The following is a 115,343-nucleotide window of genomic DNA, read 5'->3' as shown; positions in this document are numbered from 1 at the left end:
CCTACCAGCCGCTCGGCATGCTCGCCGGGATTGTCGATAGTGGCAGAAGCACAGATGAATTGAGGGTTCGAGCCATAGAAGCGGCAGATCCTCTTCAGCCTGCGGATCACGTTAGCGACGTGACTGCCGAATACGCCTCTGTAGGCGTGCAGCTCATCGATTACAATGTAACGGATATTCTCAAACAGCTTGACCCATTTGGTATGATGCGGAAGGATCGCGGAATGCAGCATGTCTGGATTGGTCACGACAATATGGCCGGCATTGCGGATGGCCTGCCGCACATTAGGCGGCGTGTCCCCGTCATAGGTGTGAGTCTTGATATCGGCCTCCATCAGATCAGCCAGCTGCTGCAGCTCAGCCACCTGGTCCTGTGCGAGCGCTTTGGTCGGGAACATGTACAGCGCCCTGGACGAATCCTCCTCTAGCACGGTCTGCAGCACGGGCAGGTTGTAGCACATCGTCTTGCCCGATGCAGTCGGGGTTACCGCTACAATATGATCGCCGTTCCTCACGGCCCGATAGGCATCCCGCTGATGCGTGAACAGGGCATGGATTCCCTTGGCGCGCAATGCCTCAGCAAGCTTCGGATGCAAATCGGCCGGCAGCTCTGCTGTTTGTGATTCCCTGGGCGGGATGGTATGCCAGTGCGTCACATTCTCCATAATTTCCGGCTGCTTGCGGAGAATGCCCAGCCATTCTTCCAGATTCTCGGCTTTGCCTGTAAGTCGGTTCATTCGCTGCCTCCTTGTATCTCTTATTTATAGGAACAATTTCGATTATTTTTCTATATATGTGTTGAGCCGCGAATTCATAAAAGGCAGGCAGTATGATACCTAAACACTACATCATATTTTACAGAATACATGTTCGGGTGACAATGATATTTTAATTTAACTCGTTAATGTTTAATATAATTAAATGACTGCATAGAAAACAGGCACTTCACCAGCTGTTCGCTTTAATGAAGTACCTTATTTCTTCAAAGTCCACCACTCATTGCTGTACGCCATATTGATAAGTCCTCTTGCTCGTCACTTTAACCCCATGCCGCCAATCAACGTTTCCAGCGAAAGACTTTGTACAAAATCTAACGCTTCATCTTGCTGGGCTGTAGTCCAATCAATTGTCACGTAACTTGTGTTGTCCTGATTTGTTACGACTTTACCTTTGTAAATCTGAAGATAATAAGTGTAACCTCCCGCTTGCAGTTCTTGGCCCACCATCAACAAGTCATCGGTCTTATATAAATAGTACTCCTTGCCGTCCTCGTGAAACTCTTCAGTATCTACCTCGCTTGCTCCCTCGACTTCATCAGAGTGTTCATAAACGATTGGTTCTCTCTGAATCATGAGATTAAACCCTGCATCAGATTTGTCTTTATAAATGAAGGTCAAACTGCTGGTGTCTGCTGCATCAATCGAGTCAATACGGTGAATTTTGTTGTATGGTATCATTGAATAATCTGCTTCATTTGGACTCCAATTGCTGCTTAGAGATACACGATGAAATGTATACCCTTGAATCGTTTCAGGGATGTCTAGACCTTTTATCATCTTCTCTGCATCTTCTATCTTGTCAAACTCCCCTTCCGATTTAAAGAGAAGAGCGCTGTTTTTATCATCTCCATATTTCTGATAATCGCCAAGAGTCATTTTATTTGACTCAGCCTCTATTTCTTCCTGAAATCCTTCATCTACTGGAACTACTGTCTCCATACTTGAGACAGGCAGCTCTATATGATTGCTGTTAACTACAAAATTAAAGACTGATGTTACAATATCATGAAGATACTCGTGATCAACCACTTCTGGTACATCCCTTGTCGTATGGATCATATCCACCTTGCTCTGCCCTATTGTAACAGCAGGTATTCCGCTTTCCGTGAAAGCCTGATGATCGCTGGAATACCCCCTCGGCATCACTTCAGCCTGGACACCATGCTCCGTAAGATATTCTTGCAATTGGTTCATCAGACCCTCCCCCGCACCATCGCCTATAACCAATAATTCTCCACCTTCTTGCAGTCCAATACAATCCATATTAATAGCATAGACATGGTCATAGTGCTGGTCCATCTGCTTAACAAACGCCCTGCTGCCCTGAAGCCCTGACTCTTCTCCGTTAAAAGCGGCAAACACGACATCCGGCTGCATCGCGTGTCCATTATAATGGTTTTTCAGATTGGCAGCCAATTGGATCAATGCACTTACACCAGTTGCGTTATCTACAGCCCCGCTGTATATTTCCTTGCCGGACCAGCCGAGCGAATCAAAATGTGCGGATAATATAATGAGATCCTTATGATCTTGATTTGGTGTGCCTTTCAGCATACCTACTATATTATGTGCCTGAACCTGCTCCTCTTTCATTTGGGTTTTGATTGTGATCTCAGTGACAGCGTTCTTGTTTTTATTCAGCCACTCATAAACTTCCCCGGACAGTTGAAATACAGGAATATCATGATAGCCAGTTGGCAGGTGCTTCATAAAATCATTCTTCCTAATGAATATAGCCATTGGATTGTGGGCCAATAGTTCATTCCAGTTATCACCGTTATCCCATATTGCAACATGTCCTCTTACACTCGAAAAATTATTTTCTACAAAAACTGGCGTTCCTGTTCGGTCAAAGCTTTCAGTCACACGCTGCTCCAGGTAATCCTCCCCATAAATTAATTCACGTTCTTCTGTATCAGTCTTAATAATGATAAGATACTTTTGCTTATCAGGGTCAAACAATCGATGTTTATAAGCGATGGCAAAAGAGTCACCTTGGTAGGGCTCAAGCCCAATACGTTCAAAATGTTGTTCGAGATACTTCTGCGCCTTTTCATTACCTCTTGTACCCGTCAGCCTGCCCTTATAACTGGTATCGGATAATTCCTGAATGATGCCTTCATATGTATGATCAAGAGTTTTATTAACTTCCTCTTCTGTTTCATTACAACCAGCTAAAATAACCACAAATGAAACAACAATAAGGGTGTGACAAAAAAATTCCCTTAGCATTTAACTCCCTCGCTTTTTTAATATAAGAATCAAAATATCTCTACATAGTGACCGAGCATAGATTAACCCTATGGTGCTCCCCCTAGTTGGATTAGGCCTTCATCTGCTGTCATGACAACCAATATATCATCTATTATTTTACATGTAAATAGTTTACTTTTTTATAACTTATTGTATCTCATTGATTAAAAGGAGGTGAATAAATGAAACGCTTAATGCTAGCATTACTAACGCTACTAGCTACCTTTACAATAGCTGGTACAGCATTAGCTTCTGAAGCAGAGGTTGCATCTGACAAAGGAAATATTAAAAGCAACTTAGAGCTGAACTCGGGAGTTTCTGCCATGTATATACCTTGTGACTACTACTCCAGTGGACAACACAAATATGTACTGGCTGGTTCACAACAAGTTAAAGATTCAGGTGGTTCCCACTTAGTAGTAACTAAAAATCCAGACGGAAGCTCCTCTTCAAAAACCTGTGATATTACTAATTACTATAATGTTCCTAGGTATGTCTGTGCCTGCGGTCAGGGCTATGATGGTAGCCGAACTTTTTCCAGCACCACTCATAGTATTCGCCATTAGTCAATATCGCTTTACATAAGGCATTCATAAGAAAATATGTAAAGAACCCGTTTTCCAAGACCGGAAAACGGGTTCTTTATTCAATCAAACATGCGGCGGCTCCCAGGATTTCTTGTACCACCGAAGCGCTCTCAGATTTTGATCCAGTCTGACGGCTGCCCGGAACGGCATCTTATGATTATCCCAGAAGCGGATATCGCACAAGGTAACCTAAAAGCCCACCCATGCCGCACGGCCTAAGGCTTCAAATAAGGCCCGTCTTCACCAATCTTGCCCGGTGCGGGATTGCCCGGCAGATCAAGGACATAGACCCGCAGGTTTCCCTGCCCGTTCACCGCCACCGACAAGGTACCATTCGTGACGTTCTTGACATCTCCCGTCACCGCGTCCTTGTACGTGCCGTTCGGTATATTCCGGAACGATGCCGATTCACTTACGGCAATCAGCGCGAAGCTGTCTATGCCAGCAGCAGCATCCGTATACCGGCGTTTGTATGCCATCGAACCGCTGATGTCATCAGTGGAATACTGACCTTTTTGAAGCGCTGGTATCGACCGGCGAATCTGGTTGAGGCGCTGAATATGCTTCACAAGCGGCTTCTGCAGCGTTTCTGCAACTGTACCGGAAGCGGAAGCCACCTTGCCAAAGTCGCTTGCAACCACCGTGCCTTCAATCTTGTCGCCGTAATATGCACGGCCTGTCGTCGCTAGCGCGCAAGATGGACCGCAGTCGATCTTCTTCCCGGCCTGAAACTCAATTTCAGAACCGTAATAGAGAGTCGGTATGCCGCGGAAGGTCCACATCAAGCTCATGTTTTCCGCCCAGGCTGCCGTTCCGCCAGCATAACGTGTTGGCGATTTATTAGGGCCATAATCGTGACTGTCCACATAAACGACATTATAAGTAGCATCATTATAGCTGTCATCTGAGTCCTTGCCATTCCAGAAGGCATTGCCCGCATCAGCAAAGTTCATATGCATGCGCATATCAATCACATTCATGCCGGAGAACTGGCTGTGGTCTGGTTCATGGTACAGATTTCCCTTCAGGAAGGCGTTTTCGGAGGTCGGCTGGTTGGTTGTTCCAAGATTGTTCTCATAGTTATACTGCTCCATGACCGCAGCAGCATCGTCTAAGCTGTACGTCTTGCGTTCCTTCCATGTGAAAAATTGCGCCGAGTGGTTAACCGAACCGCGGTTCCATTTGTCATTGACGAAGGAGCCAACCTCACCGAACATGAAGAAATGTTTCCCCTTATCACCAAACTGGGCAACAGCTCTTTCCTGAGCGGCCGGAAGAAAATGACGGTTCCAGATCACACGCGGGATGTGCACGGCGGTATCGATCCGGAAACCGTCTACCCCCATATCGATGAACCGGTTATAGGCTTCGATCAGGTAATCCTGTACAGGCTTCGATTCGGTATTAAAATCGGCCAGGTCTTCATGAAGCCAGCAGCTTCGTGAATCCTCTCCCTCCCAATTACCGATCCAGCAGCTGTGGTACAGCTCCTTCGGGAACATGCCTGAGGTTGGACTTGGCCATTGGCAGTTATAGGTGTTGTTCCCAAGGGGTACACCCCAATTGCGGCATGTATTTCCTTCCGGTTCCTCCGTAGACCACAGATCTCCGTTGTATGCCTTGCCAGCCGCATTCGCCTGCAGTCCGTCATATTCCGCACCTTCCTGCGGCTCATCATAATACCAGCTCCAGTGACTGTCTCTCACCCCAAACACTTGGGGGGTAAACAAACCCTTGGCTCCCCAGCGGCTGGAGTGATTGTAGACCACATCCTGAATGATTTTGATCCCTTTGTCATGTGCAGCATTGATTAGATCCTGATAGGTCGCATCAGGCGACTCCAGCCTTGGATCAACACGGAAGAAATCATAGCCATGGTATCCGTGATAATCGTAATCGGAACGGTTCAGGACGACCGGCGTAATCCAGATTGCAGAGAAGCCCAGTGCCTTGATATAGTCCAGCTTGTCGATCAAGCCTTTAAAATCGCCGCGAAACATCGGATCATCATACTCTGCGTTGCCGCTTGTTGCGTGGTTGGCGCCTCCCCGGTTGTTCGAAGAGTCACCATCATAGAAGCGGGCAGTCATGACAAAATAAATGGATTCCTCCCGCATATCCGTTCCAAGCGGTGTACCATTCGCTGGAGACGGCGGTGCAGTTCCAGTTGTCGCCGATGCCTCATCACTTGCGCTCGAGAAGTTAACTGGAACCGCTCTATCATATGCCCTGACAGTGTAGCTGTATGCCGTTGCTGGCGCTAACGAAGTGTCTGTATAGGTCGTTCCTGATGTCTTGTAGGTTTGAATACCTTGCGTACCGCCGGTACGAGTAATCTCGTAACCGCCTACGCCTGTACCTCCGGCATTATCTGTTGACGCTTCCCAGGTTAGCGTAACCCTAAGTCCGTCAGCAGCCGCTGCAAGCCGAGCAGGCACGGATGGAGGCGTTACATCTTCCGGCTGCGGTGAGCAGGGAGCTTCATCCCCGGCTGTTACCACGCCATCCTTAACCGTGATTAAGCCAGCAGGCAGAATATAGTCCGCGCCTCCGTTATTATCCCAGCTAGAACCGTTGTTGAAAGCAGCTTTCATACCGGTTGAAGACCCTAGATCTATCGTCTTCTTCTTCCAATCAGCGCATGCTGCTTCATCCATCTTGACTCCGGGTACCGCCGTCCATTCCGCCCCTTCAGGCTGGTAATGAATATTGACGGTGCTCCAGCCGCGAGATTTGGTGTTATAGTAAACGACAGCCGTTTTACCGGCGGCAATCTCAGCTTCCTCTGCAAGAGCCTGATCCTTGGACGGGATTACAGCCAAGGTAACGATAAGCAGGAAACATACTGCCAGTATCCATACCCGCTTGTGTAGCTCTTTGCTTCTCCTTAACGACATTAATTACATTCCTCCTTAGGTCATTGAAATTTTTAACAGAATGATGTGCAGAGCACAAGCCTTCTTGTCTCCTGCTCACCTAAAATACACACACGCCTCCTCACTTCTGTAAGTCATATTAAAACAGAGCGGCCAGCCATTAAAGCGCTCTCATAACCATTATATTTTTCAGCGGATAACGGCATAAGAATAAGATATTGATACGTTGGGTGCAAAATATTGAATATAAAACAAAAAACAGGAAAACCAAAAATCGGCTTTCCTGTTTTATTTCTCTGCGAGTTTACCTGTGATCCAACAATTCAATCAGACATGCGGCGGCTCCCATGATTTCTTGTACCACCCGATCCGCTCATCCATCACGTTTAGGTTGCGGTCCAGTCTAACGGCTGCCCGGAACGGCATCTTATGATTGTACCAAAAGCGGATATCGCTCCAGGTTACTTCGTAGCCTTCCTCGCGTTCCTTCCATTCCACTTGATAGCGGTCAGCAAAGCTTAGGAAGGAACGGACCCCGTCGGTAGACATCGTTGCCTGGATGACCGGATGAAGCTGGTGGCCCGGCTCCTGCTTCGGCAGCTCGGCCTCCACAATGACCTTCGAGCCCTGAATCGTCCCCAGCTTAAAGTCTTCATGGTTCTCTGATGCAAACTGCCAGTACCTGCCGAACAAACCTGGGATCATCGTCAGCCCGTCGGTTGGAATCCCCTGCTTCTTCAGAAGACTGACGGCCTGGTGTTTGAAATGAAACTTCAATATGACATACCCGATACTCAGACCATAGATGACGGCGAACATGGGGCCGGGTTCCATAAAGCCAGCTGCCCATAATAAGGCACCGGCCGAATGAAGGGAGAACAGAAAGGGATCAAACAAGCTGATTACATCCAGATGGAGCCACTTCTTCGTCATGGGTCTTAAACACTGCACCCCATAAGCATTCAACAGGTCCAGCAGCACATGCAGGCAGACAGCAGCGAGCGTCCAGCCCACAATATGCCAAGCTGCCGCTTCAGCACCGGCCAAATAAGCTGCCGGCAGGCCGATAACAAGCGCCCACAGAGGGAGCACTGGCAGTGCATGAGTCCAGCCGCGATGGTTGCGCAGGTAAGCCGCCTTGCCCTTCACCCTCATTACCCCGTCAAAATCGGGGGCATTATTGCCGACCAGGGAAGCAGCTATCATCGCTGCCGCAGCACCGTCCGTACCGGCGATTACCGGATCGATCATGGCTAATCCGGCAAGCGTAATGCCAAACAACAGGTGACTAGAAGTGTCCATCAACCGTCCTCCTATCGTGCAATCCTTCCTCTCCCGCCCATCCTAACAGACTTTCGTTAACGCTGTGTTTAATCGTTATGACGAAATTGTAAGTAAGCGGCAGTCCTGCAGGCGAACCGGTATCGCATAATACGCCGTCCCTCTTCACATGCTAAACGTCGGGAAGCATCTCTCCCGCAGTCCATCCCATGCGGATAGCTGCACACCATTCAAGAGAGGCGTGATACGCAATGGCTAAACCGGATAATCGTGCAGATAACGTGGAACACCTGCAAAAGGCGGTACAAAACACCCTGCAAAACCTGCATGAAGGCGAAGACTACCTTGCCGAGCATGCGGATGAGATTGGTTCGACCGAATTCAACCAAATCCGGTCGAAGAATGAGCGTAGACGCGAAGCGATTCAAGGCTTCCGCTCTGAAATCAAGGATGAGGCCCACAAGAACGATTAACGTGATTAATTAACTTATCATGCTTGTATGAAGCAAATGGTTATGACACAATTATTACTAATCCCCTGCAAAAGCCGGATCCATTCCGGTTATGCAGGGGATCTCTTATAGGAACATTATTCCCTGATTCAAGTCATTCTATTCCCTGGGTTCAACAATTCTGGGAATTGGAACGGTCAACAAATCGGTCGCAGCAAGCGTCTCGGGAAACAGCACTCTTGCTTCATCTGCCAGCTGCTCCAGATCCTCCTGCCGGTATCGGGAACTGAAATGGGTAATCACCAGCTTCTTGGCTCCCGCTCTCACGGCTGCCTCAGCAGCGTGTATGGTAGTCGAGTGACCAAATTCCACCGCCTTGTCCGGCAAATCAGCCGCGAACGTCGCTTCATGAACGAGCAAATCCGCACCGACTCCGAGCAGGACTGTGTTTTCACATGGTGACGTATCCCCCAATATGGTGATCACCCTGCCGGGTATGGAAGGACCTTTCACCTCATTGGCGTAAACCATACGCCCGTCAGGAAGCTCAGCATCCAGGCCCTGCTTCAGTCTCCCGTATACCGGACCTGGCTTCACGCCCAACCCTTGAAGTTTAATGGCATTAAGCTTTCCGGAAACAGGCTTCTCGACAATCCGATAACCGAAGCAAGGCACCCGGTGTTCCAGCTCCGCTGCCGTTACGGTAAACTGTTCATCCTCGAAGATAATACCCTCTTCCTCAATCTCTTCAATATGCAGCTCATATTCAAGATTGGTCTGTGTCAGACTAAGGCTCATCTCTATCAACTGCTTAATGCCCTTCGGTCCATAAACAGTTACTGGGGTTGTACCGCCTGAGAAAGCCCTGCTGCTCAGCAGTCCAGGAAGGCCAAATGTATGATCACCATGCAGATGGGTTATAAAAATCCGTTCCAGCCGGCTCAGCTTGTGCGAGGTCTTCATCAGCTGATGCTGGGTTCCTTCTCCGCAGTCGAACAGCCAGAACGTTCCTCTGGCCGCCGGGAGACGCAGCGCCGATGAGGTTACATTGCGCCCGGATACCGGGCGGCCCGCTCCTGTTCCCAAAAATGTGATATCCATCAGTGCTTCACCTCCTCCTGTTATCATCAACCATCTACCCTATTATTAATCTGCACCCAGCTCCAACAATCGGATATCTGACAAAAATTACTCTACTGCGGCAAAAGGCAGCAAACCCATCCGCTTAAAGATGGCGCCTGCTGCCTTTACCTAACAGTTAAGCCTTGTCTACATTAAAGTAATTGGCCTCAGGATGGGCAAATACCATAGCCGACACGGAAGCCTCCGGCTCCATCATACAGCCCTCTGTCAGCTCTACACCGATATCCTCGGGCTTCATGAGATCAAAGAGCGGCTCCTGGTCCTCGAGATTAGGGCAGGCGGGATACCCGAAGGATACGCGAATGCCCTGATAACGGGCACCCAGACGCTGCTTCATCGTAAAATCAGGCGCATCCGGGAAGCCCCAGACGTCCCTCATCATATGATGGACGCGCTCAGCCAGACCTTCAGCTACTTCAAGCGCAACCGCCTGCAGGGCATGAGAACGGAGATAGTCACCGTTGTCCTTAAGCACGGTAGCCCGCTCACGTACACCCTGACCTGCTGTTACAACCAGGAAGCCAACATAATCCATGACTCCGCTCTCTACAGAGCGCAGGTAATCCGCCAAGCACAGATACGGCTCAACCTGCTGCCTCGGGAATGTAAACCGCTTGATTTCCCTGGTCGTGTCCTCCGGGTCGTAAATGATTATATCGTTACCGGATGACTGCGCCGGGAAGAAGCGGTACATGGCGTTGGCATGCAGCGTCTGCTCAGCCGCTGCTTCTTCCAAAATGCTGTCCACCGTTTCCTTCAGCTGTACAGCCTTAGGATCGCCCTTTGCCAGCAAATCCTCCACCTTGCCGCGAAGTCCAAGATGATGTCCGAGCAGCATCTGCATGTTAACATAAGGCAGGATATGGCCTAGCGGCACCTCTCTCAGTATATGGCGCTCCAGATCAGGCGGTATGAATATAGGCGCATCCGTCGAAATATTCGAGCGGACGGCTCTGGACAGCTGAGGCAGCGGTTTCTTCTCTTCCGCTTCCGCATAACCGGATGCCTTCAGCGTCTTCAGCTCCTCTTCATAACGTGCGCGATGCTCAGGATTCATCAGCTTATTGGCAATATCCAGCCCGTCCATCGCGTCCTTGGCATATAATACTAGCCCATCGTACTCCGGACTGATTCTGGTTTTCGTGAACTTGCGGCTCAGAGCTGCACCGCCAACCAGGATCGGAGCATTGATACCTGCGGCCCGCATATCCTGTGCTGTCAGCACCATCTGCTGTGCCGATTTGACAAGCAGACCAGAGAGACCAATTGCGTCGGCTTTCTCTTGCCTATAAGCCTCAATGATCTGTTCAGGCGGTACTTTGATACCCAGGTTAATAATCTTGTAGCCATTATTGGACAAGATGATCTCGACCAGGTTTTTACCGATATCATGTACATCGCCCTTAACGGTCGCGAGAATAATCTTGCCTTTGACCGACGTCTCACTCTTCTCCATGTGCGGCTCCAGGTGGGCTACGGATGCCTTCATAACTTCCGCACTTTGCAGAACCTCGGCAACAATCAGTTCGTTATTATTGAACAGGCGGCCAACCTCTTCCATGCCTTTCATAAGCGGACCATTAATGATATCCAGCGGACGGTACTTGGTCAGCGCCTCCTCCAGATCCGGGATCAGGCCTTCCTTTGTTCCTTCGACAATGTAAGAGGCAAGCCGCTCCTCGAGCGACAGGTTGGATACCTTCTCCTTCTTGTCGACCTTCTTCTCCCTGTAGAAGGCAACGAACTTCGCCAGTGTTTCGTCCGTCGTATTAAAGATCAGTTCCTCAGCCAGCTGACGCTCCTCTTCCGGAATGGAAGCGTAACGCTCCAGCTTCTCTGTGTTGACGATCGCATAATCGAGTCCGGCTTTCGTGCAGTGATACAGATATACGGCGTTCAACACCTCACGACCCGCATCAGGCAGGCCGAATGAGATGTTGCTGAGACCCAGAATCGTTTTACAGGCCGGGTAGCGTTCCTTAATCAACCGAATACCCTCAATGGTCTCCACAGCTGAACCGATATACTGCGGATCGCCGGAGCCAATCGGGAACATATTCGGATCGAATATAATGTCCTCGGGATTCATGCCGTATTTATTAACGAGCAGGTCATAGGAGCGGTCCGCGACCTCCAGCTTCGCCTGGCGGGACACTGCTTGTCCGCGCTCATCAATGAGGATCATGACCACAGCTGCCCCATACTTATGGATCAGCGGTACGATCTTCTCAAACTTCGACTCGCCATCCTCAAGGTTAATCGAGTTAATCAGAGCCTTGCCCTGTGAATATTTAAGGCCAAGCTCGATGATATGATCATAGGTCGAGTCAATCATAATAGGCGCCTTGATCTTCTTCGTCACAAAGCTGAGGAATGTCTCCATTGCATACGCTTCATCAATATCCGTGTCCTGAAGGTTGATATCGATAATGTGGGCTCCGCCCTTCACCTGCGCACGTGCAATTTCGGAGGCCTCCTCGTACTTCCCTTCCTTGATCAGACGCTTGAACTTACGGGAGCCCGAAACGTTGGTGCGCTCACCAACCATGTAAGGACGGTTCTCAGGCTCGATGTAGACCGTTTCGATACCGGCTACGGCTGCCGGATGGTCGCCATATTCCGTTCTTGGCTCATACTTCGCCATCTCTTCTGCCATCGCCTTGATATGCGCTGGAGTTGTCCCGCAGCAGCCGCCGGCAACATTAAGCCAGCCCTGCTTGGCGAACTCACCCAGCTTGCGTGCAAGTGATTCGGGGGATTCATGATAGTTGCCGTTCTCATCCGGCAGGCCAGCGTTCGGATAGCAGCTGATATTGGTCTTCGCTATCGCCGCCAGGCTGCGGATATGGTCACGCATAAACTCTGGACCGGTGGCACAGTTCAAGCCGATCGAAATCGGTTTCAGATGCTCCAGAGAAATATAGAACGACTCAATATTCTGACCGGCAAGCGTCGTGCCCATCGGTTCAATTGTGCCTGATATCATAATCGGAAGCTCGAAGCCGAGATCCTCAAACGCCTTGCGGATCCCCAGGCTTCCCGCCTTTACGTTCAACGTATCCTGAGAAGTTTCGAGCAGGAGAGCATCAACACCCGCTTCCATGAGTGCAACAGCCTGTTCATGGTAGCTGTCCACAAGCTCCTCGAAGGTTACGCCGCCGGTAACGGACAGCGTCTTCGTTGTCGGTCCCAGTGCACCTGCTACATACCGGGGCTTGTCCGGTGTTGTATACTTAGCGGCCGCCTCCACGGCAAGCCGTGCAGCAGCCAGGTTGATTTCACGGGCTTTCTCAGGTATATCGTATTCCGCCAGCACCACGCTTGTCGCACCGAAGGTGTTGGTTTCCAGTATATCGGCTCCTGCTTCCAGGTACGCCTCATGGATCTGCTGTATAACATCCGGACGTGTGAGCACGAGAATTTCGTTGCAGCCGTCCAGTTCTTCTCCGCCAAAATCCTCTTCCGTTAAATTAGCCTGCTGGATCATGGTGCCCATCGCACCATCAAGAATAAGGATCCGCTTCGCAAGCATTTCCTGTAAGCCGGGTTTCATCATGTTTCTACACCCTTCCGCCAAATCATTAAGCTTTAGTGTAACAGAACTATGTCCGTGTGAAAAGTCATATCCTGGTCGACACAGCTCGTAAAATGCATTATAATGGAATCATTCTAATTATATAAAAATAAATCTGATAGGAAAAGAGGGATTTAAAATTGGCTGAGATCAGAATTCGTAACACCGAGGAACGGATCAGCGGTGAAGAAAACGTGCGGGAATTCCTCTCCAAGCAAGAAGTATTATACGAGCATTGGGATGCTTCCAAGCTGCCCCAAGAGCTGCAGGATAAATTCGTTCTGAGTGATGAGGAAAAGTCGCAAATCCTTGACACCTTTGAAACTGAAATCAAGGACTTGGCTGCTCGCCGCGGCTACCGGACATGGGATGTCATCGCCCTGTCGGACGCTACTCCAAACCTGGACGAGCTACTCAAGAAATTCGAGAATGTTCATACCCATACCGAAGATGAAGTTCGTGCCATTACGGCAGGCCGGGGCATCTTCATCATCAAGGGCACCGACGACGTCGGTTATTTCGATGTGGAGCTGGAGGCCGGGGACGTTATTTCCGTACCGGAGCACAAGCCTCATTTCTTCACGCTGATGGAGAACCGCCAAATTGTCGCCGTCCGCCTCTTCATTGAGACAGAGGGCTGGATCGCGCATCCTTTCTCAGATCCTGCATTCCAGAAGCAGCAATAATAAGACTGCAATAAATGCGCAAGAGGACTTCCGTGTCCGGTTACTAACAACCGCTGGAAGTCCTCTTCTTTGTTTGCCGAATAATAGGCTATGTCAAAATATCAAGAAGCTCATGCAGATGCTTGATCTCATACTTAGGCACAATCTCGTCCGAGCGCTGCATCCCGTGACGATTCACCCAGACGGAATCCATACCCACCGTGTTAGCGCCCTTAATATCCGTAGTCAGCTTATCGCCAACCATAACCGCGTCCTCCGGTTCAATCTCCAGCATGCCAAGTGCATGACGGAATATGGCCGCAGCCGGCTTACCCTCACCGAATTCACCAGAGATAATAACGTGGTCGAAGTAAGGAATAAGCTCAGGCACACCGGCAAGCTTCTCACGCTGCAGATCGGGAGAGCCATTGGTGAGCAGCAGCAGCTTATACTTTCCGCGCAGCTCATCCAGAATGCTGAATGTCTCTTCGTATGTATACGGTCTGGAACGCCTCTCTGCCGGAAATCGCTCTGCCAGCTCCGCACCCAGGGCCTCATCGTCTACCCCGAGTGCTTTGAGACCGCGTGTCCATGCATCCCTCCGATAGCCGGGCGCCAGTGCCTGCAGCTGACGGAACTCAGCCTGCTCGCCTTCCAGGAAATTAGCCCACAGCCCTTCGAAAGGGTTGATGCCAATCATCTTGGTGAAAGCGAACGTCTCATAAGATTCGTACAGCTCCCTAGCTTCCCTGCGCACAGCTTCTTCAAGCTCAGCTTCCTTCACCCCAGTGCGTTCGGCTGCATACTGGCAGGTTGCTTCGAAAGCCTCCTTCACGCTCCGCTCATCCCAGAGCAGGGTATCGTCCAAATCAAACAGCACAGCTTTCTTCGCCATATCTACTCTCTCCCAATCTGCTATTTTGCTGCCTTTTCATGAAAAGTGATATTGTTTTCTTTCGCAAATGCTCTTAAACGCTCTGCCATCGCCTCAGTAGGGAAGCGGTTGATCGCCTTAGAGAATACCCAGTTCGCTCCCTTAACCTGCTCGATGACCACATAACCCGGCTGAACACTAATGCTCTTGATGGAAGAAGCGTACAGCGTCTTGTCGCCGGTCATACGGCGTGTGCCAACATAATCCTTCGCGACGCTTAAATACGGACGCCTGAAGAAGAACAGCATGGCAAGAAGAAAATAACAGCCAATAGTCAGCCAGAACATGCCGGTACTGGTGACATTCTCTCCTTCCGGTGCGGCAGCCGGGATAGTTGCCAAATATGCATAGCCCCCGGTGAACAACAGCAGGAAGACCGGAAGAATAAAGTTGCGTCCCTTGAACCGGTCTACCCGCTGCACTGCACCTGCAATACTCTGCGCTCCTGATTTCTTGCGTTGGCGGTTGATAACTGTGCTGTTCCGCCTTACCTTGCGTTCCCATGATCGGGACATCGCTGACACCCCTCAATATCTGTATTGGCAGACCCTCTATAGGCTATAAGGGCCTGCGGAATTTCTGGATGAACCGGGTCGGATATTCAGAAGGCAGCGCGCTAACCTCATCTAAGCGGTCCCATATCTCCTGCGGCATTGTCCAGCCAACAGCCCCCATATCATCCTCATACTGTTCAAGCGTGCTTGCCCCAAAGATTGGAGAAGTAATTCCCTGCTGCTGAATCAGCCAGCGCAGCGCTACCTGGGCAGGTGTTTTGTCCAGTTCACGGGCAGCCTTCTGCACCTCTTCCAGGATGGCAAAGTTCTTCTCAGTGGCACGGTAAGCCCATGAGCTCTCACCTGTCTTGGCTGTCAGCCTGCCGGAAGAAGGCTCCTCTTTTGTATAGCGCCCCGTGAGAAACCCTCCGCCCAGCGGAGCCCATGGTATAACGCCGACCTGTTCCTCCATGCAGAGGGACATGATCTCACGGTCCATCTCTCTGCTGACCAGGCTGTACTGCGGCTGAATCGATATGTATCGCACAAAACGGCTGTAATCGCTGTAAGCGAGCGACTTCATCAGCTGCCAGGCAAGAAAGTTGGAACAGCCGATATATCTTACTTTACCTGAAGATACAAGATCATCAAGCGTGCGCAGCGTTTCTTCTACTGGAGTGGCATGGTCCCATACATGCATCTGGTATAGATCGATGTAATCCGTTCCAAGCCGCTTCAAGCTGGCATCCACGCCATCCATAATATGCTTGCGAGAGATACCCACACCGTTAGGATGCTGCTCTGTCTGGAATCTGACCTTCGTTGCGAGGACAACCTCTGATCTGCGGTCCTTAACCGCCTTGCCGACGATCTCTTCCGATCTGCCGCCGACATAGACATCCGCCGTATCAAGAAAATTGCCCCCGGCATCCAAAAACCGGTGGATCATCTCAATTGAATCCGACTCACTGGTGGTGTTTCCGAACGTCATTGTACCAAGACAGACTTCCGATACCGCCAGTCCGCTTCTGCCAAGCAAACGATATTCCATGTTAACCCCTCCCATTGATCTATACTTCCGTACCGGATGCTGCCATTAATGCTTCAGCTTGCCGTCGTCCTCATCCTCTGCCCACTTGATGGTATCCAGCTGATCCTTGAAATTCTTGCGGAACTGCTGGAGGTACTGGCGTCTCAGTTCTTCCCGCTCTGCCAATTCCTCTTCTGTCAAGCCAACGGATTTATTTTTTCGCGACAGTTCATTGATCCGTGCGACCAGTTTTTCCATGATAGTCTCCTCCTTGCGCGGTTCTTGTCCAATATTACTTTGACACTTTCACGCAATGGTTGTCAAGGCGAGGCATAGACAGCAGCAAGAAAAAACCGTTCACAGCAGCTGGCTGCCGGAACGGTCGACTCATGATTAGGATTAATTGGTGTAGGTCTCGATGGAATATCGAACTCGTCTAGAAGGACTTCATAGGAATGATTATCTGATCCCCTGGCTGCAGGCTGCTGTCTGCCAGCAGGTTTCTCTTCTTCAACAGATATACGAATTGCCTAATATCGGCGCCTTCTGGCGCATAGCTCTGGGCCATAGACCACAGCGTGTCGCCCGAAGCAACTGTAACAGCCAGTTCGTTAGGCTGCACCGGTTCAGCCTGCGTCCCGCGGGCGTTGGAATGGACAAGTGTGAAGCCCGTAACGATGATTATAATGATGAGCAATGCAGCCAGCAGACGGCCCGCCTTCCAGCCCAGCCGTAGTGAAGTACGCCCAGCTGCAACACTCTTGCTATGTATGTGCCTTGTCTTATTGTTCTGTTCCTTGTACAAGCTGCGGTAGGACATGTCATTTACTTTGATGATCATAATCAGCACCCCAAACATTTGTTCTCTATTGCTGAAATGAGCATATCACGAACAGATGTTTGTAGTCAATACTTTTTGGAACATTTGTTCCCATGCAGGTGCGAACCTGTGTTTTCAGGAACTTATGTTTGTACGAACTCCGGTTCTATGCTATAATTTGACACAACAAACAAGTTGATGGAGTGATGAAGGTGTCCAAAATTTCCAACCGCCAGCAGGCCATCTTGGAATTTATCAAGAATGAGGTCCGGGATAAAGGCTACCCGCCATCCGTAAGGGAAATTGGCGAAGCTGTCGGACTTGCTTCCAGTTCCACCGTTCACGGGCATTTGGACCGGTTGGAGAAGAAGGGACTGATCCGCCGGGACCCGACCAAGCCGCGCGCTATCGAAATTCTCGATCAGGAGAGCGAGGCTGAGTTTAATTTCCCTCTCGCCGTATCCAAAGTACCGGTCGTCGGTAAGGTTACAGCCGGTCTTCCTATAACAGCGACCGAGAATATTGAAGAATATTTCCCTCTCCCCTCGCATTTTGTAGGTGATGACCAGATCTTCATGCTGAATGTTATTGGCGAAAGCATGATCGAGGCGGGAATTCATAACGGGGATTATGTGATTGTCAGGCAGCAGCAGACCGCCAATAACGGTGAGATCGTCGTCGCCCTGACCGACGAAGATGAAGCGACCGTTAAGACGTTCTACAAGGAGAAGGATCATATCCGGCTGCAGCCGGAAAACTCCACCATGGAGCCGATCCGCTTAAAGCAGGTCTCCATTCTGGGCAAGGTAATTGGACTCTTCCGGGATTTTCATTGAATATAAGAAGCTTAGGCTCTTACCTGCTTAGGGGTCATTCATCGCAGAACAGCACGATAGGACAACGGCCGATCGGGAACTATTCCCGACCGGCCGTTTCTGTTATCCAGATTCGAACTGACTCATTTATAATAATACATCTCCGTCTCTACTTGCCTGATAATTCCCCTTACAAAAAGTCAAAGAACCCTGGCGCGTTAACGCCAGGGTTCTTTTTGCCACTATATTAATACAGAGTCATGTACTGGTCGCGTTCCCACTGATGAACCTGGGTACGGTACATATCCCACTCAATTTCCTTCAGCTCGTAGAAGTGAGCAAGCGCATGATCGCCTAGTGCCTCGCAGATTACTTCGTCGCGCAGCATTTCATCTAGTCCTTCCTTCAAGTTCCAAGGCAGACTTGGAATACCTTCATCCACACGCTCTTCATCTGTCATAACATAGATGTTGCGGTCTGTTGGTGCAGGAAGCTGCATCTTGTTCTTGATACCGTCAAGACCTGCCTTCAACATAACTGCCAATGCCAGATATGGATTTGCTGCCGGATCAGGGTTACGGACTTCGATTCTGGTACCCATTCCGCGGGAAGCCGGAATCCGGATCATCGGCGAACGGTTGCTTGCCGACCAAGCAACGTAGCACGGTGCTTCGTAGCCCGGTACGAGACGCTTGTAAGAGTTAACCGTCGGGTTCGTGATAGCTGCGAACGCCCGTGCATGGCGCAGAACTCCTGCCATGTACTGACGAGCCGTTTCACTCAGGCCGAGCTTGTCGCTCTCATCGTAGAACGCATTCTCGCTGCCGCGGAATAACGACTGATGACAGTGCATACCCGAGCCGTTGACGCCAAACAGCGGTTTCGGCATAAAGGAAGCATGCAGTCCATGCTGGCGGGCAACCGTCTTTACAACCAGCTTGAATGTTTGAATCTGGTCAGCCGCTTTGATAGCGTCCGCATATTTGAAATCAATTTCGTGCTGGCCAGGTGCTACCTCATGGTGAGAGGCTTCGATTTCAAAGCCCATCTCTTCGAGTGTCAACACGATTTCGCGGCGGCAGTTCTCGCCAAGGTCCGTAGGTGCTAGATCGAAATAACCGCCCTGATCATTCAGCTCCGTAGTCGGATTGCCCTTCTCATCAGTCTTGAATAGGAAGAATTCAGGCTCAGGACCAACATTCATCGCTGTGTAGCCCATCTCTTCCGCTTCCTTGAGGGCGCGCTTCAGAATACCGCGAGGATCGCCGGCAAACGGTGTGCCATCAGGCATATAAACATCACAAATCAGGCGGGCAACACGATCCTCCGTTACCCATGGGAATACTACCCAAGTATCAAGATCAGGGTATAAGTACATATCGGATTCCTCAATGCGGACATAGCCTTCGATTGAAGAACCGTCAAACATCATTTTGTTATCGAGAGCCTTCTCAAGCTGGCTCACCGGTATCTCTACATTCTTAATTGTTCCGAGCAGATCAGTGAACTGCAAACGGATGAAACGCACATTCATTTCCTTGGAAATACGGATGATATCCTCTTTCGTGTAGCTCATGAGATCCTCTCCTTCTCCAATTAGTTTAAGGTTTATTACTATAGAAACGGGACAGCTGGCCTTGAATGAGCGAAGCTTTGCCCGGTCTCTTCTCCATAAGCTGCTGCTTAAGCAGCCTGTGAAGCTGCATATCAGACAATTCTCTTCGCTTGCTCTCCGTCTGTTCGGTAATAACGGTTGCCTCTTCCGACTCTTTGGACACCGGGTTCATTACCTGCTTGATGCCTGCGATGTTCACGCCCTTCTCGATCAATGCCTTGATCTCCAGCAGGCGCTCTACATCATTGAATGAGAACAGACGCTGATTACCAGCCGTTCTGGCCGGTACGATCAGCTCATGCTGTTCATAATACCGGATTTGGCGTGCCGTCAGATCCGTCAGCTTCATGACGATACCAATTGGGAACAACGCCATATTCCTGCGAATATCATCCCCCATACCGCATCAACCTTCCAATTGTTGTGTATAGGTTCATTGTAGCTTTCTTGCGTAAAGGTGTCAAGTTGTGTGAGGTTTAATTACAATATTTCCTTTTTCAGCTAAGTTAGTAAGGGCAGTCAGTACCCCATACTTAACATGTGAATACGTTAATCCACCCTGCATGTAAGCGATGTAAGGATTTCTAATCGGAGCATCCGCCGATAACTCCAAACTGCCTCCCTGTATGAACGTTCCCGCCGCCATGATGACAGGGTGCTCGTAGCCAGGCATATCCCATGGTTCAGGCACCACATGGGCGTCTACCGCAGCTGCCTGCTGAATCCCCTGGACGAAATGAATAAGATGCTCCGAGGAACCGAAACGCACCGCTTGAATCAGGTCCGTACGGGGCATATCCCAGCGGGGCATCGTCTCAAAGCCCAGCTCCTCAAACATGGCCGCAGCGAATACAGAGCCCTTGATGGCTTGGCCAACCACATGCGGAGCCAGGAATAAGCCCTGGTACATGCTTCTCAGCGTGTCCAGCATGGCGCCAACCTCACCGCCGATGCCCGGTGCTGTCAGCCGGTAAGCAGCCTTCTGGACCAGGTTTGACCGTCCGCAAATATAGCCGCCTGTTGCCGCAAGGCCGCCGCCCGGATTTTTAATGAGCGATCCGGCCATGATATCAACACCAACCTGCGTGGGCTCGAGTTCCTCTGTAAATTCGCCGTAACAGTTATCTACGAAAATAATGACATCCGATCTGATGGCTCTGAGCCGCTCCACCATCATTCGGATATCGTCAACCGTATAGGACCGTCTCCAGTCATAGCCTCTGGAGCGCTGGATTCCAATGACCCGGGTTTGGCCGTGAATAGAAGCTTCCACTGTTTCCCAGTCAATCTCTCCATTCTCGAGCAGAGACACATCCTTGTACTTTACTCCCCAATCCTGCAGAGAACCGGTACCGTCCCCGGACGAACCAATTACCTTATGCAGCGTATCATAGGGCTTGCCCGTTATGTACAGCAGCTGATCGCCCGGACGCAGTATGCCGAATAAGGCACAGCTGATGGTGTGGGTGCCCGATGCAAAATGCGGTCTGACCAATGCCGCTTCAGCTCCAAACACATCCGCATAGACGTCATCGAGCACTTCCCGTCCACGGTCATTATATCCGTAGCCTGTTGAACCATTAAAGTGAAAATCACTCACCTGGTGCTTCTGGAAGGCACGAATGACCTTCCATTGATTCTTCTCCGCAATGCGGTCAATTTGCCGGAACCGGCTGTTAATCTTATCCTCAACCGGTCCCGTCATCTGTTCTAATGTCTGCCATATCGCGCTGTTATATCCCATGAAAATGTACGACTCTCCTCTGATTAACCTTCCGTTCTTATCTCATCCATACTGGTGAAGGGCTCAAGCTTATAGCCGCTCACTTCAAACTCATGCTTGTTCAGCTGCACCGTGAGCTTCACAAGATCCTCTTCTGCTTCCTGATGCAGCACTTCTCCGCAGCGGTAAGCCAGTGCGATCAAGTCACCCCGCTCAGCAGGAATAGCGAATGACTTGGTGTCACCGGTAAGCTTGTCCTGGACAGCATTGCTCAGCCTGTCGAGATCCTCCTTGTCGTAGGCACTGATCAAGAGGGCCTCCTTGCCTCCGGCCAGCAGCTCGCGGCAGTCCGAAGAGCACAGGTCCTTCTTGTTATAGACCATCAGCTGCGGCTTATCTCCAGCTCCTAGCTGTGTAAGAATATCACCTACAACGGCAATCTGTTCTTCACGCATGGGAGAAGAGCTGTCAATAACATGCAGGATCAAGTCGGCTTCATTCACTTCCTCAAGTGTAGCACGGAAAGCAGCAACCAGATCATGAGGAAGGTTTTGAATGAATCCAACCGTGTCCGTCAGGACAATTTCTTTTCCGCTCGGGAGCTCCCAGGTTCTGGACGTGGGGTCCAGAGTAGCGAACAGCTGGTTTTCGACGTATACATCAGCAGCCGTCAGTTCCCGCAGCAGTGTTGACTTGCCAGCGTTGGTGTAGCCCACCAGCGCTACCTGGGTAACACCGCTCTTCTTGCGACGTTCGCGGTGCAGCTTGCGATGCCGAACAACCTCTTCCAGCTGCCGCTTAAGATCGGAGATCCGGTCGCGGATATGCCGGCGGTCCGTCTCCAGCTTGGTCTCACCCGGACCGCGGGTACCGATGCCGCCTCCCAGCCTGGAAAGATTCTTGCCATGTCCCACCAGTCTCGGAAGCAGGTAGCTGAGCTGGGCCAGCTCAACCTGGATAATACCTTCACGGGTCTTTGCCCGTCCGGCGAAGATATCCAGAATGAGCTGGGTACGGTCAATAATTTTAAGATCAAGCGCTTCTTCCAGATTTCGAACCTGCGCACCCGAGAGCTCCTGATCGAAGATCGCGGTAGTTGCACCCAGCTCGTCTGCAGCCGCCCTCAGCTCTTCGACCTTGCCCTTGCCGATGAACCAGCGGCTGTCAGGGGTCTCCCTGTTCTGGGTTATCGCACTGAGCACCTCAACACCCGCCGTTTCGGCGAGGCTTACCAGCTCATCAAGCGAATGCTCGGGATCGCTTCCGCCACGTTTGATTTCATCGGTAATCAGGCTGACAAGTATTGCCTTATCCTGTATTTCATGTCTTGTTTCGTGAGTTGTCGTAGCCATAGCCAGTACCCCTTTGTTGTCAAAATCAAACCTATTCGTTCAGACCTCCCACTTGAGATCTTCTGCACGGATTGACATCAGCTCATGCTTTCCCGGCGAGCCTGACGCATACTGATTGAGCAGCCGTACGGCTTGGTGCCTGAAAGCCTTCTCGATGACATTGCGCACATACCGCGCGTTGCTGAACGAAAAGTAGGACTCTTCCTTCTCCTGCGCCAGATGCTGCCTCAGCTTGAAGACCGCCTGCGGCATAAGGGTATAATCTCTTTCCCTTGCCATCAGCTCAGCAATCTGGATTAACTGGTCCACAGAATAATCAGGAAAATCGATTTGAATAGGAAAGCGCGAAGGCAGTCCAGGATTCGTCATGAGGAACGTCTCAATCTCCTCAGGGTAGCCGGCAAGTATAAGCACGAATTGGTTCTTGTGATCCTCCATCGCCTTCACAAGCGTATCAATCGCTTCCTTGCCGAAATCCTTCTCTCCCCCGCGAGCGAGACTGTAGGCCTCATCGACGAATAATACCCCTCCCAGCGCCTTTTTAACCAGATCGCGGGTTTTTTGCGCCGTATGGCCGATATATTCGCCTACCAGATCCGCCCGTTCCACCTCGACAAGATGCCCCTTCTGGAGTACGCCCATCTTCTGGAACAGCTTGGCGACGATTCGCGCAATTGTTGTTTTGCCTGTGCCGGGATTGCCCTTGAATATCATATGATACACGTGTGATCCGCCTGATAATCCTGCATCAGACCGGAGCTGAGAGACATGCAGCAGGGCATATATTTCGTATACCAGTGTCTTAACATTCTCCATCCCGACCATAGGGTCCAGATCCTTCTGGATCTCCGCAAACAGCGGACTGCCGGTGCTCGCCTTCGAAGCGCTTGAACCGGATGACTCCTGTGGTTCGGAAGAAGGCAGCTGAACTGCTGCAGGAGCTGTCTGCTCCGTCGAACGCAGCACAACATTGATCTGTCTGGATGGCCTTCCCGCTGCCGGTTGGTTGGCTGAAGCCGCAGCACGCACGTTCATTACAGGCACCCCTCTCTACCACTTGCTAAGCTGCAATTCGAACAGGACCCTTGCTGTTCCCGGCCCTGTTCCGCTTGAACAATATATGCGGCAGATTTCCTGCATAGTAGAAGATTTGAGCACCCTTGTCCGTATAACACACTGTCTGGCGGCTCTAGAAATCCGGCAGACGAAGGCCAAGCTTTAACAGTAAGCTGTCTATTTTCCACTTGGTAAATGCCAGTACTTCACGAGGCTGCTGCTGATGCTCCGGTACGACCTCTGACTTGGCAGGAGACAGGTCAGCATCCGGGTAATTCAGGTAACGGGCAATGTCATAAGCGCGTGCTGAATGAAACTCATGCGTAATAATAACGACCTTCTCAATATCATGCTCTCTCATAATGGCTTTGCTGTTCAACAGGTTGTCGTAAGTACTCGTTGATGTCGTTTCGAGCAGCATATCCGACTCAGGCACGCCGCGTTCAAGCAGATAATTACGCATCCCTTCTGCTTCGGCCAGCCTGGAGCGGACCCCGCCATATCCCCCTGTCAAAATAAAGGTATCGAACCGGCCTTCTTCATAAAGCTTAAGCGCATGATCCAGCCGCTCCCTTAATCCGGGGCTTGGCACATCGCGCCAAAGAGAGGCTCCCAGCACGATCCCCGCATCATAGCTTTCTCCAACAGGGCCAGGGTCAAACCGGTTGATAACCCAGAGCAGATAGCCCACCCAGATAACGGTGAGCAGCACAGCGGCAAGGATAATCCGCAATGCGAGACGGCGCAATCTTCTACCGCGGGTGTGGCCGGCTGTCTCAACAGCCATTACAGCCTGCATTATTGGCTTCACGAAAGCTCCTTTCCGCTTACACGTTCAGCAAGCGACTTCCGATGCTTCAAGCTTAAGGTAAAATAACGGAACCGCCCGTTGCGGATCAGCGACAAGAGCCGGCCAGCCGTTTTCTTCGCCATTTCCGCTTCCCTGACTGTCACTTCTCCGGACTGAACGGCCTCCTCCAACTCGTCTTCATCCAGAAGGAACACTTCACCTGTCGGCAGCACAACAATATCCAGATACATGTCATCGAACCATGGGACCTTCTGGTCGGTCAGGCCCTGTGTCTTGCAAATGTCAATGTACCACTGCACAACTTTGCCCTTGTCATCAAACATGGTCGTAACAACGAAGTGCTCCCCGCGGGGAAAATGCTGCATCCATAGAAACCCCTTGTCCGCCAGGCACAGCCTCTTGCCGTTGTACTCCTTCCATAACGGTTCACGGAGTTCATGAATCCGGTAGAAGGTGACCAATCCCCTGAAATCATCGCCGTCGAGTGATAAGCATGTGTAGCTTTTGCGAAGGATACGCCTCCAGTTAGCCCGATCTGAAAATTTTCGTTTCATAAGGTACGTACCTTTCCGTTGGGATCATAATACGCCCGCATTCTAGCCGGGCCTTCCTTAGAAAACATGGCTCCTAAACAATTCCATAAAAAAAGCTTACCACATCTTGAACGCCTTCTCCAGTTGGACCCCGAAAAATAAGCAGATACCCAGCTAGCCCTTTTCCTATTGCTTCACATAACAAAAAGAGATGAGGAAGCTCCCCATCCCTTCAGTACTGCAGCTTGGTCAAGGCTGCGGCGTGTTTGCCGTACCTGCAGCTGACTCTGTGTCTTGTTGATTAACATCTACTTTAGGCGCAATCTGGCTGCTGCGGCCGGTAGGCTGGCTACCGCGCGCCGGCGTCGCAGCCGTGCCATCCGCAGAGCCATCCGGCTCTGCAGTGTTTGTGCCCCCTGGCTGTTCGGCCGTTCCCCCGGTGCTGCCTTCTACCGATCCACTAGAAGCGCCTCCCGTGTTCCCGCCCGTGCCACTACCCCCGGTGCTGCCGGCAGCGTTACTGCCCCCGTTTACGCTTCCTGATCCTCCAGCAGAATTAGGGCTGCCGCTGGCATTGCCTCCAGCATTCCCGCCCGCTGCGGGATCATTACTATTCGTATTCGAAGGCTCGGTTACATCTGGCTCGGTCACATTACCCGGGAGGTTACCGAGGTTATCCGGCAAGTCATCTGCCGGCTCGTTCTCCAAGTTCTCAGGATCCTCCAAATCCGACGGCGACTCCATTGTAGGCTCTGGAACCGTAATAGAAACTTTGGTGGAAGGTTCTCCCTCCAGGCCCAGGTCAGAGTTGTAGGACACCACATAATATTCATAAGTGCTGTTGGCCATTACCCCTTGATCCAGAACCGACGTGTCAGAGGTCTGGGTTATCAGTGTATATTGGCCCTCTGAGGACTCTTTCCGGTAAACGTTGTACAGCAGATTCTTATCGCTCTGGCGAGCCCAGGAAATCTGAACCCCCATCTGATCCTCGCTCCACTTCACCGAGAAACCGCCAACCTTAGGCGGCTGCTCCACTTCTTTCACATTTCCCGGCTTGTCAAAGCTGGTTACCGGCATTCCCTTCATCGCCTGCCCCATAACCTTGGCGAACATCGCGGCTGACATGGCACTGCTCTGCTTGAGCACATGCTGGGCATCTGTTCGCACATATCCCATCCAGACGGCAGCCGACCACTCTGGGGTATAGCCGACAAACCAGGCATCCCGGTTGCCGCTTGAGACCAGACCTGGAACGCCATGCTGTGTTGTTCCCGTCTTGCCTGCCACTGGTCGGTCGATCCGTGCGCGGGTGCCTGTTCCGCCCTTCTCCAGCACGCTTTGAAGCATATCAGTCATGTAATAAGCCGTCTCAGGCTCAATAAGCTGCTTGGCCCTCGGCGCTTTGTACTCATATTCCGTCCCGCCGCCGCGGGTTTCAATCTTGATAATGGCATGCGGGTCTACCGATTTGCCGCCGTTAGCAAACACACTGTAGGCTGTCGCCATCTGCATCGGTGTCACACCGTTATACAGACCGCCAAGCGCTACCGCAAGGTTACGGTCCTCCGGCGCCAGTTCAAATCCAAGCGTCTTGGCAAAATCAAGCCCCCGCTGAATCCCGATCTCGTTCAGCAGCCAAACTGCAGACGCGTTACGCGATTCTTTAACCGACTGCTCCATGCTGACTGGTCCGATATACTTAACACGATTGGAGTCAGTCGGGCAATAATTGCCGTAGCACTTCTTATCATCCCGCAGAGTGGACCACGGGAACCACTCGCCCGTCTCAAGGGCTGGACCGTACACGGTTATCGGCTTGAAGGCCGAGCCCGGCTGCCTGGTATCGAGAACCCGGTTGGTGCCCTTTACCTGATAGTCCCGCCCGCCGCCAATCGCCTGCACGGCACCGCTGCGGTGATCAATAATAATCATAGCGCCTTGAACGATCTGGTCGTCCACACTCTCTTCGAAGTTGCTTGGATCGGCAAACTCCTTCTCAACGATCTGCTGAGCCTTCGTGTTCAGCGTCGTACGGATGCTGTAACCGCCCAGCCGCAGCTGCTCTTCCGTCAATCCGGATACCCGCTCAGCCTCGTTGATGACGTAATCGATAAAAGCAGGATAGGGCTGAGTTACTTTCTCCTCATTGGCAACAGGCGGTTCATATTTAGCAGCCTCTGCCTTGGCTTCATCTGCTTCAGCCTGCGTGATCAAGCCCTGCTGCACCATCAGGGACAGCACAACTGCCATCCTCTCTTGGGATTTCTCAGGATTGTTGATCGGGTTGTAACGGCTAGGCGCCTTCGGCATACCCGCCAGTGTGGCAATTTCCCAGATATCCAGGTCTTCAAGTTTTTCCTTGCCAAAATACAGCTCGGAAGCAGCCTGAATGCCGTAGGCAGTCTTGCCGAAGTAGATCCGGTTAAGGTACATCTCCAGAATCTGGTCCTTTGATTTCTTATTCTCCAGTGCAACGGCGATAGAGGCTTCCGACGCTTTGCGGAAGAATGTCTTCTCATGACTGAGGAACATATTCTTCGCAAGCTGCTGCGTTATTGTACTGCCGCCCTCGACTGCGCTGCGTGCGATAACATCCTTCACAAGCGCGCGCCCAATTGCGAAGAAGTCAACCCCATTATGCTCGTAGAAACGCTTATCCTCGGTAGCGACAAAGGCGTCTCTCAGCAGCTTGGGGATCTTGGAAAATTCAACATACTCCCGGTTCTCCCGGTACAGCTTGGTAATCTCGTTGCCATCGGCATCATAGATTGTGGATGCTTCAGCGAACACGAATTCATCCTGGTTCGCCGCCAGAATCCGTTCCCCGTTAAGAGCAATCAGCAGGTAGCCTATAATCGCACATACGATTGCAACCGCCCCGGTAAAGAACATCCATATCATCATTCTCTTAACTGAAAATTTCTTCTTTGGCTTCTTCTTCTTCGGCGCAGCCTTCCTGCTGCCGCGTTCGCTGCTGCCTGTCCTTGCGGATCTAGGTTCTGTCACAGCAGACTCCCCTCCCATGCCGGGTGATTATTGCAGCACCCGTACTATATATAGTGCCCGAACGAAAAGAACAACCCAATCGCCGCAGCCACACCCTGGCGGGTACAGCTGCGATCAATTAACGGGTTGCTCCTGCATCCGTTATTCATCTTAACGAAACTTCATGTCAAAAGGTTTCAAAATAACCCGGCTCAGCCTTCTCCGCTGTTATCCTGCATCAGCGACACATTGCGCTGCGGGGTGAACGTCGAGATGGCATGCTTGTATACCATTTGCTGACGGCCTTCACTGTCAATAACGATCGTGAAATTGTCAAATGCTTTGATTACGCCGCGAATTTGAAACCCGTTGGTCAGATATACCGTAACCGGCACACTGTCCTTGCGCAGCTGATTTAGGAACGTATCTTGAATATTGATCGGTTTGTTCATTTGGCCGTACCCCCGTCAAAAAGATTGATTACTAGTTTATTCAAGGTGATGCTTGAACTTTCCTTCTAGTATACCATGTATTTCCTGAAGGTTCCCGTGAAAATTTTGCTCGTCGCCAACATCGACCCAGTGTATGCCCTTCATATGGCGAAACCAGGACAGCTGCCGCTTGGCGAAATGCCGGGTATCGCGCTTTAGCGTATATACCGCCTCATCAAGTGAAGTTTCACCTTTCAGATAGGGAACGATTTCCTTATATCCCAGTCCTTGAAGAGCGATCGCACTTTCCGGGACCCCGGCTTCGAGCAGACCCTTGACTTCCTCGACCAGCCCTTCTTCCATCATTTGGTCGATTCGCAGCTCCACCCTATCGTACAGCTTTTCCCGCGGCATCGTCAAACCTATGATACAGAGTTCGTAGGGGCTCTCCTTTTTTTGACCGGCGAGCTGCTCCGACATGGTGGTTCCCGTTGTATGAAACACCTCAAGGGCGCGGATTACCCTGCGGATGTCGTTCGGGTGGATGCGCTGGGCTGTTACGGGATCAATGTCTTGCAGCCTGCTGTGCAGCGCCTCAGCGCCGTTCTCTTCCGCATACAGCTGCATCTCTTCTCGGAATGCTTCATCAGACCCGCTCTCCGAGAATACATAGTTGTAGCAGACCGCTTCAACATACAGGCCCGTTCCGCCAACGATGAATGGTAGTCTGCCGCGTCCCGAGATCTCTTCGATCAGCCTCCTGCTCCGCTCCTGGAATTCGGCCACCGAGAAAGGATGCTCCGGTTCGCAGATATCGATCATATGGTGCGGGATGCCCTCCTGTTCTTCCAAGGGGAGCTTTGCCGTTCCGATATCCATGCCCTTGTAAACCTGCATGGAATCTCCGGATATGATCTCGGCGTTCCACGCTTTGGCAATTTCCAGACTATAGCGGGTCTTCCCGACCGCTGTCGGTCCAATCAATACGAGCAGGCGGTTCTTACTCTGATTATCCAAGCTGCTGGTTGTCAAATTCGTATCACTCCATAGGCGGTTTTCGCGGTGCCGTATCGCTGCCGTTCGAACCCGAGCCGTTCAAACTCTCCGCTCTTCGCCATTTCCTTCAAGACGACGGACTTGCGCGCAGCCCTGACTGCCTCAGCCACCGCCTGTTCGGTCAGTGCCTGATGGTTGGCAAGCCCGCGCAGTGGTCTTAATGAGGCAGAGGCAGCGATCGGATCGCGGAACATGGGGTCAAAATAAATAATATCCACGCTGTTATCCGGCAATCCGGACAAGTACCGAAGATGCTCCTCCCGGACCACCTCAATCCGGCGCAGCGCATCATCTACATCCTTCAATCCCGTTATGTAATGCTGCAAACCTTCACGGATGATGGTATACAGCAGCTGCTCGCTCTCCAGCGCGGTTACATGGCCTGCTGGTCCGACGCCATAAGCGAATACGATGGAATCAGAGGCAAGGCCGGCCGTGCAATCCACCACGCTGTCGCCTGGCGTGCAGCCGGAAACAGCGAGCAGCGGATCGATCTCACCCTTGCGAAGCCGCTTGACGCGGACAAAGGCCATGCTTGGATGAAAATGAAGCGGCGTGCCCTCGTCCTCATAATAACGCAGCTCATCCGCTGTGACGACAAGGAGCTGATCATCATGATAACGCTGGCGCAGCTTGACGAGGGTCGAATCCTTGCGGGGAACGTACCGGCCGCTCAGCTCATCCGCCAGCATTCGCGCCCTCTCCTCTATCTGCTGCACCGGCTTCTCAGATGTCGTCACAATCATGACATCACCCGCTTGAACATCTTCTCAAGCTGATAGGTGGAAATATGAACAACGATCGGCCTGCCATGCGGGCATGTATACGGCTGCTCACAGGCAGCCAGCCTTGCAAGCAGCACCTCTGCCTCCTCACGGCTCATCCGGTGGTTCGCTTTGATCGATGCTTTGCACGAGCAGAGAATAGCGGCCTTCTCCCGAAGCTTATAGAGATCGACTGCCTTCTTCTCAGACAGAACCCAGTCAGCCATCTCTTCGAGAATCGGCTGCTCCTCTCCTTCAGGAAGCCACTGCGGGTAAGCGCGCACCAGGAAGGCGTTCTGCCCGAATGGCTCAAGCTCCACACCGGCTTCGCGGAAGGCATCCAGCCGTTCCCGGATCAGCACGGCTTCTCCCGCCGTAAATTCCAGCGTCAGAGGAACAAGCAGCGACTGGCTCAGCGACTCGGGTTCACCAAACTTGCGGAAGTAGTATTCATAATTGATTCTCTCATGGGCCGCATGCTGGTCAATCAGGTACAAGCCATCCTCATTCTGAGCTACAAAATAGGTGCCGTGCAGCTGACCGATCCATGACAGTTCGGGAAAACCGCTACCCTCCGGCTTGTCTGCTGCCTTCGTCCCGTTCCCTGCAGCATTCTGACCGTTATCCACCGGCTCAGAAGGATACGCTGGCGCCGTGCCGCTGCCCGGCTGCATGCCGTTTTCTAATCCAGAGCTCCGGGGATACCCGTCACCAGCCCGGATAACCGGTGATGCGGTTTCCCAAGCAGCTGCGGCTTCCTGAACAGCCTGAGACTGCCCGGAAGTTGAAGAAGGCTTGTACAGCCGTTCTGCCGCATCAGGCGGAATAGGCTGCTCCTGCTGCTGGTCGCGATAGCCTGCCGCTGGCTGCCAGGCACGGCCTCTATCCACAGTACTGCTGCTGTATTCTCTGCCGCCTTGCATACCGGAATTCCGCTGCTCCGCCTGACTGGAACCTCTCTTCGACTGCTCTGAAGCTGAAGGCGCCGGGAAGCCCGGCTCAGGTTTATGGAACGAAATCCGCTCCTGCACATAGACCGGCTTGGAACGTTCGGCTTCTGTTTGTCCAGGGATATGCACCATAGCGCCGAGCTTTTCCTTCAGCACCTGCTCAATGAATGTCCGAAGCTCCGGTTCTTTACTGAAGCGCACCTCCATCTTGGAGGGATGCACATTGACGTCAACAAGCCCCGGATGCATGCCGATCTCCAGCACTGCTACCGGGAACCGGTTGATAGGCAGCAGCGTGTGGTAGGCCTGCATGATTGCCTGGTTCAAGACGAAGCTGCGAATATATCGGCCATTTACAATAACGGTAATGCTGTTGCGGTTCGATCTGGTCAATTCCGGCTTGGATATATAACCCATCAGCTCGTAATCCGGATGGTCACCAGACACCGCCAGCATGCTCTTCGCAACACCTGTACCGTAGACGGCCGCTATGACCTGAAGCCGGTCGCCTGTTCCCTGAGTACGAAGCAGTGTGTTGCCGTTATGAGACAGGGTGAACGCAATCCCAGGATGCGCAAGCGCCAGCCGGTTGATGTAGTCGGATATATGGCCAAGCTCAGTCTGAATGGACTTCATGTACTTTAACCTGGCGGGTGTGTTGTAAAACAAATCCTTAACCGTCATGACAGTGCCCTGCGGTGTATTAACATCCTCCAGAGCCTTAACGGTCCCGCCCTCCATTACGAGCCGGCGGCCGAGCCCTGATTCTTCCGGAGAGGTTACACATTCCACACGGGCAACAGCCGCTATACTGGGGAGGGCCTCACCACGGAAGCCAAGGCTTGCGATCCGGAATAAATCCTTGCTGGAGAGCAGCTTGCTCGTGGCATGACGCTGAAATGCGGTCTCAATATCCTCCGGGTCGATACCCGAGCCGTTGTCCTTGACCCGGATGAGCGTAAGCCCGCCTTCCTCTACCTCTACATCAATGGTGGTGCTCCCGGCGTCAACCGCGTTCTCCACCAGCTCCTTAACCACCGAGGACGGCCGCTCCACGACCTCCCCAGCAGCGATCTGGTTGGCCAGCTGCTCATCCAGTACATTGATTTTACCCATAAGCCTGCAAGCCTCCTTCCCTTCTTAATCCGTCCACTTCATCTTCATATCTTGAATCCACTGCATAGCCTGCAGAGGCGTCATATTCATCAGATCCACTTTCTTAAGCTGCTCCATCAGCTGTTCCGCCTTCACTGTTTTCTTGGACTTGGCGGTGCTGGCACCTGCCGCGTCGGCGAAGAGAGCCAGCTGCATAACCCCAGCCGCCTCACCGGCTGCTTCCGGCGTGTATGCTTCATCCCGTTCCGCCGTCCCGCGTTCCTTAACAGCCACGGCTTCGGCGGCTGCCGCACTTTCCACCGCATAATCAGAAGCCGCAGCATAAACGGAGGCCGGTTCCGGCTGATTTGCCGGGCGCTGTTGAGATGGCTGCGGGTCAACTTCAGCTGCCAGCTGTGTATCTGCCGGTTTGGCACGTGACGCCGCCGGCTGTTCACCTGCATGAAGCAGCTCATAGGCTCGTCCAATCACGGAGCTTGGCAGACCGGCCAGCTGGGCACAGTAGATCCCATAGCTGGTGCTGGCAGCTCCCGATACCAGCTTGCGCAGGAAGGTTACATTGTCGCCGCTCTCCTGAACGGCCATACAGCCGTTAGACAAGCCCGGCAGAGATTCCTCCAGATGCGCTAGCTCATGGAAATGCGTGGAAACCAGTGCCTTGCAGCCAATCGAATGGTGCACGAATTCGATAACAGCCTGGGCGATGGCCATGCCTTCACCAGTCGATGTGCCTCTGCCAAGCTCGTCGATGATTACCAGGCTGCTGCGAGTTGCCTTCTCGGTCATCACTTGAATATCCTTCATTTCGACCATGAAGGTACTCTGGCCGCCAATCAGATCATCCGCCGCTCCGATGCGGGTAAATATCCGGTCAGTAAGCGGCACTTCCGCCTTGCGTGCCGGGACGAAACAGCCGATCTGAGCCATCATGCAGATCAAGGCTACCTGACGCATATAGGTGCTCTTGCCCGCCATGTTTGGCCCGGTAATAAGCAGCATTGGTCCATCTGCGGTCAGGCGGGTACCGTTCGCGATGAACGGCGAGCCCTCCATGACGGCTTCTACCACGGGATGTCTGCCTTCCTCAATAATCAGATCATAGCCTTCCGATATGACCGGACGAACGAAGCGCTGTTCGGCGCTGACCGCAGCCAGCGACTGATAGACGTCAACAGCTGCGATCACGGCCGCGAGACGCTGCAGCCGGTCCAGTCCTTCAGCAATATGATTCCGCAGCTCGATGAAGCGCTCATATTCCAGGTCGACCATCTTCTCCTCGGCCTCCAGAATCAGCTTCTCCTTCTCTTTGAGCTCCGGCGTGACATACCGCTCGGCATTAGCCAGTGTCTGCTTGCGCTCATACCGGCCCTCCGGCAGCATGGCGATATTGGCCTTGGAAACCTCTAAATAATAGCCAAACACCTTGTTGTAGCCGATCTTAAGTGTCTTGATTCCAGTAGCTTCACGCTCCCGGCGCTCCAGGTCAGCAAGCCACTTCTTTCCGTTCGTGCTCGCTTCGCGAAGCTGGTCCAGATACTCATCATAGCCCGGACGAATTAATCCGCCCTCCCGGATCGACAGCGGCGGATCTTCAACAAGCACCGTCTCAATGATATCTGCCAGGTCGCTGCAGTCATCCAGACCTTCTACAATTCCGCGAAGTGTAGAGGAATTTGAAGCTGTACACTGCTCTGTAATCGCTGGAACCTGCCGCAATGAGTGCTTCAGCGCATTCAGATCACGCCCGCCGGCACTGCCGTATGCGACCCGCCCGACAAGCCGCTCCAGATCATAGATGTCCTTGAGACTCGAACGCAGCTCTTCCCGCAGGATGAGATCCCGATAGAGGTTGTCCACAGCATCAAGCCGCTGCTCGATAACAGTCCGGTTCAGCAGCGGTTTGTCAATCCAGCGCTTCAGCAGCCTTGAACCCATTGACGTACAGGTCCGGTCCAGCAGCCACAGCAGCGAGCCCTTCTTGCTGCGTTCCTGCACGGTTTCTGTCAGCTCCAGATTGCGCCTGGTGAACTGGTCCAGTATCATGTACTGATTCGTCTCGTAAGCCGTGAACCGGGTCACGTGGCTGAGCGACCTCTTCTGCGTATCCTCCAGATACCCGGTGAGCAGGCTTACTGCCCGCCGCCTGACTGCGGTCAGCTGCCCAAGCGAATCGGCACCGAAGCGCTGCTCAAGCCGCTGCCCATCCATGGGCATGCGCGGCGTGAAGACAACCGGGCGGCCGAAGCCGCCAGCCAGTGTCTTCAGCTGCTCAAGCAGCTCTTCATCACCGACAATCTCCGCCGGGAGATACACATTCACTTCATCGGCCGCGAGCTCCGGCGAATCAGGAAACGATGTCACGTACATTTCGCCTGTTGACAGGTCACAGACCGCGATGCCGCATTCGCCGTCCAGCCGTGCCGCTCCAGCAATGAAGTTATTGCCTTTTCCTTCAAGCGACTTGCTCTCCATCACCGTACCAGGAGTTACAACCCGGACAATCTCCCTCCGGACAACACCCTTGGAGGCGGAAGGGTCCTCAACCTGCTCACAGATCGCAACTTTATAGCCCTTCTCGATTAGCCTGCTGATATAATTGTCCGCCGAATGATAAGGCACCCCGCACATCGGAATGCGTTCGGCGCCTCCGCCTTCCCGGCCCGTTAAAGTTATCTCCAGCTCTCTAGCTGCGAGAACCGCATCATCAAAGAACATTTCATAGAAATCACCAAGCCGGAAGAACAGGAACGCGTCCTTCGCTTCTTCCTTAATAGCAAGATATTGTTGAATCATGGGGGTATACGTTGTCATGCCGCCCCTCCTGTAGGTTCACTGTTGGCCTTCTCCAGGCCTGTAACATATCAACCGCTATTATAGCAGAAAAACAGGAACCCGTGAAAACGGCAATCAGCTGGAAACCGGTATCTTCCACTTCAGGCGGATATCTTCTCCTTCATTCCATGTCGCTTTCCTGCTGACAGCCTTAGCAAGCGGTTCAATCCATCCGCGCAGCTCCGGGTAAGAGCGGGCAGAACGAATAACCTGGAATACTTCATTTGCCGCTTCTAACAAAACCTCACGGTTTCCGCTGTAGTAAGCCTCCCGTACAATCGGGTCCTCTGCAGGGAGCAGGGGGAGGTCCCGGTAATCCCGTGCGGCCAGAAGAGCAAGAGCAAACACCGCACCAGCTGCCGCCGGTGATACAAGCCAGCTTGGCGGCGTACGGTATTCGAAGCCTCCGTGCGGCTGGTTCCGGTAATCACCGAGAACACCATAGCGGGGTCTGCGCCCCTTCCCCGCCTCCCCTTCCACTGCTGCCAGCGGAATAGCCAGGCAGCTGTCCAAGGTGCGCAGGAGACGGGCATTCAGCCATACCCCGCTAAGATGAATATGCCCGCCGAGCGGCACGCCGGCCACCGGCATACCGCCTGCTGCCCAGCGCAGTTTGACGCCTGCCGTCTGCCGGGAAACCTTCAGCAGAAGCTGCCGGATATTCTGTACCAGCCGGCCCGGAGACGCAGCAGGCTCCGGGCGCAGCTCCGCAACCGGGTACCTCAGCTTCCCTCCCACACGCAGAGAATCCGGCCCTGCCGTGTCACCCTGCCGGAGATAGCGGTCCGCTGGCGCAATCCGTCCGTCAGGCAGCAGCAGAACAAATTCAGGGTCTGCGCCAATTAACATTCCGCTCTCTTCACCCTCTGCCGCCTGCTCAGCCACAGCCGCGGCTCGTGCCCTCTGTCTGAAGCCGCGAGCCGCCGCCTCCCACAGCTGCGGGCTGCTGCCATGCGGGCGCAGAGCGAGCCCGGTAATGTTGAGTCTTCCGCTGCTGGTACACGAAATCTGAACCTCGCCGTAATCCAGACCGAGGGCATAGATGGCCTTGACAGCCGTTGCGGCCGCCCGCCGGTAGATGGGATGGCGGGGTCCCCAATCGCTAGGTGCGAAGTTCCTGACTTGATCAATCCGCCGAACCTCAAGCGCCTCCAAATGATAGACAGGCACACTGTAATAACGCAGGTCCGGCTGTCTTGGCTGATGGAACTGCTCTGTCCACACGCCTGCCTGATCAGCCGGTCCGCTTAAGCCCGTGCGGATTCCTGCTTCGGTCAGCCTTCTGGCCAACTCTTCTCCTGACAGCGCCCTGAGCTCACACTGTACCCTGTTCAGCTCCCACAGCCGGCTGCCAGTGTACCGGTCCGGCGCTGCCATCCTTTCATCTGCTGCATATCCTCCGTTAATATCAGTGTGCCTTAATGGTCCGGCCACAGCGCCAACCCCTTTAATAGATGGTCTAAATTCTATGATTTGGCCCATTTCCACGGATACAACAAAAAAGAGGGCTTACGCCCTCAAATATTTGCTGCCACAAGCATAAGTTATACCATAAGTTCAAAGGGGCGTTTACAGGTCCTCATCAAGCAGGTCTGGATCCAGATCCTCATAGTCGCCGTCATCCAGGCCAAACTCATAATCCTTGCCGTCTTCATCATCACAGCCGCCCGGACAAACGGCTACGCAGACCTTCGTTTCGGCAATCATCTCGACTGCAAATTCGCGCTCAACCCGCACGACAACACTGCTCCCGCTCGAAGTGATGTTCGCTTCGACACAATTAGGCTCCTGTGTCGCTTCGGAATACACTTCTTCCGTTGAAGCCCTATGCTTAGGGTCCAGATACGAGAGCGGGACATTTTCTACATAGGATACGGTTTCCTTCGCTACATCGGTTTCCGAGTTCTGGTTATACGAATACCAGATGTTGATATCGTAAGTACCAATTACTTCAATGCCGTCACCGGACCGAACCGCTTCATACTGATGATTAATTATCCACGCGCCTAGGATGCTGGTAGGGTTATGAGGCGGTGTTACAGTATGGGTTACGGTGGAGAACTTACGACCTTTACCGCAGACAGCTTTCGTTATAATCTCTCTGCACTTCAGCTGTTTATCTGCAATTGTCATGTATTTAACCTCCTCCATACAATCATTCACTTAAAGTGTATGCAGGACATAGGCATTTGTTGATTAAACTGATTCGAACAAATATATATTGTTTGTTAGACTGTTGATTTTCCAGGTTTTACGGGAGCTTGACAAGCATAAGAGAGGTCTCCCGGGTATCTGTCCGAAGTGAAACCCGGCCGGTCCTTTAATGGCCGCAAACTTCTAATGCAAGCAGGCGGAACGAGATTTCACGTTAGGACTCAGCTTATAGATACCGGATGCTTGGCCGCTTCCTTCTTCTTGAACCGCTTGGCGATAGCCAGATAGCGCTCAAGCTCCCGGCACAGCTGCAGCAGGGCTGCCCTTACTTCAAATTCCTCCCGGGACTGCGGAAGCTCCATACTGCGGAATCTGTCCTCCAGCTCGTACAGCTCCCTCTCAGCGTTGCCGGTATATACATCCGACTTGATATCCTCCGAGAGATGATCGAGCATATCGGCGATCAGGTCGCCCTGTGGCTGTTTTTCATACACGGATGCCAGAATTTCCACCATATGCTGAACCATATCAAACTGCTGGCTCCGCATTTCGAAATAGGTTGTCCAATAAGCCGGGTGATACCAGAAGCGGTTTTCCCTGCTCATCTCAGCATAGCGTCTTCCTTGTTCAATCGCCTGCTCTACCTCCAGCAGCTGCCCGCCGGTCCAGAGATGTGACGGATTGCGCAGGGTGGCGCCAAGCTCCTGGAAAATCTCAGCGAGCAGCTGCTCTGCTCTGCTCTTAATCTGCTGAAGCGGCCGGTCCTCGCGCGGCATATAGATCAAGTTAATGACGGTTGCCCAGCCAAGCCCTGTAAGCAGCAGCCAAACCTCATTCAGCAGAAGCTGAACCGTCACCTCTTCCTTGCCAAAAACATGGAAGACGATGACCGAGCTTGTTACGATTCCATCCTTTAAGTTCAGCTTGGCCAAGACCGGGAAGACGATCAGTACGAACAGGGAAGCCGACCAATACTCGAAGCCGAACATCAGGAAAATGGCCGAACCGAGCAAAAGGCCCAGTACCGACGCCGTGAAACGGGCAAAGACGGTATGCAGGCCTTTCATGCGGGTTACCTCCACCCCAAGTATGGCCAGCAGGCCGGCGGACAGCGGAGGATCAAGATTGAAATATTGTGCGGTATAGATAGCTGCAACAGCAGCCAAAGCTGTCTTTATAACACGGATACCCATCGGATAAAACCTCACCTGGTTGTTTTATCCTATCCTACCGTTCGCGCCTCCCTGACGTCAACTTAGTTTCCAACATCGACACAAGCTGGTACATCGCTGCCGCCACAACGGCTATAACGATCAGACTGGAGAGCACAAGCGTAAAGTTAAAGACCTGGAAGCCATAGATAATCAGATAGCCAAGCCCCATCCGGGCCGCCAGAAACTCTCCGACGATGACCCCTACCCAGGATAACCCTACATTAACCTTGAGCGTAGACACGATAACCGGGAAGGATGCCGGCAGAATCACCTTGGCAAACACCTGACTCCTGGTCCCTCCAAACAAACGAACCACCTTGATGTAATTGGCGTCCGTCTCCCGGAATGCATTATAGATGACAAGGGTTGTAATAATAACCGTCACCGACAGCGTTGTCGCGATAATAGCGGTGTAGCCGGATCCGAAGCTTACAATGAATATCGGTCCCAGCGCCACCTTCGGCATGCTGTTCAGCACGACCAGGTAAGGGTCAAGCACGCGCGACAAGAACGGCGACCACCAGAGCAGAGCCGCGAAGGCCGCCCCTAGCAGGGTGCCAAGGAGGAAGCCGGCCGCTGTCTCGACGACGGTGACGCCGACGTGGGGGAGTAGCGTTCCGTCCAGCAAAGTTGTCCATAGGTGCTGAAACAGCTTGCTTGGATAGCTGAAGAGCAGCACATCCACCCACTTATACCTGCCCGCTAGCTCCCACAAGCCGAAGAAAGCCGCCAGAAGCAGCAGTTGGCATATCCTCACAGACATGGTCCTGCGGCGCTCTCCAGCCAGGTAACTCGTCTCCAAATCCTTAAGCCAGCTGTTAGCGTTCTCCCTATTGTCCATTGGCTGCACCTCCAGCAGGATCCGGTTCTTTCCCGGCGACTTGCGTCCACAGCTGCTCAACCAGTTGTTCAAAATCAGATAACTTGCGCGCAGCTTCAGGACCCGCCTGCCTGATGCTCTCCGGCACGGTAACCACCCGTTCAACCCGCCCTGGATTAGCGGCTAGCACAACGACCTTGTCGCTCATCGCCGCTGCCTCCTGCAGGTCATGCGTTACAAGTACGGCTGTCTTCCCCCGCTTGCGCAGCGTCTGCCACACCAGCTCCTCCAGCTGAAGCTTAATATGCATGTCAAGCGCGGAGAACGGCTCGTCGAGCAGCAGCACATCCGGATCGCCGGCAAGTGTGCGGACAAGCGATACGCGCTGACGCATGCCGCCGGACAGCTCATGCGGATAACGATCCGCCGACCCGTCAAGGCCCAGCTCTGCCAGCAGTTCAAGAACTTTGCTTTCTGCGTCTCTTGTCTGTTCTCCCCTAATCTCGAAGCCAATCATGCTGTTGCTCTTAATGGTCCGCCAAGGAAACAGATAATCCTGCTGCAGCATGTATCCAACCCTGACATTCGGTCCCTGCACGGGCTTGCCGTCCAGAAGCACAAGGCCCCTGGAGGGCGGGAACAGTCCAGCAAGCATATTCAGAATGGTTGTTTTGCCGCAGCCGCTCGGGCCCACAAGGCTGACGAACTCGCCAGGCAGCACATCCAGATTCACGTCTTCCACCGCAAGGGCCGTGCCCTGTCCGCCGAGATAAGCATGTGAAACATTCTCCAGCTTCAGCATGGCGGCCATCTGCCCACTCTCCTTTCACAATCTTATCGATATCGCCGTATCACTGCTCCTTTGCCCGCTCGGCAAACGAATTATCGACGATAGCAGCATGCGGCGTCCGGCTGGCCAGCTCGCCTGCCGATTCCATGACATCGAGCAGATTGTTCCATTCGGCCTCATCGATGACCGGGTCAGCCGCATATGAACGCTGCTCTTTATAGCGCTCTAAGACACGGATTACAATTTCTCGGTCCGCATCCTCGAAGTAAGGCAGCACGGCATCGGCAACAACGTCCGCAGGCTGGCTTTCCACCCACTGCTGCGCTCTGTACAGCGCGCGGGTGAACTTCTCTACGGCATCCTTATTCTTCGCAATGAAGCTTTCCCGCGCCATATATACCGTGTAAGGCAGGCTTCCGCTCTCCACTCCGAACGAGGCGATTACATGTCCTGTACCTTCCTGCTCGAATATGGAGGCCTGCGGCTCAAACAGCTGCACATACTCCCCGGTTCCCGAAGCGAAAGCGGCCGGAATATTCGCAAAGTCGACATTCTGGATCATCTGCAGATCGGCTGCAGGATTGATGCCGTGCTTCTTAAGCACAAACTCTCCCGCCATCTGCGGCATGCCGCCCTTGCGCTGACCGAGGAACACGGAGCCCAACAGATCCTCCCAGTCAAATTCCTCCTGCGGCTCCCGCGCCACCAGGAAGGTACCATCTGTCTGGGTCACCTGGGCAAAATTAATAACCGGATCATCCGTACCCTGCTGATAGACATAGATCGAGGTTTCCGAACCGACAAGCCCGATGTCAATGCTGCCCGACAGCAAAGCTGTCATCGTCTTGTCTCCTCCATATGTCGGCTGCAGGTCGATCTTAAGCCCCTCTTCTTCGAAGAAGCCCTGACTGAGCGCCGCATACTGCGGGGCATAAAATAATGAACGCGTGACTTCGCCGACGCGCAGCTTTATCAACCCGTCTCCCTTGTTGCTGCCGCATCCGGCCGCAAGCAGCATCAGTAACACTGTGAGCAGCAGGGAAGCCGCCCGCCATTCTCTTCGCTTCATCGTTCCAACACCGCCTGTTAAACAGATTGATACATTACTTTATGCAGCTTGGAAACTTGTGGTGCGGGCAGCACAAGAAGCCCCCAAACGGCATACTGTGCGTTCGGAGGCTTGCTATTGCTCTTGAGCTTATGCACCGTAACGAGATGCTTTCATAAGCCTACAGCTTGTAAATCTCCTTGTACTTGGTCTCCAGATAGGAAACTAGATAAGACGGGTCTAGCGGCTTGCCTGTTACCCGCTTTACAATTTCCGACGGGGTCTCAAGACGGCCGTACTTATAAATTTTATCCGAGAGCCACGCTTTAACCGGCAGCAAATCCCCTTTGCCTACCTTATCCCAAAGATCCGGCATCTCGTTCTCCAATGTATTCGTGAACTGAGCGGCATACATGTTGCCGAGGGAATAGGATGGGAAATATCCGAATGCGCCGCCGGACCAGTGAACATCCTGCAGCACGCCGTCCTTGTTGTTAGGCGGGGTGATGCCGAGATATTCCTTGTATTTCAGATTCCAGATCTCCGGCAGGTCAGCCGCCTTGGCGCCTTCGTTGAAGATCATCTTCTCTATCTCATAGCGAATAATAATATGCAGGTTATATGTAAGCTCATCCGCCTCAATCCGGATAAGAGAAGGCTGTACGACATTGATCGCCCGGTAGAAGCTGTCGACATCCGTATCCAGCTGTCCCGGAAAATGCTTCTGCAGATCGGCAAAGTACCGCTCCCAGAAAGGCTTGCTGCGTCCAATCACATTTTCCCAGAAGCGCGACTGTGACTCATGTATCCCCATTGACGTACCCGTGCAGAGCGTGGTGTACAGCAGCTCCTTCATGATATTCTGCTCATACAAGGCATGGCCGCCCTCATGAATGGTGCCGAATAAGGCGCTCGTTACATCATCTTCGAGGTAACGTGTCGTAATCCGCACATCACCGGGATTAAGACCGGTTGCAAACGGGTGCACGCTCTCATCAAGCCGTCCGGCCTCAAAGTCATAACCCATCTCCTGTAAAATGAACAGGCTGAACTGCTTCTGGGCTTCGATGCTGTAGGTTTGGCCCAGGAAGGAGCGGTCCGGCTGGTGAGGTGAATCGGCAATTGCGGCCGCAAGCGGAACAAGCTTGGTTCTTAAACCGCCAAATATACGGTCAAGCTCAGCGGTTGTCATATCCGGCTCGTACATGTCGAGCAGTGTGTCATAGCGGGTTGCCTTCGGTCCCCATAGATCAATGAAACGGTTGTTAAAATCAATAATCTTGTCCAGGTACGGTTCGAAACCCGCGTAATCTCCCTTGTCCTTCGCTTCCTCCCAATAAGACTCCGCTTGCGAAGTCAGTACGACATATTCCTGGTACATAGCCGGCGGAATCTTCTGGTTCCGGTCATATTCCTTCCGGGTCTCCTCTACCAGCTTTTGGTCGATCCGGCTTAGTTCACCCGACGAGGCTGGTCCCTCGAGCTTCTCCAGAAGTTCTCCCATTCTTTCGGAGGTGGACAGCTTAAAGGCTTCAGCAGACAACATGCCTACCGCTTCGGAGCGGGACGCAATCCCTTTGCGCGGCGCCCCTGTCCGCATATCCCAGTGAAGAAGCGCAATCGCTTCCTCGTAGCCTTTGATCTGCTTAATTCGTTCCCGGAACTCCTGTAGGGTGACAGTTAATTGCTCACTCATCATTCTCTACCGCCTTTCTTTGCATATGATCACTACTTGATCATACTTTTTACAAATCGTATAATCAACTTTAACCCTGCTGCAAGATTTCATATTAATATAGCTATGATCTTCATCATTGCAGCGAGCTGATATAGTTAGACTACAAACTTCTGCTGGGCGCTAATGCAGCGTGCATACAGAAACCAGAGGAGGGAACCTACAATGAGAATAACCTTTACAGCTGATGCCGTCAGGAAGCTGGAATCCGGCAGTCCGGGTACTGGGAAGCTTAAGCTGCTGTACGATACAGAGGGCTGCGGCTGTGTCATGAGCGGCGTTCCGGCGCTTCAATGGATTGCAGATCCTGTCCAGGGTGACGTTAAGGCAGAGAGCATTCCTTTTGAGGTATGGTATGAACCGCGTTATGAAGTCTTCTTCGAGGATTCGATTAAGGTAGACTACTCGGACAGCAGCCATGCTTTTGTACTGAAAAGTGATAATCAGACGTACACAAACCACATGCGGGTAGTCAGCGCCGTCTGATACATAATCAAGAGAACCTTAGACAGGAGGAATTATCTATGACTAATGTAAAAGAGATTCTCGCCTTTAACAAGGAATTTGTTAAAAATGAACAGTACGAGGCGTACCGTACAACCCGGTATCCCGACAAGCGTCTTGCCATTGTGACCTGTATGGATACACGGCTGACCGAGCTGCTGCCTAAAGCGATGAACCTGCGCAATGGCGACGCGAAGATCATTAAGAATGCAGGCGGTATTGTCACACAGCCGTTCGGCAATATTATGCGAAGCCTGCTGATCGCTGTCTATGAGCTCGGCGCGGACGAGATTGTTATTATCGGCCATCATCAATGCGGAATGACCGCACTTAATCCCGAGACAGTCATGACACATATGAAGGAACGGGGCATAACCGAAAATACGATTGATACCCTGATGAATGCAGGCTTTAACCTGAACAAGTGGCTGACCGGCTTCGACAGCGTGCGTGAAAGTGTGGAGAACAGCGTAAATATTGTTAAGAACCACCCGCTGCTTCCTCCAGGAACTCCGGTTCACGGCATGCTTGTAGATCCGGAAACTGGCGAGCTTGAGCTTGTCGTCGACGGCTATGCGGAAACAGATTCAAGCAAGGATGCCGTTTCGAACGTATAAACACTAATATTTCACTGAGAAGAGAAGCTGCTGTCTCCGCCCTGGAGGCATGCGGCTTCTCTGTCTTCATCCAACAGCACTCCCCCTAAGCCGGGGCCACCCCTATCCTTTGCGTTCCTGCAGCTTGCGGGCTGCTGAGGCCTTGCGCGCCGCAATAACCTCTGACCGGTCCCTTAACGTATGCCTATGAACCAGCTGGTCGTCAGCCGCATCTGTTTGTGCCCCCCACTTTAGCCCCCTGCTCCCGCTGACCTGCTGCAGATAGGAGAGCATACTCTTGTCCTGGAACGGCAGATTGAATTCAACGTACGGGGTCTTACTGCCCATGCTGCTGAGCTTGGCAATTCGCTCGGATACCCGTTCCATAACGGCATGTCCGTCAAGCCCTAGACTCTCCAGACTGGATGGTTTCAACCGCTCCGCAGACTGCTCGAACATCTTAAGCGCGCCTGCCGTATTGCCTCGCCGATGATGATACTGGGCAACAGCGATCTGGATCAGACCGACCCAAACCTCTCTACCCTCGACTTCTGCAGGTATTGTCTTCCAATACTCCTCGAGCAGCTCGTGGCATTCAAAATAATCACGCACCGCATGGAACTGGATCAAATATTCAAGATAAGGCTCCGGATAATCAGACATGCAATCTCTCCTTCAATGATAACTTAATATATTAATACTAAATCTGATAATGGGATAAAAATTGAAACCGATGTTTAGATTATACGTATAACATATAGAAGGCAATACGCCTGTCAATCATATTTGTCACAGGAGGAGAACCAACAACATGAAGAAGATCATACTGCTTATGATGGCACTGACCGTATTTGTTGCTTTCTCGGCAGTCGACACGGCTGACGCCAAGCGCGGCGGCTTCAAATCACCAAAGAAAAGCTACACCCAAACCCCTTCGAAACCGGCTGATAATGTACGGCCAGCTGATCCGGGCGCGAAGACCCCGGGAGCAGGCGCAACAGCTGGGGCAGGAGCGGCAGGACAGCGCGGATTTTTCAGCGGCGGCGGCTTGTTTAAGGGCATGATGATTGGCGGACTTGCAGGACTTATGTTCGGCAGCATGTTTGCCGGAATGGGTTTTATGGGTGATTTCCTTGGCCTGCTTGTTAATGTGCTTGCCTTGTATGTCTTGTTTGTTGCCATCCGTGCGGTCATTCGGCATTTCCGCAACCGCCGTGATGAGAATGACAGGAGACCCTACTAAGCATGCGGATTTACATGGACGAAATTATTAATGCAGTCTGCCTTAATATGGCAGACCGCAAGCGGGTATCCCCAACCGATGTTGAGGTTCAGCTTGCCTGGGATGAAGAATACGGCTACACAGCAGAGGTATGGGTACAGGGACGCAGCCAGTACCTTGTAGAAGCCAACCTGCTTGAAGCTATAGAGCAGTATGTATTCCGGCAGCACGGCAGCCGCGTCTTCCGCTCCCAAATCAAGCTCGGACTTGATGAAGAAATTTGGGCGGATATACAAATGTGATGCCATTGCTGCATGTTATAACCATACAGATGCAAGAAGCTGTCACCGGCTAATCGGCAAGGGACAGCTTCTTTTTTTTCGTCAGTAATCTTCCACAACGAACCGCACCTGGGCCTTTAAGCGGTAATTCTTTTCCTCCCCGTCCTCCTCTATGAAGAAATCCGCTTCACCATAAACCACATATTCACCCGCCGGAAATCTGCCCTCCATTACCTTCTTCATAAAGGAAATGTAATGCTGCCATAAGGAATAGTCCAAACCCGAGCACGATTAATGTGTATTTTCCCATCAGCCCATCCCCTTTCTATTCATATCTCAGACGTCAGGGATAGGCTTAAGGTTACAGCCTGACCTGCATAACATTTGACCTGCATAACATTACCACGCAACCTGCTCTCTCCTTCTGCGTTTAACTTTACTAGAGAGATTGAGAGAGGTCTGGTGAATCCTTCATAATGAACAACAAGATCAAGCTTGGCTTAGCTCTACTGCTCGGCCTGCAGGCAGGGCTTGCAGCAGCCTCTGCTCCCGCAGCAGCATCCACAGGCAAGATGACGCAGTATCGTGTGTACCAGAATGAAATAGCGCTAAAAGAATTTGCTACAGAAACACAGGCTGTCGCCTATGCCAAGAACTTCAAATACAGTCATGTCGAGAAAATTGTGAACAGGCAGTGGGTTTGGGATAATCTCCCCCGTTATGAAGTCTATCAGAACGGACAGAAGCTCAGCGGCCGGGAATACCGCACCTACCAGGAAGCTCTGAAGACAGCCTCTACACTCGCCAATGTGCACATCCGTGATTTGGAAAAGCCAGGATGGGTATTCAGCAGCTATGAGCGGTACCGTCTGTTTCAGGGAGACAAGACCCTGCCGCATTGGGGCTACACTACCCTGGCTGAAGCCAAGAAAGAAGCCGCCAAATGGGGACGCGCCCATATAATCGACTCGGCAAGCAATACGTGGGTGTGGGATAATATGACAGCCGCCCAGAAGGAACTTGCCCGCAGCGGGCAGCCTGTATATAACGTGATGGCTGCAGACGGACTAACCGTCTCTTCTCACGCCTTCCTGCTGGATGCCATTCGCGCATCCAACAAGCTGACCGGGAGCACAGTCATGAATACCCGTAGCGGCACAGTCGTGCATTCAGCAGTCCCCTCTTATACCGTTTATCAGAACGGCAAGGAGGTCAGGAGCTTCTTTGGTCTGGATAACGCCATATCCTATGCCAAGACGCTTGCCGGTGCCGAAATTGTGAAGGACGGCAATGTGTGGTGGACGAACATTCCTTATCTTCAGGTATATCAAGGCGATAACCTGATTCGTTATTTTCATACGCGCGCTTCAGCGATCACATACGCCAAAAGCTATGCAAACTCTAAGGTAGTCACTGCGGACCGCCGTCTCGTGTGGGATAACATGAAGAAGCTTCTCTATCTGGGCTGGAGCGGATCTTCAAGCACACCAGTTGTCATGGGACAAGTCGCGAATACACAGGGAATGGATATCAGCTCGCCTACCTGGTTTGAGCTTGCTGCAGCTGACGGAACGCTGAAGGATGCCTCTGATGCCGGTGTCGTATCTCAGCTGAAGGCCAAGGGCATGCAGGTAATGCCGCTTGTCCACAACCAGTTCGACAAGGCCATGACCAGCAAGTTTCTACGCGATCCCGCTGCCCAGAAACGGTTCATAGAGGCCCTTGTAAACAGGCTCGTTAAGCTTGAGGTGCCTGGTGTTAACCTGGATTTCGAAGAGCTTGCCGGAGCGGACCGGGATCTCTATACCACCTTTGTCCGCGACTTGTCCCAAGCTGTGCATGCTAAGGGTTTGACGATCTCGATCGATCTTCTGCGAGGGGATGCTGCGTGGAATCACAAGACGGCCTATGACCATGAGAAGCTGGCCTCATATGTGGACCATGTCATTATTATGGCATATGACCAGTATTGGAAGGGCAGCACGTCCCCTGGCTCTGTGTCCGGGCTTGATTGGACCGAACAGGGAATCAAAGATTATTTGTCCTATGGCATTCCCCGCTCCAAGCTGATGCTGGGTATTCCGTTTTATGTAAGAGAATGGAAGCTCGACAGCAACGGCAGACTGCTTGACTCCCGGGCGATATTCATGAAGGACGTTCCGGCATTGCTGGCTGCCAACAGCGCCTCTTCCGTGTATGATCCTAAGTTCCAGCAGATTAAGCATACGTATGTCAAAGACGGATATACCTATGTTCTCTGGGCTGAGACAGCCGATACCGTGAAGAAGAGGATTGAGCTTGCCAAGAAGTACGACCTTGCCGGCGTCGCTGCGTGGCGGCTCGGTTATGAATCACCGGAGATTTGGACCATGATGCTTCAGATCAAATAACAGACAAGCGGCATACATCCCTGTTCGGGTTGTATGCCGCTTGATTTATATCAGACCATTAGTGGGACGCCAAATATGTTCTGAGCCACTGCAGCGCAGGACGCTCTGTTCCATTGCTTCTGATGAGGTGAGTATTCGCCGCCCAGGTACGTCCTTCCTGATAACCCCACAGCGTCACGCCTTTCACTGCCCAATGCTCCCATAGAACTGGAAACTTCTGCTGATATCTGGCCAGCTGGGTGGCATCGTCACCCGTCATGTCCAGCTCCGTCACATAGATCGGCAACCCGGTTGCGGCCAGCTTATCCAGCACTGTCCGCATTGTGCTCACGGAAACATAATCCATATTAAAATGATGACTTTGGATTCCGATGCCGTCAATCAGCCCTCTGCTCTTGAGAAGGTTAATGATACGAATGTACTGGTCAGCGGCACCTGGATCGCCAATGATACCGTATTCATTCAGCATAAGCTTGGAGTTTGGAAACGCCTTGCGTGCCTCTTGGAACGACCAGATGACCCAGTCCCATCCTGTTGAACCGTCCCCACCGATTGCATTACGGTAGGATGGCTTCGCATGAAGCGGCTCGTTGACAACATCCACAAACTCTGCATTGCGGTAACGCTGGCCGGCCGCTTGAATCCACTGGGTCACTTCAGCCCTCTGCTCAGCTGCTGATAAATTCCGGATCCAGCCAGGCTCCTGACTGCCCCAGACAAGCGTATGAAAACGGAATTGGAATCCATTGCTGCGGGCATAGTTGTATGCCATATCCGCCTGGCCCCAGTTCATCGTATTGCGGTTGCCTTCCACAGCGTCCCATTTGGTTGAATTCTCGGGTGTGACCTGATTCCAGTATGAACCGAAATTGGATGGAACACTGCCGGCAATAATATTGCCGAGGAATTTGCTGCGGGACAAGCCAGCAGACGCGGTAGCGGCGAACGCCGAAATAACCATAGAGCTGATCAGCAGAACCGCTGCCGCTCTTTTAATTGTCTTGGATCTGAACATCACATTATTCCTCCTCTGTTTTTCCATTTGAATTTTTATTCGAGTGCCGCAAAAAACTTCAGTTTATGAATAGCTCAACATTCAATACCTTTCTCTATAATTCTCCTCCTCTTCAACTTCTGACTTGCGAATGATACTGCAACCGTTAAAGCCTTTTGAAAATTGAGTTAATGCACCCCCCCTTTATTCACCTATTTTGTAAGCGTTTACTATTTGATTGTACCATTTTTCTGGTGCAGATATACAGCTACTAATTAAAGGTTTCCCCCTGTAAATTATAGATTTTCGGTTTTAATCCTCATTGTACTTCCAAGACACCCTGAAGCAGCTGGAAAGCTGCAGGCTTCGGGGAGGCACAGATCGATGGACCGTTTCATTTCCGGAACTCCATACGATCTGATTGAACATTCAGATCCCCATCAGCAGGTTGACGGTAACGGACGCAACTTCAACATCGTACGGTTCCTGCAAAGAGGCCCTAACAGCATTATCATTATTGCCTTCAACTTTGGCGGACCGCACAACCATCAAAATCCGGCTGGCGTAGCTGCCCGACTAGATATTCGACTGAGCAAATGATTCCTTTAAGCAGCTGGGACAGGCTGTCGTTCGACAGTCTGTCCCTTATTACTTCCGCTCTAGACCCTCTTCTTCATCCAAGCGCTGAACTTGGCCCGGTTTAGAATCTCATGGGTGATGAACGTACCGTTATAATAAGCGCTGTAAGTCGTCCAGGCGGCTGGGGCGTTTTGAGCCTCTTCGCGGCTGGCAAGCCGAATGCTCTTAACCGGGATTCCGTATTCTCTTCCGATCTCCTCAAGCTCCTGATTGGCATAATACTCCGTGAAGGGACACTGGCTGGTGTAACAAACGACCAGTCCGTCATGAAGGTCAGCTTCAAGCCGGCTCTGCTTGGCGCATTCCTTGAAACGGGGCACAGGCCCGCCTTCTCCCAAACGTTTGACCATTAATTCAAAATAGGGCGGTGCCGTATCCACCGTTTCAAAGCCCTGCTTGAGCAAAAACTTCTTATCGGACAGGTAGGGTTTCTTGCTCTTGCTTGATATGGTAATCAGTCCATGCTTGTTCTTCGAATCACTCATACAGGCATCCAGCAGCGAGCGGCCGTAGCCCTGCCCCTTAAAGCTGCCGGCAACCCACAAACAGTTTATGTACATATAGCCTTCAGCCTCAACCGGCACCCATGCATACTCCGCAGGAATGTATTCAATAAACACCTTCCCTCTCGCATCCAGCTTCCTGAACGTCAGGCCTTCATCAAACCGGCATCTCAGCCAATCTTTCTTCAGCTGTACACCTTCAGCCGCCTTCTTGTCGGACATCGCACAGCAGATATGCTCCATATCCAGGTTGGTCTTATCCAGTCTGATCAGAGATGACAAACTGTTCCCCCTCCTTTCGGACAACTCCTCACATTATACTAAAAATTAACTTATCTGGATGTTAAGATCTTCACACATTCTGAGTGTAACATGCCCTAGTAACCAATTCCTAATTGTGGATTTCAGTGATAATTTTCACATTACAAGCAGCCATCCTTTGATACCCTTACGCTACAAAATACAGTAAGAGGAGGTCACGTCCATGTTTTGTTATCAATGTGAGCAGACACCGGCAGGCGGCTGCAAGGTGATTGGAGTTTGCGGCAAGGACGAAACAATTGCAAGCCTTCAGGATACAATCATATTCGCCCTGAAAGGGATTGCTGCTTATGCCACTCATGCCAGACAGCTGGGCTGCACCGACCCGGAAGTTGATAAAATAACACACGAAGCGCTATATCTGACCTTGACCAATTCCAACTTCAACCTGCAGGAGCATGTCGATATGGCCATGAAGGTCGGTAACGCGGCCGTGAGAATCATGGATGTGCTCGACCGCGCGCATACCACGCATTTTGGCGTTCCGCAGCCGGTTACCGTCAGCCAGAATAAAATCGAAGGTCATGCCATCATCGTGACAGGTCATAACCTGTACGCGCTTGAGGAGTTGCTGAAGCAGACGGAAGGCAAAGGCATCAACATCTATACGCACTCCGAAATGCTGCCTGCCCACGGCTACCCGCTTTTGAAGAAATATGGACACTTGAAGGGTAACATCGGCAAGGCCTGGTACGATCAGCGGCGTCTGTTTGAGAAATATCCCGCGGCCATTCTAGCCACAACCAACTGCGTAATGCCGATTAAAGGCTCCTATGCAGACCGCTTCTTCTCGTATGAGGTGGCTGGCCTTGAAGGTGTGGAGAAAATTCTGAACGACGATTTTACGCCATTAATTGAGCGGGCACTGGCCCTGCCTGCAATCACCATCGATTCCGATCAGGTTCTGACAACGGGCTATCATCATGAAACAGTGATCGGTCTGGCACCCGAGATCATTCAGGCCGTAAAGGACGGCAAGATCAAACGGTTCTTCGTTATCGCAGGCTGTGATGCTCCCGGCAAGGAGGGTGAATATTACCGCGAGCTCGCCACCTCCCTGCCTAACGATACCGTCATTCTGACCACTTCCTGCGGCAAATTCCGGTTCAATGATGTGGACTATGGAACGGTAGGCGACACGGGAATTCCCCGGTACATTGACCTCGGGCAGTGCAACAACTCCGGCTCTACGGTAAAAATAGCATTGGCACTGGCTGATGCATTTGGCTGCAGTGTTAATGAACTGCCGGTCAGCATCGTTCTTTCCTGGTTTGAACAAAAGGCGGTCGCCATCCTGCTGGGCTTATTCAGTCTGGGCATTAAGGATATTCGTATCGGTCCCAAGGCTCCGGAATTTATGAGTCCGGGTGTCATTGAAACGCTTGTCGACAAATTCGGGCTGAAGCTGATCGGCAATGCCCAGGATGATATGGCGGAAATGTTGATGATGCAGTAACCGCATAATGGTACTGCGTAAACAGGCTGCGCCCTATGGGCACAGCCTGTTTGCTGAATAGAACGATATCTTCTTAAGCACATAATTGCAGTGACAGGGCCATTGTTAATTTGTAGCGGCAGTGAACCCTGAACCGAATTCATATTCTGACACTCTGTACGGCGTTCAGCCCAGTCTAATAGCGCCGAGGCTAGCTTCCTTCGCAAAGAACCGGTCAATGCTTCGTTCTATTGAAGCATCTGCTTCAAGCGGCGGCGCATGATGCGGCTTAATCCGGGCATCAATGACAACCGTATCACATCCCCAGTGCTTGTGCTCATAGAAGCTGTTAACCCCATAGATATCATGCGAAGGATTGCTCCGGGTAAATGTACTCCACAGGAAATTAGACAAATTGCCGCTCACAAACCGGCTGTCATCACAGACTACGATCATCGGGCATTCTGGAAGTCCCCCCTTAGCTTGTAAAGCTTGGCAGAACATCTGTAATTCCTCGGCCGCTTCCTCGTAACTGCGGAATGCCCCCGTCTCAATGGCAACCATTCCCGGCATGATCATAGATGCTCCTGCAAATCCGCGAATATCCCTGAGAGCTTCCGGGATCTCTTTGCACAGCTCGCGCTTCTGATCTCCATATGCTGCGAAGATAACCTTGCTGCCGCTGTTGAGTCCGCTTCCAGAGTAGTCGAGCGTATCAATGGTCGTGTTCGTCTGGAAGTGCAGATCACGGCGCAGATCAATCCGTTCCATAATATATTGGAGAAAATCGGCTTCCCGATGCGTATCAAGCGGTACACGGTCTTCTGCTGTTATGAACAGGTACTTGGCAAGGCTCAGCTGACCGGTACCAAGGATGCGATTAGCAATCGTCAAGAGCTCTGCTGGCTGTTTGACTGTCTGATATGGTGTATAACGCTCGCTGCCAATTGCAAACAGCAGCGGATGCACACCAGCTGCGTCAACGGCATGGACTTCCTGGACTCCTGGAATCTCCTGCTTGATTGCATCGCCTGTCAGCTCGTGAATGAGCGCTCCGAACGCTGTATCCTCAGCAGGCGGACGCCCGACAACGGTAAAAGGCCAGATTGCATGCTCCTTGGCATACACTTTATGAACTTTCATGACCGGAAAAGGATGGACCAGGCTGTAATAACCCAAATGATCGCCAAACGGACCCTCGGGCTTCGTATCCCCGGGGTGGATCTCTCCGGTAATGACAAAATCCGCATCATGACTGATACAGTATCCGTCCACATAACTGTAGCGGAACCGGCGTCCCGCAAGCAGGCCGGCAAACGTCATCTCGCTCAAGCCTTCGGGCAGCGGCATCACAGCAGACAGAGTATGCGCTGGCGGACCGCCAACGAAGCAGCTGACCTTTAGCGGTTCCCCCCTCCGGCTTGCCTTCTCTTGATGAATGCCGATGCCTCGGTGGATCTGATAATGCAGGCCGATTTCCTGATCCAGCTTGTAGTCATTGCCATTCAGCTGTATACGGTACATGCCGAGGTTAGAATTCATGATGCCTGGCTTGTCCGGATTTTCGGAATATACCTGCGGCAGTGTAATGAAGGCTCCGCCGTCCATAGGCCAGGATTTTATCATGGGAAGATCCGATATGCGGATTTCCCGGAAGCCTGCCGGAAGACCGGAAGACTTTCGCGGCAAAGCCTTGGAGGCGGCCAGAGCCGTGCCCACCTGCTTAAACGGATGCTTCAGCGCTTGTACAGGATTTCCGCGCAGGGCAATAACATTCTCAGCTGCCTGCCAAGTATCGCGAAATATGAACCGGCTGCGTTCCAGAGAACCAAACAGGTTCGACACCGCCCGGTAGTTGGTGCCCTTCACATTCTCGAACAGCAGAGCAGGTCCACCCGCTTCATAAACTCTTCTATGTACAGCAGCCATCTCGAGTTCCGGGTCAATTTCCTCCCGGACACGGACCAGATGACCGTTCTTCTCCAAATCTGTAACACAATCTTCCATATGACGATACATAACCCGGATGTCCCCATTCTATCAGTTGATAATGTTGCAGCCGGAACGGCTTAACGCTCCCCTATCGATCTTATCCCAGATACCGGGTGATTTCAACGTAGCGAGCACAAAACAGCGGTGCAGATGGTCTGCACCGCTGTTTGCAAGCTTGCATTTTAAATCAGGCTTACCCGTTCGGGGAAGAATTGGTCGTTGATAAGATAGGTCCATGTTGCTGACGGCACCCGAACCTCCTGCTTAATACCATCCAGCAGAGATTCAACGTTTTTGTTGTTATGAAGTGTTTGCCCGACCGCAGCTTTAATCTTGTCATCTACTGAAGCATAAGCATCTGACATAAGCCTTGTGTATTCTTCCAGAGGATTCCGGCCGCCAATGCTCTCAAGATGTATTCCTTCCTTAACATAGGCAGCATACGCGAGGAAGTCGGCCCAGCATCTATCTATACACGCCAGCATAGCATAGCGCTCGGCTTCTCTTGTTGTTTCATCTCCAAATCTGTTAAGGGCTTCTGCGAATAACTCCGGAAGTGTGTTTACCCAAATATTGGGCTGCACGACACGATAAAGAAATCTGTCTCGCTTGGCACGTATCTCACGACAGTACTGCTCCAACAAATCCGCATACTTAGCGAGCGTCTTGCGAGTCTCGTGATGTTGTCCTTCTGCGACCCTCTGTATATGATCAACTATTCGTCCAAGCTTGTTGTCATTCAAGGGCGCCTCTTGCCTTAAATCCTTACAACTGGCAGGTAATGATTCTTGCAACCCATATCGAAGAAGCAAACTATCCTCCAGACTGACATAATAACGCGAGTACCCAGGCTCACCCTGGCGACCCGCTCGGCCTCTCAACTGCCAGTCGATCCGTTGACTGTCATGCAATTCCGTCCCAATGACATGAAGCCCGCCGAGCAGACGGACTTGTTCCGCTTCCAGCGGATCACCGCCACCAAGGTGGATGTCCACTCCTCTTCCAGCCATGTGAGTAGCCACTGTAACCGCTCCGAGACGTCCTGCCTTCGACAACAAGGCAGCTTCCTCCTTATCATGCCGGGCGTTTATGACAGAGCTCCTAATCCCCGCTGCTTCCAAATCAGCTGCAAGACGCTCCGAGGCTTCAACAGAAGAGGTACCGATTAGCAGCGGTTTACCGAGCCGATGCAAGTCGGAAATATCAGTCATGATCGCTCTAAACTTGGCCTCCTTGTGACTGAAGATCAAATGGGGCTCATCGACTCTTCTGCATACTGAATGTGTCGGAATGATCAATGTCTCTAATCCATATATATCCTTGAGTTCATCAGCTGCTAGTGCTGCAGTACCGCTCATCCCGGCTAACTTGGCATAACGCTTAACCAGATGTTCGGCCGTCAATGTGCCCCATATGATCCCGGTTGATCGATTCTTTAAGCCTTCCTTAGCCTCAAGTGCCGACTGCAGACTGTCTGGCAGTTGGCGGTTCTCGGCAGCCCGCCCGGTAAATTCATCAATAAGCACCAGCTTGCCGTCGCAAACTATATAATCAATATCCTTGACCAGCAACGCTTCAACGTGAAGGGCACTATGTAAATCCGCCAGCAGATCGGCATTGCGAAGTTCATACAAGTTGCCGCATTTTAGCATAGCCTCCGCCTTAGCGCAGCCCTCATCAGTTAAAAATACATTACGCCTCGCTTCATCAGTCTGATAATCTGCGCCGTTCTGCAGGTGCACAGCTATATCCCTTACCCTGTAGGCATTTGAATCTACTTCACTGCTTTCCCCTGCAATAACCATAGGCACCCTTGCTTCATCAAGCAGGATGCCATCCGCTTCATCCACAATCAAATCGTGCAATTCCAGCGGCCGCTGAACCAGATCCTCGGGCTCGTATACGAGCGAATCATTCAACCAATCATATCCGGCCTGCCGGGCAGTTACATAGACGACATCTGCGGCGTATGCCTCCCGCTTCTCGCTTTTATTCATACATTCCTTAATTCCAGAAACTCGGAACCCCAAGCGGTTAAACACCGGACCACACCACATACAGTCCCGTTCCGCCAGATATTCATTGAAGGTATAGATATGAACCTGCTTTCCTTCCAATACACTCAGAAAAGCAGGCAGCAGGGCAGCAAGAGTCTTGCCTTCTCCTGTCTTCATGTCGATCATATAACCTTCGTGCATTGCCATTCCGGCAATGAGCTGCTCGTCGTAAAGGTTAATATCAAGTTCCTCTTGGACGATAAGACTGAGAACAGCCGCCGCCCGCACTTGTTTTTCCACTGTCCTTACATCTTCCGCAGACCACCGTAGTATCTTGATCTGCTCATTGAGCAGAGGCGCTGAGGAATAAAGTGCCTTGAAACTGCGAATACGTGAAAGCCGCCGCTCATATGCTCGCAATCGGCGCGCATTAAGCAGACGGTTCAAGCCGCCCGCCGCTTTTCCTAACCTGTATCTCATCCGGATCTTCCTCTCTAATTGGCTTTAACACACTTCCAAGCAGCCAACACAGACAGGGTCCGGTTTCTTAAACAGCAATAGCCGGACAACGATTGTCCGGCTTAGCAGGGCGATCCATATAAAACATTGGACGACATGATTGGATATACGATCAATACAATTGGAGGATGACATGGACATTATATAAAGAATGCATATATCACCCGTGAAGTAGGCTGTACAAAGAGCGGCACGTTCGCCGCATCCCATCCATCCCGATAAGATATGGAAAGATAACATAAACAAATGACATATCCAATTTATCGTACGGGCCAGCTGCATCTTCGTCCCTCCAATACACCCTTCCAGCTCGCTCTTCACTTTGCTAGGCTTAGTTAACCATATTATTCGCTGCTTTCACTCCTATCCCTTCTATATCCCTGGAAAAACACTTCCATTCCTTACCGCTGCCCGCGGAACAGCAGATAAACAAAATAAGGGGCGCCGATAATAGCAATGACTATGCCAGCAGGCAGTGTAACAGGTGCAAAGAGCTGTCTGCCAATGAAATCCGAAGCCGTTACGAGCAGCATGCCAATCAGGCCGGACAATGGTATGACACGGCTGTGGCTGTGACCGGAGAGCCCCCTCGCCAAATGAGGGGACAGCAGTCCGACGAACCCGATGCTGCCCGATACCGAAACACAGGCGCTGACAATACCGACACTGCACAGCAGCAGCAGGTTCGTCTCCTTATGCACAGCTACGCCGACTCCCGCCGCCGTCGTTCTGCCAAGCTGCAGCAAATCCAGCTGACGGGATTTCGACCATATGACAGGAATGAGCACCAGCAGCCATGGCAGTACTGCGAGCACGAAGCGCCAGTTGGCATTGTAGATGCTGCCTGCCATCCATACCGCTGCCATCTCAAAATCCTGCGGATTCATCTTAAGAGAAATATACATGGCAAGAGCACCTAGTCCGCTCCCAAGCGCGATACCGGACAGGATCAGCCGCTGAGGATCCAGCACACCGCGATGCCAGGCAAAGAAGAAGATAAGAGCGGCGGTTCCTATCCCGCCGACCAGCCCAAACAGCGGCATTGCCATTACGGAGAGCCAGCCGGCGCCCTTAATCTGGCCTGCAAATACAAGCATGAACAAAACGACGGCCGCACCAGCTCCTGCATTAATGCCCAGTATTCCAGGGTCCGCCAATCCATTGCGCGTAATGCCTTGTATGACTGCTCCCGCAATTCCGAGCCCCAGACCAACCAGCAGGCCTACAACAATTCTCGGCAACCTGAAATCAAAGATTACAAGGTCATAGTCGGGGTTGGCTTGAAGCCGGAGCAGTGTCTTCAGCACGTCCCATGCCGCAAGGTCGAACGAGCCATTCGTCAAACTAACGTATACGACAACAACCAACAGCGCTGATAGCGCCCCAAGAACTGTCAGATAGGCGGGCAGAGATCTGTTAATCACGTTCCCCTCCCCCTCGCTTGCGGATCAGGTACAGGAAGAACGGCACACCGATCAATGAAGTCACAATCCCGATCGGCGTTTCGAAGGGTGCATTCATGAAGCGGCTGAGCAGATCAGCCAGCGCCAGGAAGACCGCTCCGATAACGGCAGCACATGGTACAACCCACCGGTAATCAAGCCCTACCAGGAACCGTGCGATATGTGGAATGATGAGCCCGATGAACCCGATTTTCCCAGCGATCGCTACCGAGATACCCGTCAGAATCACGATGGACAACGTCGATATAACCTTCACCAACGCCGATCGCTGGCCAAGACCTGCCGACACTTCCTCGCCGAGCGAGAGGATCGTAACATGCCTTGATACCAGGAAAGCCAGCAGCAGCCCCACTACCGCAAAAGGAAGGGCCAGCCTGATCATGTCCGGTTCCAGCTGATGCAGCCGTGCATTATACCAGAAGCTAACGGATTGGGAGAGCTGAAAGTAAACCGCAAGCGCTGATGAAATGCTGCTGAGGAACGTACTGACAACGGCGCCGACTATGGTCATGCGGACCGGCGACATCCCGCCCGGTACCGTCGACGCCAGCCCGAGTACGATCGCCACTCCCGCAGCTGAGCCGACCAGTGACATGAAGATCATGCTTAGTGATGTGGCTCCCGGCAAAACAATCATAGCCAGGGTGATCATAAACGCGGAACCATCCGACACGCCCATGATGGAAGGCGAGGCCAGATCATTCCGGGTCATGCCTTGCATCAAAGCGCCGGATACAGCCAGGAACGCTCCGATCAGGAGCGCCCCCAGTACCCTTGGTATTCTGGAATAGCGAATAATGTGATGGTTAACGTTGTCCGGGTCAAACTGAAACAGGGCGTTCCAGATCGTAGCCGTATCGATATTTTTGGCCCCGTATAACACCGATAGTACTATGATAGCTGCAGCTGCAGGCGGCGCAGCTATCAGCAGAATGGCCGGCACCTTCCGGCCAAATCGCAGGGACAGATCATTCATTCCTTATTGGGACAGCTTGTCAGAAGCCGCTTTAAGGAATTGAATCTTACTCCATGCCGTTCCGCCCTGTGCAAGCGGATCAACAGCATTGACGAACACATGCCCGTCCTTCACTGCCTTGATGCTGTTCCAGATCGGATTGTCCTGCAGGTCCTCCAGTGCCTTCGGCGCATCCGCATTCTCTTCCTCCGAGAACTGGATAAAGATATAGTCCGGATTCATAGCGGAGAACTTCTCAATTGAAATTACTTCCTGTGCTTTCGCGGCTTTGATCTCTTCTGGGACCGTCAGACCCAAATCTGCGTAAAGGGAAGGATTAAAGAAGACGGTCTCGGGATAGATGAACAAATTGCCGCCGCGAACGCGAACAGCTACTGCTTTCTTACCGCTGAGTCTGTCTGCCAGCTTCACTTTTGCAGCTTCCAAGTCGGACTTATACTGGGACAAAATTTGCTCAGCCTCCGCTTCTTTCCCCGTCAGCTCGCCGAGCAGCCGGAGGTTGGCCTCCCAATTGGTTGAGATATGGGACACCGGGATGGTGGGTCCAATCTTGGCCAGCTTCTCGGCCACCTCCGGAGCAAACTTGGATGAGCCAAGTATTACATCCGGCTTCAAGGAGAGAATCTTCTCGAAATTCGGTTCTGTCTTTTCACCGATCGATTCGGCTTCGCCAGTAATTTCTTCGAAGATGGCAGGGAATTTACCTGCAATGGAGATGGCGCCAACCGGCTTCACACCAAGTACAAGTGCATCCTCCATCGCTTCCAGCGAGCCGGTGATGACAACACGCTCCACCTTTGCCGGCACGCTATATTCTTGGTCGAGGAACGTAAGCGTACGTGTTCCGGCAGGAGTCTCCTCTGCTGCCCCCGCACTCCCGGCTGTCGTATTGCTTGGCTGGCTAACTGCAGCTTCGCTTGGTTCTGTCGTATTTGCTTGCTCTGCCCCTCCGTTATTAGACCCGCATGCCGCCGGGACAAGCAGCAAAATTGTGAGTAACCCCTTAATTAACCATTGCTTCTTCATGCTTCCTTCTGTCTCCCTTCCAATCTCCTGTATGTAATTGATAATGATTATCATTATTTATTGTAGCCGTATTCCGCCTAGAAGAACATGGACAATATCCAGAACTGTCATGTACGATTTCCGGTCAAAATCAACAGATAGGCCTTTATCATCCGTTCATGAGCGGCCGGCGAGTATTCTCCCCAAGGATCTGTATGGATGATATGCACTCGGCCTGCGGCAGCCGCGGACAGTGCTTGCCATTCCGCCGACTGCTTCCGCTGCTTCCAGAGGGCGAGTGTCTCGCTCTCCCGGCATATATTAAGCAGGATTCGGTCTGGATTGATCAACAGGAGCTCATTCATTGAGAGTTCAATATCATATTGGGCTTCGGAGACATGGTAAGCTGGCTGCACGCCAAGGTCCCCGTAGAGAACCTCAGCCATGCTTCGGTTGCAATAGGCGTACATACGCTGCTTGCGCAAACGGATGACGAGTACCTTCTCTGAATCAGCTGCAGGCTTCAGCTGCCTTCTGGCCTGCAGCACCAGCCTGTCATAGCGGGCCAGCCACTGCGATGCCTCCTGGCTTACATCCAGCCACTCTGCCGTCTGCCCCAGCTGCTCCCTCCAGCTCAAGGATGTGTCTAGCATGAAGACCTCCCCACCGGTGTCCTTCAGCTTGTTCAGCTCATGCGCAGACTGGTTATCCAGGCACAGGATCAGCTCCGGAGCTGCCTCCGCAAGCCTTAAGATGTTTAGCTCCCAGTGCTCATTGACACGAAATGCGCTTAGATGCACAGGGACGGCATCCCGATAATGCTCATAGTAGTAAGCCGTCCACTTGGGATGCATGGGAGCTGCATACGGTACAACCTGGAGGGCGATCAGATAGCCGGTTGAGCCGGTTCCATACGCCGCAACCCTCCTGCTTCTGCTTCGTATGAAGGCGGTTGGAGACATCCCAGCTGACTGCTTGAATTTCCGGCTAAAATAAAACTCATCCTGATAGCCAACCTGCCTGGCTATATCACGGAGCTTGGCACCGGAATGAAGCAGGTACCGCTTGGCCTTGCTTATTCTCACCTCTGTCAGATAATCAAGCGCGCTTAAACCGAAGGTTTTCTTGAATAAATCCACAAAGTATTTGGGGCTGACACCAGCCAGCTTGGCAAGATGTTCGATCGAGAGATTTTGCTGGAAATGTTCATCCATATATTGCTTCACTTCCCACAGAGACATCACCAAGTTCTCCGATTGCTGCCTGCTGCTTCGTACTGCCAAATGCAGGATCTCCTGAAAGGAAATCTGGGCCTGAAAACAGTCCAGCGGATCCTGACTGTGTATCAGGCGGATAACAGTATCACATGCGATAATCATCTCACCTGCATCCCTTAGCAGGAACGAGAATTCCTGGCCTGCAGCCCGTACATCCTCCGCCCTTGCGGGGCGCCAGCTATTACCCTCTTCACAGGGAACCATCACGTCAAACTGCAGCAGATTAACGTCCATGCCGTCGGTCATAGTGGCTTGCAGCCCGTAGGTTCGACCTGGCGGGCACAGGTAACCGCCGCCTGGCTCAAGCCTGATTTCCGCGTTATCTAGAACAAGCTTCCCGACTCCGCGGGAAACAAAGATCAGTACAAACTGGCTTGTCAGCTGCTGCGCTAGCAGGGTGCCTCCCTCTCCCCTGAACACATCCGCTTCTGTAAGCCGAAACATAGCATTATGCCAGGCAAATCCTGCTTCTCTGCTGCTCAGCACCGTGTTTGGCATCTATCTGCGACCTCCTCTTGTCAGACATTGTGACTCTCTGTAAGTTATAATCTCAAATGTATTGCTTCCCCATTGTATTTGATAATGATTATCATCGTCAACAATCCTCCTCATGATAGATCAGCCCGGTGATAAATCCCCCCCTCAGCCCAAATAATCATGGAACTGGACTCACGTCCAGACCAGCAATGATCTCCGACATACAATGATTCTGTGGATGAGCGATCCACAAAAAACAACAAGATTGGAGTGTTTCGCAATGGCATACGGAGCAGGTGTAGGTGCAGGTGCAGGTGCTGGCCTTTGGACTTCGACTGGTGCAATTCTGGTTCTCTTCATTCTTCTGGTAATCATCTCCCGCACAATCCTGGTTTAATTGCAGCGCAGATGAATAAGAAGCCAATCTCCTCCGGAGATTGGCTTCTTTGCATTAACAATAAGTCCGCCACAGCGATAAGACTGACTATTCACGGCTAGATCAACAGAAAAGCCCCGCACATGCGTAGATGCGCGAGGCTTCTCTGTTTTATAGGGCGGTAGAAATGAAACTGCGCTGCGGCCTTCTTAGCCTTCAAGCAGCAGAGTTTCCGGATCCTCAAGCAGCTCCTTCACTTTTACAAGGAACCGTACGGCTTCACTGCCGTCAACAATACGGTGATCGTAAGATAGCGCAATATACATCATCGGCCGGTTCTCCATACGTTCAGCGTCAATAGCGACCGGTCGCAGCTGGATTTTGTGCATGCCCAGAATACCTACTTGAGGGGTATTCAGGATTGGTGTGGACAGCAGCGAACCAAACACACCACCATTCGTGATGGTGAAGGTGCCGCCCTGCAGTTCGGATAGTGCCAGCGTATTGCTGCGGGCTTTATCTGCAAGACTGGCAATTGTCCGTTCGATCTCCGCGAAGCCGAGGCGGTCAGCATCCCGTACGACTGGCACGACGAGACCTTCCTTCGCAGCTACCGCAATACCGATATCGTAAAATTTCTTAACCAGAATATCCTGCCCGTCGATCTCTGCATTCAGATAAGGGAATGCCTTGAGCGCACCAACCACGGCCTTGGTAAAGAACGACATGAAGCCAAGTCCCACATCATGCTTTTCCTGGAAGGACTGTTTCCGGCGTTTGCGCACATCAAGAATCGCTGTCATATCTACCTCGTTGAAGGTCGTCAGCATGGCAGCAGTCTGCTGGGCTTCCACCAGTCGGTTAGCAATGGTTTGACGGCGGCGGGACATCCGCTGCCGGTCTACAGGCTTACCGCTGGAGCTCTCCTGAGCAGAAGCAGAAGCGGCTGGAGCAGCCGGCTGCTTGGCCTCTGGCTGTTGAGTCTGGCTCTGGCCGGCAGCCGGAGCAGACCCTGCATCCCGGACATCATCTGGGAAGATGCGTCCTAGCGGGTCCTTGCCCTTCACGCCATCGAGCTCAATGCCCTTCTCGCGCGCAAGCTTGCGTGCGGCAGGCGATGCCTTTACCTGAGTCGGATTCTCTGCAGGACCGGCATTCTGAATGCTGCGCGAGCCTGCAGCCTCTTGATTCGGTGGAGCCGCAACCGCTGCGGCTGCCTCGCCGCCCTCAGGCTCGCTTGGCGTCTTATTGGCTGCAGATCCGCCAGCAGATGCCGAGATGGTGCCGATCTTCTCGCCAACCTGAACAGCATCGCCTTCACCCTTTAACTGGGCGCCCAGCACACCGTCCGCTTCCGCACTGATTTCAAGGTTGACCTTATCCGTTTCCAGTTCCACCAAGAGGTCCCCTGCTTGTACAGAGTCCCCCTCCTTCTTCAGCCATCTGGAAATCGTGCCTTCCGTAATGGATTCACCGAGCTCAGGAATAATAATATCTGCCACGAAATTTACCTCCCCTTGGTCATGCTTTCCGTTGTCGTACGGCGCAGTGCCTGCTTCAGAATATAGTCTTGCTCGAAGCTGTGAATATATTGGTAACCGCTAGCAGGACTGGAACGGTCTGGACGTCCGATATAACGCACTTCAGCCTTGTCAGGTGCCAGCATCTGCAGGTAAGGACGCGCGAATGTCCATGCTCCCATGTTGCCGGGCTCTTCCTGCATCCAAACGAGCTCGCTTAAATTCGGGAAGCGGTCGATTATCGCTTGAACCTTCTCTTCCGGGAACGGATACAGCTGCTCGACACTCACGACACGGAGCCATTCCTTCTCATCCCCTTCTGCGTTGTCAACCGCATCCAGTATATCTACCGTTACTTTACCGCTGCAGAGAATAAGCCGTTCGACGCGGCTGTCATCACCGCCCTGCATATGTTCAATTACCGGCAGGAACGTGCCTTCGGTAAACTCAGAAGCGGTTGAAGCCACTCTCGGGTTACGAATCAGACTCTTAGGCGCCATCAGAATAAGCGGACGCATTTCCGGGCTCTTCGTCAGACCAGCCTGCTTACGGAGCAGGTGGAAGTATTGGGATGCCTTCGTTAGATTGGCAACCGTCCAGTTGTTGTCCCCTGCCAGCTGCAGATACCTCTCAAGCCGGGCACTGGAATGCTCCGGGCCTTGACCCTCATGACCGTGCGGCAGCAGCATAACAAGCCCGGAACGCTGCGACCATTTTACACGGCTGGCCGCAATGAATTGGTCAATGATGACCTGTGCCGCGTTTCCAAAGTCGCCGTACTGAGCTTCCCACAGGACAAGCGTCTCTGGCGAGAACACGTTGTATCCGTATTCGAACCCAAGAACCGCCGCTTCCGACAAGGGACTGTTATGAATAGCGAACGAAGCGCGAGCTTGCGGAAACCGGTGCAGCGGGCAGTATTCTTCACCTGTCTCGGAATCATGCAGAACGATGTGACGATGGGCAAACGTGCCCCGCTCCGAATCCTGTCCGCTCATGCGGATAGGTACACCGTCCTCCAGGATGGTCGCAAAAGCAATGGCTTCGGCTAAAGCCCAATCCACCTTTTCCCCTTCGTTGAACGCGACTGCACGGCGTTCCAGAATTCGTCTCAGTTTCGGATAGACATGGAAGCCATCCGGCCACCGCAGGAGCTCTTCATTGATACTCTTCAGCCGATCAAGCGGAACGGCAGTCACGATATCTGTACCGATCTCTGCGTTAAGACGCTCGGATTTGAAGTTAGGAGGATCAGCCTTCTCATTCTTCTTCACAACCTCATAAGTCTGCTGCAGCATGCTCTGCACCTCTTGGCGGAGGTTCGCCAAGTGATCCTCCTCAATCAGCCCACGGGTTAGCAGCTTATCGGCAAAGACATTGCTGACAGTCGGATGGTTCCGTACCTTCTGGTACATAAGCGGCTGTGTCGCATCCGGATCGTCCATTTCATTATGGCCGTAGCGCCGGTATCCGATCAGGTCGATCAGGAAGTCCTTCCGGAACTTCGCCCGATAATCACAAGCCATCCGAATCGCATTGATACAAGCCTCCGGATCATCGGCATTAACGTGAATGATTGGTATTTCATAACCTTTGGCCAGGTCGCTGGCATAATAAGTCGAACGGGCATCCTTGCTGTCTGTCGTAAAGCCCAGACGGTTGTTCGCAATGATGTGCACCGTTCCACCGTTACGGTAACCGGTCAGCTGATTAAAGTTTAGCGTCTCCGCTACAACTCCTTCACCTGCAAACGCTGCATCGCCGTGCACGAGGACTGTAACCGCTTTATCAACATCCTGCTCCGGATAACCCGGCTTTGTCCGATCCTCTTGTGCTGCACGCGTAAAACCTTCTACAACCGGATTGACAAATTCGAGGTGACTAGGATTATGAGCCAGCGTAACACGGATTTGTACCGTTTCCTTCGGCTTCACAGCATGGCTGCCGCCCAGATGATATTTCACATCTCCGGTCCAGCCGAAATTAATACCCATTGAACCTTCGCTAGGTATCATATCCTTATTCGGTGAATGATGAAACTCGGAAAAAATAGCCCCATACGGCTTGCCAAGAACATGGGCCAGAACATTCAGCCGGCCGCGGTGAGCCATCCCCATCAGCATGTGCTCAGCTCCATGGCCTGCAGAGCGGCGGACAATCTCGTCTACCATTGGCACCAGCATGTCTGTACCCTCAAGAGAGAACCTTTTTTGCCCGGCAAACGTACGGTGCAGAAACCGTTCGAACTCTTCCACTTCGACAATTCGTTTGAGCAGCGCACAGCGCTCCTCATTGGACAGCGGTTCCGGCTTGCCGTCACTCTCTGCTTGGGCAATGAGCCATTCCCGCTCGCTTTGTTCATGCACATGACTGAATTCGTAAGCGATTCTTCCGGTGTAAACGGTACGGAGATGAGAAATGGCATCCCATCCTGTCTTGACGCGCTCCGGTGCCTCCTCCCAGACCCATGTGGCAGGGAATGAATCCAGATCCGTTTGGCTAAGTCCATACGCCTCGGGATCCAGCAGACGGGTGTCCGGCGCTGTCTTCTGCAGACCAAGCGGGTCGATATCTGCTGCCAGGTGGCCATATGTACGAATATTCCAGACGATTTTGCCGGCTGCGACAATTTTTTTCAGCAGGTTGGCATCCGGCTGCTGTACATGAGAAGACTCTGATACTGCTATTGTCCCCGCTGCAGCGGAACGGAAAGGCGGTTCGCCGTACTGATCGAACAAATCCTTGTATTCCTGCGCAACTGAAGACGGATCTTGCGTGTAGCGTTCATACTGCTCCAGCAGATACCCGATATTGGGACCCGCATACTGCTCCCAAGGCGCCCTAAGGCGCGAATCCTTACTCATCTGCTTACCTCCGTGTGCTTTTGTGTGAACGATTGAGCGACACTCCATACAGGATATACCCGAGATGGCGGCATTCATATACAGACTGTGATAATAATCATAACAAATATTGAGCAAATACCCAACAGCCCTGTCCAAAAAACAGCAGCCTTACTGGGCGCCTTCGGTCAATTGCTGCTGCTGAATATACTCCAGACGTCTATTTTCTCGTTCCGTCTCGCTTATTCTCGGGCAGGTGTAGCAGTAATAGCCGCCTTCCGTGCAATAAAAGTAGCAGCACGCATTCTTTAGTCTCACCTGCTCATCCGGATTATACAGGCCTGGCACCCACTTAAAGCGCACGTCAAGCGGATTTTTGCCGCGTCCGAACACACCGCCTTCAAGTCCCTGCTTGAGATAGTGATAGTCGCTCTCCACCCGCCCAAGAATTGATTCGGGCCATTCCTGTTCTTTCACCGCTTCAATTCCATACTGAAACCTCGTCGGCAGCTGTCCCCACAGTTGACTGGTATGAAGCCCGCACGCGTCCGACACTGCCGTGATCAGTGGACGAACCGTGTCTCTATAGTATGCAGCAAGCAGTTCATGACGCCACTCTGCACGCTGGCTGGCCTCTGCAGGCTCGTTGTCCGTTAACCACTCATTCAATCGAAAGGAGAGAACCGCCCTCCCGCCGTCCACATACAGATCCAAGTTCATGTTATTCAATGACAGATCAAGCTTTTTCCCGAATAGTGACATCATCATCTGACAAGCAAGCGAAGGATAGCTCAGCCAGCTTGCAAAATAGGCGCCTGCCGCCGCCGGCTCAAGCGCTTTGATAAAGCTTCCATACTTCTCCAGAAAACCTCTCATCATCCCCGGTTCACATAAATCGGCAAGCGGATAGCTTGCGATCGTTCCTTCCCTTTGCAGCACAGTCGTATGGAATTTATCTTGCATCAGTTCCGTTTCCATTATGAGCCCCTTCCTTAAAAAGACTTATATTCCGATAATAATTCTCATTATCATTTACTCCGTATCATAGCACATCTTAAGGGGACCCTTCAAAATATTACATCCCGCTTTTATAAAATATTCATGCACTTTCGCAGCATCCTGCTCTTGACAATGATACACTTTGTATCATAAATTACTACTAGTAACCTTTTTTGTTAAGTTGGCGTAGTTAGGAATGTGTTATTTATTTGTGTGAGGAGCCAAAACAAATGACGATGGGAGATCGATTACGGGAACTGCGGTTGCAGAAGAACATATCACAGGAAGAAGTCGCGAGGCATATTGGGATTACCCGTTCCGCCTACAGCCATTATGAGATTAATAACAGGCAGCCCGTCTATGAAACGCTGATCAAGCTGTCCGCTTTTTTTGGGGTATCGCTTGATTATATGATCGGCGGCGAGCCGGTCAAACGGGAGCATCGTGACCATCCGACGCTAACTCCCGATACAGCGGAGATCATCCGCCTGCTCAACAAGATGGATCATTCGAAACGGAAGGCCTCCATTGATAAGATGATTCAAGTCTTGAAGCAGGCGGAATAGTATTCCGTCCCGTGCTTTACGATATTATGTACGCGCTTTCGTGAGGGCGGCAATTGCCAGTACAACAGCAGCACCGGCCGCAAACCCGCCAAGCACATCCGTTGCATAGTGAACAGAGAAATACAAGCGGCTCCATCCGGCACTGACAATGAGAATTCCGGATAGCACGGTTATGAGAGCCTTGACTGCCGGCTTTACCCGTTCTGAACGGCAAGCGATGATGGCGAACATCAGATATAGAGCCATCGCTGTCGCGGCATTCGTGCTTGGGAAGCTGTAGCCTGAAGCTTCTATCCCCCATGCTTTGTCGGGACGCGGTCTTGCGACCGAGTGCTTAATCCATGTGTTGATTCCGTAAGCCAGGGCGACCGAAACAGGCAGCGCTAACGCCTGCCTCCAGCCTGTAAGAAGAAGTAACACTAATGTCAGAACGACCGTAATTCCAATTATGCTTCCCGTACTGCCGATGAAGGTCAGAAACTTGCCGTAAGCGGTAAGCATACCGCTTACGGTAGTTTTCAGCCAATCGGCGATTACTTGATCAAATGCCGTATACCGCTGACCGCTGCCTTTGGCGGGGAGCCAGGCATAAAGCGCAAGGCAGACAGCCGAACTGGCTGCAGCACCTGTCCAGAGTGCCAGCTTTCTGCTTCCATTAGCTCTACCAGCTGCATATTTGGTCATCTTGTCCCCTCTTCCTCCTTGGCCGGCAATTCAATGCGGAAGCTCGCTCCCTCGCCCGGCACGCTGTCTGCAGAAACCTGGCCTTCATGAAGTTCAATGATTTCCTTGACGATAGCAAGTCCAATCCCGCTCCCGCCCCCGGCAGAATTTCTGGATTTATCTTTTTTATAGAAGCGGTCGAAAATAAAAGGCAGATCCTCGCTTGCAATTCCGGAGCCGTCATCCCGGACATCCAGTATGATTTTCCTTCTCACCGGATTATATGTAAATACAAGCTTGATCAGCCCGCCCGGCTGCATATGCTTGAGCGCATTATAGATCAGATTCCCAAGTGCCTGATTAATCCGCATCTCATCCATGAATACCGAAATCCGGTCCGAATCCGCTCTTGCTGTGTCAGGCTCCACAATATGCAGCTGCATACCGCGGTTTTCGATATCCAATTCATAGAATTCCCTAATATCATCAATCCAATTGCGGAGAAGGACTTTTTTCCGGTCAAAGGTCACCTGGCCTGACTCCAGCTTAGACAGCTCAAACAGATCGCTGATCAGACGATTAAGACTTTCAATCTTCCCCAGCATCATGCGCACATAATGATCCTGCTGGTCCTTTCCTTGAACAATGCCATCCTGCATTGCCTCGAGATATCCCTGAATCAGTGTCATAGGTGTACGGAGATCATGGGAAATATTCGTAAGCAGATGTCTGCGTGACCGTTCAAGCTTCTCAAGCTCTATATTGGTCGCTTCAATCTCTTCTTTGGACTTGCGCAGGGCTACGGTCCGTTCCTCGATCCGGTCTTCCAGATGATTGTTCAGCTCGAGAAGCTGCTCCGAGACCGTCTCGACGCTCCTCAGCGCCTTCGAGAAGCGGGTGGAGATGATGAAAGCCTGCATCAGAATAAAGAAGAACAATCCGAGCGGTACGAGATCCGTGGAATGCAGAGACTCCATATAATACAGGATGTCATTAATAACGGAGAGGATGAAGACCATAACACCGACCAGAACAAAGACCGAGCCCTCTCTCTTCCTTATAAATCCTCTGATCAGCACGACGACAAGATATAAGGCGATCGACACAATGAAAACCTGGAACAGCGGCAGCATACGTGATAACTCGTAGGATGGAAGCAGCAGAATGATGCCCGTAAACAGCGTTGACACAGACAATACATATATTCTAAGACGTCTGGAGGTATCCAGCGGAAACAATCGGTTGACATACATATAGGCTGCAACAGCGCTAAGCACGAGGGTCAAGTATTCCATCTTGAAGCCGGCCTCCCATGATATAGAAGGAACCCATCTTAGCAACAGCGCTTCGTCCGTCACGACCGTTCTAATGCCTACGACCAGACATAACAGACCAAAGTGAATCGTGAATTTCTCTTCCCTGCGGAGCGCAAACAAGGCGATGTGATATAAACCAATTATCACCAAGCTGCCAAAAAGACCTGCGTTGTGACCTGCATCCCGTGTGTGCTGCTCAATAATGGCTGTCGGAGCTCCGATGTCCAGCTGCCCCCATATCCCGCCCCGCTGATGGTGAAAGTTCGAAACTTGAAGCACAAGCTCAGTCTTGCCAGGCTCATTGGCGAATGTGACAACATGCGGGGTCTGCGCAGGCTTCTCGCTGGCCTCATCAGTACCTACTCTGCCCATCTCCGCTCGCACTTCGCCATTGATCCATAGCTTATAAGCCGTGGATATCGTAGGCAGTCTGATGGCAAGCACAGAAGGCTCAGGATCTGTAAGGAGCGTCAGACGATACGTGCCATAGCCTTTACCGTCTGCGTAACCATAAGGTGTCGGATAATTGTTCCATGACTTCGGCACCCTCATATAGGTGCTGAATTCTTCTTCTGTCTGTCCCGGTTCGAGCAGCTTGTCCGGATAGAACTGCCACTCCCCGTCCATTGCCCTTGTCTGATTCCCGGAGAAGTCACCACCGCGCAAGTCAAGTATTCCCTCTCTTGCATTCGCCCCTTGTATCTTCTCTGGTTGGCTGCAGCCGGCAGCAGCCATAATCAGCGCAGCAAGCAGGACGATAACCCAAGTTTTTCTAAACAACAATTTCTCCCCCTAAAACGTCTAGCCTCATTGCTTCCTCTCCCTCCATTTCGTTATAATAGTTGCTAATGGTAAGGAGGAGTAGGAATGGAAGTACACACCATTCTGGTTGTCGATGACGAACCGGAAATAACCGAGCTTATACAAATGTATCTGACACGTGAAGGTTATAACGTCTATATAGCCGACAACGGAACGGACGCGATACTGCTCGCTGAGCAGATGAATCCCGATCTGATCGTGCTCGATATCCTGCTTAAGGAGCTCGACGGCATCGAAGTTTGCAGGCAGATCCGCAAATCGTCGGATGTGCCCATTTTATTTGTAAGCTGCAAGGATGACGATAACGACATTATACACGGTTTGTCAGTCGGCGGCGACGATTACATTACCAAGCCTTTCAGTCCCCGGCAGCTGGTGGCCCGGGTTCAAGCTCAGCTGCGCCGCACCAGGCGGCTGGAACGACAATCCGCCGATGCGAATAAGCCCGCTTCCCTGCTGCAATTTGGTGAGCTTGTAATTGACCTGGACGGCCGTACTGTGCAGTGCGGGGAACGCAGTATTTCCTTATCGGTCAAAGAGTTTGACCTGCTCTCTTACCTGGCACAGAATCCGAACAAGGCGTTCCGTCTTGACGATCTCTACCAGGTTGTATGGGGAGCGAGCAGCATCGGGGATACCCGTACCCTAATGGTTCATATCAGCAACCTTCGCAAAAAAATCGAATGTGATCCGGCAAGCCCCCGGTATATTCATACCGTGAGGGGCATCGGCTACAAATTTCAAACCAAGGAAGGACCTACAGATGTACTTAGCAGACAAATGGAAGGATTATGAAGTTATTGACACAGGAGACGGCGAGAAGCTGGAACGCTGGGGAAGCATCGTGCTGCGCCGTCCAGATCCGCAGATCATATGGCCGATCGTTAAGGAAACCAAGGAATGGCAGCAGCCCCATGCTCACTATCACAGAAGCTCATCTGGCGGCGGACAATGGAGCTACAATCAGAAACTCCCCGAAGCCTGGCAGATCAGCTACGAAGGGCTGCGTTTTCTGATTAGACCAACCAATTTCAAGCATACAGGATTGTTTCCCGAGCAGGCGGTTAACTGGAGCTGGATCATGGATAAGATCCGCACGGCCGGAAGGCCTGTCCGGGTTCTTAATCTGTTTGCTTATACAGGCGGGGCGACTGCCGCAGCTGCCTTGGCCGGCGCAGAAGTTTGCCATGTAGATGCAGCGAAGGGAATGGTAGCCTGGGCTAAGGAAAATGCGACGCTGTCCGGTCTTGCGGACAAGCCCATTCGTTATATCACAGACGATGTATTCAAATTTGTTCAGCGTGAGGAGCGCAGAGGCAAGCAATACGATGCCATCATTATGGACCCACCCTCTTACGGACGCGGCCCGAACGGGGAGATGTGGAAGCTTGAACAGAACCTGTATCCCTTCCTCGAATCCTGTATGTCCATCCTGTCGCCTGATCCGCTGTTCATGCTGATAAATTCCTATACAACCGGCCTATCTCCAAGCGTCCTGCATAACCTGCTGAAGATGACGATCGGCCGCAAGCATGGCGGACGCATCAGCTGCGGTGAAATCGGGCTGCCCATTACCCGCTCGGGGCTTAATCTGCCTTGCGGCATTCTGGGACGCTGGGAGTCGGAATAATGCAGCACCGCATACCTGTCCCTTCATACGACGATATATCCATATTGTATGAAGACAATCATATTCTAGCCGTCATCAAGCCTCCTGGCGTACCCAGCCAGGAGGATGAAAGCGGCGCTCCGGACATGCTGACCCTGCTTAAAGCAGACCTTAAAGAACGCTACAGCAAGCCGGGTAATGTCTATCTCGGGCTTGTCCACCGGCTCGACCGTCCGGTTGGCGGAATCATGCTGTTCGCCAAGACATCCAAAGCCGCTTCGCGCCTGTCCGAATCCGTACGCAGCCGCAGCTTTCATAAATGCTATGCAGCTGTAACAGACGGCATACCGGCCGACAAGAGCGCCCGGTTGGTTCATCATCTGCGCAAGGACAGCAAGACCAATACCGTTCAGGCTAATAATCGGCCGGGACCGGACACGAAGGAAGCAGTGCTCGACTATACCGCTGTAGCAGCTAATAAGGAGCACCGTTCCGCACTTATAGCTGTACGGCTGCATACCGGAAGGCCGCACCAGATCAGGGTTCAGATGGCTGCTGTTGGCGCGCCCCTCGCAGGAGACCGCAAATACGGCCGTCCAGCCGGGCGCACAAGCTCTGATGCTGTTCCCCAGGATATCGCGCTCTGGTCCGCATTTATCGGAGTAAGCCATCCGGTATCCAAGGAATGGATGACCTTCCGTGCAGCTCCGCCGCCGACTGGCATCTGGGCGGCATGGAGCAGCGTGGAGCTCGAACTGGCCTGTACCCGCTACATGAATGAGGGAGATGAACGGCTATCCGACGATTAGTCCTCGTAAATCTGTGCATGCTGCTGATCATTATTGCCCTTGGATGGAATATGCTCCGCAGCAGCGCCCCTTCACCGCCATCTGATCCCATCCCGCCCATGCAGCATGACTCTGCGGATCCCATGGTTCAAGGAGGTTCCGGTTCCAAGCAGGACAACGGGGTCCAAAGCCCCTCTGACCCGAATATCTCAACAGGCAACGATATCCAGCAGCCCCAGGAAGATTCAGATAGAACCTTGATCAGCCCTGAGCAGGACAAGCCGTCAGAGCAGACCTTGCAGGCTGCAGAAGCGGTATGGCTGGCAGTCGGCGACATTATGGTTCATATGCCGCAGCTGCCCGGCTCCTACGACAAGGCATCCGGCAGCTATGATTTTAACGATGTATTTGAACCTGTATCCGGTATACTCCGGAAGGGGGATTGGGTGCTCGCCAACCTGGAAGCCCCACTAGCCGGGGATCACTACAGCGGCTTCCCCCGCTTCAATGCGCCCTACGAAATTGCCGATGCTTTGCGTGAAGCCGGCATAACGATCGTTACCACTGCGAATAACCATGCCCTGGATCAAGGCTATAAGGGAATTGAACGAACTCTCGCTCATCTGGACAAGCTCGGATTCTATACGAAGGGAACAGCAAGGAGCAAGGCGGAATCCCGTAAGGCGGTCTTAATCGAGCAGAACGGTATTACGATGGGACTGCTTGCCTACACGTACGGAACCAATGGTATTCCGCTGCCTAGCGGCAAGCCTTATGCGGTGTCCATATGGGATGAGGAAGCATGCGTTAAGGATATCGCCGCGCTGCGCCGTCAGGGTGCCGAGTTCGTGACGGTTGCCATGCACTTTGGCACGGAATATCAAACCGTGCCAAGTGAAAGCCAGCGCAAGATCGCCAGGGCAATTATTCAAGCAGGGGGAGACATCGTTGCCGGCTCACACCCCCATGTCGTTCAGCCTTATGAGGTGGTGTCCGCCTATGATACGGATGGCCGCAAAAGACAGGGCGTTATTTTGTACTCGATGGGCAATTTTATATCTAACCAGCGCGGAGACACCAAGGATAATGGCGTCATCTTCGAGATAACGGTGCGCAGAGAAGCGGGTACCGGGCAGATCAGCTTCGAGAATATAAAACCGCATTTTACTTGGGTCCACCGCTATAAGGACAACGGGAAGATGAAGTACCGTGTTCTTCCTATGGAAGAGATGCTGAAGAAGCGTTCGGACAAACAGCTGAGCAGCGCGGATTACAAGCAAATGGAAAAAGCAATGTCTATCCTAGCCAACAGAATGAACAAACTTAAAGCCGCAAGCTGAAGCTTGCGGCTTGGTTATCGTTATTACCTGCTGACTGTTGCTTCCGTATTGGCGACTTTGCCAAGAAGGTAGACTAACAGCTGCTGGTTATGGGAGGAAATGCGGTCGAGAGCCTGCTGGATATACCGCTCGCGGACTTCCATTCCGCGCCTCGCCTCCTGCTCTCCATTCTCCGTTACATTAACCCAGACGATACGCCGATCTGCTTGATCTCGGGATCTTGTAATTAATCCTCCGCGTTCCATCCGGTCCAGCAGTGTCGTGATGGCTGCTGGAGTTGTGGACAGATATTGAAGCAGATCCGATGGCTTCATCGGTTGATGAGCAAGCAGAAGCTCGAGAACATTAAGCTGACCCTCCGTAAGTCCGGGCGCTAGAGCATCTTCAAGGTGCATCTTCCATTCCTTCGTCATTCTCATCCATAAGCGGGCAAACTCTGTTGCATGCATTGATTCCCCTCCATTTTGATGAAGCGTCACAGCCGTTCCATTACTTGCCTTTGTTCATAATTATAACATTTGATGATGTCGAATAAAAGATTAATGCAATTAATAATTTGTGCTATTAATCGGTAGGTTCAGCTTATAAACGACAATTTGCGACATAATAACATTTCCTTCAACTGTCGAAAACCATAAAAAACCGCTGTCCGGTATAAACCCGAGCAGCGGCTATTCTATATATCAACTCATATGGCTCGTTAGAGTCTAGAAAGGCTCTTGGATATACAGCACCGGCTCCTTGCGATCAGCCTGTACCATCTGTCTGCCTGTTGATTTCCGTTCCTCCAAAGGAGCTTTGTCCGAATGGAACTCCAGCATCTGTCCATTCTCCTTGACAGCCAGGATTAGGCGGTCTTCGAGACAGTGCATCGCGCCAACGATCCGGTCACCATTGGGCTTAATTCGCTTGCCTTCCTTGAACTCAAAGGTGATGACGCCTTTCCCCCCTCTGCCCTGAACCGGGTAATCCAGCAGCAGGGAACGCTTGGCGTATCCATGATCAGATACAACCAGCACTTCTCCTTCGTCGCCTTCCACCCAGTCGGCAGCCGCGACGTCATCGCCTTCCTTGAGCTGTATTCCCTTTACTCCTCCAGAGACGCGGCCCATCGTGCTCACTTCACGTTCGGCAAAACGGATACTCATACCTTGACTGCTGACAAGCAGGATATCCTTGGAGCCATCGCTCATGGCTACCTTAATCACTTCATCATGTTCACCTAGCTTACAAGCTACAATGGCCGTAGACCTGGTTGTATAATAATCCTTCAGCTCGGTCCGCTTCACTTGACCCCGCCTCGTGATGAATACTAACGACTGCTCGGCCTGTTCGAAGCTCTTCACCGGAATGATGCTGACGATACTGTCATCCTTGGCTAGCGGGACCACATTGACCAGCGCCGTTCCTGCATCCTTCCACTTAAACTCAGGAATTTGATGCACTGGCAGCAGGAAGTAGAAGCCCTTGCGCGAGAACAGCAAGAGATTCTCGATCGTATTGACCTCCAGCACATGGCGGATCATATCGCCTTCCTTAATACCGGATGTATGACGTTCACCGCCCGAGCGCGTAAAGGAAAGCATACCCGTACGCTTGATGTAGCCGTCTCGGCTGAGTGTCACGAGCACTTCTTCCGGGGTCACCATGACCTCCAGGTTAACCTTGAGCTCTTCCACTTCGCTGCGGATGTCGGACCGGCGGTCAATTCCATAGCTGCCCCTAATTTCGGTAAGCTCGTCCTTAATGACGCCGAGCAGCTTCTTCTCGCTTGCCAGAATAGACTGCAGGTAAGCGATTTGTTTGGCCAGCGACTTAAGCTCCTTCTCCAGCGATGTAATCTCGAGATTGGTCAGCCTGTACAGCTGGAGGGTCAGAATGGCGTCGGCCTGACGCTCTGTGAAGTCAAACTTGTCGACGAGGTTCTTCTGAGCGTCCTGACGGTTCTTCGAAGCCTTAATTGTCGCGATGACTTCATCAAGCAGATTCAAGGCTTTTACAAGGCCCTCAAGCACATGCGCCCTGTCCTCTGCCTTCTCCAGATCAAACTGGGTCCGGTACGTGACGACTTCCTTCTGATGGGCAATGTAGGCGGCCAGCATCTCCTTTAAACCAAGCTGCTTGGGCGTCTTGTTAACAATTGCAACCATATTGAAGTTGTATGTGACCTGCAGGTCCGTCTTCTTCAACAAATAGGCAAGGATTCCTTCGGCGTCCGCTTCCTTCTTCAGTTCAATGACGATCCGCATGCCATCCCGGCCGCTCTCGTCCCGAACCTCTGAGATGCCCTCAACCTTTTTCTCCAGCCGGATATTCTCCATCGCTGTTACCAGACGAGACTTCACGACCTGATACGGTATCTCGGTTATCACGATCTGCTTGCGCCCGCCGCGAACTTCTTCGATCGCAGTCCGGGAACGGATATAGATCCGGCCTTTGCCTGTTTGGTAAGCATCCCGGATGCCTTCCCCGCCCATAATAATCCCGCCTGTCGGAAAGTCAGGGCCGGCTACGATGGACATCAGCTGCTCCAGCGATATATCGGCATTATCCATAACGGCAATACAGGCATCGATGATTTCCCTCAGGTTATGAGGCGGAATCTCCGTTGCAAAACCGGAGGAGATGCCGCTGACCCCATTTACAAGGAGGTTCGGATAACGGGCAGGCAGAACAACCGGTTCCTTCGTCGTATTGTCGAAGTTGTCCTTGAACTGCACCGTGCGCTTCTCTATGTCACGAAGCAGCTCCATAGCGATCTTGGACAATCTTGCCTCTGTATAACGCATAGCGGCTGCCGGATCATCATCCATTGAGCCCCAGTTGCCATGGCCGTCGATAAGCACATGGCCCATCTTCCAGGGCTGCGCCATCCGAACCATGCCTTCGTAGATCGAAGAGTCACCGTGCGGGTGATAATTACCCATCACGTCACCAACCGTCTTGGCCGACTTACGGTAAGTCTTATCAGGCGTGTTGCCTGCATCGTACATCGCGTACAGAATTCGCCGCTGTACAGGCTTAAGACCATCCCGGACATCGGGAATTGCACGGTCTTGAATTATATATTTGGAATACCGGCCGAAGCGGTCCCCTACGACCTCTTCCAGAAAAGCCGGCAAAAATTGCTCGGACATACTCATTCAAGCTTCTCCCCTATTCTTCGAACTCGGTAAAATCGACATTCTCGATGATCCACCGTTTACGCGGGTCGACCTTGTCCCCCATCAGCGTGGAAACCCGGCGTTCAGCCTTTGCGGCATCCTCAATCTGAACCTGCAGGAGTGTCCGGCTGTCCGGATCCATAGTGGTTTCCCACAGCTGCTCGGGATTCATCTCGCCAAGCCCCTTGTAGCGCTGAAGCTCGTATCCTTTACCGAATTCCTTCAAATAGTTCTGCAGCTGCTCATCTGTCCAGGCATAACGCACAGTTTCGAGCTTGCCGGACTTGCGGGTTATTTTGTACAGCGGAGGCTGCGCAATATAGACCCTTCCAGCATCGATAAGCGGCTTCATATAACGATAGAAGAAGGTTAGCAGCAGCACCTGGATGTGCGCGCCGTCCGTATCCGCGTCTGTCATAATAATAATCTTGCTGTAATTGGCTTCTTCCGTTTCAAATTCCGGTCCGACTCCTGCTCCGATCGCTGAAATAATCGCCTTGTATTCATCGTTCTTCAGGATATCGCTCAGCTTGGATTTCTCCGGATTCATCGGCTTACCCTTCAGCGGCAGAATCGCCTGGTGCTTCGAATCCCGCCCCTGCTTTGCGGAGCCGCCTGCCGAATCTCCTTCCACGATGAAGAGCTCGTTGCGTGAATGGTCCTTGGACTGGGCGGGCGTCAGCTTGCCGTTGAGGTTCGAGCTCTCGCTGCGTTTCTTGCCTGAGCGGATTTCCTCACGGGCTTTACGGGCCGCCTCACGAGCCTTGGAGGCCTGCAGCGCCTTCTTGAGCAGCATCTGGGCTACCTGCGGGTTCTCCTCCAGGAACACCTGCATCTTGTCGGAGACTACGGCATCGACCGCGCTTCTGGCAACTGCACTGCCGAGCTGGTCTTTTGTCTGCCCGACAAATTCCACCTCTGACATCTTGATGTTGATGACCGCCATCATGCCTTCGCGTAAATCATTGCCCTCAAGGTTCTTGTCCTTCTCCTTCAGAAACCCATTCTTCCGGGCATACTCGTTCATAACCCGCGTATAGGCTGTCTTAAAGCCGGTCTCATGTGTTCCTCCGCCCCGCGTCGGGATGGAGTTAACGAAAGACGCGATGGTTTCCGTGTAGCCGTCATTGTATTGCAGCGCGACCTCCACTTCAATCTCGTCCTTCTCAGCCGAGAAGTGAATGACATCATGCAGAACAGCCTTGTCCTCATTCAGGTACTGGACAAACTCGCTTGCACCGCCCTCATAGTGAAAGACCGCGTCCTTATCCGAACGCTCGTCCTTCACGCTCACCTTCAGGCCCGAATTCAAGAAGGCAATTTCCTGCAGCCGTTCCGAGAGGGTATCAAAATTAATGGATGTATTGCCGTGAAACACACGCGCATCGGGCTTAAAGGTAACCTTCGTGCCAGTCTGGCGCGTATTGCCAATCACTTCAAGACCTGTAACCGGTTCACCCACATGCTCCGTACCATTCTCTTCCACCCAATACTCGAAGCGCTGTTTATGAATTTTGCCATCGCGGAAGATTTCAACCTCCAGCCATTCGGACAGCGCATTCGTTACTGAAGCGCCAACGCCGTGCAGACCGCCTGATTTCTTGTATCCACCGCCGCCGAATTTGCCCCCGGCGTGCAGGATGGTGAATACGACCTGCGGTGTCGGAATGCCTGTCTTGTGCATGCCCGTTGGAATGCCCCGTCCATTATCCCGAACCGAAACTGCCCCGTCCTTATGGATCACAACGGAGATTTCCGAGCAGTATTTCGCCAGATGCTCATCGACCGCATTATCAACAATCTCCCAAACCAGGTGATGGAGACCTGATGTTGTCGTGCTGCCGATATACATGCCCGGCCGTTTGCGAACTGCGGTAAGCCCCTCTAATATTTGAATATCGTCTACATCGTAAATACGTTCCGCGATTGCCGCATCCTTACCCAAGATGTCCATTTGATCGGCCATGCGCGCCCCCCTTATCCGAAACCGTCCCGCCGCAAGCCTGATCGGGCTAAGCTGGCGGATTGCTTCATTACTAAACCCTCATCCATATCTGGAGAAAAAAACAAACATGTATTCGTACAAACAAAACCTATTTTAATTCATCATGTCCTGTTTCGTAAAGACAACAAACGAAACGATTAATGAAACAGCAGACCAGGCCGCCAAAATTAGCAGTGAAAAGGGCAGTGTCATGCCCTCAATCGGCGGCGGAGTGCCCTTCAGATAATTGGTGAGCTCAAGGTTAACCGCGAATAAATATTTGGCGGAATGCCACGATGAAGCCATGTTTGCAAGAATCGTACCCGCAATGATCGCGGCCATCATGGTGACGATGCTGGCTGCCGTACTCCGTACCAGCACGGATACCATCAAAGCCAGCAGCGCGACCGTCATAGCCGAAAACCAAATAAGCCCGCTCTGCATAAGAATATACAGCCACTGAGGGACCGCGTGCACCTGACTGCTGTCCACTGCGGAGCCCTGCACCTGAAATCCGGTGAATACCGGCTGGTTCCAGCCATGATAGCCGAAGAATATGCCGGAAAGCAAGTAACTGAGCACAGCTGTTGTCACGATAATTAATGAGACATACAGCGTCAAGGTAACGGCCTTGCTCAACAGCACCTTCCACCTGCGGACAGGCCGGGTCAACAGCATCTTGATCGTTCCTGTTGTGCGCTCTCCTGATACAAGATCCGATGCGATCGCCAATACCATTAGCGGAATGAATAGCGTAATGGAGTTATCCAGGAAGCCTCTTGTGAATGTCACGGCATTCGGACTGTTAGGATTGACATCATGGTCAAGATAATACTGAAGCTGCTGGACCATGACGCGCCGCTGGGTCTTCCACTCCTCGGGAATTCGGTCACTGGAGAGGGCATTCTGATAATCCGTAATCTGCTGAAGCAGCTTGCTGCGCCAATCCTTGTCCTCACTGCTTTGTGCCATCTTCATCTGAGCGTACGTAAAGATAGGAATGAGCACAACCAGAATCAGCACAATAACGTAGAACCTTTTTTTCTTCCAAACCTTCAGTGTCTCATTCTGAATAAGCGGCAGCAGATTAAGCAATTCCTTCGCCCTCCGTCATGTTCAAGAATAGCTCCTCAAGTGTTGGCATCATCTTCTGCACGGCCAGGACGCCGATACCGGCCTCCACCAGAAGCCTTACGGCCACGGGCACCTGCTCTGCCGGCAGCGTCGTCACAATTGCCCCCGGAAGTGCAGCGAGCTGACTTTCATCCGGCAGTCTTATGCCCGCTTCGGCAAACTGAAGTCCTGGAACGCCGGCCAGACAGCCTTTTCCCTTCTCCGGATCATCCAGCTGCCATACCACATAAGGCTCGGCACCGCCAACCAGCTCATCCACATCGCCGACTGCCAGTACTTTGCCATGGGACAGGATGGCGACACGGTCGCACATCAGCTGAATCTCGCTAAGCAGATGACTGCTGATGAACAGACTCATGCCTTGGTCCGCCAGCATCCGCACGAACTCCCGAAGCTCCTTAATCCCCTTGGGATCAAGTCCGTTCGTGGGCTCATCCAGGATCAGGAGCCTTGGACGGCCAAGCAGTGCTTGTGCAATGCCCAGCCGCTGGCGCATCCCGAGCGAATAGGTCTTAACTTTATCATGTATTCGCTTGTCCATTCCGACGATGGCGACAACCTCACGGATTCTATCCTGTCCAACATCCGGCATCATCCGGGCAAAATGCTCAAGGTTCTCCCACCCCGTCAAGTATGGATAAACCTCCGGATTCTCCACGATGCTTCCCACATAGCGCAGCGCCTGCTCCGGCTCACGCTGGACATTATGGCCGCACAGAATAATCTCTCCCGCAGTCGGCTTGATCAGATCAACCAGCATCCGGATCGTCGTCGTCTTGCCTGCTCCGTTCGGTCCGAGAAATCCAAATATCTCTCCTTCACGCACTTCAAAATTGACATCCTCAATGATCCACTTGCCCTTGATCCTCTTCCTGATGCCGCGTACCGATAGAACCACCTGCTTGTCCCCTGCTTCGGTGCTATCTTGTGTGTGCATCTTCCTTGCCTCCTTGCTTTACCTGCCTAAGGGCAGGACGTTATTGTTAAGTTATGGCACCAGACTCTGTACGAGACGCTCGGCAATTTTGCCATACCCGGCATGATTGGGGTGAAAATGGTCCGACGATAAATGAAACGCTATCGTTTCCTCGAACAAATCGCTTGTCGGCACCAAGATTGCGTTACCCTGCTCGTTTAAAATCCGGTAAGCCTCCCGGTTCCAGTCCTGGACGGCCAGACTGCCGCCTCGCAGCTCGGGAATATCATAGAACGGGTTATAGAGGCCGATATAAACCAGCTTGGCATCCGGATTAACTTCACGTATACGTTCCACAACATCGGATAACCGGCCAAGGCCTTCCTCCAGACGCTTCGCAGCAAGCTCCGGCTCAATGGCTGCCGCTCCGCTTCCTGTTTCGGTACGCGCGAACTGGAACAGATCATTGCCTCCAATCGACAGCAGAATCAGATTCGCCTGCGTTAAAGCACGGGCAAAGCTCTTGTCTGCCTGCAGCCGCTCTGCAAGCTGGTCTGCCCGCATGCCGCCGATTGCCAGATTATTAATAATCTCAACCTGCTCGCCGGATGCTTCCTCAATAAGTGCTGCAGCCTGCTTCACATAGCCTTCTCCTGTGGCGTCTCCTGTCCCTTTCGTGAGCGAATCCCCCAAGGCCACGATCCGGTAGCCTTCAGCCGGTACAGGTGATGTCTCGGGTTCGGGTTCCGCTGTCCGGAAAGGCGTCGAAGCGCCAGGAGCCAGCAGATCCCTTACAGCATAACCAAATCCAGCGAGCAGTAGAAGGGTCGACACAAGCGATACCAGCCCGACTGCAAGCCATACTTTCCTAGATGACATGATGGATAGACTCCCCCCTAAGCAGTGTTTACCATTCTCATATAGCCTCTACCATAAAGGTTCCGCTGTCAATTTGCAAATGGCCGAACCGGTAAGGCAGATGGAAAAAGGACCGCTAACATCTGCGGGACGCAGCTGTCTTAGCAGCTGCCGCCTGCTTCGTTACGGTCCGTTATCTTCAGGATTAATCGTAAGCTATATGCAGCAGAGAAGCTGCTTGCCTTGCCAGCTCTCGTGCCTGCTCCACATCATCCGCTGAGCTTAATGCTACGGCCATCCTGCGGCCAGGCTTCGTCTCTGGCTTGCCGAATACCCGCACACTCGTATGAGGCAGGGCAAGCGCTTCTTCAATCCCGCCGATCCGGAACACCGCTGCTTCCCTGTCTGCTTTCAGCGTGGCAGATGCTCCCGGTGTAAGCAGCCGGATAGATGGAATCGGAAGACCCAGAATGGCTCTGGCATGCAGGGCAAATTCGGATAAATCCTGGGTAACCATCGTCACCATCCCCGTATCATGCGGTCTTGGAGACACCTCACTGAATAATACGCCGTCCTTTGTCAGAAACAGCTCAACCCCGTATATGCCATAGCCTCCCAAAGCTTCAGTAATCGAGCGGGCAATGTCCTCAGCCTGTTCCCGGTCCCGTTCACTGACCGCATGCGGCTGCCAGGACTCTACATAGTCGCCATCCTTCTGGATGTGACCGATCGGCGCGCAGAAGGAAGTCCCTGAGGCGGAACGGACGGTGAGCAGGGTGATCTCCGATTCGAAGGTAACGAAACCCTCTACAATGACACGCTGCTTCTTGGCACGCCCGCCCTCCATGGCATAATTCCAGCAGCCTTCCACTTCATCCTCTGAGCGGCATACACTCTGTCCTTTGCCGGATGAGCTCATAATCGGCTTAATAACACATGGTGTGCCCAGCTCGGCTACAGCCGCCTGCAGCTCTTCCAGGCTGTCGGCAAACCGGTAAGGAGCCGTAGGCAGGCCAAGCGTCTCGGCAGCCAGTCGGCGGATGCCTTCCCGGTCCATTGTCAGCTGAGCCGCTCGTGCGGTAGGCACAACCCTGAATCCTTCCTGCTCCAGCTCGACCAATGTATCCGTGGCGATCGCTTCAATCTCGGGGACAATCAGATCGGGCATCTCCTGCTTGATGATTCTTCGCAGTTCAGAGCCATCCAGCATATCAATCACGTAGCAGCGATGTGCAACCTGCATAGCCGGTGCGGCCGCATAGCGGTCTACGGCAATTGTCTCAATGCCAAGACGCTGCGCTTCCATGACTACTTCCTTGCCAAGCTCTCCTGAGCCAAGCAGCATAATTCGTCTAGCCTGAGGTGTTAACGGGGAACCATACATAATAAATAAGAACCTCCCTGGGAAGCCGGGCGCCGCTCTTCAGTACCCGGACAAGCGCTTCATTTTTCTTCCATTGTGGAGGTTCCCGTTATAAAAATCAAGATAGGATAACCGTTATGCCGATAAGAAGCGGTACTGGGCCTCAATCAGGCCATAGTATACGCCGCGTACATGCATCAGCTCGTCATGATTGCCCTGCTCAACTATGGTTCCATGGTCCAGCACCACAATATTATCCGCATGGCGGATCGTCGACAGCCGGTGAGCGATAATGAACGATGTACGGCCAAACAGGAGTGTCTTCAGCGCCTCCTGAATCTTCAGCTCGGTTTCCGTATCAATGCTGGCTGTCGCTTCATCCAGGATCAGAACCCGCGGATCGGCAAGCAGTGCCCTGGCGAAGGAAAGCAGCTGCCGCTGGCCCATCGACAGGACGTTGCCCCTCTCCTGTACCTCGGTGTCGTAGCCGTCCGGCAGACTCATGATGAAATCATGGGCATTGACAGCCTGTGCCGCAAGGACAATCTCCTCGTCTGTCGCGTCAAGCCGCCCGTAACGGATATTGTCCCGGATGGTGCCCGAGAAGATGAATGTATCCTGCATTACGATCCCCACCTGTGATCTCAAGCTGTCAATTGTGACATCGCGCAGGTCGATACCGTCGATTAGAACCCGTCCCTCCACAGGATCGTAAAACCGGCAAAGCAGGTTGATGATCGTGCTTTTACCGGAGCCCGTATGGCCGACAAGCGCAACAGACTGCCCTTCCTTAACCTCCAAACTGATTCCCTTGAGCGCCGGCCGCCCCTTCTCGTATTCAAACACGATATTGTCGAAGGTCACATCGCCGCGTATGTCCGGTAGTGTTCTTGGCTTCTCCAGTTCCTTGACATTCGGCTTTTCATCCATAAATTCAAAGATACGCTCCGAGGAAGCCATGGCGATCAACAGCTGCGAGTACATCTGGCCAAGCCGGTTGATCGGCTCCCAGAAGTTGCCGATGTAGTTGGCGAAACCGACCAGCACACCCACTGTAATAGCCCCAGCTTGAATAAGTGAAGCCCCGTACCAGAAGAGGATCAGCGTTCCAATTGCCGAGGTGATTTCGATTACCGGCCCGAACATCTGATTCAGCATGGATGCCTTGTTCCAGGCCTTCAGATTGACCGTGTTCATATGATCAAAATACTGCATATTGTCCTTCTCCTGCACGAAAGACTGGGTTACCTTGATCCCCTGTATGCTCTCGTTCAGGTGAGAATTGATCCGTGACTGCTTAATCCGCACATCCTGCCATCCATAACGGATCCGTTTGCGCAGCGCGGTGGATACGAGGAACATCAGCGGCACCGTAATCATGACCGCAAGACCCAGCTTAAAGTTCCAGGCGAGCAGCATGACCACGATACCTGCAAGCTGCACACAGTCCATCATCAGATTGACCACGCCATTCGTGAAGAGCTCCTGCAGCGCGTTCACATCATTGGTGACCCGGACGAGCACCGACCCTGCCGGCCGCTGGTCGTAGAAGCGGAACGAAAGCTTCTGGATGTGCGAGAACAGATCATGGCGAAGGTCATAGATAATACGCTGCCCGATTACATTGGTATACCTAATTCGGTACGTGTTGGCAGCCCACTGCAGGACATAAAGCGCGAACGCAATGCCGGCATACATGTACAAGCTGCCGAAATCCTGATTGCCTGTAGTCGGTGAAATGACATTGTCAATTGCCAGAATTATAATAGCGGGTATAGCCAGTCTGGTCAGCGTGCCAAGCAGCATCATCACGATCACAATGGGCAGAAGCTGCTTGCGGTACGGCTTCATGTAGGTGAACAAGCGCCGCAGCTGCGCCCAGTTAAACGGCTTCTCGATCAGCTCGTCATCCTGATAAACGAACCGTTCGCGCTTCCGCGCTGTTTTGCCCTGCTGCTCACTCAATGTGCGACCCTTCTTTCCTCTTCCAGCCGCTCAACCGGGCGGTCGGCGTATTGGATGTTATACGTATCGCGGTAATGACCCTCTCTCTTGATCAGTTCATCATGGGTGCCGCGCTGGATCACTTCTCCATTATGAAGCACGATAATTTCATCGGCATGACGCAGGGATGAGATCCGGTGAGCAATGATGAACGTTGTCCGGCCGGCCATGACCTCCTTGAAGCCAGCTTGGATTTCATGCTCGGTTTCCATATCGACCGCACTGGTGGCATCATCCAGAATGAGTATGCGCGGATTCTTGATCAGCGCTCTGGCAATCGCAATCCGCTGCTTCTGGCCGCCGGACAGTCCCAGCCCCCTCTCCCCGACAATCGTATCGTAGCCAAGCGGCAGCTCTGTTATAAAATCATGCGCTTGGGCCAGCTTCGCTGCCCGCTCAATCTCCTCATCTGTCACTTCCTTGACACCATAGGCTATATTCTCCCGGATTGAGGCCGAGAACAGGAAGGTTTCCTGAAACACGGGCGCGATCTGCGAGCGGAGATCCTCCAGTTTGATCTCGGCAATGTCACGTCCATCCAGTGTGATGATGCCTTGATTGACATTATAAGCACGCATCAGCAGCTGAATGATCGTTGATTTGCCTGAGCCAGTAGCACCGAGCAGGCCGATTACCGCTCCCGGCTTTGCATCCAGCGTGAGATTCCTCACGGCAGGCGCCTTGTCGGGATAGTTGAAGGTCACATCGATAAATCTGACATGCCCCTTCACTTCACCCGGCCGCAGCTGGACAGCATTCGGCTGGTCCTTCACGTGGATATGATGATTCAACAGCTCCAGTACACGTTCGCCGGACGCCTTTGACTGTGTGTAGTTGTTAATGTGAAATCCAAGGCCCCACATCGGTCCGACTATGTACCACATCATACTAAAGAAGGCGACGAGAGAGCCAAGTGACAGCGAGCCCCGGATCACCAGCGTGCCCCCGGCTACAAGCAGGATGACGACACACAGGTTTGCGAGGAACTCCATAATCGGAAAATAGCGGCCCCACGTGAATGCAACGTTAATCTGATTGTCGCGGTATTCATCGCTGCGCAGCGAAAATTTATCCACCTCATGCCTTTCGCGCGCGTATGATTTTACTGTCCGTACGCCCGTGATGTTCTCCTGTACAGCGGTAGTCAGCCGGCTCATCGCCTGCCTCATTTCCCGGAATCCCGGATGAATCCGGCGTTCAAACCGGACGGCTGTAAATGCCAGCAGCGGAATGGTCGCCAAGGCAATCAGCGTAAGCTGCCAGTTGATATACAGCATCATTGCCCCGCCGAACAGGATCATCAGCCCCATATTCAGCAGCTGGGCAAAGCCGAAGCCGACAAAATTCCGGATAGCCTCCAAATCGGCTGTCAGCCTGGACATCAAATCCCCTGTCTTGGCCGTATCATAATATTGAAAGGATAAATACTGCAGCTTCTGATACAGCGAGTTACGCAATCGGTAAGCCACCCGGTTGCCCAGCCTGCCGCCAAAGAAACCGTGTACAAATTGCAGCGAGGCTTTCAGGGCAATGACGCCCACAACCGTCAGCGAGAGTGCCGAAACCCAGCCGTACTGCTCCTTCATAATGACATCATCGATAAGAATACGGAGCATATTGGGGTACACCAAGCCTAGTGCTGTGACGAACATCAGAGCCATTATGGAAGCAATGATCAGCCTTCGTTCCGGCCAGTAAAACTGCTTCAGCTGCCTGAACACATCCAAGGTTGCACTCTCCCGTCCTTCGTTTTTTTGTGAAAGCATGAATGAATATTATCAGCTTACCAGTTAGCGGGCAAACGGGAATGAGCGCGGTAATCCGCTCTATGACACGCAATGGTCACAATATTCAGAAGGAACGACAAGAATTCTCTCAAATGATCGGCTATGGCTGGCAATATCTGCTGTTTCCTCCCATTAACGCGGCAAGTGTTTGCATCGCACAAAAAAACCTGCACGCTCTGACAGCGCACAGGTTTAATGGTGATAAATTTTATGTTGAATACCGATAATCGGACTGCAGGGACCATAGTCAAAGCGTCTTGATCAGACCTTGCTTAATGCATCAAGCAGCTGGCGCAGCTCTGCTTCACTGACAGACTGGTTAAGGGATGCCAGCCTTCCCGACTCATAGCTGCGGATACTCCGCTCAAGCCTGGATGCTGCTTCAGCCAGCGCCGACTTCCAGACCTGCTCATAATGGCCGGTCCATTCTTCAGCGCGCCTGTCCATGTAATCCTGCATCCCGGAAGCCAGCAGCGCCTCAAGGTCTTCTCTCATGACGGATTTGCCGCTGCCTTCGAAGAAGTGCCTTGGCGATTTAAACCTCGATGAAAGCCATCGGACATCCGGCTCCTCCTGGGCTTGCCACTCTTCCTTGAGAGCAGGTGAAGCGGCATCACCAGGCTCATATTCCTCCGCCCGGAAGCCATTCAAGTGTTGGCTTGTATCGGCTGCCTCAGCCTCATAATGCTTCAGCACCAGCCGTTTAAGCGACACTTCCAGTCTTAACTGGGTGGCAAGCAGCTCCTGAGAGAGCTCCTTGCGCAGCATCTGCTGCAGCTCAAGCCACGACGACACCAGCATCTTCTTCAGATCACGGCCGTCATCCTGCAGCACAGCAGGATTAAATGAGACATTGAAGAATTCCCCGAAGCGATAGCGGACCCGCTGCAGGACATGATGAAACAGCTCCTGCAGCTCCTGCTGCAGCGGATCAAACGGCGCTCGGCTGCCCGATGAGCGGACTTGGCCGAGCGCTTTCGCTGACGCCTCCTTGAGCGCTTCCGCTTCCCTTCGCCTTGTCTGTTCATCGTGTCCGGCAGACTCGATCCAATCGGCAACGATATCCCTTGCACGCGTAATCTCCCGCTTGGCGGCTTCGATCGCCATACCCCCGAGCTCCTTGGCTGTAAAGTCGAGGAAGGACTGCTCGAAGGCCTCTATACCCGATTGGCCCATTAACTCACGGCTGTTCTCCACCTTGCCGGTTAGCGCCAGCAGGCTCGAAACGGCAAACATTCGAGGAAACCTTATCCCATGCTGCAGCAGGTTCAGCTCCACATGCTTCAATACACCCTGCAGCTCTTCTCTGCTATCCGCCAAGTCAGCTGCATTCACAATGAAGAACATTTTATCCAGCTCGAACTGATCCTTCACCCTTCCAAGCTGTGTCAGGAACTGCCGGTCTGCCTGCGAGAAGGCATGATTGTAATACGTCACGAATAAGACAGCATCCGCATTCTTGATATAGTGGAACGCTACCCCGGTATGGCGGGCATTAACCGAATCAGCGCCCGGCGTATCCACCAGTATGATGCCTTGTGCGGTCAGCGGACAGTCATAATGAAGGTCAATCTGCTGCACGAAGCAGGACCTGGACTCCTCGGCAACGAACTGCCGGTATTCCTCGGGTGATGCCTTAAGCTCCTTGCCCAGCAAGGCACCATAGGAATCCCACCCCTCAAGGGCAGCCTTCAGGAAGCTGAAGTGCGGTCTGCCTCCCGGATGCAGTCCGGCCGGTGTAAACGCTTTGACCTGCTCCAGCAGCCTGCTGATGTCGGGAGACGAGGTATCTCCGCCGAGCATAGACAGCGAGAAGCGTACATCATCAAGCATGGTTTCGTAGGATTTCATGATAACCTTGGCTGTTCGATGCGGAAAGTCTGCCTCGGGAGGCACAATCCGGTTAATGGCAGCAGTCGTCGGATTTGGCGAGACCGGAAGCGCCGGGGCGCCAATCAACGCGTTCGCAAACGATGACTTGCCTGCACTGAAGGCCCCGAACAAGGCAATAGTGAACCTGCCGTTCTGCAGCCGGTCTGCCTTGCGCTTCATAGCATCGACCGCACCGCGCATGGCCTCGTAGCCTTCAAGCAAAGAAGCAGCATCAAGAAGCCTTCGAGCTGAGGCATGCTGAGTATGAAGCATATCCGTATTGGCGACAAGACTGAAGGTGTTCCCGCCTGCTGTCTGATGCCCAGTTGATTTCGAGTCAGTAATGCTAGTCGCTTCCTGCTGCTCCTTGGGAGCGGCTGCAGCGGATCGGGTATCGGAAGCCCTATCGGTGCCGCTCTGATCCCGGCTCTCTGGATGCACCCTGGAAGCAACCGACGTATCTGGAGCCGGGAGTGATGGCCGCTTAGGAGAAGCAGGAAGCTCAGCCAGCAGACTCTGCAGATAAGCTTCTTCCCGTTGGTCCATTGCCTGCAGCTCTACTACCGCCTGGGACTTTGACTGCAGCTCTGCAAGCTGCTGCTCAATCTGGCGCTCTTCCTCTGCACTTCGCTCCGCCGCCTTGGCGCCCAGCAGTTCAATGAAGGAATAAGCCCTTCGGCGGGCGTCTTCCTGCACCTTCTGCACTACCTGCCTGCTGTAGGTCATCGTGTATTCATTGCCCATGACCGCGCCGGACTGAATCTGGGACAGCAGCCATTCACCCGTCAGCTCTTGACCGAGTCCATCCTGCAGCTGCCGCTCAACCTCATCGCCCCGCCACCGGAGCTTATCGGCTGCTTTGCGGAGCAGGTCCTTCAGATGCCAATAGACAACAGCCTGTGTCTGTTCGTCCAATTCCCGGCGAAAGGACTCAAGCCGCCTGGCCTGCTCTGCAGCTGTCTTGGCGCCTGCAAACAGGATTCCCGCTCGAAAGCCGGGTTTGCGGCTTTCCAGCATCTCATGAGCCAGATCCCGGATGACAGCAGGCATAATGTTGGCGCTGCCAAGAATCGCCTGAACCTCTTGGCGAAGCTCTTCCTCCAGCTTGGCCGGACGGTTCTTGGCATCAGCCAGCTCTGCCTCCAGCTTATTGAGCCTGTCTGCAACTGTTGCTGCCTCTTCCTCACCTCCGGCTGCATCGAGCAGGCGCAGCCGCTGCGGCTCCGCTTCATAGGCCAGCTGTTCTCCGTGTTCAGCAATCAAGAATCGTGCCGAGGCATCGATATTATAGCTCTGCAGCTCCTGTTTGCTGCTTGTCAGCTTGCGCAGCAGCGCTTCCAGCTGGTCCAGCTGGGAAGCGGGGTGATCCGGCTTCTTAAGCGACAGGAACAGGATTCCTGCAGGCTCCAGATGCCAATCCGCGAACGCACGCTTGACCGACTCCTTGTATTCTGCAAATGGCAGCTCGTTATCCCGGTGCTTGTCGATCTGATTCACAATCAGATACATGGGTTTGCCCCAATCTGTCAGCTGCTTGGCGAACGTAAAATTGATCTCAGACTGCACATGGTTGTAATCCATGACATAGAACACAACGTCTGCCAGGTGAAGAGCAGATTCCGTAGCCAGCCGGTGCGCTGCATCCGTGGAATCAATGCCCGGGGTATCCAGCAGCATAAGATCGTCCCCAAGCAGAGCCGAAGGATAGGAAATGGCAACGGATACAAACTCCTCACCATTAACACAATAGTCCTCCAGCCTCTCAGGAGCTGCTGTAATCGTCTCCCTGATTCCATCACGAAGCCGCTCTATGACAGCAGATGGCTCGCCTCCCCGGATGGAAACTACATTCGCACTGGTTGGTATAGGGCTCGAAGGAAGCAGCTCAGCACCGCACAATCGGTTAACGAGTGTCGACTTCCCCGCTGAGAAATGACCGCAGAATGCAGCAATAAGCGCATCTTCTGTCCGTTTCTCAAGCAGCTCTGCCATTTTATCCGCATGAGCCGGATCGCCTTGCTCCTGCATCCTCTCTCGAATTGTTGCCAGAGCTTTGTCAAGAGGATGCAACTTCTCTAACGTTTTGCTGTCCATGACGCTGTCTCTCCCATATCTATTATGATCCTGCTAACCTGCTTTTTTCCTTCTATTGGAGCGGCACCTTAAAAATTGAAGCCAGCAGCAACCGCCGCTGGCTTCAATGGTTTATCATATGGCAGAACGCTACTCCGCGTCCCCTTCATCGCCAGGCATACAGATTTCAAAGACATTCCCGTGCTGAAGGATCGTTATGTCACGCTTCTTCTCACGCATGACGACTACCTCCGGCTTAACACGCATCCGTTCAATATATTGATCGGGTACTTCTCCGGAGCCGCTTACCGTAATGCCTTCAAGTACGACATCTTCGTTATCAGCCGGTGGAGATTCGAGAATCTGCTCATAGATGTCCGAGAATAGTTCAAAATTGTCTGTGTAAACGGAAATGCATTTCATGGTTCCTCATCCTTTACTGGCGATTTGCGATTGTTTTGTTTTTGGTCTATTCTTCCTGTTTTGCACAGGTTTCATACGCCTTTTGCCTTCCTTACAAACGTCAAGCAAAGGGCAGATGTCGCATTTAGGGCTTTGTGCCTTGCAGTGATACCGTCCAAAAAAGATCAGCCGGTGATGGGTAAGCGTCCATTCATCCCGAGGGACAAGCTTCATCAGCTTCTTCTCCACTTCAAGGACGGAGTCATCAGGCTTAGCGGCGGCAAGCCGTTTGGAAACCCGCTCGACATGTGTATCAACCGCTATAGCCGGTACGCCGAATGCATTGGATACGACGACATTAGCCGTCTTGCGTCCCACTCCCGGCAGTTCGGTCAGCTGCTCGTGCTGTTCCGGTACCTGACCATCATAACGATCGAGCAGGATCTGGCACAGCTTCTGAATGTTGGCTGCCTTGTTCCTGTATAAGCCAATCCGCCTGATATCTTCTTGAAGCTCTTCTAGCGGAACCGCAAGATAGTCTTCAGGTTTCTTATATTTACGGAACAGGTCCGCTGTCACCTTATTAACCGTTTCATCCGTACATTGCGCGGATAGCAAAACGGCGATTGTCAGCTCAAATGGATTACTGTGATTTAATTCGCAATGTGCGTCAGGAAACATCTCGGCAATACAGTCCAAGATGTGACGCATTTGCTTAGCGTTCATATCTTCTCTCCTGCCTGCCGCTATGGCGCTTGCGTCCCTACTCTTCTAAGAGAAATGGGCTATCGTACAAAGTGTAGCGAAAAATGTCACGAATCGCAAGTATAGAATACGGTTTAATAGAAATATTCCTGTTCTGCTCCTGATGTTTTCACGAATTTATCATAGAACAAAGGTGACGAAACGCATACAAGAATGTTCATATGCCAAAAGAGGTGTTCCCGGTCTGCCGGAGAACACCTCTTACTGTTTGATTACTACTGCTTTACTACCTCGAGAAGCTTGTCCTGGAAGAGATACAGCGTAATCTTATCGCCGTTCTTTAGAGTCTGTATATCCAGCTTGGTGCCATCGGCCGACTGGATAACGGTCTCAGGCAGGACATTATACATGTAACGGTCCGCTACAGCAGAACGGGTTACATACAGGGTCTTCGCTGCCGCATCGTATTTCCAGTAGGTCTTGACAATACCAGGATTAACGGTGACTACGAGCTGGTCATTCGTATTCTTGCGAATTTCAACCCGGTCACCAACAGCCAGCGTGCTGGCCGGAGCGGATGCGCCATTCTTCATGACCTGATAGCCGGTACTCAGCTGGAACTCAACCGTCTGGCCCGAATAATCCTTAACCGTCACTTTGCTCGCATCTACAGCCGCAATCTGTCCATTAGTGACTGCAACCTTCTTGATTGCTACAGCCGTCTTACCTTCATAAGTGACATTGACCACTTGGCCTGACGTCAACTGCCCCAGTGCAATTGAATTTCCCTTCTCATCCGAGATTGCAAGCGCAGAGCCTGCAGTCCATTCGCTGGTCTGTCCTTCTGCCGAGGTAAGCTTGATCTTATTCGCTGCTGTATCCACGGAGGACACAGTCTGCTGAACAACCTGTCCGACTTTAATCAGAACGACCTTATCCTGTGTAGCATTCAGCAGAAGTGTCACACTGTCGCCGGTCTTCAAATCAGCCAGTACCGGGTTAGCTTTGCCAAGGAGCTCAACAGTCGGGCTTTCAAGCGGGAGTGTAACCGTCGAGTCATCCGCCATCCGGATCGTTATCTGGTTGGTCAGCGAGTTGATGCCTGACAGCTTGCCGGAATACTGGAATACAAATTTAAGAATGATAGCATTGGAATCCGAGTAGCCGACACTAACTTTGCGTCCCTTCACCAGCATCGAGCCCGCAGTTTCAAGTGTCATAGCTGTGCCATTAAAGTCGATCTTCGTCTTTGAGGAAAGAGACAGAGCATGCGGCTTGCCGCTGGAATCTGAGACCGTAAGAACCTTGCTTTCTGGCACATAGGACAATATCGTCGCATTGTTCAGCATTACGATTTCCCGGTTGATAACCTTAATTTGGGTAACCTGGCCATCCGCATTCAAGGTCAGCTCCAGCTCATCGTCCTTCGCAAGGTCGGTAATGCCCGGGTTCGTAATACCTTCGATTATAATATTAGCACTGGCCGCAATAAATTTCGCTTCAGGGCGGCCATTTACAATATACGTTATCGTCTTGCCGTCTGCACTGATATCGTTGAACGTTCCCGTCACCTTCTGGCTTCCGGTTGCTGTTACATTCAGCTTGGTCACAAGGTCATTATGAATTTCGAATTCCGCCTTGTCCCCTGCTGTAATCTCGCCAAGGCTGGCTGGGCGGCCGTTTCTTGTAACAGCTACAGATGAAGAGACATTCCAGGTTGCCGAGCTGTCGGATTCCTGAATCGTTATTTTACCCGCCTGAATCTGAGTAATGGTACCGCTGCCTGTACGGCTGACTGGTGCACCCTTGACAATAATCTTAACAACCAGCGGTGTCGTACGGAATTTATCGCGCAGAATCTCGACCGTGCTTCCTTCCTTCAGGTCGGTCAGAGACAAAGGAGCTCCGCTGCTGTTCTCGATCACGAGATTCCCGTCGTATTTGAATGACTGGTAACCGCTGCCTACCTTAAGCCAAAGCTCGCCGGCCGCCAAATCGACACTGCCTACCGTGCCAGTTACCGATTCAACCAGCACATTGGCATCCAGCTGTTCCACATAACGTGCCGTCCCATTCTCCGCGATAACCATCACATTGGTATAGGCATTTAGCGCGCCCAGTGATGAAGTCTTCTCGGAATCAAAGCGGAACACCATCGTGGAAGGCGTGAGTGCATAGGTAACCGTCCGACCGTCAGCATAGTACAGGGTGATCTGATTATCCGAAACCGCTGAAATCACACCCTGCGATTGCCCTTCGTAGTTTACCGGATACTTCGCTTCCGCCCGGCTCAGCAGAGTTGCCATCATCGCCCGGTTAACCAGCCCCTTGGGATCGAAGCGGTTGGCGGAAACGCCATTCACGAGGCCGAGAGACACAGCCGCATTAATATAACCGTTATAAGAACTGTCCGCAAGGGCTGCATCATGAAATGCAGGCGCAGAACCGCTCATAGCCGCAGCCTTCTCCTGCTCGCCAATGGCACGAACCACAAGCTTCGTGATCCATTCACGCGTAGCCGGCTTGCTTCCCCAATCACTGGATGAATCAGCTGCTGCGGCCTTCATTTCCGTCTCCTGTTCCAGAAGACCCTTCTGGAAAGCCAAAGCGGCATAAGATGTATAATAATTGCCTACACGAAATGATTCCGGGAAGCTCATGACCGCCGCGTCTACCTCGTCCTCCAGTCCAAGGAAACGGATCGCCATGACGACTGCTTCCTGCTGGGTTACACTATCCGCTGGACGGAACTTTCCGTTGTTCCCTTTCACGATCCCCTGAAGGGACAGCTTACCAATATGCTTCTCAGCCCAATGGCCTGCGGCTACATCCGAGAACAGCATGGAGACAGAACCGCTGGCTGGCGCCGTTACGGTGCCTTCCGTGCTTGCAGCACCCTTGGTTGTTCCTGCAGTCTCGGCATACGCAGCCCCGCTGGACAGCATGGAACAGATTATTGTGGATATGAGCAGCTTCTTCCAAGTTGACGTTGAATAAGGCATTCAGACAGCCCCCTACGTATTATATGTAATGAACGACTTAGATAAGATAAGAACCATCTACCGGAAGCCGGGATGGTTCTGGTCATTAAGGTCTTACAATGGGATGATCAAGGTACACGTGACCCATCAAGCTCTCTACCGCTTCCCCGTTGACAAGAATTTCCAGCTCCTTCACTTCCGTGAACTGGAAACATGTTTGCTGAAGCGCGTCTAACGCAAGCTGTTCTCCAGGAGCACCCATCCGAGCTTCCTCGGGCACACTTAAGTCCACGGTAAGCCTGCCGTCGCCAAAGGTTGCCGAATGAAAAACCGCATCCCGCCACAGCGACACTTCGCCTTCGCCTTCACCCTTAAGTGCTTCCAGCGCAGAGAGATATTTCGCGGCTTCGTCCCCGAATTCGATAATGACTGACTTTTCCGTGAGCTCGGACATATCCTCATCAGATACATAAACCTTCACAGGCATGCTGATGACCGGAATCTCTTCTTGATCTTGCGGTTTGTTGTTCTCTAGTTGTGCGGGCGATGAAGCCGGTACTTGCGCCGGCTCAGTGCCATCACTCCCCTTGCCGCATGCTGACACGGACAGTGCTGCAAAGGACAACATTAACAGTAAAGCTACTTTCTTCATAAGAGACGGCCTCCTTACTTCAGCTTCAGATGTTCCTTGATGGCTGCTACGATCCGGGAAGCAGTCCGATCTTGAACGGATTCTGTGAAGAGTACAGCTGCATCCTCTTTATTGGACAGATACCCGGATTCCAGAAGAACAGCCGGCATGTTGGTCTTACGGATGACCAGGAAGCTGGCTTGTCTTACCTTGCGGTCAGGCAGGCCGGTTCCGAGCAGCAGGTGTTTGTGCATAATATCTGCAAACGCCTTGCTGTCTGCCCGGTTATAATAGGTTTCCGTTCCACGGATGGTGGATTTGTAGCTGTTGGCATGAATGGAAATGAATAAGTCAGCCTTCAGATTATTCGCAAACTTCGCACGGTCCTCCAGCTCAATGAATACATCCGTACTGCGTGTGAGATAAGGCTGGATCATCGGCTCCTTCTCCAGGAGAGCATTCACCTTCAAGGCCACAGCAAGATTGTATTCCTTCTCTGCCCTGCCGAGCACACTGATTGCACCCGGGTCCTTGCCGCCGTGACCAGGATCAATAACGACCTTGTAGCCTGTCGGCAAGCCAGCGCCCGAAGCTCCTCCAACCGGGACAACTGCCGATGGATTATCCGGCGAAACAGCATCAACCGGCACGTCTGCCAGCGTTACATCAATATAATATTCGCCTTCACCAGCTGTGACCTGGTATTCGGATTTACCCGACATGTCCAGTACCACACGTACGGTTGACGGGTTGGAGGAGAAGAGCGAGTACCGGATGCTTCGCAGATTCAATGTCTCCGTGATGATCTTCCCTTCACTCTTGCTGCTCGCAGCTGACAGGGCTGCCGAATACTCTGGAGAGAAAGCTGCATTAGGAATATCAATCACGAGCCTGTCGGGATTATCGAGCCAGAAGGCATTCTTTGGCGTGAGCTCACCTTCATATTGAATGGTGATCCGGCCTGTGCCGTTATAAGCGATTGAATTAATGAGAGCACTTGCCTTCACAGCTGGACTCTGAGTTGCAGGCTGCGTTACAGGGGAACTTACACCCGCTCCGTTTGACGGCAGTTCTGGCATGGCAGGCGTAATCATGTAGACTGATCTTGTTGATTGATCCCACCTCACCGTCAGACCCAGGTTCTGGCCAATAAATCTTAAGGGCACATACGTTACACCCTTGTCGATGAAGGCCGGAGCGTCCAGCTTAACGCTTGTCCCGTCCACATCAGCAAGATCTTGATCAGCCGTAAGCACGATTAGCGAGTTGCCATCCGCAATGGTCACTTCTTTGGTCTTCGAATTCCAGTCTACACTGTAACCAAGCTGTTCGGCAATAACCCGCATTGGCACCATCGTTGACGACTTGACGATGCGCGGCTGCGCATCCGTCTGGATGACATTTCCGTCCAGAAACAATTTGGGGACTACAGTGGCGGCTTGTCCGATTCCCGGGAGAAGCGCACAAACGAACGACATCAACAGCATCATCGTTACAAACTTCTTCATAATTCACCTCAAGCCAGATTTGTTGCCCGCACCGAATCGTCAGCTTCGACGAATACAGACGTAAAGTTAGACGCAAACTTGCAGAAAAAGTTGCGTAGTCAGGGAAAAAAGTGCAAACTTGCGATTTATGAAGGATAACCGTTATAAATCAGCCCAAATGCATGATTTTCCGCGTATTTTAAACATTATTATGTAAAAAAAGAAAGCCGTTCCCTGCGGAACGGCTTGATACCTGGATCTGATTCGGGAGCATTCGTCAGACTTGTGCAGCCCGCTCCGCTTCATAAGCAGAGATCTTGTCTTCGTGCTGAAGTGTAAGACCGATGTCATCCAGACCTTGAAGCAGGAATTGACGGCGGTGCTCATCCAGATCAAATGCAATGTGCAGACCATGATTATCCGTGATAATCTTGTCTTCAAGACTGACGGTCAGTTCATACCCCTCGTGCTCGGCTGTGCGCTGGAACAGCTCTTCCACCTGTTCTTCACTCAGCTTGATTGGCAGAATGCCATTCTTGAAGCAGTTGTTATAGAAGATGTCAGCGAAGGATGGGGCAATCACACATTTGAAGCCGTAGTCCAGAATGGCCCAAGGCGCATGCTCACGCGAAGAGCCGCAGCCGAAGTTTGCACGGGAGATCAGAATCGAAGCTCCTTGGTAACGCGGCTTATTCGGTTCAAAAGCCGGATTAATATTGCCGGCTTCATCGAAACGCCATTCATAAAACAGGAATTGTCCGAACCCGCTGCGCTCAATGCGCTTCAAGAATTGCTTAGGAATAATAGCGTCCGTATCAACATTCACACGATCGACCGGAGCGACAATGCCGGTCAAGGTTTTAAAAGCTTCCATAGTTATGCTGCTCCCCTCTATATCGGTCCGATTAGTTCAGTACTTCGGATTTGAAATTCCAGTCACGCACATCGGTAAAGCGGCCCATAACCGCAGCTGCTGCTGCCATTGCCGGAGATACCAGATGCGTACGCCCGCCGCGGCCCTGACGGCCTTCAAAGTTACGGTTCGATGTGGATGCGCACCGCTGGCCCGGCTGCAGAACGTCAGGGTTCATCGCCAGACACATCGAGCATCCGGCTTCACGCCATTCAAAGCCTGCTTCGATGAAGATCTTATCGAGCCCTTCCTTCTCGGCCTGCATCTTAACGCGTCCGGAACCCGGAACAACAATAGCCGTAACCTTCTCATTGACCTTGTAGCCCTTGGCAACCTCGGCGGCAGCCCGGAGGTCTTCAATCCGTCCGTTCGTACAAGAACCGATGAATACATAATCAATCGGAATTTCACTGATCGGCGTACCCGGCTTCAAATCCATATATTCAAGAGCCTTCTCAGCCGCTTTCCGCTCGTTCTCCGTCGTGAAGTTCTTCGGATCAGGAACAACAGCCGTGATATCCGTTCCCATGCCCGGGCTCGTTCCCCAGGTAACCTGCGGGATGAGACTGTCTACGTCAAAATCAACGACATGGTCATAAACGGCGCCTTCATCCGTTGTCAGTTCAGACCAGCGGGCAACGGCCTTTTCGAACTCTTCACCCTGTGGTGCATGCTGACGTCCGCGGAGATATTCGAATGTCGTAGCATCAGGAGCAATCAGACCGGCACGCGCCCCCGCTTCGATGGACATGTTACAGACGGTCATCCGCTCTTCCATCGTCAGACTGCTGATTGCTTCGCCAGTGTATTCAAGAACATAGCCGGTAGCAAAGTCGGTACCGTATTTCGCAATTACACCAAGGATCATATCCTTCGCCGTAACGCCGGGCTTACGCTTGCCGTTGAAACGAACCTCCATAGTCTTGGGCTTCGACTGCTGCAGGCACTGGGTAGCGAGGACGTGTTCAACTTCACTCGTACCGATACCAAAGGCTAATGCGCCGAATGCGCCGTGGGTCGATGTATGGCTGTCACCGCAGACAATTGTCTTGCCCGGATGCGTCAGCCCGATCTCCGGACCCATAACATGCACAACACCCTGATCAATATTGTGCAGGTCGAAGAGCGTAACGCCAAAGTCCTGGCAGTTCTTCGTGAGCGTGTCAATTTGCTGCTTGGATATCGGATCACTGATATTGAAACGGTCCTTCGTTGGAACGTTATGGTCCATTGTCGCAAATGTCAAATCTGGACGGCGGACCTTCCGGCCGGACATCCGCAGGCCTTCAAATGCCTGGGGGGATGTAACCTCATGAACCAAATGAAGATCAATATAAATTATGCTCGGCTTTCCTTCTTCCGAATGAATCACATGATTATCCCAAATCTTCTCAAACATCGTTCTCTTAGCCATCATTGTCACCCCATAAATTTCGATAAAATAACGGGAGTTGTATCCCCTGTCGAATTGTTGTTATCATATTAACATTTTCTAAATCATTGATCCAAGATATAATATCTATAAGAGTAATAGATACAACCTATCAACCGCAAGAAAGCTATCACTGCTTACTTCTATATAAAAGGAGATGCCAAGCCTTGGAAATCCGCCAGCTGCATTACGTTGTTCAAATCGCCATGGAAAAAAACTTCTCCCGGGCTGCCGAGAAGCTTCATATCGCCCAGCCTTCTCTTAGCCAGCAGCTGTCGAAGCTGGAGAAGGAAATCGGAGTCATGCTCTTCAGACGGACAACCAATTCTGTTGAGCTGACACATGCCGGTTCCGTATTTGTACAGAAAGCGGAAGGGATTCTTGATGCTGTGGAACAGCTGAAGCAGGAGATGGATGACCTGGTTCACATGCGCAAAGGCAGGCTCGTGGTGGGCAGCCTGCCGATTACGGGTGCTCATGTGCTTCCACTCGTGCTTCCAGTCTTCCAGTCCCGCTATCCGGAAATTGAGATTGTGCTGGTCGAGGAAACCTCGGCCAACCTCGAACAGCTGACGGCCAGCGGCCAGACCGATCTGTCTCTGCTTTCCCTGCCGCTTATCGACCCATCACTGAGCTGTGTCCCGCTGACCGAAGAAGAGATCCTGCTGGCACTGCCTCCGCAGCACAGCCTCGCATCCAGCCAGCAGGGTAATTCATCTGCAGAGGGTATAGCCGTGACCTCTCTGGCCGATGAGCCATTCATCGTTCTAAAGAAAGGCCAAGGGTTTCGTCAAATTACGCATGACCTGTGCGCCAAGGCAGGCTTCGAGCCTCGCATCGTATTTGAAACAAGCAACATTGAGACCGTCCAGTCGCTGGTAGCAGCAGGCATGGGCATTGCTTTCGTGCCGGCGATGGTCGCCCGTGCGAAATGGAGTGATTTTGCCCCCGTCTACAAGAAACTCAGCCATTCTCCATCCCGCACGCTGGTGATAGCGAGCCGTCAGGGGAGATACCTGTCCAAGGCTGCGGAAGCTTTCATTCAGACGATGAAGGAAACGATCGACCTTTATCCCAATCTGTAATGATCCGGCCGGCGGTCTGTGAAGACGGGAATCCGGCCGCGAACCTCGGTTACAAGCTCGGGATTGATTTCGGCCGTTAATATCGTCTCTTCCTCTCCTGCTTCGGCGATAATGTCGCCCCACGGATCAATAACCATGGAATGCCCGAAGAAGGAAGTGCCGCCGCTCGTTCCGACACGGTTGCAGGCAATCACATACATCTGATTCTCAATGGCTCTGGCCGTCAGAAGGGTACGCCAATGGTTCAGCCTCGGATTAGGCCATTCCGCGGGGACGATTAATATTTTCGCTCCCTGCAGGGCCAGTGTTCTTGCAAGCTCAGGGAAACGTATATCGTAGCAGATCATCATGCCCGCCTGCTCGCCTCCCACCTCGGTTGTTCCAAGCTCACCACCTGCCTGCAGATGCTTCTCCTCGTCCATTAGGCAGAACAAGTGGATCTTCGAATATTCGCCTGCCTCCGCCCCATCCGGCCCGAAGACATGAATGGTATTGTAAACGCCGCCGGCCGCCCTCTGCTCCGCAATGGAGCCTGCCACGATCTGAACCTGATGCTCGCGGCTGAACGCAGACATCATTTGCTTGGTCCGCTGTCCTTCCCGGTCAGCAATGGAGTCAATGATGTCCAGCGCGTATCCGGTATTCCACATCTCGGGCAGCACAATCAGCTGCGGCTTGTCCTCGGTGCTGACAGCCTTGTGAAGAAGCTCCTCCACATGCCGGAAATTTGCATCGGGGTCGCCTGCCTGGATATCCATCTGCAGAAGTGCTACTTTTAATCGCTTGGTCATGCTCTTCCCTCCATTTTCGTCCACAAAACCTTTTTTACTATCTTACCCTGTCATGGTGAGGTGTCAAGCTGGGAACAATATAACGGAAGGTCAACCAATATTCAGTCAAAGGAGAAATGTCACATGCAGAAACAAGCTGCTGCTATTCTGGCTTTGATGATGCTCGCGACCCTGTTCGCGTGGAATGCACAGGCAGCTGTGCAGGGTGAGGACATTACGTTAAAGCCGGTTCAAATTTTTGATGTCAAGGCGGGTAAGGTGGTACGAACGCTGCCCAATGACGAAGAATATCAGAAAATGGCCTCAAGCTGGCTGCGTTCGGCAACCAAGCTTTCCCCCAAAATAAAACCTGATGATAAATGCGGTTTTGTATACCGGGTACCGCTCGACAAGCCTGTCAGTTTGAAAATCGGCAAAACAGAATTCGCCGTTGATGACGTATTCCTCTTCTACTGTCCGGAGAACGACCCGCTTCTGCTCGTCTTCGATGCGGCCAAGAAGCCCTATCTGCTCGAATTCGAGGCTGACCTCAAGCCTTTCCTGAGAAAGGTCGCCGCACCCTGATGACTTTTCCGGCCCGGCTTAACCAATCCCTATAAGCACCTGCTCGGCATAACAAGCTGCTTGCCGGCCGCTCTTCGATTAATCGCCCATGTCTCGACAGTCCGGAATGTACATGCTACATTAGGAATATTCTGTTCCGAACCGGAAGATATGGAGTGTTGCCAAATATGAACGACAATCATTCACGCATCACCATTGAGCCCGCCCGCCGGATGAAGGAACTGCCGACGCAGTTTTTTGCCCGGCTGGTCGGTAAAGCGGCAGCCCGCATCGCTGAAGGTCACGATGTGATTAACCTCGGGCAAGGAAATCCCGACAAGCCGACACCGCCTCACATCGTAACCAAGCTGCAGGAAGCGGCGGCTAATCCGCTTTATCATAAATATCCGCCATTCAGCGGCTTTGCGTTCCTGAAGGAAGCGGTTGCCGCCAGATATAAGGAAGATTATAATGTCGATCTTGATCCTGCAACCGAGGTCGCCATACTGTTTGGCGGCAAGACAGGACTTGTGGAAATCAGCCAGTGTCTGCTGAACCCTGGCGACTTGTGCCTTGTACCTGACCCCGGATACCCGGATTACTGGTCGGGTGTATCACTTGCCGGTGCACACATGACATTCATGCCGCTTAAGGCGGATAATGACTTCCTGCCTGACTACAGCCGTATTCCCGCAGCGGATGCGGACAAGGCCAAGCTGATGTTCATCAACTATCCGAATAACCCGACAGGAGCGGTGGCAAGCAGCAGCTTCTATGAAGAGACTGTGCGCTTTGCTGAGCGGCATAACATTGTGGTCTCCAGTGATTTTGCATACGGCGGCATCGGCTTCGACGGGAAGAGACCGGTCAGCTTCCTGCAGACACCAGGAGCCAAGGAAGTCGGCCTTGAGTTTTACACGCTGTCGAAGAGCTACAATATGGCCGGCTGGCGCGTCGGCTTTGCCCTTGGCAACGCCAAGCTGATCAGCCTGATCAATCTTATTCAGGACCATTACTACTGCAGCCTCTTCGGCGGTATACAGGAAGCAGCCGCGCTTGCTCTCACCGGACCTCAAGACAGTGTTCACAGCCTGTCCGCCATGTATGAGCAGCGCCGTGATGCTCTGTTTGCCGCACTTGATGAAATCGGCTGGAAAGCCGCCAAGCCAGGCGGTTCCTTCTTCTGCTGGCTGCCGGTACCTGATGGCTATACGTCCGAATCCTTCTCGGATCTTCTCATTAAGGAAGCCAACGTGGTGCTTGCTCCGGGAGTCGGATTCGGCACACATGGCGAAGGCTATGTCCGTCTGGGACTGCTGGCGGAGGAAGCCCGTCTGCAGGAGGCTGTCCGACGAATCGGCGCCCTCGGGCTGTTCAGGAACTGACACCTGCAAGCCTGAACAGGCCTGCTTAGAGGCTGCCAGCCTTACTTTACAGCCCCTGCCGATCATGGTATCCTAACGTTAGATGTCACAATCGAACATACAACGTGATGACGGGACCAGTACGTTTGGATCCTCGCGCTCAGAGAACGGATTCCCCGGCTGCAAGAATCCGTCGCGAACCCTTACCGAACCCACCCCTGAACGGCCGGTGATGAGCCGGACAGCACCTGCTGTTATCAGGTCATGGAGCAGGATGATCATTAGCATCATCAACAAAAGGTGGTACCGCGGAAGCCAGACTTTCGTCCTTTATACAGGATGAAAGTCTTTTTTTGTCGCCCGGCAGCTGTACGCTTATCCCGGCGACCTCAGCCGCTCCCCCAGAAGGACGGCTGCTATAGGCAAACGCAGCCCAGGAAGGAACCGGACTTATTATGGAAGAACGCATTGTAATCAAAATCGGCAGCAGCTCGCTAACCTCTGAGGAAGGAGGGCTGAACCGAGCCCAAATCGCCTATTTCGCCGCTGAGCTGTCGGCTCTTCACCAGGCAGGGCACCCTCTTCTCCTTGTCACCTCAGGCGCTGTCGCTGCCGGGTTCAGACGAATCGGGTACGCCGCCCGGCCCAAGCTTGTGCACGAGAAGCAGGCGGCTGCAGCAGTCGGGCAGGCGCTGCTCATGCAGGCTTATCAGGAGGCCTTTGCATCAAGCGGGATTGGCGTGGCGCAGCTGCTGCTGACACGGGCTGATTTCTCCAACCGCAGGCGTATCCAGAATGCGCTGATGACCATTGAAGAGCTGCTCAGGCAGCGGGTCCTGCCCATCATTAACGAGAACGATACTGTGGCAACGGATGAGCTTAAATTTGGCGATAATGATACGCTCTCCGCATTGGTTGGCAATCTGGTGAGAGCCCGGCAGCTGATGATCCTGACCGATATGGACGGTCTATATACCGCTGACCCCCGCAAGGATGCCAGCGCCGTGCGAATTGACAGGGTTGAACAAATATCGGAGCAGATTATGGCCATTGCCGGCGGAGCCGGCTCAGCGGTAGGTACAGGCGGCATGCGTTCGAAGATCGAAGCGGCCCGCATTGCGATGCGCGGCGGGGTATCGACCTTCATCGGCCGTGCCTCCGAGCCCGGCGACCTTCTGTCCGCTGTGCGGGGCAGCGGCAAAGGCACTTATTTTGACACCTCCCTGCACAGCCTCTCTGTCAAGAAGCAGTGGCTCGGCTTCCACTCTACCCCGCGCGGCAGGATTACCATCGACGATGGCGCCGTTACCGCACTCACCGAGCGCGGCAAGAGCCTCCTCCCCGCTGGCGTCCAGCTGGTGGAAGGCGAATTTCACCCCGGGGATGTTGTAGAAGTCGTGGATCCAAGCGGGCAAGTAATCGGACGCGGAGTCGTCAATTATGAAGCATGGCAAATTCAGGCTGTAGCCGGTCTTGGGACGGAAGAGGTTGCAAGGCGGGTGGAAGTCGTACGCATCGAGGTCATTCACAGGGATGAATGGGTGACGTTATAACTGACAGGAGGTAATCGAATGGGCGAAGTAAGAGATAAAGCAGCACTCGCGCGAGCAGCTGCAGCACGCATGAACACCTTAAGTACGGAAGAGAAGAACAGCGCGCTTCTTCGGATGGCTGACGCGTTAATCGCCAATCAGGAAAGTATTATAGAGGCCATTCAGGAAGATCTCGAGCGGGGTCGCGCCGGCGGCACCAGCGAGTCCCTGCTTGACCGCTTAAAGCTGACCGAAGAACGGATCATGGGAATTGCTGAAGGGCTTCGGCAAATTGTCGAGCTGCCCGATCCTGTCGGCGACAAGCTGGAGGCCTTCAGCCGGCCTAACGGATTGCAGATTGAGAAGATCAGGGTTCCGCTCGGTGTCATCGGAATGATCTACGAGGCCAGGCCGAACGTCACGGTTGATGCAGCAGGACTTTGTCTAAAGACGGGCAATGCTGTTGTGCTGCGCGGCGGCTCTGCTGCCATAGCCTCCAACAAGCAGATTGTGGAGGTGCTGCGCAAGACGCTGGCCGATACGAAGATGCCGCCTGATGCCCTGCAGTTAATTGAAGATTCCGATCGCCGCTCCGTCGACGAAATGCTGAAGCTGAACGGTCTGCTCGATGTTGTGATTCCAAGGGGCGGCGCCTCTCTGATCCGCAATGTTGTTGAGAATGCCACCGTCCCTGTAATCGAAACGGGAGCCGGAATTTGTCATACTTATCTGGATGAATCGGCTGAGCCGGCCATGGCTTCAGATATTGCCCTCAACGCCAAGGCGCAGCGCCCTTCTGTCTGCAATGCAATGGAAACGCTGCTCGTACACCGCTCATTCGCAAATGATCACCTTCCGAGCATAGCCGGCAGGCTGCGTGATGCGGGGGTTGAGCTGCGCGGCTGCGAAGCCGTCCGTGCCCTGCTGCCCGATACAGCGGATGCGCCGGCACCAGAATATGACCATGAATACAATGACTATATTCTGAATATCCGTATCGTTGACAGTCTGGATGAAGCGCTAGGTCACATTCGTCAATACGGTACCATGCACTCCGAGTGCATTGTCACTGAGAATGCGGAGCATGCGGCCCGATTTATGCAGGAGATTGACGCGGCTGCTGTCTACCACAACGCTTCCACCCGCTTCACGGACGGCTTTGAGTTTGGATTCGGCGCCGAGATCGGCATCAGTACCCAAAAGCTGCACGCAAGGGGGCCGATGGGTCTTCCTGCGCTTACTTCTACCAAGTACCGGATTTACGGAACCGGCCAAATACGCGGATAAAGGGGATTATAACTGCTATGAAAGAACAGCTCACCAAGGTAACAGCACCTATCCGGGATAAACGCTTCTGCTTCTACGGTGCAGGATCAATGGCTGAAGCCATACTTAGAGGCATAGTCGAACAAGGGCTCGCAGAGGCAGGCCAGGTCAGCGTTATCAACCGTTCGGATGATCAGCGGCTTGCCGAGCTGAACAGCCGTTATGGTGTCGTAATCCCTGCGGGCCCTGCTGATAAAGATAGATTCCTTGCCGAAGCAGATATTCTGTTCCTCTGCATGAAGCCCAAGGATGCCGAGGAGGCGCTCGGCAGGCTGACTGGTTTATCCAAGGAAGGACAGCTGGTTGTTTCCGTTATTGCAGGTCTATCAACCGAAACGATCGAACGATTGATCGGCAGAGCTCTGCCCATCGTTCGCACCATGCCGAACACTTCCTCTACGATCGGTCTTGGAGCTACTGCGCTCTGCTTTAATGGCCAGGTTTCCGAAGCCCAGCAGCAGTTGTCCGTGGATATATTCCAGGCTGTTGGCATCACGACAATTGTCGAGGAGCCGATGATCGACTCGGTGACCGGTTTATCAGGCAGCGGACCTGCTTACATCTATTATGTGATGGAAGCTCTGATGCAGGCCGGCATTGATCTTGGCCTGTCACCGGAGTCATCGCGCGAGCTGACCATTCAGACTGTGCTCGGCGCAGCATCAATGGTTCATCAGACGGGAGAAGAACCCTCCGTGCTGCGGCGCAAGGTGTCGTCACCGAACGGCACAACGCAAGCGGCTATCGAGGTTATGGACCGTCATGACTTTACATCCACCATTATAAAAGCGGTACGGCGTTCAGCCGAACGTGCCAGAGAGATGGGCGCCGAGCTGGAGAGGAGCACAACCCAATGAGCGGATATTGCAGAGCGGTCTACCGTTGTTTCGATGAGAAAGCAGATTTTCAGAAGAAGGCGCAGTCCATCGCTGTCGGACTGACCGTCGGAAGCTGGACCGAGCTCCCCGAGGCGCAGAAGGCCCACATGGAGAAGCATCTTGGCAAAGTGGTGTCTGTCAGCGAGTATGGCGGAAATGCCTCAGCTGCCGGCGAACGGTATGCAGATATCGTAATTGACTACCCGGATATTAATTTCAGCCGTGATATCCCTGCCCTTCTGGTCACCATCTTCGGCAAGCTGTCCATGGACGGACGCATCAAGCTGATTGACATCGACGTATCGGACGACTTCCTGTCCGCCTTCCCCGGGCCCAAATTCGGGCTAACCGGTGTACGAGGGCAGCTTGGCATTCCTGATCGGCCGCTGCTGATGAGCATCTTCAAATCCGTTATTGGACATGACCTCGGCGGACTGCAGGAACAGTTTTACCGGCAGGCTCTCGGCGGTGTGGATTTGATCAAGGATGATGAAATCTTGTTCGAGAATCCGCTTACCCCGCTCGAGAAGCGTGTAGAAGTCTGCATGGAGGCCGCTGCCAGAGCAAAAGGCGAAACCGGCCAGGATCTGCTGTATGCCGTCAATATTACGGGTCCTACTTCCCAAATTGCCGCCAATGCCAAGAAAGCGATTCAGGCAGGCGCCAATGCCCTGCTGTTCAATGTACTGGCATACGGCTATGATGTGCTGGCTGAGCTGAGCCGTGACCCGGAGATCAATGTTCCGATTGCCGCTCATCCGGCTATGGCGGGTGCCTTCTACCCTTCTCCGCATTATGGCATTGCTGCTCCTGTCCTGCTGGGCAAGCTGATGAGAATCGCTGGTGCGGATCTCGTCCTGTTCCCTTCGCCTTACGGATCTGTAGTGATGCCTAAGGAAGAAAATATGGCCGTAAGAGATGCGCTGCTCGATCCGGCTCTGCGCATCAAGACAAGCTTCCCCGTCCCATCTGCCGGCATCCACCCGGGGCTTGTACCACTGATCCTGCGGGATTTCGGCAGCGATGTCGTCGTCAATGCAGGCGGCGGAATTCATGGCCATCCAATGGGTACCGCCGCAGGCGGACAAGCCTTCAGGCAGGCGATCCAGGCTTCGCTTCATGGAGTGCCGCTTCGTGATTATGCCGCAAACCATCCGGAGCTTGCTGCAGCCATATCCGCATGGGGGGTTAGAGAATGAGCAGCACATCACGCAGCAAGGTCATCTTCTGTGATTTCGACGGAACCATCACCGTAAATGATAATATCGTAGCGATCATCAAGCATTTTAACCCCGACGGCTGGGAAGCGATTGTGGAGGATATTGTCAGTGAACGAAAGTCGATCCGCGAAGGGGTTGGCGAACTGTTCCGTCTTCTTCCGGCCTCCCGCAGGAAAGAGGTTGTTGAATTCGCTATTAACAATGCGCAGATTCGTGAAGGCTTCGATGAGCTGCTTCGCTTCTGCCAGTACCAGTCCATTGACTTCTATGTAACAAGCGGAGGCATTGATTTCTTCGTATACCCGCTCCTCCAGCCATTCGACATTCCGGAAGATCATATCTTCTGTAATGGCAGCAGCTTCGAGGGCAGCCGCATCGAAATTTTATGGCCGCATCCTTGCGACCATGAGTGTTCGAACGAGTGCGGCATGTGTAAAACGACCATCATGCGCCGCTTCCCTGCAGAGCATTATGAACGGATTCTGATTGGTGACAGTGTAACGGATTTCGAAGGCGCCAAAATTGCCGACATCGTCTTTGCCCGCTCCCATCTGATCGATAAATGCCGGGAGCTCGGGGTATCGTATACCCCCTTCGAAACCTTCCATGATGTCATTGACGAGCTGGAGGAGATAGTGTAATGAGCCTGGATTTCCTAAGTATTCCAACCGAGGATAAGCAGCGAGCATTAACCGAGCTAAGAGAGATCAAGGACTTGTTTGCTGCTCGCAACTGGTTTCCCGGAACAAGCGGCAACCTGTCCATTCGTGTGGGTGACTACGAGCCGGACAGCTTTCATTTTGCGATTACCGCTAGCGGCAAGGATAAGTCCGTACATACGCCGGAGGACTTCCTCTTCGTCGATCAGGATGGCAAGCCTTGCGAGACGACCCGGCTGAAGCCGTCGGCCGAAACGCTGATTCATTGCGAGCTTTACCGCCTTACAGGCTGCGGTGCGATCTTCCACACGCATACCGTATTCAACAATGTGGTATCTGAATGGTTCTGGGAACGCGGCTCTATACCAGTTGAAGGCGTGGAATTGATAAAGGCATTTAATATATGGGACGAGGAAGCCCATATTGATATCCCGGTCATTCCAAACTATGCCGATATCCCCAAGATTGTCCCAGAGGTCACAAAGCGGTTTGATCCGCGTGTGCCGGGTATCATGCTTCGCAAGCATGGAATATACGCTTGGGGAGCGAACGCATTTGAGGCCAAACGGCATCTTGAGGCGTTCGAGTTCCTCTTCGAATATGTATACCGCTGGGAGCTGCTCAAGCAGTCCAAGGCCAGCATATAAAAAAGCTGAGACGCATGAGCGTCTCAGCTTTTTCTGTTACTGCCGCTGCGGAACCGGTTGGCATGCGCACGGGCTTCCTCACTGTTAGTGACCCGGTTGCGGCTCCATTCCAGCAAGATACGGTCTATGTACCGAAAATGCAGCTTACCGGCAAACACAGCTTCTTTAAGGGCGAATCGGACAAGCTCCTCCGGATACCGGTCGGCATCCAGCCAGCCGCTGATCGTTTCCAGCTCCATTGGTGACAGGGGCCTGCCAAATTCCTGCTCGAATAAGGAGAACAAGTTAATATCCGGTGTCGGAGTCGGGGCCGGGGGTGCAAAGCTCCGTTCCCTCGATTCAGATTCCTGAACAGTTGAGCCTCCCCTTACCGGATGTTCTGTCACCCATTCCGCTGCTTTCACAATCCATCCGTTCCAGTTATACGTCTCCGATTGAATGCCTGATACCGGATCAATATATTCATCAATAGCAAGGAATCCTTCCTTCATTAATCGCTGCACATGCTGACCGACAACCTTGGCACTAAGCCCCATTCGTTCTCCAAGCTGTTCCAAGGTCGGAAACTCCACATTCTCGGCCTGCTTGAAGGCAGCGATATGAATGAGCAGCATGGTATCCGTATCAGTGAGCCCGATCGCTCTGTGAGACCGCAGCAGAACGGCCGGCACAAACACGCCGCCCCCCGACATAGCTGCAGTCATGCCGTGAACAAAGGCGTCCCGGTTTCCGTCCTTCATGCTGTCACTCCCCGGTTAGATTTCGTAGTTTTCCTGCTTCTCCTGCTCAAGGACAAGACGGTACGTATCACGAGCTATGATAAGCTCCTCGTTAGTCGGAACGACCATAACCTTGGTACGGGAATCTGGAGCCGAAATGATACGCGCCTGCTTGGAGCGCTGCTTGTTCAGCTCTGGATCAAGCTTGACTCCAAAGTAAGACAGTCCGCTGCAAACCGCATCACGCAGCTGTACAGAGTTCTCGCCAACCCCGGCCGTGAAGACCAGGACATCTAATCCGTCCATTGCCGCAACATAGGAGCCGATGTACTTGCGCACGCGATACGTATACATGTCGAATGCAAGCTTGGCGTTGCGGTCTCCTTCCTCCATCGAATCAACGATCTCGCGCATGTCACTGCTGATTCCCGAGATTGCCATCAGACCGGAGTGCTTGTTCAGCATGGAGTTCACTTCACTCAGTGTCAGGTCTTCCTTATTCATTGTGAATGGCACGATTGCAGGGTCAAGATCGCCACTGCGCGTACCCATCATCAGACCTTCAAGAGGTGTAAGACCCATACTGGTATCAACGGATTTACCGCCCATAATAGCCGTACAGCTCGCGCCATTACCGATATGACAGGTTACCATCTTCAGTTCTTCAAGCGGCTTGCCCAGAAGCTCGGCTGCCTGCTGGCTTACATAATTGTGAGATGTGCCGTGGAAGCCATAACGGCGGATCTTGTGACGGCGGTACAGCACCATTGGAATCGGGTACAGGTAAGCCACCGGCGGCATGGATTGGTGGAAAGCCGTATCAAATACAACCGCTTGAGGCACTTCAGGCAGGTTGGTGTCAACAGCGTTAATACCCATCATGTGAGCCGGATTATGAAGAGGTGCCAAGTCGAACAGGTTGCGGATCTCCAGCTTCACGTCCTGATCAACGAGCACGGATTCCTTAAAGGTTTCGCCTCCGTGAACGACACGGTGCCCAACGGCATCGATTTCGTCCATGGAACGAATAACCCCATGCTCGGGATGCACCAGCAGATCGATTACCCGCTTGACAGCTGTAACATGGTCCAGGATTTCACTGACATCTTTGACCTCCGGCTTGTCCGTTGGCTCATGTGTCACAATCGATGAATCCATTCCGATCCGTTCTACACGGCCGCTGGCCAGAACGCTTTCGTTAGTCATATCAAAGAGCTGGTATTTCAGCGAGGAGCTGCCAGCATTAATGACAAGTATTCTCATGTACGGTCCCCATCCTTATCATATTTAAAGAATCCGATGCCTGTTTTTACACCCAGATGGCCTGCTCGAACCATCTTCTTAAGCACGATGGACGGACGGTATTTCAGTTCACCGTATTCACGGAACATCCTGTCAAGAGCTGCCAGAACCGCATCCAGACCGAACCGGTCCGCCATTTCGAATGGCCCGTGCTGGAACGAATAACCAACACGCATCGCATTATCAATGTCTTCAGCAGAGGCTACACCTTCCTCAAGCACATGCAGCGCCTCGTTAATGAACAGACAAATTAACCGGGTCGTAATAAAGCCCGGCGATTCAAACACCATGACGCTCTTCTTGTTGATTACATCTTCAACAAAATGTTTGATGCTGTTAAAGGTATCATCGGACGTTTGCAGTCCGCGGACGATTTCAACAAGATCAATCTTGTATGCAGGATAAATAAAATGCATGCCGACAACCCGTTCCGGGCTTTTTGTATGGCTTGCCAGCTCAGTCAAGCTGAGTGTAGAGGTGTTGCTTGCCAGTATGACATTCGGGTTGCAGTGCTCGTCAAGCTGTTCAAAAATCTTCTTCTTGGCTTCCAAATCTTCTGTGATGGTTTCAATAATAATCTCACAGTCACACATGTCAGCCAGGCTGTCTACCGGTTTGATCCGGCTTAGTACAAGTTTCTTCTCGGCTTGGGTAAGCGCCCACTTCTCTATTTGTTTATCGAGGCTGTGCTCGATCTGCTGCATTGAGCTTTTCATTTGCTCCGGCGTTTTCTCCAAAATTTCGACATCCAGGCCTTTGAATGCCAGCATTTCTGCAATCCCTTGACCCATTGTTCCTACTCCAACTACTCCTACTTTCCTGATTGCCATGGATGCTCACCTTCTCTATATTGTATTTTCAGTTGTCGCAAACCCACTATATTATACATTACCTGATCATGAAAAAAGAAGGCGTCCGAGTGGACATCCTTCTTAATTCATGAAAATGTCGAAAAATTAAGCGCTTTTAGAGTCATTATTATATTGCATGAGTGCACGGAATTGATCTCCCGACAAGGTTTCATCCTTGAGAAGGATGGCAAGCGACCCGTCAAACACTGCCCGGTAGCTGTCCAGCAGCTTTCTTGTGCGCTCCATCAAATCATCCAATATGCGTCCCGATACTTTGGAGAGTGCCTCTGGTGTGACCATGTTTCTATCTACTATACCCATTTCCGTCAAGCCTGATTCAGCCATATTACGAACAATCGCCATCGCTTGCTCAAAATCGCCACGCGAGCCTGTACTTCTGTTGCCATAGAACATTTCCTCAGCGGCAGCACCGCCGAGTGCGATCATGATCTGGTCCTCCATGTAAGGCTTCGTGTAGAGATACTGGTCATCCTGCGGGTTATGGCGAACGTAACCGAGCGCCTGGCCCCGTGGAGACAAGGCCACAGTAGATACACTGCCCGGACGGACAGCTTCCGCCGCTATTGCGTGGCCCAGTTCATGAATAGCTACACGCTCCTGCTCTTCCTTCGTCGCTTCACGATCTGTCTTCTCACCCATCATGACCTTATCGATGGCCATGCTCAGATGCTGCTGCCTAATCTTCTCCTGCTTGTCCCTCATGGCGTAAATCGCTGCCTCGTTCATCACACTCTCCAGCTGCGCGCCTGAGAAGTTAAAGGACTCTTCTGCAATCTTATCCAGATTAACGGTATCATCGAGCGGCTTATTCTTGGCATGGATCTTAAGGATATGCGCACGCCCCTTCTTGTCCGGAAGGTCGACGCCGATATGACGGTCAAACCGGCCGGGACGAAGTAGTGCGCTGTCCAGCATTTCCTTGCGGTTAGTGGCTGCAATGATTAGAACCCTTGGTGATTCAGACGAGTGAATGCCGTCCATCTCGGTCAGCAGCTGGTTGAGCGTTTGATCATATTCACGATGCTGGCCGCCGTCACGCTTGCCGCCAATAACATCTATCTCATCAATAAAGATAACGGCACTGTTCTTCCCGCTCTTCACAGCCTTCTGACGGGCTTCCTTGAAGATATCCCGGATCCGGCTCGCACCGACGCCCACATACATTTCCACAAATTCACTGCCTGACGCAGCTACATAGACGGAATCCGAATAATGTGCCGCAGCCTTGGCAAGCAGCGTCTTTCCTGTTCCAGGAGGGCCCGTAAGGAGGATGCCCTTGAGCGGGCGAATGCCGAACTTGGCAATTTCTTCAGGCTTAACAATGAAATCCAGAGCCTCAATCAGCTCCTGCTTCGCTCTCTCCTGGCCGCCGATCTGTTCAAAGGAAAGCGGCGTCAGCTGACGGACCGAGCCCTTCTTCGAGCCATGAGCTGCGGCGACGTTACCGCGTGTTCTTGCCACGAAGAACAAAGCACCGATTATACCTGCTGCCAGCAGAATAGGCAGTACATTAACACCTGTCATATACAAGAATATAAGCAGTACCGGGAAAAATCCAATCGCAATCTCTTTACCATATTTAAGCATTCGGCCATACCCCCATCTTCGCCGGGATTCGAGGCAGAATCACAAACTTTGTCTCCCCCGATTGTTCGAGCGTAATGTATACATTGGTATCATCCATTGACGTTACAACATTTAGGCCATCATATTCATCCATCCAGTCAGCAGCAGCTTCTGGTATACTCGCGTATAGCTGATTATCCATCGCTTGTGCAACCTCAAACAAGACAGAGGACCATATTTTCTCCAGTTCAGGTGAAGGCACCTGCTCCACATCGAGCTTAAGTTCTTTGCTGCCGATCAGAGCTGAGCCCTGCTTCTTAATTTCATGGTAGACAGACATCAGATCGATGCCGCTCTCAAGCTTCAGCTTTACCGTGACAGAATCCCGTTCGATCACAGGCTCGGAAACCTCCACGCCGTCAATTGAAGCCATAGACTCCATAAACGGTCTTTCTACAGCGAAACTCTGATATGAGAACCATCCCCCGAACAACACGGCGCCAGACAGCAGGACTGTTAGCAGTATAGGCAGTGGACGTAATTTATTCATACAAAAAAGCCCCCTTCCAAGGACAGTTGATATATTATCGTATAGCACCTTTGCTATAAGAGAGTATATCATAAAACATGTCCGAATAGGGGGCTGTAATTAAAGGCAGATATGAAAACTTTCTAATCTAGGGTTAGGAAAACGTTAGATTGTTTATATAGAGAATTTAGTTATTACTAAGCTAACTGGAATACTTGTTGGTAAGCCGAAACTGGGAAACAGGCGAGCCGTCCGCAAAGGCAAAAAATTCATAATAATACCGCAGAGGCTTCTCCGGCAGGCTGTAGTAGGCTTCCCATATCTTCTGGCCGTTGTAGAGACCGGGCCGGATTCGAATGATGTCCGCACCCGGGCGAGCGGCCAGCAGCTTCTCCCTGACCGTCTGCTCCGTTACGCCTTCGGAAGCCGGGACCACATCCGCCTTGCCATCCGTAACCCAGACCATTAACTGCTGCCCAT

Annotated in this window: 97 protein-coding genes (2 of these 97 only partly in view); 27 read left to right on the top strand and 70 right to left on the bottom strand. The window is 52.4% G+C overall.

What is annotated here, in order from left to right; translation table 11 throughout:
* Together DNH61_RS23890 and DNH61_RS23885 are read right to left on the bottom strand one after the other, a co-directional pair.
* A protein-coding gene (locus tag DNH61_RS23890) for a DEAD/DEAH box helicase (RefSeq protein ID WP_111149329.1) crosses the window boundary here: on the bottom strand, positions 1-737 show its 5' portion. Its footprint begins 1,549 nt before the window's first position; the window shows 737 of its 2,286 coding nt (coding positions 1-737); it begins with the start codon at positions 735-737; its stop codon lies off the left edge, out of view.
* A 297-nt stretch (positions 738-1,034) separates the two neighbouring features.
* Entirely contained in the window at positions 1,035-3,011 is a 1,977-nt protein-coding gene (locus DNH61_RS23885) for a M28 family metallopeptidase (protein WP_111149328.1), read from the bottom strand.
* Positions 3,012-3,214: 203 nt separating this feature from the next.
* Between DNH61_RS23885 and DNH61_RS26155 the strand changes: the two genes are divergently transcribed.
* Complete coding sequence (locus tag DNH61_RS26155; RefSeq protein WP_146241127.1) at positions 3,215-3,598, top strand: hypothetical protein; 384 nt, start codon at positions 3,215-3,217, stop codon at positions 3,596-3,598.
* A gap of 236 nt (positions 3,599-3,834) precedes the next feature.
* On the opposite strand, the gene DNH61_RS23880 is transcribed toward DNH61_RS26155, so the two are convergent.
* Positions 3,835-6,516 (bottom strand): alpha-amylase family glycosyl hydrolase, encoded by a 2,682-nt coding sequence (locus DNH61_RS23880; protein WP_111149327.1) that lies wholly within the window; start codon positions 6,514-6,516, stop codon positions 3,835-3,837.
* Between the two features lie 306 nt (positions 6,517-6,822).
* Positions 6,823-7,797 carry a metal-dependent hydrolase gene (locus tag DNH61_RS23875; protein ID WP_111149326.1) on the bottom strand — a complete coding sequence of 325 codons (975 nt, stop codon included), beginning with the start codon at positions 7,795-7,797 and terminating at the stop codon, positions 6,823-6,825.
* A 230-nt stretch (positions 7,798-8,027) separates the two neighbouring features.
* Between DNH61_RS23875 and tlp the strand changes: the two genes are divergently transcribed.
* Positions 8,028-8,249, top strand: a complete 222-nt coding sequence (gene tlp, locus DNH61_RS23870) for a small acid-soluble spore protein Tlp (RefSeq protein ID WP_111149325.1) — start codon at positions 8,028-8,030, stop codon at positions 8,247-8,249.
* Positions 8,250-8,387: 138 nt separating this feature from the next.
* Here tlp and rnz read toward each other — a convergent pair whose 3' ends face one another.
* Positions 8,388-9,329, bottom strand: coding sequence for a ribonuclease Z (rnz, locus tag DNH61_RS23865; protein WP_111149324.1), 942 nt, complete (start codon positions 9,327-9,329; stop codon positions 8,388-8,390).
* 157 nt (positions 9,330-9,486) lie between these two features.
* Entirely contained in the window at positions 9,487-12,927 is a 3,441-nt protein-coding gene (gene metH / locus DNH61_RS23860) for a methionine synthase (RefSeq protein ID WP_111149323.1), read from the bottom strand.
* Positions 12,928-13,085: 158 nt separating this feature from the next.
* On the opposite strand from metH, the gene DNH61_RS23855 reads away from it, so the two are divergent.
* On the top strand, positions 13,086-13,631 hold the full coding sequence (locus DNH61_RS23855) for a 1,2-dihydroxy-3-keto-5-methylthiopentene dioxygenase (protein WP_111149322.1): 546 nt from the start codon (positions 13,086-13,088) through the stop codon (positions 13,629-13,631).
* Positions 13,632-13,719: 88 nt separating this feature from the next.
* Here the strand turns inward: DNH61_RS23855 and DNH61_RS23850 are convergent, their stop codons facing one another.
* The 5 genes from DNH61_RS23850 to DNH61_RS23830 form a co-directional block, all read right to left on the bottom strand.
* Entirely contained in the window at positions 13,720-14,505 is a 786-nt protein-coding gene (locus tag DNH61_RS23850; protein WP_111149321.1) for an HAD family hydrolase, read from the bottom strand.
* A 20-nt stretch (positions 14,506-14,525) separates the two neighbouring features.
* Positions 14,526-15,059: a hypothetical protein gene (locus DNH61_RS23845; RefSeq protein ID WP_111149320.1), complete on the bottom strand. Its 534-nt coding sequence runs from the start codon at positions 15,057-15,059 to the stop codon at positions 14,526-14,528.
* A gap of 43 nt (positions 15,060-15,102) precedes the next feature.
* Positions 15,103-16,089 carry an aldo/keto reductase gene (locus DNH61_RS23840; RefSeq protein ID WP_111149319.1) on the bottom strand — a complete coding sequence of 329 codons (987 nt, stop codon included), beginning with the start codon at positions 16,087-16,089 and terminating at the stop codon, positions 15,103-15,105.
* Between the two features lie 45 nt (positions 16,090-16,134).
* Complete coding sequence (locus DNH61_RS23835; RefSeq protein ID WP_111149318.1) at positions 16,135-16,326, bottom strand: DUF896 domain-containing protein; 192 nt, start codon at positions 16,324-16,326, stop codon at positions 16,135-16,137.
* 178 nt (positions 16,327-16,504) lie between these two features.
* Positions 16,505-16,909: a LysM peptidoglycan-binding domain-containing protein gene (locus DNH61_RS23830; protein WP_181438844.1), complete on the bottom strand. Its 405-nt coding sequence runs from the start codon at positions 16,907-16,909 to the stop codon at positions 16,505-16,507.
* A gap of 191 nt (positions 16,910-17,100) precedes the next feature.
* Here DNH61_RS23830 and lexA point away from each other — a divergent pair, with 191 nt between their 5' ends.
* Positions 17,101-17,724, top strand: coding sequence for a transcriptional repressor LexA (lexA, locus tag DNH61_RS23825; protein ID WP_111149430.1), 624 nt, complete (start codon positions 17,101-17,103; stop codon positions 17,722-17,724).
* A gap of 226 nt (positions 17,725-17,950) precedes the next feature.
* Here lexA and glnA read toward each other — a convergent pair whose 3' ends face one another.
* From glnA to DNH61_RS23725, 20 genes are all read right to left on the bottom strand, one after another.
* The gene (gene glnA, locus DNH61_RS23820) at positions 17,951-19,279 is read right to left on the bottom strand and encodes a type I glutamate--ammonia ligase (RefSeq protein WP_111149316.1); all 1,329 of its coding nucleotides are present in this window, start codon (positions 19,277-19,279) and stop codon (positions 17,951-17,953) included.
* Positions 19,280-19,304: 25 nt separating this feature from the next.
* Positions 19,305-19,718 (bottom strand): MerR family transcriptional regulator, encoded by a 414-nt coding sequence (locus DNH61_RS23815; protein ID WP_111149315.1) that lies wholly within the window; start codon positions 19,716-19,718, stop codon positions 19,305-19,307.
* Between the two features lie 60 nt (positions 19,719-19,778).
* Positions 19,779-21,023 (bottom strand): methionine gamma-lyase family protein, encoded by a 1,245-nt coding sequence (locus tag DNH61_RS23810; RefSeq protein WP_425452314.1) that lies wholly within the window; start codon positions 21,021-21,023, stop codon positions 19,779-19,781.
* Between the two features lie 62 nt (positions 21,024-21,085).
* Complete coding sequence (hflX, locus tag DNH61_RS23805) at positions 21,086-22,393, bottom strand: GTPase HflX (RefSeq protein WP_111149313.1); 1,308 nt, start codon at positions 22,391-22,393, stop codon at positions 21,086-21,088.
* A gap of 39 nt (positions 22,394-22,432) precedes the next feature.
* The gene (locus DNH61_RS23800) at positions 22,433-23,428 is read right to left on the bottom strand and encodes an AAA family ATPase (RefSeq protein ID WP_111149312.1); all 996 of its coding nucleotides are present in this window, start codon (positions 23,426-23,428) and stop codon (positions 22,433-22,435) included.
* Between the two features lie 154 nt (positions 23,429-23,582).
* Positions 23,583-24,260 carry a YdcF family protein gene (locus DNH61_RS23795; protein ID WP_245948305.1) on the bottom strand — a complete coding sequence of 226 codons (678 nt, stop codon included), beginning with the start codon at positions 24,258-24,260 and terminating at the stop codon, positions 23,583-23,585.
* Entirely contained in the window at positions 24,257-24,814 is a 558-nt protein-coding gene (locus DNH61_RS23790) for a ribonuclease FAU-1 family protein (RefSeq protein WP_111149310.1), read from the bottom strand. Before DNH61_RS23790 ends, DNH61_RS23795 begins: the two co-directional genes overlap by 4 nt.
* A gap of 228 nt (positions 24,815-25,042) precedes the next feature.
* Positions 25,043-27,802: a transglycosylase domain-containing protein gene (locus DNH61_RS23785; protein WP_245948304.1), complete on the bottom strand. Its 2,760-nt coding sequence runs from the start codon at positions 27,800-27,802 to the stop codon at positions 25,043-25,045.
* A gap of 191 nt (positions 27,803-27,993) precedes the next feature.
* Positions 27,994-28,233 (bottom strand): RNA chaperone Hfq, encoded by a 240-nt coding sequence (gene hfq / locus DNH61_RS23780; RefSeq protein WP_111149308.1) that lies wholly within the window; start codon positions 28,231-28,233, stop codon positions 27,994-27,996.
* A 36-nt stretch (positions 28,234-28,269) separates the two neighbouring features.
* Positions 28,270-29,229, bottom strand: a complete 960-nt coding sequence (gene miaA / locus DNH61_RS23775) for a tRNA (adenosine(37)-N6)-dimethylallyltransferase MiaA (protein ID WP_111149428.1) — start codon at positions 29,227-29,229, stop codon at positions 28,270-28,272.
* 11 nt (positions 29,230-29,240) lie between these two features.
* The gene (locus DNH61_RS23770; protein WP_111149307.1) at positions 29,241-30,014 is read right to left on the bottom strand and encodes a class I SAM-dependent methyltransferase; all 774 of its coding nucleotides are present in this window, start codon (positions 30,012-30,014) and stop codon (positions 29,241-29,243) included.
* The gene (gene mutL / locus DNH61_RS23765; RefSeq protein ID WP_111149306.1) at positions 30,011-32,098 is read right to left on the bottom strand and encodes a DNA mismatch repair endonuclease MutL; all 2,088 of its coding nucleotides are present in this window, start codon (positions 32,096-32,098) and stop codon (positions 30,011-30,013) included. The genes DNH61_RS23770 and mutL overlap by 4 nt, the downstream gene beginning before the upstream one ends.
* Positions 32,099-32,122: 24 nt before the next feature.
* Complete coding sequence (gene mutS, locus DNH61_RS23760) at positions 32,123-34,909, bottom strand: DNA mismatch repair protein MutS (RefSeq protein ID WP_111149305.1); 2,787 nt, start codon at positions 34,907-34,909, stop codon at positions 32,123-32,125.
* A 96-nt stretch (positions 34,910-35,005) separates the two neighbouring features.
* On the bottom strand, positions 35,006-36,364 hold the full coding sequence (locus tag DNH61_RS23755; RefSeq protein WP_181438843.1) for a putative amidoligase domain-containing protein: 1,359 nt from the start codon (positions 36,362-36,364) through the stop codon (positions 35,006-35,008).
* Positions 36,365-36,499: 135 nt separating this feature from the next.
* Positions 36,500-37,063, bottom strand: a complete 564-nt coding sequence (locus tag DNH61_RS23750; RefSeq protein WP_111149303.1) for an outer spore coat protein CotE — start codon at positions 37,061-37,063, stop codon at positions 36,500-36,502.
* Positions 37,064-37,305: 242 nt separating this feature from the next.
* The gene (locus DNH61_RS23745; protein WP_111149302.1) at positions 37,306-38,277 is read right to left on the bottom strand and encodes an aromatic acid exporter family protein; all 972 of its coding nucleotides are present in this window, start codon (positions 38,275-38,277) and stop codon (positions 37,306-37,308) included.
* 34 nt (positions 38,278-38,311) lie between these two features.
* The gene (locus tag DNH61_RS23740; protein ID WP_111149301.1) at positions 38,312-39,139 is read right to left on the bottom strand and encodes an ABC transporter permease; all 828 of its coding nucleotides are present in this window, start codon (positions 39,137-39,139) and stop codon (positions 38,312-38,314) included.
* Complete coding sequence (locus tag DNH61_RS23735; RefSeq protein WP_111149300.1) at positions 39,129-39,929, bottom strand: ABC transporter ATP-binding protein; 801 nt, start codon at positions 39,927-39,929, stop codon at positions 39,129-39,131. Before DNH61_RS23735 ends, DNH61_RS23740 begins: the two co-directional genes overlap by 11 nt.
* Positions 39,930-39,969: 40 nt before the next feature.
* A complete protein-coding gene (locus DNH61_RS23730) occupies positions 39,970-40,977 on the bottom strand; it encodes an ABC transporter substrate-binding protein (RefSeq protein ID WP_111149299.1) in 1,008 nt (335 codons plus the stop codon).
* A 160-nt stretch (positions 40,978-41,137) separates the two neighbouring features.
* Positions 41,138-42,655 (bottom strand): carboxypeptidase M32, encoded by a 1,518-nt coding sequence (locus DNH61_RS23725; protein ID WP_425452307.1) that lies wholly within the window; start codon positions 42,653-42,655, stop codon positions 41,138-41,140.
* A gap of 201 nt (positions 42,656-42,856) precedes the next feature.
* On the opposite strand from DNH61_RS23725, the gene DNH61_RS23720 reads away from it, so the two are divergent.
* Positions 42,857-43,177 carry an iron-sulfur cluster biosynthesis family protein gene (locus DNH61_RS23720; RefSeq protein WP_111149297.1) on the top strand — a complete coding sequence of 107 codons (321 nt, stop codon included), beginning with the start codon at positions 42,857-42,859 and terminating at the stop codon, positions 43,175-43,177.
* Positions 43,178-43,215: 38 nt separating this feature from the next.
* Positions 43,216-43,812: a beta-class carbonic anhydrase gene (locus DNH61_RS23715; protein WP_111149296.1), complete on the top strand. Its 597-nt coding sequence runs from the start codon at positions 43,216-43,218 to the stop codon at positions 43,810-43,812.
* Positions 43,813-43,914: 102 nt separating this feature from the next.
* On the opposite strand, the gene DNH61_RS23710 is transcribed toward DNH61_RS23715, so the two are convergent.
* Positions 43,915-44,454: a DUF309 domain-containing protein gene (locus tag DNH61_RS23710; protein ID WP_111149295.1), complete on the bottom strand. Its 540-nt coding sequence runs from the start codon at positions 44,452-44,454 to the stop codon at positions 43,915-43,917.
* Positions 44,455-44,602: 148 nt separating this feature from the next.
* Here DNH61_RS23710 and DNH61_RS23705 point away from each other — a divergent pair, with 148 nt between their 5' ends.
* Together DNH61_RS23705 and DNH61_RS23700 are read left to right on the top strand one after the other, a co-directional pair.
* Positions 44,603-45,034 (top strand): hypothetical protein, encoded by a 432-nt coding sequence (locus tag DNH61_RS23705; RefSeq protein WP_111149294.1) that lies wholly within the window; start codon positions 44,603-44,605, stop codon positions 45,032-45,034.
* 2 nt (positions 45,035-45,036) lie between these two features.
* Positions 45,037-45,315, top strand: a complete 279-nt coding sequence (locus DNH61_RS23700) for a YxcD family protein (RefSeq protein WP_111149293.1) — start codon at positions 45,037-45,039, stop codon at positions 45,313-45,315.
* 81 nt (positions 45,316-45,396) lie between these two features.
* On the opposite strand, the gene DNH61_RS26530 is transcribed toward DNH61_RS23700, so the two are convergent.
* Complete coding sequence (locus DNH61_RS26530; RefSeq protein ID WP_181438842.1) at positions 45,397-45,537, bottom strand: hypothetical protein; 141 nt, start codon at positions 45,535-45,537, stop codon at positions 45,397-45,399.
* A gap of 233 nt (positions 45,538-45,770) precedes the next feature.
* On the opposite strand from DNH61_RS26530, the gene DNH61_RS23695 reads away from it, so the two are divergent.
* The gene (locus tag DNH61_RS23695) at positions 45,771-47,684 is read left to right on the top strand and encodes a glycosyl hydrolase family 18 protein (protein WP_111149292.1); all 1,914 of its coding nucleotides are present in this window, start codon (positions 45,771-45,773) and stop codon (positions 47,682-47,684) included.
* 58 nt (positions 47,685-47,742) lie between these two features.
* Here the strand turns inward: DNH61_RS23695 and DNH61_RS23690 are convergent, their stop codons facing one another.
* Entirely contained in the window at positions 47,743-48,645 is a 903-nt protein-coding gene (locus DNH61_RS23690; RefSeq protein WP_425452312.1) for an endo-1,4-beta-xylanase, read from the bottom strand.
* A gap of 417 nt (positions 48,646-49,062) precedes the next feature.
* On the opposite strand from DNH61_RS23690, the gene DNH61_RS23685 reads away from it, so the two are divergent.
* Entirely contained in the window at positions 49,063-49,278 is a 216-nt protein-coding gene (locus DNH61_RS23685; RefSeq protein ID WP_111149290.1) for a hypothetical protein, read from the top strand.
* 59 nt (positions 49,279-49,337) lie between these two features.
* Here the strand turns inward: DNH61_RS23685 and DNH61_RS23680 are convergent, their stop codons facing one another.
* The gene (locus DNH61_RS23680; RefSeq protein WP_342771478.1) at positions 49,338-50,102 is read right to left on the bottom strand and encodes a GNAT family N-acetyltransferase; all 765 of its coding nucleotides are present in this window, start codon (positions 50,100-50,102) and stop codon (positions 49,338-49,340) included.
* A gap of 202 nt (positions 50,103-50,304) precedes the next feature.
* Between DNH61_RS23680 and hcp the strand changes: the two genes are divergently transcribed.
* Positions 50,305-51,597, top strand: coding sequence for a hydroxylamine reductase (gene hcp / locus DNH61_RS23675; RefSeq protein ID WP_111149289.1), 1,293 nt, complete (start codon positions 50,305-50,307; stop codon positions 51,595-51,597).
* A 165-nt stretch (positions 51,598-51,762) separates the two neighbouring features.
* Here the strand turns inward: hcp and DNH61_RS23670 are convergent, their stop codons facing one another.
* The 6 genes from DNH61_RS23670 to DNH61_RS23645 form a co-directional block, all read right to left on the bottom strand.
* Positions 51,763-53,595, bottom strand: a complete 1,833-nt coding sequence (locus DNH61_RS23670; RefSeq protein WP_111149288.1) for a UbiD family decarboxylase — start codon at positions 53,593-53,595, stop codon at positions 51,763-51,765.
* 155 nt (positions 53,596-53,750) lie between these two features.
* Positions 53,751-56,045 (bottom strand): preprotein translocase subunit SecA, encoded by a 2,295-nt coding sequence (locus tag DNH61_RS23665; RefSeq protein WP_111149287.1) that lies wholly within the window; start codon positions 56,043-56,045, stop codon positions 53,751-53,753.
* 440 nt (positions 56,046-56,485) lie between these two features.
* Entirely contained in the window at positions 56,486-57,508 is a 1,023-nt protein-coding gene (locus DNH61_RS23660; protein WP_281272431.1) for a FecCD family ABC transporter permease, read from the bottom strand.
* Positions 57,501-58,523, bottom strand: a complete 1,023-nt coding sequence (locus DNH61_RS23655; protein WP_111149286.1) for a FecCD family ABC transporter permease — start codon at positions 58,521-58,523, stop codon at positions 57,501-57,503. The genes DNH61_RS23660 and DNH61_RS23655 overlap by 8 nt, the downstream gene beginning before the upstream one ends.
* Positions 58,524-58,526: 3 nt before the next feature.
* Complete coding sequence (locus DNH61_RS23650; RefSeq protein WP_111149422.1) at positions 58,527-59,549, bottom strand: iron-hydroxamate ABC transporter substrate-binding protein; 1,023 nt, start codon at positions 59,547-59,549, stop codon at positions 58,527-58,529.
* A gap of 107 nt (positions 59,550-59,656) precedes the next feature.
* Positions 59,657-61,303 (bottom strand): AraC family transcriptional regulator, encoded by a 1,647-nt coding sequence (locus tag DNH61_RS23645; protein WP_111149285.1) that lies wholly within the window; start codon positions 61,301-61,303, stop codon positions 59,657-59,659.
* A gap of 259 nt (positions 61,304-61,562) precedes the next feature.
* Here DNH61_RS23645 and DNH61_RS23640 point away from each other — a divergent pair, with 259 nt between their 5' ends.
* Positions 61,563-61,679, top strand: a complete 117-nt coding sequence (locus tag DNH61_RS23640) for a sporulation protein YjcZ (RefSeq protein WP_111149284.1) — start codon at positions 61,563-61,565, stop codon at positions 61,677-61,679.
* Positions 61,680-61,867: 188 nt separating this feature from the next.
* Here DNH61_RS23640 and odhB read toward each other — a convergent pair whose 3' ends face one another.
* The 3 genes from odhB to DNH61_RS23625 form a co-directional block, all read right to left on the bottom strand.
* Complete coding sequence (gene odhB / locus DNH61_RS23635; protein WP_111149283.1) at positions 61,868-63,160, bottom strand: 2-oxoglutarate dehydrogenase complex dihydrolipoyllysine-residue succinyltransferase; 1,293 nt, start codon at positions 63,158-63,160, stop codon at positions 61,868-61,870.
* 5 nt (positions 63,161-63,165) lie between these two features.
* Positions 63,166-66,042, bottom strand: a complete 2,877-nt coding sequence (locus DNH61_RS23630; protein ID WP_111149282.1) for a 2-oxoglutarate dehydrogenase E1 component — start codon at positions 66,040-66,042, stop codon at positions 63,166-63,168.
* A 150-nt stretch (positions 66,043-66,192) separates the two neighbouring features.
* On the bottom strand, positions 66,193-66,999 hold the full coding sequence (locus DNH61_RS23625) for a hypothetical protein (protein ID WP_111149281.1): 807 nt from the start codon (positions 66,997-66,999) through the stop codon (positions 66,193-66,195).
* Positions 67,000-67,250: 251 nt separating this feature from the next.
* Here DNH61_RS23625 and DNH61_RS23620 point away from each other — a divergent pair, with 251 nt between their 5' ends.
* Positions 67,251-67,586 (top strand): helix-turn-helix domain-containing protein, encoded by a 336-nt coding sequence (locus DNH61_RS23620; RefSeq protein ID WP_111149280.1) that lies wholly within the window; start codon positions 67,251-67,253, stop codon positions 67,584-67,586.
* Positions 67,587-67,610: 24 nt separating this feature from the next.
* Here the strand turns inward: DNH61_RS23620 and DNH61_RS23615 are convergent, their stop codons facing one another.
* Together DNH61_RS23615 and DNH61_RS23610 are read right to left on the bottom strand one after the other, a co-directional pair.
* Entirely contained in the window at positions 67,611-68,270 is a 660-nt protein-coding gene (locus tag DNH61_RS23615; RefSeq protein WP_111149279.1) for a phosphatase PAP2 family protein, read from the bottom strand.
* Entirely contained in the window at positions 68,267-70,345 is a 2,079-nt protein-coding gene (locus DNH61_RS23610) for a sensor histidine kinase (RefSeq protein WP_111149278.1), read from the bottom strand. The genes DNH61_RS23615 and DNH61_RS23610 overlap by 4 nt, the downstream gene beginning before the upstream one ends.
* Before the next feature lie 87 nt (positions 70,346-70,432).
* On the opposite strand from DNH61_RS23610, the gene DNH61_RS23605 reads away from it, so the two are divergent.
* From DNH61_RS23605 to DNH61_RS23590, 4 genes are read left to right on the top strand one after another with little or no spacing between them, the layout of a single operon-like run.
* Positions 70,433-71,182, top strand: a complete 750-nt coding sequence (locus DNH61_RS23605) for a response regulator transcription factor (RefSeq protein WP_111149277.1) — start codon at positions 70,433-70,435, stop codon at positions 71,180-71,182.
* Positions 71,151-72,017, top strand: a complete 867-nt coding sequence (locus DNH61_RS23600) for a class I SAM-dependent methyltransferase (RefSeq protein ID WP_111149276.1) — start codon at positions 71,151-71,153, stop codon at positions 72,015-72,017. Before DNH61_RS23605 ends, DNH61_RS23600 begins: the two co-directional genes overlap by 32 nt.
* Positions 72,017-72,805 (top strand): RluA family pseudouridine synthase, encoded by a 789-nt coding sequence (locus DNH61_RS23595; protein ID WP_111149275.1) that lies wholly within the window; start codon positions 72,017-72,019, stop codon positions 72,803-72,805. The genes DNH61_RS23600 and DNH61_RS23595 overlap by 1 nt, the downstream gene beginning before the upstream one ends.
* A 50-nt stretch (positions 72,806-72,855) precedes the next feature.
* A complete protein-coding gene (locus tag DNH61_RS23590) occupies positions 72,856-74,124 on the top strand; it encodes a CapA family protein (RefSeq protein ID WP_181438841.1) in 1,269 nt (422 codons plus the stop codon).
* A gap of 23 nt (positions 74,125-74,147) precedes the next feature.
* On the opposite strand, the gene DNH61_RS23585 is transcribed toward DNH61_RS23590, so the two are convergent.
* The 9 genes from DNH61_RS23585 to DNH61_RS23545 all read right to left on the bottom strand — a co-directional run bounded on the left by DNH61_RS23585 (position 74,148) and on the right by DNH61_RS23545 (position 87,274).
* The gene (locus DNH61_RS23585; protein WP_111149273.1) at positions 74,148-74,573 is read right to left on the bottom strand and encodes a MarR family winged helix-turn-helix transcriptional regulator; all 426 of its coding nucleotides are present in this window, start codon (positions 74,571-74,573) and stop codon (positions 74,148-74,150) included.
* 258 nt (positions 74,574-74,831) lie between these two features.
* A complete protein-coding gene (gene gyrA / locus DNH61_RS23580) occupies positions 74,832-77,267 on the bottom strand; it encodes a DNA gyrase subunit A (protein WP_111149272.1) in 2,436 nt (811 codons plus the stop codon).
* Between the two features lie 13 nt (positions 77,268-77,280).
* Entirely contained in the window at positions 77,281-79,254 is a 1,974-nt protein-coding gene (parE, locus tag DNH61_RS23575; RefSeq protein WP_111149271.1) for a DNA topoisomerase IV subunit B, read from the bottom strand.
* A 132-nt stretch (positions 79,255-79,386) separates the two neighbouring features.
* Positions 79,387-80,367: an ABC transporter permease gene (locus DNH61_RS23570; protein WP_111149270.1), complete on the bottom strand. Its 981-nt coding sequence runs from the start codon at positions 80,365-80,367 to the stop codon at positions 79,387-79,389.
* On the bottom strand, positions 80,360-81,343 hold the full coding sequence (locus DNH61_RS23565) for an ABC transporter ATP-binding protein (RefSeq protein ID WP_111149269.1): 984 nt from the start codon (positions 81,341-81,343) through the stop codon (positions 80,360-80,362). The genes DNH61_RS23570 and DNH61_RS23565 overlap by 8 nt, the downstream gene beginning before the upstream one ends.
* 51 nt (positions 81,344-81,394) lie before the next feature.
* On the bottom strand, positions 81,395-82,201 hold the full coding sequence (locus DNH61_RS23560) for a GDSL-type esterase/lipase family protein (RefSeq protein WP_111149268.1): 807 nt from the start codon (positions 82,199-82,201) through the stop codon (positions 81,395-81,397).
* Between the two features lie 184 nt (positions 82,202-82,385).
* Positions 82,386-83,564 carry a formate-dependent phosphoribosylglycinamide formyltransferase gene (purT, locus tag DNH61_RS23555; RefSeq protein ID WP_111149267.1) on the bottom strand — a complete coding sequence of 393 codons (1,179 nt, stop codon included), beginning with the start codon at positions 83,562-83,564 and terminating at the stop codon, positions 82,386-82,388.
* A 114-nt stretch (positions 83,565-83,678) separates the two neighbouring features.
* Positions 83,679-85,508 carry an ABC transporter ATP-binding protein gene (locus DNH61_RS23550; RefSeq protein WP_111149266.1) on the bottom strand — a complete coding sequence of 610 codons (1,830 nt, stop codon included), beginning with the start codon at positions 85,506-85,508 and terminating at the stop codon, positions 83,679-83,681.
* A complete protein-coding gene (locus tag DNH61_RS23545) occupies positions 85,505-87,274 on the bottom strand; it encodes an ABC transporter ATP-binding protein (RefSeq protein ID WP_111149265.1) in 1,770 nt (589 codons plus the stop codon). The genes DNH61_RS23550 and DNH61_RS23545 overlap by 4 nt, the downstream gene beginning before the upstream one ends.
* 80 nt (positions 87,275-87,354) lie before the next feature.
* Between DNH61_RS23545 and DNH61_RS23540 the strand changes: the two genes are divergently transcribed.
* Complete coding sequence (locus tag DNH61_RS23540; RefSeq protein WP_111149264.1) at positions 87,355-87,561, top strand: hypothetical protein; 207 nt, start codon at positions 87,355-87,357, stop codon at positions 87,559-87,561.
* A gap of 34 nt (positions 87,562-87,595) precedes the next feature.
* Here the strand turns inward: DNH61_RS23540 and DNH61_RS23535 are convergent, their stop codons facing one another.
* The 8 genes from DNH61_RS23535 to leuC form a co-directional block, all read right to left on the bottom strand.
* Entirely contained in the window at positions 87,596-91,300 is a 3,705-nt protein-coding gene (locus DNH61_RS23535; RefSeq protein ID WP_111149263.1) for a dynamin family protein, read from the bottom strand.
* Between the two features lie 129 nt (positions 91,301-91,429).
* Positions 91,430-91,702 carry an NAD/NADP transhydrogenase alpha subunit gene (locus DNH61_RS23530; RefSeq protein ID WP_111149262.1) on the bottom strand — a complete coding sequence of 91 codons (273 nt, stop codon included), beginning with the start codon at positions 91,700-91,702 and terminating at the stop codon, positions 91,430-91,432.
* Positions 91,703-91,708: 6 nt separating this feature from the next.
* Positions 91,709-92,407 carry an endonuclease III gene (gene nth, locus DNH61_RS23525; protein ID WP_111149261.1) on the bottom strand — a complete coding sequence of 233 codons (699 nt, stop codon included), beginning with the start codon at positions 92,405-92,407 and terminating at the stop codon, positions 91,709-91,711.
* 254 nt (positions 92,408-92,661) lie between these two features.
* Positions 92,662-95,388, bottom strand: coding sequence for an S-layer homology domain-containing protein (locus DNH61_RS23520; RefSeq protein WP_111149260.1), 2,727 nt, complete (start codon positions 95,386-95,388; stop codon positions 92,662-92,664).
* Positions 95,389-95,473: 85 nt separating this feature from the next.
* The gene (locus DNH61_RS23515) at positions 95,474-96,019 is read right to left on the bottom strand and encodes a GerMN domain-containing protein (protein ID WP_111149259.1); all 546 of its coding nucleotides are present in this window, start codon (positions 96,017-96,019) and stop codon (positions 95,474-95,476) included.
* Positions 96,020-96,033: 14 nt separating this feature from the next.
* Positions 96,034-97,506 carry an N-acetylmuramoyl-L-alanine amidase family protein gene (locus tag DNH61_RS23510; protein WP_111149258.1) on the bottom strand — a complete coding sequence of 491 codons (1,473 nt, stop codon included), beginning with the start codon at positions 97,504-97,506 and terminating at the stop codon, positions 96,034-96,036.
* Positions 97,507-97,762: 256 nt separating this feature from the next.
* The gene (gene leuD / locus DNH61_RS23505; RefSeq protein ID WP_111149257.1) at positions 97,763-98,359 is read right to left on the bottom strand and encodes a 3-isopropylmalate dehydratase small subunit; all 597 of its coding nucleotides are present in this window, start codon (positions 98,357-98,359) and stop codon (positions 97,763-97,765) included.
* A gap of 31 nt (positions 98,360-98,390) precedes the next feature.
* Positions 98,391-99,812: a 3-isopropylmalate dehydratase large subunit gene (leuC, locus tag DNH61_RS23500; RefSeq protein WP_111149256.1), complete on the bottom strand. Its 1,422-nt coding sequence runs from the start codon at positions 99,810-99,812 to the stop codon at positions 98,391-98,393.
* Positions 99,813-99,997: 185 nt separating this feature from the next.
* Between leuC and DNH61_RS23495 the strand changes: the two genes are divergently transcribed.
* Entirely contained in the window at positions 99,998-100,915 is a 918-nt protein-coding gene (locus DNH61_RS23495) for a LysR family transcriptional regulator (protein ID WP_111149255.1), read from the top strand.
* Here the strand turns inward: DNH61_RS23495 and DNH61_RS23490 are convergent.
* Positions 100,900-101,706, bottom strand: coding sequence for a carbon-nitrogen family hydrolase (locus DNH61_RS23490; protein WP_111149254.1), 807 nt, complete (start codon positions 101,704-101,706; stop codon positions 100,900-100,902). The genes DNH61_RS23495 and DNH61_RS23490 overlap by 16 nt on opposite strands.
* 123 nt (positions 101,707-101,829) lie before the next feature.
* Between DNH61_RS23490 and DNH61_RS23485 the strand changes: the two genes are divergently transcribed.
* From DNH61_RS23485 to mtnB, 8 genes are all read left to right on the top strand, one after another.
* Positions 101,830-102,270, top strand: a complete 441-nt coding sequence (locus DNH61_RS23485) for a hypothetical protein (protein ID WP_111149253.1) — start codon at positions 101,830-101,832, stop codon at positions 102,268-102,270.
* A 167-nt stretch (positions 102,271-102,437) separates the two neighbouring features.
* Entirely contained in the window at positions 102,438-103,634 is a 1,197-nt protein-coding gene (locus DNH61_RS23480; protein ID WP_111149252.1) for a pyridoxal phosphate-dependent aminotransferase, read from the top strand.
* A gap of 434 nt (positions 103,635-104,068) precedes the next feature.
* Positions 104,069-105,166, top strand: a complete 1,098-nt coding sequence (gene proB / locus DNH61_RS23475; protein ID WP_111149251.1) for a glutamate 5-kinase — start codon at positions 104,069-104,071, stop codon at positions 105,164-105,166.
* A gap of 18 nt (positions 105,167-105,184) precedes the next feature.
* Positions 105,185-106,432 carry a glutamate-5-semialdehyde dehydrogenase gene (locus DNH61_RS23470; RefSeq protein ID WP_111149250.1) on the top strand — a complete coding sequence of 416 codons (1,248 nt, stop codon included), beginning with the start codon at positions 105,185-105,187 and terminating at the stop codon, positions 106,430-106,432.
* A gap of 17 nt (positions 106,433-106,449) precedes the next feature.
* Positions 106,450-107,328 carry a pyrroline-5-carboxylate reductase gene (proC, locus tag DNH61_RS23465; protein ID WP_111149249.1) on the top strand — a complete coding sequence of 293 codons (879 nt, stop codon included), beginning with the start codon at positions 106,450-106,452 and terminating at the stop codon, positions 107,326-107,328.
* A complete protein-coding gene (locus DNH61_RS23460; protein WP_111149248.1) occupies positions 107,325-108,548 on the top strand; it encodes a 2,3-diketo-5-methylthiopentyl-1-phosphate enolase in 1,224 nt (407 codons plus the stop codon). The genes proC and DNH61_RS23460 overlap by 4 nt, the downstream gene beginning before the upstream one ends.
* On the top strand, positions 108,545-109,210 hold the full coding sequence (locus tag DNH61_RS23455; protein ID WP_111149247.1) for a 2-hydroxy-3-keto-5-methylthiopentenyl-1-phosphate phosphatase: 666 nt from the start codon (positions 108,545-108,547) through the stop codon (positions 109,208-109,210). The genes DNH61_RS23460 and DNH61_RS23455 overlap by 4 nt, the downstream gene beginning before the upstream one ends.
* A complete protein-coding gene (mtnB, locus tag DNH61_RS23450; protein WP_181438840.1) occupies positions 109,210-109,875 on the top strand; it encodes a methylthioribulose 1-phosphate dehydratase in 666 nt (221 codons plus the stop codon). The genes DNH61_RS23455 and mtnB overlap by 1 nt, the downstream gene beginning before the upstream one ends.
* A gap of 23 nt (positions 109,876-109,898) precedes the next feature.
* Here mtnB and DNH61_RS23445 read toward each other — a convergent pair whose 3' ends face one another.
* The 6 genes from DNH61_RS23445 to DNH61_RS23420 form a co-directional block, all read right to left on the bottom strand.
* Positions 109,899-110,615, bottom strand: a complete 717-nt coding sequence (locus DNH61_RS23445) for a DnaD domain protein (RefSeq protein ID WP_111149246.1) — start codon at positions 110,613-110,615, stop codon at positions 109,899-109,901.
* 15 nt (positions 110,616-110,630) lie between these two features.
* A complete protein-coding gene (locus DNH61_RS23440; RefSeq protein WP_111149245.1) occupies positions 110,631-111,857 on the bottom strand; it encodes an acetate/propionate family kinase in 1,227 nt (408 codons plus the stop codon).
* Positions 111,854-112,726 carry a 3-hydroxyacyl-CoA dehydrogenase family protein gene (locus DNH61_RS23435; protein ID WP_111149244.1) on the bottom strand — a complete coding sequence of 291 codons (873 nt, stop codon included), beginning with the start codon at positions 112,724-112,726 and terminating at the stop codon, positions 111,854-111,856. Before DNH61_RS23435 ends, DNH61_RS23440 begins: the two co-directional genes overlap by 4 nt.
* 126 nt (positions 112,727-112,852) lie before the next feature.
* Entirely contained in the window at positions 112,853-114,355 is a 1,503-nt protein-coding gene (locus tag DNH61_RS23430; RefSeq protein WP_111149243.1) for an AAA family ATPase, read from the bottom strand.
* Positions 114,348-114,884 carry a hypothetical protein gene (locus DNH61_RS23425; RefSeq protein ID WP_111149242.1) on the bottom strand — a complete coding sequence of 179 codons (537 nt, stop codon included), beginning with the start codon at positions 114,882-114,884 and terminating at the stop codon, positions 114,348-114,350. Before DNH61_RS23425 ends, DNH61_RS23430 begins: the two co-directional genes overlap by 8 nt.
* A 181-nt stretch (positions 114,885-115,065) precedes the next feature.
* Positions 115,066-115,343: the 3' portion of a cell wall elongation regulator TseB-like domain-containing protein gene (locus tag DNH61_RS23420; RefSeq protein ID WP_111149241.1), read on the bottom strand. Its footprint extends 250 nt past the window's final position; the window shows 278 of its 528 coding nt (coding positions 251-528); its start codon lies beyond the right edge, outside the window — the gene reads right to left on this strand; its stop codon occupies positions 115,066-115,068.

Source organism: Paenibacillus sambharensis (assembly GCF_003233845.1).
Classification (GTDB): Bacteria; Bacillota; Bacilli; order Paenibacillales; family Paenibacillaceae; genus Paenibacillus_I; species Paenibacillus_I sambharensis.
Note: the sequence above shows the minus strand (reverse complement) of the source record. Positions and strands in the feature narration are given on the sequence as shown.

What these genes read in the sequence shown, in the direction of transcription:
- DNH61_RS23715 (WP_111149296.1), top strand. Translation starts at nt 43,216, where the DNA reads ATGACTAATGTAAAAGAGATTCTCGCCTTTAACAAGGAATTTGTTAAA.
- DNH61_RS26155 (WP_146241127.1), top strand. Translation starts at nt 3,215, where the DNA reads ATGAAACGCTTAATGCTAGCATTACTAACGCTACTAGCTACCTTTACA.
- mtnB (WP_181438840.1), top strand. Translation starts at nt 109,210, where the DNA reads ATGAGCCTGGATTTCCTAAGTATTCCAACCGAGGATAAGCAGCGAGCA.
- DNH61_RS23815 (WP_111149315.1), bottom strand. Translation starts at nt 19,718, where the DNA reads ATGGGGGATGATATTCGCAGGAATATGGCGTTGTTCCCAATTGGTATC.
- DNH61_RS23740 (WP_111149301.1), bottom strand. Translation starts at nt 39,139, where the DNA reads ATGGACAATAGGGAGAACGCTAACAGCTGGCTTAAGGATTTGGAGACG.
- DNH61_RS23620 (WP_111149280.1), top strand. Translation starts at nt 67,251, where the DNA reads ATGACGATGGGAGATCGATTACGGGAACTGCGGTTGCAGAAGAACATA.
- proC (WP_111149249.1), top strand. Translation starts at nt 106,450, where the DNA reads ATGAAAGAACAGCTCACCAAGGTAACAGCACCTATCCGGGATAAACGC.
- DNH61_RS23710 (WP_111149295.1), bottom strand. Translation starts at nt 44,454, where the DNA reads ATGTCTGATTATCCGGAGCCTTATCTTGAATATTTGATCCAGTTCCAT.
- DNH61_RS23685 (WP_111149290.1), top strand. Translation starts at nt 49,063, where the DNA reads ATGGACCGTTTCATTTCCGGAACTCCATACGATCTGATTGAACATTCA.
- DNH61_RS23655 (WP_111149286.1), bottom strand. Translation starts at nt 58,523, where the DNA reads ATGAATGATCTGTCCCTGCGATTTGGCCGGAAGGTGCCGGCCATTCTG.
- DNH61_RS23745 (WP_111149302.1), bottom strand. Translation starts at nt 38,277, where the DNA reads ATGGGTATCCGTGTTATAAAGACAGCTTTGGCTGCTGTTGCAGCTATC.
- DNH61_RS23455 (WP_111149247.1), top strand. Translation starts at nt 108,545, where the DNA reads ATGAGCAGCACATCACGCAGCAAGGTCATCTTCTGTGATTTCGACGGA.
- tlp (WP_111149325.1), top strand. Translation starts at nt 8,028, where the DNA reads ATGGCTAAACCGGATAATCGTGCAGATAACGTGGAACACCTGCAAAAG.
- DNH61_RS23700 (WP_111149293.1), top strand. Translation starts at nt 45,037, where the DNA reads ATGCGGATTTACATGGACGAAATTATTAATGCAGTCTGCCTTAATATG.
- hfq (WP_111149308.1), bottom strand. Translation starts at nt 28,233, where the DNA reads ATGAACAAACCGATCAATATTCAAGATACGTTCCTAAATCAGCTGCGC.
- DNH61_RS23480 (WP_111149252.1), top strand. Translation starts at nt 102,438, where the DNA reads ATGAACGACAATCATTCACGCATCACCATTGAGCCCGCCCGCCGGATG.
- DNH61_RS23490 (WP_111149254.1), bottom strand. Translation starts at nt 101,706, where the DNA reads ATGACCAAGCGATTAAAAGTAGCACTTCTGCAGATGGATATCCAGGCA.
- DNH61_RS23845 (WP_111149320.1), bottom strand. Translation starts at nt 15,059, where the DNA reads ATGTCCCGATCATGGGAACGCAAGGTAAGGCGGAACAGCACAGTTATC.
- DNH61_RS23650 (WP_111149422.1), bottom strand. Translation starts at nt 59,549, where the DNA reads ATGAAGAAGCAATGGTTAATTAAGGGGTTACTCACAATTTTGCTGCTT.
- DNH61_RS23645 (WP_111149285.1), bottom strand. Translation starts at nt 61,303, where the DNA reads ATGCCAAACACGGTGCTGAGCAGCAGAGAAGCAGGATTTGCCTGGCAT.
- DNH61_RS23485 (WP_111149253.1), top strand. Translation starts at nt 101,830, where the DNA reads ATGCAGAAACAAGCTGCTGCTATTCTGGCTTTGATGATGCTCGCGACC.
- DNH61_RS23750 (WP_111149303.1), bottom strand. Translation starts at nt 37,063, where the DNA reads ATGACAATTGCAGATAAACAGCTGAAGTGCAGAGAGATTATAACGAAA.
- gyrA (WP_111149272.1), bottom strand. Translation starts at nt 77,267, where the DNA reads ATGAGTATGTCCGAGCAATTTTTGCCGGCTTTTCTGGAAGAGGTCGTA.
- DNH61_RS23520 (WP_111149260.1), bottom strand. Translation starts at nt 95,388, where the DNA reads ATGCCTTATTCAACGTCAACTTGGAAGAAGCTGCTCATATCCACAATA.
- DNH61_RS23735 (WP_111149300.1), bottom strand. Translation starts at nt 39,929, where the DNA reads ATGGCCGCCATGCTGAAGCTGGAGAATGTTTCACATGCTTATCTCGGC.
- DNH61_RS23695 (WP_111149292.1), top strand. Translation starts at nt 45,771, where the DNA reads ATGAACAACAAGATCAAGCTTGGCTTAGCTCTACTGCTCGGCCTGCAG.
- DNH61_RS23730 (WP_111149299.1), bottom strand. Translation starts at nt 40,977, where the DNA reads ATGAAGCGAAGAGAATGGCGGGCGGCTTCCCTGCTGCTCACAGTGTTA.
- DNH61_RS23835 (WP_111149318.1), bottom strand. Translation starts at nt 16,326, where the DNA reads ATGGAAAAACTGGTCGCACGGATCAATGAACTGTCGCGAAAAAATAAA.
- DNH61_RS23535 (WP_111149263.1), bottom strand. Translation starts at nt 91,300, where the DNA reads ATGGACAGCAAAACGTTAGAGAAGTTGCATCCTCTTGACAAAGCTCTG.
- DNH61_RS23810 (WP_425452314.1), bottom strand. Translation starts at nt 21,023, where the DNA reads ATGACGGGACCGGTTGAGGATAAGATTAACAGCCGGTTCCGGCAAATT.
- DNH61_RS23460 (WP_111149248.1), top strand. Translation starts at nt 107,325, where the DNA reads ATGAGCGGATATTGCAGAGCGGTCTACCGTTGTTTCGATGAGAAAGCA.
- parE (WP_111149271.1), bottom strand. Translation starts at nt 79,254, where the DNA reads ATGGCCGATCAAATGGACATCTTGGGTAAGGATGCGGCAATCGCGGAA.
- DNH61_RS23510 (WP_111149258.1), bottom strand. Translation starts at nt 97,506, where the DNA reads ATGAAGAAGTTTGTAACGATGATGCTGTTGATGTCGTTCGTTTGTGCG.
- DNH61_RS23440 (WP_111149245.1), bottom strand. Translation starts at nt 111,857, where the DNA reads ATGAGAATACTTGTCATTAATGCTGGCAGCTCCTCGCTGAAATACCAG.
- purT (WP_111149267.1), bottom strand. Translation starts at nt 83,564, where the DNA reads ATGTATGGTTCCCCGTTAACACCTCAGGCTAGACGAATTATGCTGCTT.
- rnz (WP_111149324.1), bottom strand. Translation starts at nt 9,329, where the DNA reads ATGGATATCACATTTTTGGGAACAGGAGCGGGCCGCCCGGTATCCGGG.
- DNH61_RS23665 (WP_111149287.1), bottom strand. Translation starts at nt 56,045, where the DNA reads ATGAGATACAGGTTAGGAAAAGCGGCGGGCGGCTTGAACCGTCTGCTT.
- DNH61_RS23885 (WP_111149328.1), bottom strand. Translation starts at nt 3,011, where the DNA reads ATGCTAAGGGAATTTTTTTGTCACACCCTTATTGTTGTTTCATTTGTG.
- leuC (WP_111149256.1), bottom strand. Translation starts at nt 99,812, where the DNA reads ATGGCTAAGAGAACGATGTTTGAGAAGATTTGGGATAATCATGTGATT.
- DNH61_RS23590 (WP_181438841.1), top strand. Translation starts at nt 72,856, where the DNA reads ATGCTCCGCAGCAGCGCCCCTTCACCGCCATCTGATCCCATCCCGCCC.
- leuD (WP_111149257.1), bottom strand. Translation starts at nt 98,359, where the DNA reads ATGGAAGCTTTTAAAACCTTGACCGGCATTGTCGCTCCGGTCGATCGT.
- DNH61_RS23625 (WP_111149281.1), bottom strand. Translation starts at nt 66,999, where the DNA reads ATGGAAACGGAACTGATGCAAGATAAATTCCATACGACTGTGCTGCAA.
- glnA (WP_111149316.1), bottom strand. Translation starts at nt 19,279, where the DNA reads ATGAGCTACACGAAAGAGGATATCATCCGTATTTCCAAGGAAATGAAT.
- mutS (WP_111149305.1), bottom strand. Translation starts at nt 34,909, where the DNA reads ATGACAACGTATACCCCCATGATTCAACAATATCTTGCTATTAAGGAA.
- DNH61_RS23800 (WP_111149312.1), bottom strand. Translation starts at nt 23,428, where the DNA reads ATGAACGTGCGTGCTGCGGCTTCAGCCAACCAACCGGCAGCGGGAAGG.
- DNH61_RS23585 (WP_111149273.1), bottom strand. Translation starts at nt 74,573, where the DNA reads ATGCATGCAACAGAGTTTGCCCGCTTATGGATGAGAATGACGAAGGAA.
- hflX (WP_111149313.1), bottom strand. Translation starts at nt 22,393, where the DNA reads ATGGCTACGACAACTCACGAAACAAGACATGAAATACAGGATAAGGCA.
- DNH61_RS23770 (WP_111149307.1), bottom strand. Translation starts at nt 30,014, where the DNA reads ATGATTGTGACGACATCTGAGAAGCCGGTGCAGCAGATAGAGGAGAGG.
- DNH61_RS23880 (WP_111149327.1), bottom strand. Translation starts at nt 6,516, where the DNA reads ATGTCGTTAAGGAGAAGCAAAGAGCTACACAAGCGGGTATGGATACTG.
- mutL (WP_111149306.1), bottom strand. Translation starts at nt 32,098, where the DNA reads ATGGGTAAAATCAATGTACTGGATGAGCAGCTGGCCAACCAGATCGCT.
- DNH61_RS23830 (WP_181438844.1), bottom strand. Translation starts at nt 16,909, where the DNA reads ATGATCATCAAAGTAAATGACATGTCCTACCGCAGCTTGTACAAGGAA.
- DNH61_RS23435 (WP_111149244.1), bottom strand. Translation starts at nt 112,726, where the DNA reads ATGGCAATCAGGAAAGTAGGAGTAGTTGGAGTAGGAACAATGGGTCAA.
- metH (WP_111149323.1), bottom strand. Translation starts at nt 12,927, where the DNA reads ATGATGAAACCCGGCTTACAGGAAATGCTTGCGAAGCGGATCCTTATT.
- DNH61_RS23670 (WP_111149288.1), bottom strand. Translation starts at nt 53,595, where the DNA reads ATGTATCGTCATATGGAAGATTGTGTTACAGATTTGGAGAAGAACGGT.
- DNH61_RS23425 (WP_111149242.1), bottom strand. Translation starts at nt 114,884, where the DNA reads ATGAATAAATTACGTCCACTGCCTATACTGCTAACAGTCCTGCTGTCT.
- nth (WP_111149261.1), bottom strand. Translation starts at nt 92,407, where the DNA reads ATGAACGCTAAGCAAATGCGTCACATCTTGGACTGTATTGCCGAGATG.
- DNH61_RS23705 (WP_111149294.1), top strand. Translation starts at nt 44,603, where the DNA reads ATGAAGAAGATCATACTGCTTATGATGGCACTGACCGTATTTGTTGCT.
- DNH61_RS23515 (WP_111149259.1), bottom strand. Translation starts at nt 96,019, where the DNA reads ATGAAGAAAGTAGCTTTACTGTTAATGTTGTCCTTTGCAGCACTGTCC.
- DNH61_RS23595 (WP_111149275.1), top strand. Translation starts at nt 72,017, where the DNA reads ATGCAGCACCGCATACCTGTCCCTTCATACGACGATATATCCATATTG.
- DNH61_RS23720 (WP_111149297.1), top strand. Translation starts at nt 42,857, where the DNA reads ATGAGAATAACCTTTACAGCTGATGCCGTCAGGAAGCTGGAATCCGGC.
- DNH61_RS23875 (WP_111149326.1), bottom strand. Translation starts at nt 7,797, where the DNA reads ATGGACACTTCTAGTCACCTGTTGTTTGGCATTACGCTTGCCGGATTA.
- DNH61_RS23600 (WP_111149276.1), top strand. Translation starts at nt 71,151, where the DNA reads ATGTACTTAGCAGACAAATGGAAGGATTATGAAGTTATTGACACAGGA.
- DNH61_RS23840 (WP_111149319.1), bottom strand. Translation starts at nt 16,089, where the DNA reads ATGGAATATCGTTTGCTTGGCAGAAGCGGACTGGCGGTATCGGAAGTC.
- DNH61_RS23615 (WP_111149279.1), bottom strand. Translation starts at nt 68,270, where the DNA reads ATGACCAAATATGCAGCTGGTAGAGCTAATGGAAGCAGAAAGCTGGCA.
- DNH61_RS23540 (WP_111149264.1), top strand. Translation starts at nt 87,355, where the DNA reads ATGAGCGCGGTAATCCGCTCTATGACACGCAATGGTCACAATATTCAG.
- DNH61_RS23850 (WP_111149321.1), bottom strand. Translation starts at nt 14,505, where the DNA reads ATGGCGAAGAAAGCTGTGCTGTTTGATTTGGACGATACCCTGCTCTGG.
- DNH61_RS23430 (WP_111149243.1), bottom strand. Translation starts at nt 114,355, where the DNA reads ATGCTTAAATATGGTAAAGAGATTGCGATTGGATTTTTCCCGGTACTG.
- DNH61_RS23605 (WP_111149277.1), top strand. Translation starts at nt 70,433, where the DNA reads ATGGAAGTACACACCATTCTGGTTGTCGATGACGAACCGGAAATAACC.
- DNH61_RS23790 (WP_111149310.1), bottom strand. Translation starts at nt 24,814, where the DNA reads ATGAAACGAAAATTTTCAGATCGGGCTAACTGGAGGCGTATCCTTCGC.
- DNH61_RS23560 (WP_111149268.1), bottom strand. Translation starts at nt 82,201, where the DNA reads ATGTCATCTAGGAAAGTATGGCTTGCAGTCGGGCTGGTATCGCTTGTG.
- DNH61_RS23725 (WP_425452307.1), bottom strand. Translation starts at nt 42,655, where the DNA reads ATGATGAGTGAGCAATTAACTGTCACCCTACAGGAGTTCCGGGAACGA.
- hcp (WP_111149289.1), top strand. Translation starts at nt 50,305, where the DNA reads ATGTTTTGTTATCAATGTGAGCAGACACCGGCAGGCGGCTGCAAGGTG.
- DNH61_RS23470 (WP_111149250.1), top strand. Translation starts at nt 105,185, where the DNA reads ATGGGCGAAGTAAGAGATAAAGCAGCACTCGCGCGAGCAGCTGCAGCA.
- DNH61_RS23630 (WP_111149282.1), bottom strand. Translation starts at nt 66,042, where the DNA reads ATGAGTAAGGATTCGCGCCTTAGGGCGCCTTGGGAGCAGTATGCGGGT.
- DNH61_RS26530 (WP_181438842.1), bottom strand. Translation starts at nt 45,537, where the DNA reads ATGAAGAAGGTAATGGAGGGCAGATTTCCGGCGGGTGAATATGTGGTT.
- DNH61_RS23690 (WP_425452312.1), bottom strand. Translation starts at nt 48,645, where the DNA reads ATGGTTATTTCGGCGTTCGCCGCTACCGCGTCTGCTGGCTTGTCCCGC.
- DNH61_RS23445 (WP_111149246.1), bottom strand. Translation starts at nt 110,615, where the DNA reads ATGAAGGACGGAAACCGGGACGCCTTTGTTCACGGCATGACTGCAGCT.
- DNH61_RS23565 (WP_111149269.1), bottom strand. Translation starts at nt 81,343, where the DNA reads ATGCACACACAAGATAGCACCGAAGCAGGGGACAAGCAGGTGGTTCTA.
- DNH61_RS23640 (WP_111149284.1), top strand. Translation starts at nt 61,563, where the DNA reads ATGGCATACGGAGCAGGTGTAGGTGCAGGTGCAGGTGCTGGCCTTTGG.
- proB (WP_111149251.1), top strand. Translation starts at nt 104,069, where the DNA reads ATGGAAGAACGCATTGTAATCAAAATCGGCAGCAGCTCGCTAACCTCT.
- DNH61_RS23530 (WP_111149262.1), bottom strand. Translation starts at nt 91,702, where the DNA reads ATGAAATGCATTTCCGTTTACACAGACAATTTTGAACTATTCTCGGAC.